The 115,343-nt window shown below is 30.3% G+C and carries 98 protein-coding genes and 1 tRNA gene (2 of these 99 cut by a window edge); 47 read left to right on the plus strand and 52 right to left on the minus strand.

Annotated elements, in window-relative coordinates; all coding sequences use genetic code 11:
- From murC to SHK09_RS06715, 5 genes are all read left to right on the plus strand, one after another.
- Positions 1-476, plus strand: the final stretch of a protein-coding gene (murC, locus tag SHK09_RS06695) for a UDP-N-acetylmuramate--L-alanine ligase (protein WP_319810010.1). 877 nt of this gene lie to the left of the window's left edge; the window shows 476 of its 1,353 coding nt (coding positions 878-1,353); its start codon lies beyond the left edge, outside the window; the stop codon is at positions 474-476.
- Positions 466-1,191, plus strand: a complete 726-nt coding sequence (locus tag SHK09_RS06700; protein WP_319810011.1) for a cell division protein FtsQ — start codon at positions 466-468, stop codon at positions 1,189-1,191. The genes murC and SHK09_RS06700 overlap by 11 nt, the downstream gene beginning before the upstream one ends.
- Before the next feature lie 6 nt (positions 1,192-1,197).
- Positions 1,198-2,538, plus strand: coding sequence for a cell division protein FtsA (gene ftsA / locus SHK09_RS06705; RefSeq protein WP_319810012.1), 1,341 nt, complete (start codon positions 1,198-1,200; stop codon positions 2,536-2,538).
- A gap of 78 nt (positions 2,539-2,616) precedes the next feature.
- Complete coding sequence (gene ftsZ / locus SHK09_RS06710; RefSeq protein WP_319810013.1) at positions 2,617-4,530, plus strand: cell division protein FtsZ; 1,914 nt, start codon at positions 2,617-2,619, stop codon at positions 4,528-4,530.
- A 172-nt stretch (positions 4,531-4,702) separates the two neighbouring features.
- Positions 4,703-7,309, plus strand: a complete 2,607-nt coding sequence (locus SHK09_RS06715) for a DUF6923 family protein (protein WP_319810014.1) — start codon at positions 4,703-4,705, stop codon at positions 7,307-7,309.
- 727 nt (positions 7,310-8,036) lie between these two features.
- Here SHK09_RS06715 and SHK09_RS06720 read toward each other — a convergent pair.
- Both SHK09_RS06720 and SHK09_RS06725 read right to left on the minus strand, forming a co-directional pair.
- Entirely contained in the window at positions 8,037-10,460 is a 2,424-nt protein-coding gene (locus SHK09_RS06720) for a M56 family metallopeptidase (RefSeq protein WP_319810015.1), read from the minus strand.
- The gene (locus SHK09_RS06725; protein ID WP_319810016.1) at positions 10,457-10,828 is read right to left on the minus strand and encodes a BlaI/MecI/CopY family transcriptional regulator; all 372 of its coding nucleotides are present in this window, start codon (positions 10,826-10,828) and stop codon (positions 10,457-10,459) included. The genes SHK09_RS06720 and SHK09_RS06725 overlap by 4 nt, the downstream gene beginning before the upstream one ends.
- 124 nt (positions 10,829-10,952) lie before the next feature.
- On the opposite strand from SHK09_RS06725, the gene SHK09_RS06730 reads away from it, so the two are divergent.
- Complete coding sequence (locus SHK09_RS06730; protein WP_319810017.1) at positions 10,953-11,582, plus strand: peptidylprolyl isomerase; 630 nt, start codon at positions 10,953-10,955, stop codon at positions 11,580-11,582.
- 30 nt (positions 11,583-11,612) lie between these two features.
- On the opposite strand, the gene SHK09_RS06735 is transcribed toward SHK09_RS06730, so the two are convergent.
- From SHK09_RS06735 to SHK09_RS06745, 3 genes are read right to left on the minus strand one after another with little or no spacing between them, the layout of a single operon-like run.
- Positions 11,613-13,256 carry a M1 family metallopeptidase gene (locus tag SHK09_RS06735; RefSeq protein WP_319810018.1) on the minus strand — a complete coding sequence of 548 codons (1,644 nt, stop codon included), beginning with the start codon at positions 13,254-13,256 and terminating at the stop codon, positions 11,613-11,615.
- An 8-nt stretch (positions 13,257-13,264) separates the two neighbouring features.
- Complete coding sequence (locus tag SHK09_RS06740) at positions 13,265-15,592, minus strand: S9 family peptidase (protein ID WP_319810019.1); 2,328 nt, start codon at positions 15,590-15,592, stop codon at positions 13,265-13,267.
- A gap of 11 nt (positions 15,593-15,603) precedes the next feature.
- Positions 15,604-16,998, minus strand: a complete 1,395-nt coding sequence (locus SHK09_RS06745) for a dipeptidase (protein WP_319810020.1) — start codon at positions 16,996-16,998, stop codon at positions 15,604-15,606.
- A 107-nt stretch (positions 16,999-17,105) separates the two neighbouring features.
- Between SHK09_RS06745 and SHK09_RS06750 the strand changes: the two genes are divergently transcribed.
- Both SHK09_RS06750 and SHK09_RS06755 read left to right on the plus strand, forming a co-directional pair.
- Positions 17,106-17,187: transfer RNA gene (locus tag SHK09_RS06750), tRNA-Leu, on the plus strand.
- Positions 17,188-17,374: 187 nt separating this feature from the next.
- Entirely contained in the window at positions 17,375-18,352 is a 978-nt protein-coding gene (locus tag SHK09_RS06755; RefSeq protein ID WP_319810021.1) for a type I phosphomannose isomerase catalytic subunit, read from the plus strand.
- Positions 18,353-18,356: 4 nt separating this feature from the next.
- On the opposite strand, the gene SHK09_RS06760 is transcribed toward SHK09_RS06755, so the two are convergent.
- Together SHK09_RS06760 and SHK09_RS06765 are read right to left on the minus strand one after the other, a co-directional pair.
- A complete protein-coding gene (locus SHK09_RS06760; protein WP_319810022.1) occupies positions 18,357-18,800 on the minus strand; it encodes a thioesterase family protein in 444 nt (147 codons plus the stop codon).
- A 61-nt stretch (positions 18,801-18,861) separates the two neighbouring features.
- Positions 18,862-20,988, minus strand: coding sequence for a carboxy terminal-processing peptidase (locus SHK09_RS06765; RefSeq protein ID WP_319810023.1), 2,127 nt, complete (start codon positions 20,986-20,988; stop codon positions 18,862-18,864).
- 304 nt (positions 20,989-21,292) lie between these two features.
- Between SHK09_RS06765 and surE the strand changes: the two genes are divergently transcribed.
- From surE to SHK09_RS06790, 5 genes are read left to right on the plus strand one after another with little or no spacing between them, the layout of a single operon-like run.
- Positions 21,293-22,063: a 5'/3'-nucleotidase SurE gene (gene surE, locus SHK09_RS06770; RefSeq protein WP_319810024.1), complete on the plus strand. Its 771-nt coding sequence runs from the start codon at positions 21,293-21,295 to the stop codon at positions 22,061-22,063.
- A complete protein-coding gene (locus SHK09_RS06775; protein ID WP_319810025.1) occupies positions 22,051-22,338 on the plus strand; it encodes a hypothetical protein in 288 nt (95 codons plus the stop codon). The genes surE and SHK09_RS06775 overlap by 13 nt, the downstream gene beginning before the upstream one ends.
- A gap of 1 nt (position 22,339) precedes the next feature.
- A complete protein-coding gene (gene lpxB / locus SHK09_RS06780; RefSeq protein ID WP_319810026.1) occupies positions 22,340-23,458 on the plus strand; it encodes a lipid-A-disaccharide synthase in 1,119 nt (372 codons plus the stop codon).
- Position 23,459: 1 nt separating this feature from the next.
- On the plus strand, positions 23,460-23,939 hold the full coding sequence (locus SHK09_RS06785) for a C40 family peptidase (RefSeq protein ID WP_319810027.1): 480 nt from the start codon (positions 23,460-23,462) through the stop codon (positions 23,937-23,939).
- A 26-nt stretch (positions 23,940-23,965) separates the two neighbouring features.
- Complete coding sequence (locus SHK09_RS06790) at positions 23,966-25,984, plus strand: ComEC/Rec2 family competence protein (protein ID WP_319810028.1); 2,019 nt, start codon at positions 23,966-23,968, stop codon at positions 25,982-25,984.
- Positions 25,985-25,986: 2 nt separating this feature from the next.
- Here SHK09_RS06790 and SHK09_RS06795 read toward each other — a convergent pair whose 3' ends face one another.
- The 3 genes from SHK09_RS06795 to SHK09_RS06805 form a co-directional block, all read right to left on the minus strand.
- Positions 25,987-26,505 (minus strand): thioredoxin family protein, encoded by a 519-nt coding sequence (locus SHK09_RS06795; protein WP_319810029.1) that lies wholly within the window; start codon positions 26,503-26,505, stop codon positions 25,987-25,989.
- Positions 26,506-26,640: 135 nt separating this feature from the next.
- Positions 26,641-28,185, minus strand: a complete 1,545-nt coding sequence (locus tag SHK09_RS06800; RefSeq protein WP_319810030.1) for an oligopeptide:H+ symporter — start codon at positions 28,183-28,185, stop codon at positions 26,641-26,643.
- A gap of 10 nt (positions 28,186-28,195) precedes the next feature.
- Positions 28,196-30,391, minus strand: coding sequence for a S9 family peptidase (locus SHK09_RS06805; protein WP_319810031.1), 2,196 nt, complete (start codon positions 30,389-30,391; stop codon positions 28,196-28,198).
- 142 nt (positions 30,392-30,533) lie between these two features.
- Between SHK09_RS06805 and SHK09_RS06810 the strand changes: the two genes are divergently transcribed.
- Genes SHK09_RS06810 through SHK09_RS06835 form a run of 6 tightly spaced genes read left to right on the plus strand, consistent with a single transcriptional unit; the run spans position 30,534 to position 35,571 of the window.
- On the plus strand, positions 30,534-32,261 hold the full coding sequence (locus tag SHK09_RS06810; RefSeq protein ID WP_319810032.1) for a hydroxymethylglutaryl-CoA reductase, degradative: 1,728 nt from the start codon (positions 30,534-30,536) through the stop codon (positions 32,259-32,261).
- On the plus strand, positions 32,261-33,187 hold the full coding sequence (locus SHK09_RS06815; protein ID WP_319810033.1) for a GYDIA family GHMP kinase: 927 nt from the start codon (positions 32,261-32,263) through the stop codon (positions 33,185-33,187). Before SHK09_RS06810 ends, SHK09_RS06815 begins: the two co-directional genes overlap by 1 nt.
- Before the next feature lie 9 nt (positions 33,188-33,196).
- Complete coding sequence (locus SHK09_RS06820; RefSeq protein WP_319810034.1) at positions 33,197-34,405, plus strand: NAD(P)/FAD-dependent oxidoreductase; 1,209 nt, start codon at positions 33,197-33,199, stop codon at positions 34,403-34,405.
- Positions 34,406-34,423: 18 nt separating this feature from the next.
- Positions 34,424-34,978, plus strand: a complete 555-nt coding sequence (locus SHK09_RS06825; RefSeq protein WP_319810035.1) for a thioredoxin family protein — start codon at positions 34,424-34,426, stop codon at positions 34,976-34,978.
- Between the two features lie 16 nt (positions 34,979-34,994).
- Complete coding sequence (locus tag SHK09_RS06830; RefSeq protein ID WP_319810036.1) at positions 34,995-35,321, plus strand: nucleotide pyrophosphohydrolase; 327 nt, start codon at positions 34,995-34,997, stop codon at positions 35,319-35,321.
- A gap of 1 nt (position 35,322) precedes the next feature.
- Positions 35,323-35,571: a hypothetical protein gene (locus SHK09_RS06835; RefSeq protein ID WP_319810037.1), complete on the plus strand. Its 249-nt coding sequence runs from the start codon at positions 35,323-35,325 to the stop codon at positions 35,569-35,571.
- A 1-nt stretch (position 35,572) separates the two neighbouring features.
- Here SHK09_RS06835 and SHK09_RS06840 read toward each other — a convergent pair whose 3' ends face one another.
- On the minus strand, positions 35,573-36,190 hold the full coding sequence (locus SHK09_RS06840; RefSeq protein ID WP_319810038.1) for a type IV pili methyl-accepting chemotaxis transducer N-terminal domain-containing protein: 618 nt from the start codon (positions 36,188-36,190) through the stop codon (positions 35,573-35,575).
- 234 nt (positions 36,191-36,424) lie between these two features.
- Here SHK09_RS06840 and SHK09_RS06845 point away from each other — a divergent pair, with 234 nt between their 5' ends.
- The 5 genes from SHK09_RS06845 (at position 36,425) to SHK09_RS06865 (ending at position 41,915) form a co-directional block, all read left to right on the plus strand.
- Positions 36,425-37,654, plus strand: coding sequence for a 3-phosphoshikimate 1-carboxyvinyltransferase (locus SHK09_RS06845; RefSeq protein WP_319810039.1), 1,230 nt, complete (start codon positions 36,425-36,427; stop codon positions 37,652-37,654).
- Between the two features lie 72 nt (positions 37,655-37,726).
- Positions 37,727-38,776 carry a tRNA preQ1(34) S-adenosylmethionine ribosyltransferase-isomerase QueA gene (gene queA, locus SHK09_RS06850; protein ID WP_319810040.1) on the plus strand — a complete coding sequence of 350 codons (1,050 nt, stop codon included), beginning with the start codon at positions 37,727-37,729 and terminating at the stop codon, positions 38,774-38,776.
- A gap of 67 nt (positions 38,777-38,843) precedes the next feature.
- Positions 38,844-39,884 (plus strand): 23S rRNA (adenine(2503)-C(2))-methyltransferase RlmN, encoded by a 1,041-nt coding sequence (gene rlmN, locus SHK09_RS06855; protein ID WP_319810041.1) that lies wholly within the window; start codon positions 38,844-38,846, stop codon positions 39,882-39,884.
- A gap of 70 nt (positions 39,885-39,954) precedes the next feature.
- Entirely contained in the window at positions 39,955-40,932 is a 978-nt protein-coding gene (locus tag SHK09_RS06860; protein WP_319810042.1) for a polyprenyl synthetase family protein, read from the plus strand.
- A 2-nt stretch (positions 40,933-40,934) separates the two neighbouring features.
- Positions 40,935-41,915, plus strand: coding sequence for a class I SAM-dependent methyltransferase (locus tag SHK09_RS06865; RefSeq protein ID WP_319810043.1), 981 nt, complete (start codon positions 40,935-40,937; stop codon positions 41,913-41,915).
- Here the strand turns inward: SHK09_RS06865 and SHK09_RS06870 are convergent.
- Positions 41,912-43,420, minus strand: coding sequence for a GH3 auxin-responsive promoter family protein (locus tag SHK09_RS06870; protein WP_319810044.1), 1,509 nt, complete (start codon positions 43,418-43,420; stop codon positions 41,912-41,914). The two genes, SHK09_RS06865 and SHK09_RS06870, sit on opposite strands and share 4 nt — an antisense overlap.
- An 82-nt stretch (positions 43,421-43,502) precedes the next feature.
- Here SHK09_RS06870 and SHK09_RS06875 point away from each other — a divergent pair, with 82 nt between their 5' ends.
- Together SHK09_RS06875 and SHK09_RS06880 are read left to right on the plus strand one after the other, a co-directional pair.
- Positions 43,503-44,294: a DUF2797 domain-containing protein gene (locus tag SHK09_RS06875; protein WP_319810045.1), complete on the plus strand. Its 792-nt coding sequence runs from the start codon at positions 43,503-43,505 to the stop codon at positions 44,292-44,294.
- Between the two features lie 50 nt (positions 44,295-44,344).
- Positions 44,345-45,298, plus strand: coding sequence for a carbon-nitrogen hydrolase family protein (locus tag SHK09_RS06880; RefSeq protein WP_319810046.1), 954 nt, complete (start codon positions 44,345-44,347; stop codon positions 45,296-45,298).
- On the opposite strand, the gene SHK09_RS06885 is transcribed toward SHK09_RS06880, so the two are convergent.
- The 8 genes from SHK09_RS06885 to SHK09_RS06920 all read right to left on the minus strand — a co-directional run bounded on the left by SHK09_RS06885 (position 45,295) and on the right by SHK09_RS06920 (position 54,274).
- Positions 45,295-46,104 carry an HAD family hydrolase gene (locus SHK09_RS06885; RefSeq protein WP_319810047.1) on the minus strand — a complete coding sequence of 270 codons (810 nt, stop codon included), beginning with the start codon at positions 46,102-46,104 and terminating at the stop codon, positions 45,295-45,297. The genes SHK09_RS06880 and SHK09_RS06885 overlap by 4 nt on opposite strands.
- Positions 46,105-46,107: 3 nt before the next feature.
- Positions 46,108-47,136, minus strand: a complete 1,029-nt coding sequence (locus tag SHK09_RS06890) for a LacI family DNA-binding transcriptional regulator (RefSeq protein WP_319810048.1) — start codon at positions 47,134-47,136, stop codon at positions 46,108-46,110.
- Positions 47,137-47,202: 66 nt separating this feature from the next.
- A complete protein-coding gene (locus tag SHK09_RS06895; protein WP_413774273.1) occupies positions 47,203-48,579 on the minus strand; it encodes a mannosyltransferase in 1,377 nt (458 codons plus the stop codon).
- Positions 48,579-50,069 (minus strand): glycosyltransferase family 2 protein, encoded by a 1,491-nt coding sequence (locus tag SHK09_RS06900; RefSeq protein ID WP_319810050.1) that lies wholly within the window; start codon positions 50,067-50,069, stop codon positions 48,579-48,581. Before SHK09_RS06900 ends, SHK09_RS06895 begins: the two co-directional genes overlap by 1 nt.
- Entirely contained in the window at positions 50,069-50,761 is a 693-nt protein-coding gene (locus SHK09_RS06905) for a glycosyltransferase family 2 protein (RefSeq protein WP_319810051.1), read from the minus strand. Before SHK09_RS06905 ends, SHK09_RS06900 begins: the two co-directional genes overlap by 1 nt.
- Complete coding sequence (locus SHK09_RS06910) at positions 50,758-51,243, minus strand: hypothetical protein (RefSeq protein ID WP_319810052.1); 486 nt, start codon at positions 51,241-51,243, stop codon at positions 50,758-50,760. Before SHK09_RS06910 ends, SHK09_RS06905 begins: the two co-directional genes overlap by 4 nt.
- Positions 51,243-52,865 (minus strand): 4Fe-4S binding protein, encoded by a 1,623-nt coding sequence (locus SHK09_RS06915; protein ID WP_319810053.1) that lies wholly within the window; start codon positions 52,863-52,865, stop codon positions 51,243-51,245. The genes SHK09_RS06910 and SHK09_RS06915 overlap by 1 nt, the downstream gene beginning before the upstream one ends.
- Before the next feature lie 56 nt (positions 52,866-52,921).
- Positions 52,922-54,274 (minus strand): FAD/NAD(P)-binding oxidoreductase, encoded by a 1,353-nt coding sequence (locus SHK09_RS06920; protein WP_319810054.1) that lies wholly within the window; start codon positions 54,272-54,274, stop codon positions 52,922-52,924.
- A gap of 165 nt (positions 54,275-54,439) precedes the next feature.
- Here SHK09_RS06920 and SHK09_RS06925 point away from each other — a divergent pair, with 165 nt between their 5' ends.
- From SHK09_RS06925 to SHK09_RS06945, 5 genes are read left to right on the plus strand one after another with little or no spacing between them, the layout of a single operon-like run.
- Positions 54,440-55,318 carry a hypothetical protein gene (locus SHK09_RS06925; protein ID WP_319810055.1) on the plus strand — a complete coding sequence of 293 codons (879 nt, stop codon included), beginning with the start codon at positions 54,440-54,442 and terminating at the stop codon, positions 55,316-55,318.
- A 27-nt stretch (positions 55,319-55,345) separates the two neighbouring features.
- Entirely contained in the window at positions 55,346-56,347 is a 1,002-nt protein-coding gene (locus tag SHK09_RS06930; RefSeq protein WP_319810056.1) for a glycoside hydrolase family 113, read from the plus strand.
- Complete coding sequence (locus tag SHK09_RS06935) at positions 56,337-57,743, plus strand: hypothetical protein (RefSeq protein ID WP_319810057.1); 1,407 nt, start codon at positions 56,337-56,339, stop codon at positions 57,741-57,743. The genes SHK09_RS06930 and SHK09_RS06935 overlap by 11 nt, the downstream gene beginning before the upstream one ends.
- 45 nt (positions 57,744-57,788) lie before the next feature.
- The gene (locus tag SHK09_RS06940; RefSeq protein WP_319810415.1) at positions 57,789-59,021 is read left to right on the plus strand and encodes an outer membrane protein assembly factor; all 1,233 of its coding nucleotides are present in this window, start codon (positions 57,789-57,791) and stop codon (positions 59,019-59,021) included.
- 12 nt (positions 59,022-59,033) lie between these two features.
- Positions 59,034-59,765 carry a metallophosphoesterase family protein gene (locus SHK09_RS06945; protein ID WP_319810416.1) on the plus strand — a complete coding sequence of 244 codons (732 nt, stop codon included), beginning with the start codon at positions 59,034-59,036 and terminating at the stop codon, positions 59,763-59,765.
- Position 59,766: 1 nt separating this feature from the next.
- Here the strand turns inward: SHK09_RS06945 and SHK09_RS06950 are convergent, their stop codons facing one another.
- The gene (locus SHK09_RS06950) at positions 59,767-60,651 is read right to left on the minus strand and encodes a sterol desaturase family protein (protein ID WP_319810058.1); all 885 of its coding nucleotides are present in this window, start codon (positions 60,649-60,651) and stop codon (positions 59,767-59,769) included.
- Positions 60,652-60,848: 197 nt separating this feature from the next.
- Here SHK09_RS06950 and SHK09_RS06955 point away from each other — a divergent pair, with 197 nt between their 5' ends.
- The 6 genes from SHK09_RS06955 (at position 60,849) to SHK09_RS06980 (ending at position 71,281) form a co-directional block, all read left to right on the plus strand.
- Entirely contained in the window at positions 60,849-61,262 is a 414-nt protein-coding gene (locus tag SHK09_RS06955; RefSeq protein WP_319810059.1) for an HYC_CC_PP family protein, read from the plus strand.
- 117 nt (positions 61,263-61,379) lie between these two features.
- A complete protein-coding gene (locus SHK09_RS06960) occupies positions 61,380-65,237 on the plus strand; it encodes an efflux RND transporter permease subunit (RefSeq protein ID WP_319810060.1) in 3,858 nt (1,285 codons plus the stop codon).
- A gap of 15 nt (positions 65,238-65,252) precedes the next feature.
- Positions 65,253-66,497, plus strand: a complete 1,245-nt coding sequence (locus tag SHK09_RS06965) for a TolC family protein (protein WP_319810061.1) — start codon at positions 65,253-65,255, stop codon at positions 66,495-66,497.
- Positions 66,497-68,995, plus strand: coding sequence for a heavy metal translocating P-type ATPase (locus tag SHK09_RS06970; protein ID WP_319810062.1), 2,499 nt, complete (start codon positions 66,497-66,499; stop codon positions 68,993-68,995). The genes SHK09_RS06965 and SHK09_RS06970 overlap by 1 nt, the downstream gene beginning before the upstream one ends.
- A 76-nt stretch (positions 68,996-69,071) precedes the next feature.
- Positions 69,072-70,847, plus strand: coding sequence for an efflux RND transporter periplasmic adaptor subunit (locus tag SHK09_RS06975; RefSeq protein ID WP_319810063.1), 1,776 nt, complete (start codon positions 69,072-69,074; stop codon positions 70,845-70,847).
- 35 nt (positions 70,848-70,882) lie between these two features.
- A complete protein-coding gene (locus SHK09_RS06980) occupies positions 70,883-71,281 on the plus strand; it encodes a heavy-metal-associated domain-containing protein (RefSeq protein ID WP_319810064.1) in 399 nt (132 codons plus the stop codon).
- A gap of 81 nt (positions 71,282-71,362) precedes the next feature.
- Here the strand turns inward: SHK09_RS06980 and SHK09_RS06985 are convergent, their stop codons facing one another.
- From SHK09_RS06985 to SHK09_RS07040, 12 genes are all read right to left on the minus strand, one after another.
- Positions 71,363-72,178 carry a purine-nucleoside phosphorylase gene (locus SHK09_RS06985; RefSeq protein WP_319810065.1) on the minus strand — a complete coding sequence of 272 codons (816 nt, stop codon included), beginning with the start codon at positions 72,176-72,178 and terminating at the stop codon, positions 71,363-71,365.
- On the minus strand, positions 72,175-72,780 hold the full coding sequence (locus SHK09_RS06990; protein ID WP_319810066.1) for a TIGR04282 family arsenosugar biosynthesis glycosyltransferase: 606 nt from the start codon (positions 72,778-72,780) through the stop codon (positions 72,175-72,177). Before SHK09_RS06990 ends, SHK09_RS06985 begins: the two co-directional genes overlap by 4 nt.
- Complete coding sequence (locus SHK09_RS06995; RefSeq protein WP_319810067.1) at positions 72,773-73,267, minus strand: rhodanese-like domain-containing protein; 495 nt, start codon at positions 73,265-73,267, stop codon at positions 72,773-72,775. Before SHK09_RS06995 ends, SHK09_RS06990 begins: the two co-directional genes overlap by 8 nt.
- A 45-nt stretch (positions 73,268-73,312) precedes the next feature.
- Entirely contained in the window at positions 73,313-74,281 is a 969-nt protein-coding gene (arsM, locus tag SHK09_RS07000; RefSeq protein WP_319810068.1) for an arsenosugar biosynthesis arsenite methyltransferase ArsM, read from the minus strand.
- Positions 74,282-74,303: 22 nt separating this feature from the next.
- On the minus strand, positions 74,304-75,131 hold the full coding sequence (locus SHK09_RS07005) for a metallophosphoesterase family protein (RefSeq protein WP_319810069.1): 828 nt from the start codon (positions 75,129-75,131) through the stop codon (positions 74,304-74,306).
- Positions 75,113-76,450, minus strand: coding sequence for a sodium:solute symporter (locus SHK09_RS07010; protein ID WP_319810070.1), 1,338 nt, complete (start codon positions 76,448-76,450; stop codon positions 75,113-75,115). The genes SHK09_RS07005 and SHK09_RS07010 overlap by 19 nt, the downstream gene beginning before the upstream one ends.
- A gap of 6 nt (positions 76,451-76,456) precedes the next feature.
- Positions 76,457-77,896, minus strand: coding sequence for a SusD/RagB family nutrient-binding outer membrane lipoprotein (locus tag SHK09_RS07015; protein WP_319810071.1), 1,440 nt, complete (start codon positions 77,894-77,896; stop codon positions 76,457-76,459).
- 10 nt (positions 77,897-77,906) lie between these two features.
- Positions 77,907-81,101 carry a SusC/RagA family TonB-linked outer membrane protein gene (locus SHK09_RS07020; protein ID WP_319810072.1) on the minus strand — a complete coding sequence of 1,065 codons (3,195 nt, stop codon included), beginning with the start codon at positions 81,099-81,101 and terminating at the stop codon, positions 77,907-77,909.
- A 65-nt stretch (positions 81,102-81,166) separates the two neighbouring features.
- Positions 81,167-81,844: a DUF2064 domain-containing protein gene (locus SHK09_RS07025; protein WP_319810073.1), complete on the minus strand. Its 678-nt coding sequence runs from the start codon at positions 81,842-81,844 to the stop codon at positions 81,167-81,169.
- A gap of 3 nt (positions 81,845-81,847) precedes the next feature.
- Complete coding sequence (gene arsS / locus SHK09_RS07030; RefSeq protein WP_319810074.1) at positions 81,848-82,903, minus strand: arsenosugar biosynthesis radical SAM (seleno)protein ArsS; 1,056 nt, start codon at positions 82,901-82,903, stop codon at positions 81,848-81,850.
- 115 nt (positions 82,904-83,018) lie between these two features.
- The gene (locus tag SHK09_RS07035; RefSeq protein ID WP_319810075.1) at positions 83,019-83,354 is read right to left on the minus strand and encodes an arsenosugar biosynthesis-associated peroxidase-like protein; all 336 of its coding nucleotides are present in this window, start codon (positions 83,352-83,354) and stop codon (positions 83,019-83,021) included.
- A 39-nt stretch (positions 83,355-83,393) separates the two neighbouring features.
- Positions 83,394-84,104 carry a DUF547 domain-containing protein gene (locus tag SHK09_RS07040; RefSeq protein WP_319810076.1) on the minus strand — a complete coding sequence of 237 codons (711 nt, stop codon included), beginning with the start codon at positions 84,102-84,104 and terminating at the stop codon, positions 83,394-83,396.
- 309 nt (positions 84,105-84,413) lie between these two features.
- Here SHK09_RS07040 and fabD point away from each other — a divergent pair, with 309 nt between their 5' ends.
- On the plus strand, positions 84,414-85,301 hold the full coding sequence (fabD, locus tag SHK09_RS07045) for an ACP S-malonyltransferase (protein ID WP_319810077.1): 888 nt from the start codon (positions 84,414-84,416) through the stop codon (positions 85,299-85,301).
- 238 nt (positions 85,302-85,539) lie between these two features.
- Here the strand turns inward: fabD and SHK09_RS07050 are convergent, their stop codons facing one another.
- The 10 genes from SHK09_RS07050 to SHK09_RS07090 form a co-directional block, all read right to left on the minus strand.
- On the minus strand, positions 85,540-85,827 hold the full coding sequence (locus SHK09_RS07050) for a YqhA family protein (RefSeq protein ID WP_319810078.1): 288 nt from the start codon (positions 85,825-85,827) through the stop codon (positions 85,540-85,542).
- A complete protein-coding gene (locus tag SHK09_RS15425; protein ID WP_413774275.1) occupies positions 85,778-86,047 on the minus strand; it encodes a YqhA family protein in 270 nt (89 codons plus the stop codon). Before SHK09_RS15425 ends, SHK09_RS07050 begins: the two co-directional genes overlap by 50 nt.
- Before the next feature lie 96 nt (positions 86,048-86,143).
- Positions 86,144-87,646: an aldehyde dehydrogenase family protein gene (locus SHK09_RS07055; RefSeq protein WP_319810079.1), complete on the minus strand. Its 1,503-nt coding sequence runs from the start codon at positions 87,644-87,646 to the stop codon at positions 86,144-86,146.
- A 209-nt stretch (positions 87,647-87,855) separates the two neighbouring features.
- The gene (locus SHK09_RS07060; protein ID WP_319810080.1) at positions 87,856-88,695 is read right to left on the minus strand and encodes an AraC family transcriptional regulator; all 840 of its coding nucleotides are present in this window, start codon (positions 88,693-88,695) and stop codon (positions 87,856-87,858) included.
- A gap of 519 nt (positions 88,696-89,214) precedes the next feature.
- The gene (locus SHK09_RS07065; protein WP_319810081.1) at positions 89,215-90,708 is read right to left on the minus strand and encodes a nitrilase-related carbon-nitrogen hydrolase; all 1,494 of its coding nucleotides are present in this window, start codon (positions 90,706-90,708) and stop codon (positions 89,215-89,217) included.
- A gap of 75 nt (positions 90,709-90,783) precedes the next feature.
- The gene (locus SHK09_RS07070) at positions 90,784-91,383 is read right to left on the minus strand and encodes a Crp/Fnr family transcriptional regulator (RefSeq protein ID WP_319810082.1); all 600 of its coding nucleotides are present in this window, start codon (positions 91,381-91,383) and stop codon (positions 90,784-90,786) included.
- Between the two features lie 279 nt (positions 91,384-91,662).
- Positions 91,663-94,500, minus strand: a complete 2,838-nt coding sequence (locus SHK09_RS07075; RefSeq protein ID WP_319810083.1) for a pitrilysin family protein — start codon at positions 94,498-94,500, stop codon at positions 91,663-91,665.
- Positions 94,501-94,619: 119 nt separating this feature from the next.
- Positions 94,620-94,814 carry a hypothetical protein gene (locus tag SHK09_RS07080; RefSeq protein WP_319810084.1) on the minus strand — a complete coding sequence of 65 codons (195 nt, stop codon included), beginning with the start codon at positions 94,812-94,814 and terminating at the stop codon, positions 94,620-94,622.
- Between the two features lie 295 nt (positions 94,815-95,109).
- Positions 95,110-96,129: a UDP-glucose 4-epimerase GalE gene (gene galE, locus SHK09_RS07085; RefSeq protein WP_319810085.1), complete on the minus strand. Its 1,020-nt coding sequence runs from the start codon at positions 96,127-96,129 to the stop codon at positions 95,110-95,112.
- Between the two features lie 5 nt (positions 96,130-96,134).
- A complete protein-coding gene (locus tag SHK09_RS07090; protein ID WP_319810086.1) occupies positions 96,135-97,298 on the minus strand; it encodes a DegT/DnrJ/EryC1/StrS family aminotransferase in 1,164 nt (387 codons plus the stop codon).
- A 74-nt stretch (positions 97,299-97,372) separates the two neighbouring features.
- Here SHK09_RS07090 and SHK09_RS07095 point away from each other — a divergent pair, with 74 nt between their 5' ends.
- Together SHK09_RS07095 and SHK09_RS07100 are read left to right on the plus strand one after the other, a co-directional pair.
- On the plus strand, positions 97,373-99,754 hold the full coding sequence (locus SHK09_RS07095; RefSeq protein ID WP_319810087.1) for a penicillin acylase family protein: 2,382 nt from the start codon (positions 97,373-97,375) through the stop codon (positions 99,752-99,754).
- A gap of 48 nt (positions 99,755-99,802) precedes the next feature.
- The gene (locus SHK09_RS07100) at positions 99,803-100,402 is read left to right on the plus strand and encodes a PhnA domain-containing protein (protein ID WP_319810088.1); all 600 of its coding nucleotides are present in this window, start codon (positions 99,803-99,805) and stop codon (positions 100,400-100,402) included.
- A gap of 195 nt (positions 100,403-100,597) precedes the next feature.
- Here the strand turns inward: SHK09_RS07100 and SHK09_RS07105 are convergent, their stop codons facing one another.
- Positions 100,598-101,698, minus strand: coding sequence for a DUF4407 domain-containing protein (locus tag SHK09_RS07105; RefSeq protein ID WP_319810089.1), 1,101 nt, complete (start codon positions 101,696-101,698; stop codon positions 100,598-100,600).
- Between the two features lie 170 nt (positions 101,699-101,868).
- Between SHK09_RS07105 and SHK09_RS07110 the strand changes: the two genes are divergently transcribed.
- A complete protein-coding gene (locus tag SHK09_RS07110) occupies positions 101,869-102,084 on the plus strand; it encodes a hypothetical protein (protein ID WP_319810090.1) in 216 nt (71 codons plus the stop codon).
- Between the two features lie 193 nt (positions 102,085-102,277).
- On the opposite strand, the gene SHK09_RS07115 is transcribed toward SHK09_RS07110, so the two are convergent.
- Both SHK09_RS07115 and SHK09_RS07120 read right to left on the minus strand, forming a co-directional pair.
- A complete protein-coding gene (locus SHK09_RS07115) occupies positions 102,278-103,465 on the minus strand; it encodes a pyridoxal phosphate-dependent aminotransferase (RefSeq protein WP_319810091.1) in 1,188 nt (395 codons plus the stop codon).
- A 24-nt stretch (positions 103,466-103,489) separates the two neighbouring features.
- A complete protein-coding gene (locus SHK09_RS07120) occupies positions 103,490-104,581 on the minus strand; it encodes an acyl-CoA desaturase (RefSeq protein WP_319810092.1) in 1,092 nt (363 codons plus the stop codon).
- A gap of 122 nt (positions 104,582-104,703) precedes the next feature.
- Between SHK09_RS07120 and rsmG the strand changes: the two genes are divergently transcribed.
- The gene (gene rsmG / locus SHK09_RS07125; RefSeq protein ID WP_319810093.1) at positions 104,704-105,333 is read left to right on the plus strand and encodes a 16S rRNA (guanine(527)-N(7))-methyltransferase RsmG; all 630 of its coding nucleotides are present in this window, start codon (positions 104,704-104,706) and stop codon (positions 105,331-105,333) included.
- Between the two features lie 41 nt (positions 105,334-105,374).
- Here rsmG and SHK09_RS07130 read toward each other — a convergent pair whose 3' ends face one another.
- The 4 genes from SHK09_RS07130 to SHK09_RS07145 form a co-directional block, all read right to left on the minus strand.
- A complete protein-coding gene (locus tag SHK09_RS07130) occupies positions 105,375-106,346 on the minus strand; it encodes a bile acid:sodium symporter family protein (RefSeq protein WP_319810094.1) in 972 nt (323 codons plus the stop codon).
- Positions 106,347-106,361: 15 nt separating this feature from the next.
- Positions 106,362-107,063, minus strand: coding sequence for a hypothetical protein (locus SHK09_RS07135; protein WP_319810095.1), 702 nt, complete (start codon positions 107,061-107,063; stop codon positions 106,362-106,364).
- 174 nt (positions 107,064-107,237) lie between these two features.
- Entirely contained in the window at positions 107,238-108,413 is a 1,176-nt protein-coding gene (locus SHK09_RS07140) for an SMP-30/gluconolactonase/LRE family protein (RefSeq protein WP_319810096.1), read from the minus strand.
- 110 nt (positions 108,414-108,523) lie between these two features.
- A complete protein-coding gene (locus SHK09_RS07145) occupies positions 108,524-109,441 on the minus strand; it encodes a glutaminase (RefSeq protein WP_319810097.1) in 918 nt (305 codons plus the stop codon).
- Between the two features lie 267 nt (positions 109,442-109,708).
- Here SHK09_RS07145 and SHK09_RS07150 point away from each other — a divergent pair, with 267 nt between their 5' ends.
- Both SHK09_RS07150 and SHK09_RS07155 read left to right on the plus strand, forming a co-directional pair.
- Complete coding sequence (locus SHK09_RS07150; RefSeq protein WP_319810098.1) at positions 109,709-109,879, plus strand: hypothetical protein; 171 nt, start codon at positions 109,709-109,711, stop codon at positions 109,877-109,879.
- Complete coding sequence (locus tag SHK09_RS07155) at positions 109,876-109,998, plus strand: hypothetical protein (RefSeq protein WP_319810099.1); 123 nt, start codon at positions 109,876-109,878, stop codon at positions 109,996-109,998. The genes SHK09_RS07150 and SHK09_RS07155 overlap by 4 nt, the downstream gene beginning before the upstream one ends.
- 186 nt (positions 109,999-110,184) lie before the next feature.
- On the opposite strand, the gene lysS is transcribed toward SHK09_RS07155, so the two are convergent.
- Positions 110,185-111,879, minus strand: a complete 1,695-nt coding sequence (gene lysS, locus SHK09_RS07160; RefSeq protein WP_319810100.1) for a lysine--tRNA ligase — start codon at positions 111,877-111,879, stop codon at positions 110,185-110,187.
- A 485-nt stretch (positions 111,880-112,364) separates the two neighbouring features.
- Positions 112,365-112,871 carry a DUF456 domain-containing protein gene (locus SHK09_RS07165; protein WP_319810101.1) on the minus strand — a complete coding sequence of 169 codons (507 nt, stop codon included), beginning with the start codon at positions 112,869-112,871 and terminating at the stop codon, positions 112,365-112,367.
- 122 nt (positions 112,872-112,993) lie between these two features.
- Here SHK09_RS07165 and SHK09_RS07170 point away from each other — a divergent pair, with 122 nt between their 5' ends.
- The 3 genes in view from SHK09_RS07170 to SHK09_RS07180 are tightly spaced (at most 14 nt apart) and all read left to right on the plus strand, a layout consistent with a single transcriptional unit that may run on beyond the window.
- Complete coding sequence (locus SHK09_RS07170) at positions 112,994-113,356, plus strand: BlaI/MecI/CopY family transcriptional regulator (protein ID WP_319810102.1); 363 nt, start codon at positions 112,994-112,996, stop codon at positions 113,354-113,356.
- 14 nt (positions 113,357-113,370) lie between these two features.
- Positions 113,371-115,056, plus strand: a complete 1,686-nt coding sequence (locus SHK09_RS07175) for a M56 family metallopeptidase (RefSeq protein WP_319810103.1) — start codon at positions 113,371-113,373, stop codon at positions 115,054-115,056.
- Between the two features lie 13 nt (positions 115,057-115,069).
- Positions 115,070-115,343, plus strand: partial view of a tetratricopeptide repeat protein gene (locus SHK09_RS07180; RefSeq protein ID WP_319810104.1) — the 5' end (the start) only. Its footprint extends 980 nt past the window's final position; only the first 274 of its 1,254 coding nucleotides appear in the window; it begins with the start codon at positions 115,070-115,072; the stop codon falls past the right edge of the window.

Below are 115,343 nucleotides of genomic sequence, written 5' to 3' on the forward strand. Positions count from 1 at the left end.
AAGAAAGTTTGGCAACTTTTAAAGGTGTAAAACGTAGATTTACGTATAAAATTAAAACAGAAAATTTTGTTTTAATTGATGATTATGCACATCATCCAACAGAAATAAATGCTGTAGAAAAGTCGGTTAGAGAAATGTACCCAAATCAAGAGATTTTGGTTGTTTTTCAACCTCATTTATTCTCGAGAACAAGAGATTTTGTAGGTGATTTTGCCGCTGCGTTAACTAAGTTTAATGAGGTTATCTTATTAGATATTTATCCGGCAAGAGAAGTGCCAATTTCTGGGGTAGATTCTAATTGGTTACTGAGTAAAATAGAAAATACGCAGAAAAAATTGTCTAAAAAAAATAATTTAGTAAAAGATATTAAAAATTCGTCTGCAAAAGTGGTGGTTATGTTAGGTGCAGGAGACATTGGAGTAACAATAAATGAGGTAACAAAAGAACTTTTAAAAGAACTGTTAGATGAAGTTTAAAAGAATTTTAAAATATCTGTTGTTTGTTGTTCTGGTTGGGTTTTTAGGCTTTTTATATAGCTTTACTTCAGTTAGAAATGAACAAAAAAAAGTATCTAAAATTGAAGTAAAATTCGAAGAAGGAAACAATAATTTCTTAACACATTCTATGGTTAATAAATTGTTAATACAAAATAACAAAACAGTTAGAAACCAAGCAAAATCTGTAATAGATTTATACAAATTAGAGAATAACGTATCTAAAAACCCTTATGTTGAAAAAGCAGCTGTTTTTTTAACCATTGGAGGTGTGTTAAAATCTACCATAAAACAGCGTACACCTGTTGCAAGAATTATTTCTAGTAAAGATTCTTATTATGTAGATAAGCAAGGTATAGTTATACCCTTATCAACTAATTATTCTGCAAGAGTATTGTTGGTTTCTGGGGTTGATACAGATAAAGATATTCAGGTAATTTTACCTTTAATATCTTATATTTTAAATGATGATTTTTTACAGAAAGAAATTGTTGGAATAATGAAATCTGATGTTAATGCGTATGAGTTTTCCGTAAGAAGTGGAGATTATAAAATAGACTTCGGAAAATTAAGTGCGATGGAAATGAAATTTAATAAGTTAAAAGCGTTTTATAATACCACGTATAAAGATAAGACAATACAAGAGTATAAAACGATTACATTAAAATATCACAACCAAGTTGTGTGCACAAAATAAATCAAAATGGAAAACAATAAAATAGCTGTTGGTTTAGATATTGGTACAACCAAAATTGTTGCCATGATTGGTCGTAAAAACGAATATGACAAAATAGAAGTTGTTGGTATTGGTAAAGCGAAAAGTTTAGGCGTAAAACGTGGTGTTGTAAGTAATATTACACAAACAATACAGTCGATTCAACAAGCGGTAGATGAGGCAGAAAGTGTTTCTGGTCTTAAGATAGAAGAAGTTGTTGTTGGTATTGCTGGTCAGCATATTAGAAGTTTACATCATTCAGATTATATTACAAGAAATAATGCAGACGAAGTTATAGACGATACGGATATAGAGAATTTAGTAAACCAAGTTCATAAATTGGTAATGTTACCAGGAGAAGAGATTATTCATGTTTTACCACAAGAATATAAAGTAGATTCTCAGTCTGATATTAAAGAACCAATAGGAATGTATGGTGGTCGTTTAGAAGCGAATTTTCATGTTGTTGTTGGGCAAGTTTCATCTATTAGAAATATAGGACGTTGTGTTAAAAGTGCAGGTTTAGATTTAAGTGATATTACTTTAGAGCCTTTAGCTTCTGCATCTGCAGTTTTAAGTTTAGAAGAAAAAGAAGCAGGTGTTGCTTTAATTGATATTGGAGGTGGAACAACCGATTTAGCTATTTTTAAAGACGGAATTATTAGACACACAGCTGTAATTCCTTTTGGAGGAAATGTTATTACAGATGATATAAAAGAAGGCTGTTCTATTATAGAAAAGCAAGCAGAATTATTAAAGATTAAATTCGGTTCTGCGTGGCCTGGTGAGAATAAAGAAACAGAAATTGTTTCGATTCCTGGTTTAAGAGGAAGAGAACCAAAGGAAATTACATTAAAGAATTTATCTAAAATTATACATGCAAGAGTTCAGGAAATTATAGAACATGTGTATTTAGAGATAAAAAATTATGGACACGAAACTGCAAAGGGTAAATTAATTGCAGGAATTGTATTAACAGGTGGTGGTGCACAATTAAAGCATTTAAGACAGTTGGTAGAATATATAACTGGTATGGATGCTAGAATTGGTTTTCCTAATGAACATTTAGCCGGCGATTCAGATGATGCTTTATCTAGCCCGTCTTATGCAACAGCAGTTGGTTTGTTAATGGAAGGTTTAAATAAAGATTTTAAGGAGGAAGAAGTTATTGAAGAAATTATCGAAGAAACTATAAATCCTATAGAACAGGAAATAGAAGAAGTTGCTCCAATTGAAGAAGAGAAACCAAAACCAAAGCCTAAAAAGAAAAGATCTTTTTTCGAAAAGTTTACAGAAAGTCTAAAAGATTTTTTAGACAACGCAGAATAAAATAAATTGATAGTTTTTAGTTAAGGAGCTAAAGAGTAAAGAAAAAAATAAAATATTAAAATATAATAGCACGTTATTATGAGCACAGAATTTGATAACATTTCATTTGACATGCCAAAAACACAATCTAATACCATAAAAGTAATTGGTGTTGGTGGTGGAGGAAGCAATGCAGTAAATCACATGTACACGCAACAAATTAGAGGTGTAGACTTCGTAATTTGTAATACAGATGCGCAAGCATTAGAAAATAGCCCAGTTCCTAATAAAATACAATTAGGAGTTAGCTTAACATCTGGTTTGGGTGCAGGTGCAAACCCAGAAGTAGGAGCGCAAGCAGCTAAAGAAAGCATGCAAGAAATTCAGCAAATGTTAAATACCCAGACAAAAATGGTATTTATAACTGCAGGAATGGGTGGAGGAACAGGAACAGGAGCAGCGCCAATTATAGCAAAAATTGCTAAAGATATGGACGTTCTTACTGTTGGTATTGTAACAATGCCATTTGCTTTTGAAGGGAGAAGACGTGCATCACAAGCACAATTAGGAATTGATCAATTACGTCAGAATGTAGATTCTTTAATTGTAATTAATAACAATAAACTTCGTGAAGTTTATGGAAACCTTGGTTTTAAAGCTGGTTTCTCTAAAGCAGATGAGGTTTTATCTACAGCTTCTCGTGGTATTGCAGAGGTAATTACGCATCATTATAAACAAAATATTGATTTACATGATGCTAAAACAGTACTTTCTAATAGTGGAACAGCAATTATGGGTTCTGCAAAAGAAGAAGGTAAAGACAGAGCTAAAACAGCAATTGTAAAAGCATTAGATTCTCCATTATTAAACGATAATAAGATTACTGGAGCAAAGAACGTATTATTGTTAATTGTTTCTGGTACTAATGAAGTTACTTTAGATGAAATAGGTGAGATTAACGATTATATACAAGATGAAGCTGGTTATGACGCCAATATTATAATGGGTGTTGGTGAAGATGAAGAATTAGGAGATTCTATAGCTGTAACTATTGTAGCTACAGGTTTTGCAAAAGATCAACAAAGTACAATTACAAATACAGAAGTTAAGAAAATTGTTCATACATTAGAAGATGAACAAAAAGCAACATATAATTTTGGTGAGAAAACAATATCTAAATCACCAACTTTAGATCAGCCAATTTCTAATACATCAAATCAAAAGATAGTACATACTTTAGAAGAAGACGTAATTGTAGAAGTTATTAAACCTTCTACGCCTAAAATGGCTATGGATTTAATACCTACTTCAGAAATTATAGCTAATATGCCTGTTGCATATGATGAAATTTCTTTAGATATTCTTTCTGATGAAGATTTTATTATTACAGATGCTACACCAGTTGTAGAGGAAGTTAAGAAAGAAGAGCCACAACAAATACAAGCAGACTTATTATTTGATTTACCTTTAAATACTGCTACAGAAGCTAAAGAAGAAGAAATTAAATTTAGCTTAAACGAAGAAGTTGCTGTAAATGAAATTGAAGTTTTTGAAGCAGAAGAAATTGTTTTCGAAACAAAAGTTAAAGAAACGCGTTACGTTTTAGAAGATTTTGATGCAAAACCAACAATTGGCAAAAGTTCTCATATTATAGCTAAGGAAACTGCTGTAGAAGAAGAAGAAATTAAATTCGAATTAAAAACGGCAACACCAGAAACACAAAATAGAACGGTAACTTCTAACGAAGAAGTTTCTCCTTTAGATTTAACAATTTCTGAGTTACAAAAAAGAGCAGAAGAAAGACGTCAGAAAATGAAAGGTTTCAACTATAAATTCAATGATCAATTGAATAAGAATATAGATGAAATAGAACGTCAACCAGCATATAAAAGACAAGGTTTAGATTTAAATGTAAATGCACCAATTAGTAGATCTAAAACAGCAATAAATACAGATGATAATTCTGTGGATTTTAAATCTAATAACTCGTTTTTACACGATAATGTAGATTAAGCAACGTTATATATTAAAATAAAATCCGCATCTAAATAATTTTAGATGCGGATTTTTCTATTTACAATTCATCTTTTTTTTTTGTACCTTTAGTCTACACTTTTTGGTAATTAGTCTATTTTATATTTTATAAAGTTCTATTTACCTGATATTTGTATTAAATAAAAAAACCATGAATCAAAAATTACTCCCTCAGAATTTTATTCTAGCATTACTTTTAATGTGCTTGTCAACTTACCAAGTTATGGCTCAAAACGAACCATTTAATTGCGATTTTAATGCATACTTGTTTCAAAGAAATGATATTTATGCTTTAGACTTAGCTTCTGGTAGTTCTTACCTAGTTAAAGAAGATGTTACACCAGGAAATGTAAATGCAGTAGGTTATAATCCTGCAGATGGATATATCTGGGGTTCTTTAAGTACACCAGAAAAAACAATTGTTAGAATTGGTAAAAACTTTAATATAGAAACTTTTGTAATAGATGAATTACCAACATCTGGAAGATATGTAGGAGATGTAAGTTCAGACGGAATTTATTATTTAAAAGGTGGAGGAACTAGTTATTATAAAATAGATTTAAATCCAGATTCAGAAAATTACACAAAGTATATAAGTACAGAGGTACTTACTAAAAATATAAGTGTACATGATTGGGCATTTAATTCAGTAGATGGTCATTTATATACTGTAGAAAAAACCACAAATCATTTATACAGAATTAATGCAGCTACAAGTGAAGTTACAGATTTAGGAGAAGTACCAATTTTAGCAGGTTTAAAATATACTTATGGCGCAGTTTATTTCGATTTATCTGGTCGTTTCTATGTTTCAGCAAATCAAACAGGTACTGTTTATGTAATTAAAAATGTACAAGACTTAGAGGTAGGCAGCACTTTAGAATCTAATCTGTTTGCTTACGGGCCTTCTAGTAGTTCTAATGATGGGGCAAGGTGCCCAACAGCTCCTGTACCACAAGAAGATTGTGCAAATGGTTTAGATGATGATGGAGATGGTTTAGTAGATTGTGATGACCCTGCGTGTTCTGGTGTTGCAGCTTGTCCTGTTCTTGTACCTAAACTTTCTAGTGGAAATGAAGGAGGATTGGAAAGTAACGATCGCTTATCACAAAAAGTAAATCAGAGAAATTACTTAAGAAGTAAATCAAACTATAAATTTGATAAATTTAAAGCGAAGAAAGTTAAGAAGTCTACAAACTATAAAAAAACAGCTGCTAAAAATGCTGGCTTTGGTTTAGGAGATTTAATTCCTATGGATGTAATAGCAGGAGCAGAAGCAATAGAATCTTCACCATCAGATTTAATTGCTATAACAAATGCAACAGAACTAATTTCTGTAGATTATGTGAAGAATAATGAAACTGTTGCTGTTGTTTTGGCAACTAAAACAGAAAATGGTGTTTATGAACACACTAAATTTATTTGCGATAGATTATTAGGCGCAGAACTTTTATCTGTTTCTACTATAGAAATTAAAGAACATGCTTTTATAAAATCTATCATAAAAAACAGAGATGGAACGAAAGAGTTTGTTTTAAGTTTTTCTGGGAAGTTAAAAAATAACGACGAGAATTTTGGAATAGAAAGTCATTGGAATATAGATAAATATGAAGCAGGAGCTACTTTTTATAATTTTCAAATATGGACAAACAAAATTGATGATTTATTTACGCTAGGTGAAGAAACATTAGATTTATTCAATGTTCAAAAACCAATCTCAGACTATAATAACTCTACACCTCCACCAGTTTTTGTTAAAAAAGGAATTTACAAAAACGGAGCATTAGAATTAGAGTTAATTAACGTTAGTAGAAGTAAAAGTATTGTAATAGATGCTGGTTTTAAAAGAACAGAAACTTCAGATACAGAATACTTTACTGAAACAATTCAGTTAGAAGAAGGATATATTACAAATTTAAGAATTGAGACAGGTAATATTTTTGATATTGGTTTTAGAATAGAAAACGATGGTAATAGAACACCAGATGATATTTTTATGTCTGATGGAGTTTGGGGTAAAGATGATTCATCTGATGGAACAATTATAAACACTTTTGAGATTACACAAAATGAAAATTTATATGTAGGTTCTGGTTATAAAGTTGAAAGAGATATTGTTTTAAACGCAACTACAAATAAATATGTTTCTGCATACAGAAGCTTTACACCAACATTTAAAGCTATAAATTTATCTGAGTTTAACGCATTAGAGTTTGCTGCAAAAGGAAATAGTGACGTAGAAATTACAATCGTAAAAGAAAGTATAGATAAGTGGGAAAATCAATTTAAAAAGACAATTAAATTAACAGAAACAGAGGGTAATTTTGTTATCGCGCTAGAGCATTTTAAATCTTTAACAGAAACTAGTTTCGATTTGTCTGATGTGGTAAGTATAACCTTTACAATGTCTTCAGACGGTGTTACAACAGTAGAGAAAGAATTATCTATTAAAGATTTAGTTTTTACACAGAAAACATTAAGTGTAGATAATAATGTTATTGAAGAAGGAGAAACTAAGTTATATCCAAACCCAATGAAATTAAGTACAGAATTAAGTTTTTATTCTGAAGTAGAAGCAAAAACAAAATTAGAAGTTTACAATATAACAGGTGCTTTGTTAAAGAGAATTGATTTTGATGCAAAATTTGGAAACAATAAAATCTCTATAGATAAAGATAAATTAAGTGCTGGTTTCTATTTTGTGAAGCTTTCTAATGACAATAGAACATATAAAACCAAGAAACTTATTATATATTAAAGTATAAGACGATTTTTTTAAATTTAAAAACCGCATTTAAGATTTCTTAAATGCGGTTTTATTTTTAAATTTAGTTCTTTTTTATTGGAGGTGGTGGAGGTGGAACATCGTTACCTGTTCTCTTTTTCCAATCTTTATATGCTTTCTTATCTTTTAAAATTTCTTCTTTAGAAGCATTAGGTTTTGGTGGCGCAGGTGGCAGTAGTAATTTATCTTCTTCTGTTAATTTACTTCTTTTCTTAACTTTACATAGGGTTTTATTGGATTTACTGGAAATGGAACTTTGTTTTTATCTGCTCTAGGCATTCTAAAATACATTCCTCCTAAATCAGACCATTCTCTTTTAATTACTTTCTGCTCAGTTTCAGTTTTAAAAACATAATGTTTTCCTTCTTTTTTAAGCTTTTCAAATATTTTATGTTTTTTGTTGTATTCTTTTACAATATCTAACTACTCTTTCTTTTTTATCAAAAGTGTAGTAGTAGTTTTGTCCATCAATAGTTATAAACCAACCTTTATTTAAACCTGGATCAATTTGAATTTGGTTTTTTGTATTTTAAATAAAAGTAGGAATATTTTCTTCTTCAATTACTTCAACGGTCTTTCCGTTTGGTAACTTCATTTTCAATATTTGTTCTTGATCTTCTGATGATTCTTCTATGATATTGTTTTCTGAGATATTAGTGTTTTTAAAATTTATCTTTTTTTATAAGAATTTTGAATATTGTCATCTTTTTTTATTGAATAATTTTGAATATACTTTTTCTAATTCGTCATAGGTCATTTTTTTATTAGAAGTATAGAAATTTAAAGTTAAGACGTTTTTAGAAGTTTCAGATACTTTAACAGATGATTCAGGGTTTAGTTTTATAAAAGAATCTACCTCATAAACAGAAACCTCTTTACCTTCTATCATATAATTAAATTTTTTATTTTTAACTGTTTTTGATGCATATACTATTGTGTTTCTAATAGCTAACTGCTTTTTTTCATTTTCATTTAACTTTAATAAATGACTTTTATTTTTTTTTACGTCATTTAAATTTGTAAGTATAATATTCGTTTCCTCGTTTATTTTAAAAGTAAATCCTGATGGAATTGCGACTAAGTTTGGGTTAGTTCTAAAATCATTTCCGGTTCTTTTTTTCCAAGCCTCTAATGCCTTTTCTGATTTTTCTACTTGCTTTTTTGTAGCATTTTTAGGAGCCAAAGGCGGTGGAAACAATAATTGATCTTCTTTGGTTAATTCACTTTTTAATTTATAAAATACATTGTTGTTCTTCTTTAGTTTTATGTAGGGTTTGTAGGGGTGAATTGGTCTTTTTACTTTGCTCTTCTCTTCTTTTGAAAGTTTAAAATATAAACTTCCTAATTCTGCAAATGTTTTTTGTAATTGTTCTTGTTGGGTATTTGTTCTTTTTACAAAGTGAGGTTTTGTATTTCTAATTTCTTCGTATAAACTATTTTTTCTACTGTAAACTTTTAAAGGTGAATTTATTTTTTTACGTAGTTGATCTACATCTTCTAACTTTAGTTGAATTGTACTAACACTTTGCTTAGATGATGTATTCTTTTTATTTATTGTTGGCAGAGATGGAGTTAAATTTTTAATTTGTAATGATTTTTTTTGTTGATTTGAATTCATTCTTCCATACAAATATTTCATTCTTTCAACGTCTTTTTCTAAAAATATTGTTGGTTTGTTTGCTGTCTTTTTACTTTTATATTTTGTTGTTAATTTTTGATATTCTTTCATTTCACTGATTGAGATCCCTTTATCCTCTACTATTTCAATAATCTCTTCTCTGTAATTTTTTTTATAATCTTCAAATTCTTTAACTCTTTTTGCATTTTGAGCTTTAAAATATTTTGTAGTTTCTAAACTTGCTTGGTTTTTTTGAGGAAAACGCTTACTTCGTGCATTTTTATGCACAAAACTGTTTGTATATCCAGCAAAGTCTGAGTATTGATACTTGTTAAGTATTTCATTTTTAACCACTTTTCCATTCAACCAAACAGCAAATTTGCTATTATCTTTTAAAGCTTCAAATTGTGCTTTAGTAGGTGTAACTTTTTTTAGTTTTAACGGTGGTGGTGGAGGAAGTACAAGCCTTTTCTTTTCTTCATTTGTCAATTCAGTATATAACTTAGAAACTTTTTTTCCTTCCTTATTTTTATACGTTACGTATGCGTTTCTATTTATATAATTTTTATAAACTTCATTTTCCGTTATAATTCCTTTTCTAGGTAGCTCTTCAACTACTTCTATAATTTCTTGTTTTTCTTGCGCTTCAATTCTTTCTGCAAACAGAAAAATAAAACTTGCTAAAAGTGGCATTACAGCCAGCTTTTTTAACCAAATTATGGTTTTAGAACTTTGTGTTGTCATCATTTTTAATCGTTTTTTAGTAAGTGAATAATTCAAATTACTGGCCAAGTAATATTCGTTGTTCCAAGCAGCTTTATTCAGTAATAAATACTGGTATTGGAAAGTGTTTTTATGTTGATTTATAACTGTATCATCAGCTAAAAATTCATGATTTAATTGTATTGCTTTTTTTAGAAATATAAAAAGCGGATTGATCCAAAAAATAATCTGTAAAAGTTCAATTAACAACACATCAATCGTGTGTTTTTGCGTTACGTGTGTTAATTCGTGTGTAAAAAGTTCTTCTTCGATATTGCCATTTTCATATTCGTTTTTATTAATGAAAATCGCTTTCCAAAAAGTATGTGGTAGAATTTTATCATCTACTAAAACTAAGGTTGCATTTACATGATTTATCTTTTCATTCAATCTTATTTTCTGAATTATTTTAAATAAATTTCTTCCAAAACGAATTAGTAGTAACGATGATATCAATAAGTAAAAGCCTACAAAGTATTTGGTATAATCTATTACTTCTTCAACTTCTATAGTTGCCATAGTTTCAGGGCTAAATTGCGGTTTATTTAATATCGTAACTGCCGCAATTGTTTCTGGAATCGTATTAATTGTTATAGTAGTAAAAGGTATTAATATCGAAATTATAACACCTATTAACAGGTAAAATCTATTAAAACTGTGCATTTTTTCTTTCTCTAAAATAAAGTGATAGAAAAATAGTAATAACGCCAAACAACTTGCAGATTTTACGAAGTAGCTTATCATCTTTGTTGCTTTTTAATTTGACTGTCTATTACCTTTTTTAAATCTTCTAATTCTTCGGTTGAAAGGTTGGTTTCCTTTGTAAAGAAAGATGCAAACTGACTTGCAGAATCGTTAAAAAAATTTTTAATCAATCCGTTTACGTGATTAGAAAAATAATCTGTTTTCTTAATAATCGGAAAATATTCTCTCGATTTTCCAAACAATTTATAATCAATAAAACCTTTATCGTGTATCCTTTTCAACAAAGTAGCAACAGTTGTAGTTGCAGGTTTTGGTTCTGGGAAATCGTCTAATAAATCTTTTAAAAATGCTTTTTTACGTTTCCATAAATATTGCATTAATTGTTCTTCGGTTTTAGATAATTGCATAATTAAGTTCTTTTTACTCTACAAACATAGAATAAAAAAATGTATTCTACAAATGTAGAGGTAAAACTGCATTGTTGTTTTTGCTATATTTGTTGAATTATATAGGGAAATTAAAAGAAATTAAATGAAAAATAAATTTGTGTTACTGCTTAGTATTGTGCTTTTTACATCTTGTGCAACCAAAAAGTTTAAAGAAAAGTGGTTAGAAAAAGAAGCTCCGCTAACTTTTAAAGCAAGGTTTGAAACTACCCAAGGTAATTTTGATATTGAAGCAAAAAGAGAATGGTCTCCTGAAGGTGTAGATAGACTATATCAATTAATTAAATATGAGTATTATAATGATGTTGCTATTTTTAGAGTAGTACCTAATTTTGTTGCTCAGTTTGGTATTCATAACGATTCTTTAATAAACAAAAGTTGGTCTAATAAAGGTCTCGAAGATGAACCTGTTGTGATAGAAAATGATTCGATGACAATTTCATTTGCAAGAGGAGGTAAGAGAACAAGAACAAATCAAATTTTTATCAATTTAAAAAAGAATGATCGTTTAAATACTTTAGAATATTCTGGCGTTAAAGGTTTTCCTGTGGTTGCAAAAGTTATTTCTGGTAAAGAAAATGTACTAAAATTCTACGATGGTTATGGAGATAAATTAGGAAGGCAACAAGGCAAAATTAATAGACTTGGAAATGCTTTTTTAAGGGAAAATTACCCAAAGGTAGATTACATTATTAAAGCATATTTTATAAAATAAAGAAAGCCGCTTTTAGCGGCTTTTTTTATTTTAGTTTTTTGTGAAAATATAAAAATTAGGATCTATTTTAAAAATAGAATTTTCTTCTTTAAAATTTATTTTTTGGCTTTCTGAAGTAGGATAAATCCACTCTTCTTTATCATTAATAAAAATCTTTAAAGGCATTTTAAAATCCTTAACAATATTTGTCCATTTATAAGTTAATACATTTTTTTTAATAGTGTATTCTAACGTTGGGATTTTAATTGTTCTTAAGTATTGATTAAAAAACGGATTCAAATCAATCTTAGTTTCTCTACTTAAAAAATCTTCAATTTGTTTAGTATTTACTGTTTGATGATAAAATTCTTTATTCATTTTTCTAAGAATTAAACGCCATTTCTCATCATTATTAACCAATTGCCTTAAAGTGTGCAACATGTTACCACCTTTGTTATACATGTCTCCAGAACCTTCTTTATTTACATTGTATGTACCAATAATTGTTTCTTTATTAGTAATAGATTCTCTTAAGCCAATAACATATTCAGAAGCAGCTTTTTTACCATAATAATAGTCTAAAAATAAACTTTCAGAATAGTTTGTAAAACTTTCGTGAATCCACATATCTGCGATGTCTTTATTGGTAATGTTGTTAGCAAACCATTCGTGGCCAGCTTCATGAACAATAATAAAATCGAATTTTAAACCCCAACCAGTTCCAGATAAATCTCTACCCAAGTAACCTTGTTTGTACTCATTTCCGTAGGTAACAGAACTTTGGTGCTCCATACCTAAATAGGGTACTTCTACTAATTTAAAACCATCTTCATAAAAAGGATAAGGACCAAACCAATGTTCAAAAGCTTTCATCATTTTTGGTGCATCTGTAAAATGTTTTTTCGCCTTTTCTAGATTGTCCTTTAAAACGTAGTAATCCATATCTAAAGCTCCTTTTTCTCCATTAAAAACTTCAGAAAAATGAGCATAATCGCCAATATTTACGTTAATACCGTAATTATTAATAGGGTTTTCTACAAACCAATTGTAAGTAGTATACGCTCCTTTTTTTTCTACACTTTCTAATCTTCCATTAGAAACATCCATTAGATTACTAGGAACGGTTATACTAATTCGCATAGATTCTACTTCATCATACATATGATCTTTACAAGGCCACCAAACACTTGCACCCAAACCTTGGCAAGATGTAGCTACAAAGTGATTGTCGTTTTTATCTTTTTTCCAAGAAAAACCTCCATCCCAAGGAGCTCTAACTGCTTCTTTAGGATTCCCTTCATAATAAACAACAATACTTTCTGTATTACCAACTACTTGCTCTTTCATCAGTTTTACAAAATGAGCATTTCCTTTATGAATAACTTCTAAATCTTTACCGTCTTGAGTAACTTTAGTGATATTTAATGGGGCTTGTAAATCTATTTGCATTGTATTATAAACACTTAAAACTTTATATTTTATAGTGTTTTTACCAGAAATAAATTTTTTATCAGGATTTACCTTCACTTCTAAATGATAATACGTTAAATCCCACCAAATTCTTTCTGGTGTAATAGAACCTCTAAGTGTATCTTGTTTTGTGAATTCACTTTTTTCTTGCAGTAAACCTTGTGGTTTATCTTTACAAGAAAAACTTATAATTAAAAGTATAAATAGGTAAAATGGATATTTCATTCGTTTTGTTATTTCAATTTAAAACCTTCAGCTGGTTTTGCGTTTAATAGGTGAGTTACAAAATAATCCCAACGTTTTCTTGTCATGTAGTTTGTCATGTTTCCATAACCATGTCTTTTATTCGGATATAAAATCATGTCGAAATCTTTATTGGCATTAATTAAAGCTTCAACAACTAACATTGTATTTGAAGGAGGTACATTATTATCCATAGAACCATGTGTAATTAATAGTTTCCCTTTTAAATCTTTTGCTATTAATTGGTTTGCTTGATTGTCATAATTAGTTGTTCCGTCAGATTTTCCTTCGATATTTCGATCAACTAAAAGACCTTGCCATTTTTCTCCCCAATCTGCTTCGTAATTTCTGTTATCGTGATTTCCAGCACCAGAAACCGCAACATCATAAAATTCTGGATATGCAAAAACAGCTCTTGTAGAAGCAAAACCACCACCAGAATGTCCCCAAATACCAACTCTTTCAATGTCCATACCTTTATATTTCTTAGCTAATTGTTTTATAGCAGTAATGTTATCTGGCAAACCATTATCTCCCATATTACCATAATACGCGTCATGAAAAGATTTAGAGCGCATTGGTGTTCCCATTGCATCTACAGCAACAACTACAAAACCTAATTCTGCAACTGCTTGAAAATCTCTCCAAACCGGTCTAAAATTATAAGTACCAACAGAACCAGATTGTGGACCGGGATAAATATAATTTAAAACAGGATACTTTTTAGACTCGTCATAATTACTAGGCAAGCACATAATACCATAAATATCTGTTTTTTCATCTCTTGCTTTTACAGTAAATTCAACAGGTTCTTGCCAGTTGTTTGCTTTTAATTCTGAAATATCTGCAGTTTCTAAATCTATTATTTTTTCACCAGTACCGTTTCTTAAAACAGAAATTGGTGGGTTTGTAGTTGTAGAATAAGTATCTACTAACATAGAGTAATCTGCAGAGAAAGTTACAGAATGTGTGCCTTTAGAAGGAGTTAGGTTGATGAAGTTAGAACCATCGAAATTTACTTTATAAAAGTAATTGTGATACGGATTTCCTTCTTCTTTTCCACCAGCAGAAAAATAAATTTGTCTGTTTTTCTCATCAATATTTTTAACTTGTTTCACTAAGAAATTACCAGAAGTAATCTGGTTTTTTAATTTTTTAGTTTCTAAATCATACAAATAGATGTGCCCCCAATCTGATTTTTCTGTATACCAGATAAATTCATTAGAATCGAATAAAACTTTCCAGTTTTCTACATTTACACCAGATTCGTAATAGGTAGCAACTTCTTCTTTATGAATAGATGCTACTTTACCCGTTTCTGCATCTGCAATTTGTAAATGCGCAATTTTATGATCTCTAGAACCAGAAACAAAAGCAAATTTTGTACCTTCTTTGTTCCATTGTGCATCTAACAACTCGTTATTCCAATCTGCAATATGATCTGTTGTTGTTCCTCTTTGAAAATCTGGTTTCATTTTTAAACGTACCGTTTTTGGTTTGTTTTCTAAATGAATAATTACACGTTCTATTGTAAATATTTTCTCATCTCCTGGTAAAGGATGTTTCCAAGCTTCTAATTTTGGATGACCAACATTTGTAGACGTTAAATACATCATACCAACACCTTTTGCGTTTTGTTGAAATGTTGCAATTTTATCAGAATTTGGAGACCATTTTAGAACCGCTCCGTCACTTTTTGTCCAACCAGCATTGTTTGTAGCATAACCGTAATCTTCAGCACCGTCAAAAGTTATTTGCGTTTTCTTATTCGTATCTAAATGACGAATCCAAAGGTTAAAATTATCTATATATGCAGCAAGTTTACCGTTGGGTGAAACGTGTTCATTTCTACTTGTATTTTTTCTTTTTGATACGTTTTTAGACAATAAAAAACTTTCTAAGTTATAAGAATACTTTTGCCTAGAAGCAGTGAAATTTAATGTTTTTAAATCATCAGATAAAGAAACTCCATAAATTGGTAAAGCATTTGCCTTTATCTCTTTGTTTATTTCTTTAGATAAAACTTCTGCCAACTTTTCATGATTAAAAGCAGCTTCTTTAACTTTAGAATTAGTGTTAACTAAAATAAATTTTTCTCCATCTTTAGTGGTTGTAGAATAGAGAAAATTATTTCCGTTTATAAAAGAACTTTCAGAAACTTGGTTGTAAACCATGCTATATAAACTTCTGTCCATATGTTTTGCTGCAGCTTCATATTCTGCAACTGTAAATTGTTTTTGTTCTTTTGGGTTAGAACAACTTAAAAGTACTATTGATAAAATACCACAACTTAAGATTTTAGTTAAAATTGATTTCATAGTGCGTATAATTATTTTTCTTTTGATAATTCTGTGAAATATTTATAAAAATAAGGAATAGTTTCGATTCCTTTTAAATAATTCCAAACTCCAAAATGTTCATCTGGTGAGTGAATTGCATCAGAATTTAAACCAAAGCCCATTAAAATAGTTTTGCTCTTTAAGTATTGTTCAAACAAAGCTACAATAGGTATGCTACCACCACTTCTTTGCGGAATAGGAGTTTTGTTAAATGTTGTTTCGTATGCTTTGCTAGCAGCTTTATATGCAATGTTATCGATAGGAGTAACATAACCTTGCCCACCATGATGAGGTTTTACAACGACTGTTACAGAAGCAGGTGCAATACTCTCGAAATGCTTTTTAAACAATGCTGTAATCTCTTTCCAATCTTGATTAGGAACTAAACGCATAGATATTTTAGCAAAAGCTTTACTTGCAATTACAGTTTTTGCTCCTTCACCAATATAACCTCCCCAAATACCATTTACGTCTAAAGTTGGTCTAATGGCATTTCTTTCATTCGTAGAATAGCCTTCTTCACCATAAACAGCATCAATATCTAATGCTTTTTTATAATTTTCTAAAGAAAAAGGTGCTTTTGCCATTTCAGCTCTTTCTTCTTTAGATAATTCCTCTACATTATCATAAAAACCAGGAATAGTAATATGATTATTTTCATCGTGTAAAGAAGCAATCATTTTTGTTAAAATATTGATGGGATTTGCAACTGCACCACCATATAAACCAGAATGTAAGTCTCTATTAGGTCCTGTAACTTCAACTTCAACATAACTTAAACCTCGTAAACCTGTAGTAATAGAAGGAATGTCATTGGCAATCATTCCTGTATCAGATATTAAAATAACATCATTAGCTAATTTTTCTATATTTTTTGGAACAAACCAAGCCAAACTTTCAGAGCCAACCTCTTCCTCACCTTCAATCATAAATTTTACGTTGCAAGGTAGGTTTCCTGTAGAAGTCATGTATTCTAATGCTTTTACATGCATGTACATTTGTCCTTTATCATCACAGGCACCTCTTGCAAAAATTGCACCTTCTGGGTGAATTGCTGTTTTTTTAATTACAGGTTCAAACGGCGGAGAGGTCCATAATTCGATAGGATCTGCTGGTTGAACGTCATAATGGCCATAAACTAAAACTGTTGGTAATTTTTTATCAATAATTTTTTCTCCGTAAATAATAGGATAACCTGGGGTTTCACAGATTTCTACATGGTCACAACCTGCTTTTTTAAGGCTTTCTAAAACAAAATCGGCAGTATTTAAAACGTCTGCTTTGTAGGCTTTATCAGCACTTACAGAGGGTATTTTTAATAAACTAATAAGTTCATCTAAAAAGCGTTTTTTATTCTTTTCTATATACGTTTGAATTGTACTCATTTTATTTGTTTTTTTATTTCTTTACCAAAAGTAGAAAAATTATAATGAACAAGTTTGTAGTTTCGAAGTATTGTTTATATTTGCATCCCGAAACTTCGGGATAAGTTGCAGGCGTGGTGGAATTGGTAGACACGCTAGACTTAGGATCTAGTGCCGCGAGGTGTGAGAGTTCGAGTCTCTCCGCCTGTACAAATTAAGAACCCTTTCAACGTTAATAATGTTGAAAGGGTTTATTTTTAATTACATTTTTTTTTATATCTTACATACCTATTAATGTTATTACTGTTCAAATCTTTTATTTATTTAGGTTTTATATAGTTGATTAGTAGATTTATAGTTAGATAATCTCTTCGTTAAACCAATTTTAAAAATCATTATGAAACTACATCCCTTAAAATTTACACCTCTTTTTAAATACAGACTTTGGGGAGGAGATAAATTAAAATCCGTTTTAAATAAAGAGTATTCTGAATCTAACGTAGGGGAATCTTGGGAGATTTCTGATGTAAAAAATGACGAAACTGTAGTTGCAAGTGGTTATTTTAAAGGAAAAAGTTTAAGTGATTTAACGAACGAATATAGAGGAGATTTCTTAGGAAAAGCTGTTTATGAACAATTTGGAAGTGAATTTCCGTTGTTAATTAAATTTATAGATGCCAAAACACCTTTATCTATTCAAGTGCATCCTGGTAATGAAATAGCAAAAGAACGTCATAATTCTTTTGGAAAGAATGAGATGTGGTATGTAATGGAAGCTGATAATAATGCAGAATTAATTGTAGGTTTCGATAAAGAGCTAGATAAAAAAGATTATAATAAATATGTTGTAGATGGTTCTATTTTAGAAGTAATGCATCATGAAAATGTTGCAGAAGGAGATACTTTTTATATACCAACAGGTAGAGTACATGCTATTGGTTCTGGTGTTTTATTAGCTGAAATACAACAAACATCAGATATTACATATCGAATTTATGATTATAAGAGAGTAGATGCTAAAACAGGCAAATTAAGAGATTTACACAATGATTTAGCAATAGATGTTATCGATTTTAAGTGTCATGAAGAATATAAAACTTCATATGAAACTAAAACGAATACTTCTAATAGCTTAGTACATTCGCCATATTTTACCTCAAACTTTTTAATTGTTGAAGGAACTCTTAAAAAAGACTACGCTAGTTTAGATTCTTTTGTAATCTATATTTGTGTTGATGGTGTTTTAGAATTAACTCATAACAAAAAAAGCTTCTCACTTAAAAAAGGAGAAACTATTTTGTTACCAGCAGCAATAGATGTTGTTGAGTTAAAATCTGTATCAGAAAAAAGCAAACTATTAGAAGTTTACATTTAAAACTTTATTTACTTAAAGATATTTCTTCAAAATCTTGAGCTCTTTCAGCAAAATCAAACATTTCTTTTGTTTCTTCTGGCGGAGTTCTTAGTTTTCTCTTAGTAAGATCTATCCAAGCACCGTAAACTTTTATAATTGCAGATAGCTTGCCTGCTTCATTAAAAACTTCATGAACTATTTTCCAACGTTCATTGTTTTCAGACAATCCTTGTAATTTTAAATTTACAGTAATATTCTCTCCTAAATGTATTTCTTTTCGAAAAGAAGTTTCTTCTGTAAATAAAATAGGGCCAAGGTTATGCTTGGTAAATTCATCTATAGAAAAGTTGTATTTAGCAAAATAACGAACTCTTACTTCTGCTGCATAATCGTTATAAGCAGTATGACGCATGTGTCTGTTAGGATCAAAATCAGACCATTTTGTGGCAAAGGTTACTTCGAAACTCATATTTTAGTATATAAAAATACCTGATAAAATTTTAACTTCATCAGGCATTAAAGATTATTTATTAGTGTTTTACTATTTCTGCTGTATTCTTTAGTTTTAACTCTTTTAGAACATTTAAAGCTTCTGCGACATATATATCTCTTGCTAAGTTTTTATGCCATGCATCTCTTTTACCTCCTAAAACGCTATCCTTTTTAATTAAAGAAAATTCATATTTAGGTGATTTAAAACTAAGGTTAGATCTATATTTAAAAGCATCAGTATATTTTTTAGAAGCATTTTCTAATAATTTACTTTCTTTAGAAAAATCTTTAAAATTAAGCGAATACGAGGTGTCTTCTTGGTTTTCTTTTAGCCATTTAGCATATTCATTTATCAATTTAAACTTTGTGTCAGATGCTATTCTTTCCTTGCTATTATTTACAACGTCAGAGAAGTTCTCATAAGAATTTGTTTTTGTATAATTTGCTTGCGGAACTTTGTCCCAAATTAAAGCACCGTCTAAGTCTCTTTCTCCAAATTTCATATAACTATATCTGTCTGGCATAGCAATATCAGAATATACACCTTCAATTTGAGTAGACCCACCATTTACTCTATAGAATTTCTGAATAGTCATTTTTATAGCACCTAAATCTTTTTCGTACTTCGGATAAAAATTATTGATAGGAATTACACTTTGTACAGTTCCTTTACCATAGGTTTGGTTTCCACCAATAATTACAGCACGTCCATAATCTTGCATAGCAGCAGCAAAAATTTCTGATGCTGATGCAGATAATTCATTTACTAAAACAACAACAGAACCATCCCATTGCATTTTAGGATCTACATCGTTTTTTACAACAGGTTCTTGTCCTCTATATTTTACTTGTACTATTGGTCCTTTTGTAATAAATAAACCAGCAATTTCAATAGCAGTTTTTAAAGAACCACCACCATTATTTCTTAAATCGATTAATAAACCAGAAACATTTTCGCTTTTTAGACGAGCAATTTCTTTCTCCATATCTTTTGCAGAATCTCTAGAATTACTATCAGAAAAATCAATATAAAACCTTGGTAAATCTATTAAACCATACTTTTTACCATCTTTTTCTACAATAGTAGATTTTACAAATGTTTCTTCTAATTCGACAACATCTCTAGTTATAGAAATTACTTTAGTAGACCCGTCTAATTTTTTCTTTACTGTAAGTCTTACTTCGGTTCCTTTTTTACCTTTTATAAATTTAATAGCATCGTCTAAACGCATACCTACAATATCTAAAGGTTCTTTGTCTCCTTGCGCAACTTCTAAAATAATATCACCAGCTTCTAAATCTCCTTGTTTCCATGCAGGACCTCCAGACACTAACTCAAAAATTTCTGTATAAATACCTTTCTTTAATAAACGTGCTCCAATTCCTTCTAATTTACCAGACATATCTTGGTCGAAACGTTCTTTTATTCTTGGTGCCATGTATGTTGTATGAGGATCGAAAGCACCAACAACACTATTTAAAAAAGTAGAAAACCAGTCTTCATGTTCTAGCTCTTCAATTCTTAAATATAGTTCATCCATATTTTTTAGAATTTCTGCTCTTGCTTCTATTTCTAAATCTTTAAAAGATTTTTTCTTGAATTTTTTATCCTTTTTTAGATTGGCTTCTTGCTTGTCTAGTTTGTCTTGAATTCTACTTAACGCATTTAATTTTAATTGTTTACGCCAGTAATCTATTAATTCATTCTCATTTTTAGCAAACGATACTTTATCATAATCGATATCTATCGTTTCATTTTTCTTAAAATTGAAAGGTTGCGCAAGTAATTCGCCATAATAAGATCTTGCATTTTTAATCTTTTTAGTAAAGTTTCCATAAACAAGCGTGTAAAATGAAACATCATCTTGTAATAATTGATTGTCTATTTCGTATTTAAACTTAGAAAATTCTTTAAGGTCTTTCTGGGTGAAGTAACGTTTATTAGGATCTAAACCATCTATAAAACTTTTATAAACTTGTTCAGAGAAATCATCATTCATATCCTTAACAAGAAAATGACCTCTAGTTAAAATGTTTTTTAAAACATAAACTAAAATTTTATCTTTTTCTGGGTCTGAGTTTTCTATATCATTATTCGCTTGAATAGAAGTAAATAGCATTAAAAATGCTACTAGGGTGATACTTATTTTATTTGTGATTTTCATAAATCTTATGTCGTGATTTGTATTGTAAAATTACTTTCTTGTACTTACAGAACTACTAAAATAATGCCAAATTTTTTTAAATACTACTTACTTAGCTGTTTTTTCTTAAATTAGTTAGACTTGTTGTACAATATTACAGAAAATTGAACTATTATATTCTTTACAAATTGTTAAAAAGAAAATAGTTTAAATGAATTATATTTGTAGGTATTATTGAAAGATTAAATATAGAAACCATTACAAGATCGTGTTTCAATTCTATTGTTTTTCAACCTTTAAATCTTTAATCTCTTAAATAAAAAACATGCAAGAAAAACCGTTAATCTTAGTTACAAATGATGATGGAATTACAGCTCCAGGAATTAGAGCTTTAATAAAGATAATGAATAAAATAGGAGACGTTGTGGTTGTTGCGCCAGATAGCCCGCAAAGCGGAATGGGGCATGCGATTACGGTAGATAATGTTTTAACTTGTAATCCTATAACAATAGATGATGGTCCGCAATTAGAATACACTTGTTCTGGTACACCTGCAGATTGTGTAAAGATGGCTGTAAATGAAATTTTAAATAGAAAACCAGATTTGTGTGTTTCTGGAATAAACCACGGTGCAAATTCTTCGATAAGTGTAATTTATTCTGGTACAATGAGTGCTGCAGTAGAAGCAGGAATAGAAGGTGTGCCTGCAATTGGCTTTTCTTTATTAGATTTTAAATGGCATGCAGATTTTTTACCTTGTGAAGAATATGTAAAAAATATTACTTTAAACGCATTACTAAACGGAATACCAGAAGGTATTGTATTAAATGTAAATATACCTAAGTTAAAAAAGGAAGAGATAAAAGGAGTGAAAATTTGTAGACAAGCAAATGGTTATTGGAAAGAAGATTTCGACAAACGTAAAAACCCGTTAGGAAAAGAATATTATTGGCTTTCTGGTAAATTTGTAAATAAAGATAAAGGACAAGATACAGATGTATATGCTTTAGAAAATGGGTATGTTTCTGTAGTTCCTGTTCAATTTGATATGACTGCACATCATATGATTCAAAAACTAAATTCTTGGGAACTGTAAAAAAAGATATATTAGTAGGTGTTTTGGTTGCTCTGTTTGCAACATTTGGTGGTATCTTTTTGTATTTAGAATATTTTTCTAAGTTCAGTTTCGATGATACCCTAGAAATGATTAAAGAAGGCAGTTTGTATGGTAAAGTGCTTGCTTTAGCAGCAATACCCAATTTATTTGTTTTCTTTATTTTTATTAAAAAGAAACAAGATAGTAGAGCAAAAGGAGTTTTGTTAGCTACTATTGTAATTGCCTTAACAACATTAATCTTAAAGTTTTTCTAAGATGAAATATTACATAATTGCTGGTGAAGCTTCTGGAGATTTACATGCTTCTAACTTAATGAAAGAATTATATGCGCAAGATAAAACAGCAGATATTCGTTTTTGGGGAGGAGATTTAATGCAAGCTGTTGGAGGCAAATTAGTAAGCCATTACAAAGAAAGAGCTTTTATGGGCTTTTTTGAAGTTTTAAAAAATCTAACAAAAGTTTTAGGTTTTATAAAGTTTTGTAAAAAAGACATTGCAGATTTTAACCCAGATGTAATTATTTTTATAGATAATTCTGGTTTTAATTTACGTGTTGCCAAATGGGCAAAAGAAAACGGATTTAAAACGAATTATTATATTTCGCCTCAAGTTTGGGCAAGTAGAGCAAGTAGGGTAAAGGATATTAAAAGAGACGTAGATAAATTATTTGTAATTCTTCCTTTTGAGAAAGATTTCTATAAAAAATATAATTACGAGGTAACTTTTGTTGGGCATCCTTTAATTGATGCAATTGCAGATAGAACGCAGGTTTCTGAAGCGGGTTTTAGAAAGGAATATAAACTTAGTAATAAGAAAATAATTGCACTTTTACCGGGTAGTAGAAAACAAGAAATTACAAAAATGTTGTCTGTAATGTTGTCTTTAGTAGATGATTTTTCTGAATACCAATTTGTAATAGCAGGTGCACCAAGTCAAGATTTTTCTTTTTACCAACAAATTACAGGAAAAAGAGAAGTGGCTTTTATAAATAATAAAACATACGATTTATTAAGTATTTCTTATGCAGCTTTAGTGGCTTCTGGTACAGCAACTTTAGAAACAGCATTATTTAAAGTGCCACAAGTTGTTTGTTATAAAGGCGGTTATATTTCATATCAAATAGCAAAAAGAATAATTACGTTAAAGTTTATTTCTTTAGTGAATTTAATAATGGACAAAGAAGTTGTAAAAGAGCTAATTCAGGATGATTTTAACAAGAAAAATCTAAAAACTGAATTAACACATATTCTAGATGCTTCTTATCGAGAGAAAATGTTTTTACATTATTTCGATTTAGAGAAAAAACTAGGAGGTAAAGGTGCTTCCAAAAATGTAGCAACAGAAATTGTAGCTGCTTTAAAACCGAATAAGTAAGATGAAAAAGTGGTTCTTTTTAATAGTTTTAATTTCTTTAGTATTGTCTTCTTGCTCATCAACAAAAAGTGTTAGAAAAACCACTAATAAACCTTTAACCAAAGTAGATAGAATAGTTTCTAACGCATTAAAATACAAAGGCGTTAAATATAAATTTGGTGGCACTACAACAAGAGGAATGGATTGTTCTGGTATTATTTACGTTTCTTATTTACAAGAAAACGTACAATTACCCAGAGTTTCTAGAGATATGGCAAAAAGAGGGAAGAAAATTTCGATAAGAAATGCCGAAAAAGGAGACTTACTTTTCTTTAAAACTTCAAAGAAAGGACGAGGAATTAATCATGTTGGATTAATTGTTTCGGTAACAAAAAGTCAAATTCGTTTTATACATTCTACAACTTCTAGAGGTGTAATTACTTCTTCCTTGTCAGAAAAATATTGGAAAAATGCCTTCGTTAAAGTAAATAGAATACTGTAATTTATTTTTAGTAACTTCACGTTGCTATGAAAAGGTTATTAAAATACGTGCCTTTACACTTTTTGGTGTTTCTAATTTTAGGAATCGGAATTCAATTTTATTTGCAAATTTGGACTTTCAATTTCTTGAAATTATGCTCTCTTATATTTATTTTATTAATATCTGTTTTTATCTTTCGAAAGAAAAAAGGCATCACTTTAATAGCATTTATTTTATACTTTTTTATTGGTGTTTCTTCAGTTTTTATTCAAGATGCTAGAAACTTTAAAAATTATTATAATAACTTCTCTAAGCAAGATTCTAAAGTAGTTTTAAGAATAACTAAGGTTTTAAAACCAGGCTTTTATTATGAGAAATACATAGCAGAGGTTGTGCAGTTAAACGAAGAAAAAACAAGAGGAGAAGTTTTAATAAACATTCAAAAAGACAGTCTAAAAACTAGGTTTAAAATTGATGACAAATTATTAGTAAAACCTGTTTTTAAAATTTTAATTCCACCTTTAAACCCTAATCAATTTAACTATAAATCTTATTTAGCAAAGCAAGGTATTCATCATCAATTCTTTTTAGATAACTCTCAAGTTTTAAAACTACCTAGTACTTCAACAACCTTAGTTGGCCTTTCTGAAAATTTTAGAGATAAAATTCAAGAATCATTATTAAAATATAACTTTAAGAATGATGAATTTGCGGTAATTAGTGCTTTATTATTAGGGCAACGACAAGATATTTCTAAAGAACTGCTTACAGATTACGCAAATGCAGGTGCAATTCATATTTTAGCTGTTTCTGGGTTGCATGTAGGTATTATTTTATTAATACTATCCTTTCTTTTTAAACCTTTAGAACAATTACAAAATGGTACTTATTTAAAAGCTTTCTGTATTGTTTTATTACTTTGGATGTTCGCTTTTATAGCAGGTTTGTCTGCATCTGTTGTAAGAGCTGTAACCATGTTTACTTTTTTAGCAATTGGTCAATCTTTTAAGCGTAAAAAAGTCGTTGAGTTTTCTCTAATTTCTTCGATGTTATTTTTGTTAATATTAAAACCAATGTTTCTGTTCGATGTTGGCTTTCAGTTGAGTTATTTAGCTGTTTTTGGAATTATTTGGATACAACCCAAATTAGAGCCAATTTACAAACCAAAATTTATTGTAGATAAAAAAATATGGCAACTTTTTACAGTTTCTATTGCTGCTCAAGTAGGTATTTTACCTTTAAGTATTTATTATTTTCAACAATTTCCTGGTTTATTTGTTTTGTCGAATCTTGTTATTATTCCTTTTTTAGGGGCTATTTTAATTGGAGGAATTATAATAATTTGCATGTCTTTATTAAATATAATACCACAGTTTTTAGCAGATACTTATGGTTTTATAATTTCTTTGATGAACGATTTTGTTAGTTTTATTTCTCATCAAGAACAATTTTTATTTAAAGAAATTGCTATTTCTTTTTTAATGATGCTGGCTTGTTACTTCTTTATGTTTTCTGGAATTCTATTTTTAATAAAGAAAAAATCAATTAGATTTATTTATTTTTTAGTTTCTATTCTAGTAGTTCAAAGTCTTTATTATATTGAAGATAAAAAAGCAATTGAGAAAGGTGATTTTATAGTTTTTCATAAAAGTAGATTTTCTGTAATTGCTGTTAGAGAAGGAGAAAACATGAATGTTCAGTATGATTTAGATACTGTAAAAGCGAAAGATATTAAAGTAGTAAAATCTTATAGAGTTGCAGAGTATATTAAAAGAACACAAAAAGTTGATTTTAATAATTTCATCAATTTTAATAAACAAGATATTTTATTTGTTGACAGTTTAGGCATTTATCAACTAAATAATTTAAAGAAACCAATTGTAATTTTACAATTTTCGCCAAAAATAAACTTAGAAAGGTTAATAAAAACAATTGAACCAAGTTTAATAATTGCAGATGGTTCTAATTATAAAAGTTATGTTACCAAATGGGAAATTACTTCAGAAAAACAAAAAATATCTTTTCATTACACAGGGCAAAAAGGAGCTTTTATTCTAAACGAATAAGCTTATAAATTACTTTTAAAGTTGTTTTCGAAATCTTTCCACTTATTAGTTTTATAGTTGTCTAAAGAGTAATACCCTAATATTTTTTCAAACATTTTTTTATCTAAATACCCAGGAATATTCTGAATCAATTCTTCTGTTTCTGTAAGAAAAGTTGTTGTAGGATAAGATAATTTTCCAGATAATAAAGTTGCTGGTAGTTGATGAAAACCTCTTCTTCCGTTTTTTTGAAATTTAAAGGTTTGTCCTTTATAAATAATATCTTTTTTTTCTTCACCATCTAACTTAACGGCGTAAAAATTATCGTTTATTGCTTTTATAATTGTTTTGTTGCTGTAAGTTTCAATATCCATTTTTTTACAATATCCACACCAATCAGTATACACATCTATTAAAATAGGTTTTGGGTTCTTTTTATTTAATGCAATTGCTTCTTCAAACGATAACCACTTAATGGTGTCTTGTGCTTTTGTATTTATAGTAAATAATGTTACTGTTAAGATAAATAGTAATTTCCTCATAATATGTATTGTCGCAAATGTTGTTTCAAATTTACAAATAAAGTTCTTTAATTGTATCTAAGTTATTAGTTTTAAGGCATAAAAAAACCTCATAAATTTTAGTGTATGAGGTTTTTAAATTTTTATAGAATTTAGTTAATGTACGTTACCCATTAATTTTTTCATTAAAGGAGATAGAACAATAACAATAGCTCCAGCTCCTAAAGCATACATTGCAATTAACTCGAATCCGTCTGTATATATAGCTAAGGTATCTAAGCCACCAACATTAGCATCTGTACTTTCTACTGCTAATTGTTTAGAAATAAAACCTACAATTTGAAAAGCATATGCAGAAGATAAGAACCAAATTCCCATCATAAACGCAATAATTTTTTTAGGCGATAAATCTGTTATTTTAGATAAACCCACAGGAGACATAAAAAGTTCTCCTATAGAAAGTATTAAGTACATAACTAATAAATAAGCGAAAGGTACCATTCCGTTTTCATCTGCATTTCCTTTACTCATTGCTAAGATGTAGAAACTAATACCAGCTAATATTAAACCAAAACCAAATTTATATGGTGTTCTTGGGTTTATGTTTTTCTTAGATAAATAAGCCCATAATAAAGAAATTGGTATTGCTAGAATAATTATAAACATAGAGTTTAATGAATTCGTCTGACTAGCAGTCATAATACCATCTAAAGCAACATTTCTAGAGGCAAATAAAGTAATTACACTTCCAGATAATTCATGAAAACCCCAAAATAAAGTCATGAAAAAAGTAATTAAAATTGCCATAAACAATTTCTTTCTTTGTTCTAAATCTACACCTGCTAAGATTTTAATTAAATAAATTGCAATTGCAATTCCAATAGCAAGAAAGATTAAACCTACTAAGTTTTTTTCACCTATTAAGAAAGTATCTTCTGATGTAATAGATTTGTATGAAGCTAAAATAAAAGCGATTAAAGGAACACAAAGTGTAGCAACTATTGGAATAAAAGTTTTTTGAGGTATTCCTACCATTTTCTTTTCATAAAGTTCTTTACTTGGTGGCATACCTTTGTCTCCAAAAACATTCTTTTTAATTCCGCTCCAAAAGAAAATTAAACCAGCCATCATTCCAATTCCAGCCAAACCAAAACCATAATGGTAACCATATTTTACAGCTAACCAGCCACAAAGTAAAGGCGCAATCCAACCACCAATATTAATACCCATATAAAAAATAGTAAAACCAGAATCTTTTCTTACGTCACCGTCTTTATATAAAGCGCCAACAAAAGTAGAAATGTTTGGTTTAAAGAATCCGTTTCCTACAATAATAAATGCCAGAGCTAAGAAAAAAGCAATGTCATTTTCAACGGCTAAAACAAAATGACCAATAGCCATTAGAATTCCACCTAAAAATATTGAACTTCGCATTCCTAATATTTTATCAGAGATTTGACCTCCAATAACTGTAGATGCGTATACTAAAGAACCATAAGAAGCATATACTGCTGCGGTAGCGTAATCTCTATTTGATAAAGATTTAAATATTTCTTCAACCATATAAAGCGTTAATAACGCTCTCATTCCATAGAAACTAAAACGTTCCCACATTTCTGCAAAAAATAAGTAAAATAATCCCTTAGGATGACCGAACAATTGCGGGTCTTCTGTAGTTGTACTAACTCCCTTGTCTAACATATATAATTGTTTATTTTGTTGATTTATTAATTAAATGCGTTTCTACAAAATTAGTCATTTTTGTATATAAATTTAAACGCATATTTTTTCCTTTGTAAATTCCGTGAGTTCTGTCTGGTACAATAAACATATCGAATTGTTTATTCGCTTCTACCAAGGCATTTATCATTCTGTAACTATTCTGTACATGAACATTATCATCACCAGTTCCATGAACCAATAAGTAATTTCCTTCTAATTTATCTGCATAGTTTATAGGAGAATTATCGTCATAACCGCTCGCGTTCTCTTGCGGAGTTTGCATGTAGCGTTCTGTATAAACAGAATCATAAAAGCGCCATGAAGTTACAGGTGCAACTGCAATAGCTGTAGAAAAGATATCACTTCCTTTTAATAAACAGTTAGAGCTCATAAAACCACCAAAAGACCAACCCCAAATACCAATATTGTCTTTATCTATATAAGAAAGTTCTGCTAATTTTTTTGCTGATGAAATTTGATCTTCAACTTCATATTTACCTAATTCTTTTTGAGTCACTTTTTTAAAGTCTCTACCTTTTAAACCAGTTCCACGTCCATCAATACAGACAATAATCATTCCTTTTTGTGCCAACATATTATGCCAGTAATCATTACCAGCATTCCATTTATTTCCTACTTGTTGAGATCCCGGACCTGAATATTGAAACATCAATAATGGGTATTTCTTATTCTCATCAAAATCTAAAGGTTTAATCATCCACATATTTAACTCATTTCCATTTATAGAAATCGTAGAAAATTCTTTTTTACTCATCTTGTAGTCTGATAAGTTTTTCTTTAAACCTTCATTATCTTTTATAACCTTTAGCATTTCTCCTTCCGCAGTAAATAAAGAATAGATTGGTGGTATTTCTGAAGAAGAAAAAGTATTGATAAAGTAGTTTAAGTTTTTACTAAATGACGCTGTATTTGTACCTTCTTTATTGCTTAATGCTTTTTTATCATTACCATCTAAACCAATAGAATAAACGCCTCTATTTGTAGAACCATTTTCTACAGATTGGTAATAAATAGTTTTTTTGTCTTTATTATAACCGTAGTAGTTGGTTACTTCCCAACTTCCTTTTGTTATTTGATTGATTAACTTTCCAGAAAAATCATAATGATAAATGTGATTAAATCCGTCTTTTTCACTTGTCCAAATAAAGCTATTATCGTTTAAAAAAGTAAGGTTATCTGTAACGTCTACGTATGCTTTATCTGTTTCTTCTAATAATATACTAGCATTATTTCTTAATGCATTTACTTTATGTAATTTTAAATTATCTTGATGACGGTTTAAGGTTGTTGCAATTAAAATGTCTGCATCGTTAGACCATTTAATTCTTGGAATGTACTCATAATCTCCTAACGCAACTTTCTTGGTGTTTTTAGAAGAAAGTGTATACATGTGTAAAGTTACTTCTGCATTTTTTTCTCCTGCTTTAGGATATTTAAAAACTTGTTGATTAGGGTAATTTCCATTACCAACAATATCCATAGAAAATGTAGGTACATTAGATTCGTCGAAACGTAAAAAAGCTAAATACTTACTGTTTTTACTCCATTCGAAAGCTCTTACAAAAGCAAATTCTTCTTCATAAACCCAATCTGTAATACCATTTATAATACTATTTTTTTTACCGTCTTTTGTAATTTGAGTTACTTTGTTAGCTACTAAATTTTTAATAAAAAGATTGTTGTCTTTGGCATAAGCAACTTTTTTATTATCAGGAGAAAAAACAGGTTCTTGTATATCTTTACCTAATAAGGTTAGTTTTTTAGAAGCAATATCATACCCATAAAAATTACCGGTAAAAGAACGTCTAAATATCTTTTTAAAATTAGTTCCTAAGATAATTTTGGTTTCATCATCATTAAAACTATAAGAAGAAAAACCCTCTAAATCTTTTAAATCGTTACTGCTTACTATAGTTTCAATTTTCTCTAATGTTTTGTAACTGTATTTATCTACAGTTGTATTTCCTGCATCATCAGTATTTAATAAAGAATAGAAATCTCCATTCATAGAATTTAATGCGTTCATTCCTTTTGCAGAAAATGTGCCGTCCCAAATCTCTGTTAAGGTAATTTCTTTAAGTCCGCTTGTATAATTTGTCACTGTAGTGGTTTTTTTGCAACTAGCAAATAAAATAATAGTTGCTAAAATGAAGGTTTGTTTCATTATAGACATCGTTTTAATAAAAGTTTGTCAAGTTTACGTAAAAATCCGCAAAAAATGTTTTAAAAAAAGAGAAATCTTGAATATCCTGTAATGTTTTAACAGATTGAATTATATTTGTTCTTGATAGATTATAGAATAAGAAATGAGTAAGAAAATATCTGGTTTTTCTAAGTTTACGAAAGAGGAAAAAATAAGTTGGTTAGCAGAGAATTATTTTAATGATAATTCAGCTGTAATTAAGACTATAAAGCAATATTGGAATGACGACGAGAAATTGCAACAATTACATGACGATTTTATAGAAAACACCATTTCTAATTTCTATTTACCAATGGGTGTTGCGCCAAATTTTTTAATAAATGGCGAAGAATATGTAATACCAATGGTTACAGAAGAAAGTTCTGTAGTTGCTGCAGCTTCTCTTGTTGCTAAGTTTTGGAGTACTAAAGGTGGTTTTAAAACAACTGTTTTAGGAACAACTAAAATTGGGCAAGTGCATTTTATGTTTGCAGGCAATAAAGAACATTTAGAAAACTATTTTAATAAAAATAAAACAGAATTATATGCTGCAACAGCTTCCATTACAAGAAATATGGAAAAACGTGGTGGCGGAATTTTAGATATAAAATTAGTTGACAAAACAGATAAGTTAGAAAATTACTATCAATTGCATATCACCTTTGAAACGAAAGATTCTATGGGTGCAAATTTTATAAACTCTTGTTTAGAAGCTATTGCGTCTAAATTTAGAAATGATGAAATTGAAATTGTAATGAGTATTTTATCTAATTACGTGCCAGAATGTTTGGTAAGAGCAGAGGTAAGTTGTAAGATTGAGGATTTAGGTGGAGCAAATCCGCAGAAATTTGCAGAGAAATTTTACCAAGCAGTAAAAATTGCAGAAATAGAACCTTACAGAGCAGTTACCCATAACAAAGGAATTATGAATGGTGTTGATGCTGTAGTAATAGCAACTGGTAACGATTTTAGAGCCGTAGAAGCAGGCGTACATGCATATGCAGCACGTTCTGGCAATTATACAAGTTTATCTCATTGTACAATTAACAATGGCGTTTTTAAGTTTTGGGTAGATATGCCTTTAGCTTTAGGAACTGTTGGTGGCATTACAGCTTTACATCCTTTAGCTAAGTTGTCTTTAGAAATGTTACAAAAACCGTCTGCTAAAGAGTTAATGCAAATTATTGCAACGGCAGGTTTAGCACAAAATTTTGCTGCATTAAGAGCTTTAACAACAAAAGGAATTCAGCATGGGCATATGAAAATGCATTTGCAAAATATCTTAAATCAGTTAGAAGCAAACAAAGTAGAGAAAGAAAAAATAACTACTTATTTCGATGGAAAAACAGTTTCTCATGCAGCAGTTGTTTCTAAGTTTGAAGAGTTAAGAAAAGAACAAGTAAGTTGGGTAGATTTTACAAATAAACAACATGTAATAAATTTACTTTCGAATTTAAAAACAGATTCGAAACCACTTTTTGGTAAAATGAATGGACAACAAATGGTAGAACATTTAAGTCTTTTAGTAAAAATTTCTAATGGTAAAGTAGCAGCAGATTCTTTTGTAGACGAAGATAAATCTCAAAGAAGAAAATTATTTTTAAATACAGAAGCAGAGTTACAAGTTGGTTTTAAATCGTCTATGTTATCTGAAGAGCCTTACCCAGTAAAATTTACAACAATTAAAGAATCTGTAGACGATTTAGTTTTACAAATAGATAATTTCGAAGCGCATTTTAAAATAGTTACATCTGAAAATCATCCGTTTTTTGGTGAGTTAGATTCTAATTATTGGAAAAAATTCCATGTAAAACATTTTACACATCACTTTAAACAATTTGGTTTAATCTAATGAATTATTATTCAAACGGAAAGCTTTTATTAACAGGAGAATACTTGGTGTTAGACGGCGCAAAATCGTTAGCCTTACCAACAAAATTTGGACAAGATTTAGTTGTAGAAAAAATAAAAGAGAAGCAATTAATTTGGGGTAGTTTTACACATACAGGCAAATGTTGGTTTGAAGCAGTATTCGACTTGCCAAAATTACGCTTGGTAAGTTGTACATTTAGTTCAAATAAAGAAGGAAATGCAGAGTTTATTGCAGAAACGTTGCTAGATATTTTACAGGAAGCAAAAAAAGTTAATCCAGCTTTTTTAAGCTCAGAAAATGGTTTTGTAGTAAAAACAAACCTTACGTTTCCAAGAAATTGGGGTTTAGGTACGTCTTCTACTTTAGTAAACTCTATTGCAAGTTGGGCAAATGTAGACGCTTTTCAATTATTATGGAACTCTTTTAAAGGAAGTGGTTATGATATTGCTTGCGCACAAAATAATGAGCCAATATTTTATCAAATAGAAAATAAAAAACCTGTGGTAACACAAGTAGAATTCAATCCTGTTTTTAAAGAAAATTTATTTTTTGTGCATTTGAATGAGAAACAAGATTCTAAAGAAGGTATTGCTAAGTTTAGAGAAAGCGGACTTAATTTTAACAATGAAATAGCAACAATTTCTAGTATTTCTGATGCATTTTTAGAAGCTAGTTCAATTATAGATTTTAATAAGTTAATTGTAGAACACGAACAAATTATTAGTTCTATTATTAAATTAAAACCAGTAAAAGAAAAGTTATTCTCTAATTATTTTGGAGAAATAAAAAGTTTAGGTGCTTGGGGTGGCGATTTTGTTATGGTAACAGGAAATGAAGAAACACCAAAGTATTTTAAAAATAAAGGGTACGAAACAATTCTTTCGTATTCAGAAATGATTTTATAAAAGTAACAAATGAAGAAAATAGTAATTATTGGAGGTGGAGCAGCAGGATATTTTACAGCAATTAATGCGAAAGAAAATAATTCTGATTTAGATATTACTATTCTTGAAAAAGGAAAAGATGTCTTACAAAAAGTAAAGATTTCTGGTGGAGGAAGATGTAATGTTACACACGCATGTTTCGAGCCAAAAGAGTTGGTTAAGTTTTATCCAAGAGGAGAAAAAGAATTACTAGGCCCTTTTCATCAATTTATGACAGGCGATACTTTCGAATGGTTTGATGATAGAGGTGTTCCTTTGAAAATTGAAAACGATAATCGCGTTTTTCCGGAAGCAAATACTAGTCAGGCAATAATAGATTGTTTTCAAAAAGCAGTAGATAATTTAGGCATAAAAGTCTTAACTAACTGTGGTGTAAACTCGGTAACTCAAAAAGATAATATATGGCTCGTTAATACTAAAGAACAAGTTTTCGAGGCAGACCAATTAGTAATTGCTGCAGGAAGTTCTAAAAAAGTATGGGAATTGTGTGAAACATTAGATCACTCTGTGATAGAACCTGTGCCTTCTTTATTCACTTTTAATATTAATGATAAAAGATTAGTAGATTTATTAGGAACCTCTGTGCCTAATGCAACTGTAAATATATCTGGAACAAAATTAGAAGCATCTGGACCTTTATTAATTACGCATTGGGGAATGAGTGGACCTGCAATTTTAAAACTATCTGCTTTTGGTGCTAGAATCTTAGCAGACAAAAATTACCAATACAATGTAGAGGTAAATTGGTTGTCTAGACCAACAGATAAAGTTTTAAATGTTTTATTAAATTTAAAAAAGAAAGAACCTAGAAAAACTGTTATTTTAAAATCTCCATTTACCGAAGTTTCTAGAAGATTATGGGAACGTTTTGTGTTGTTTTCAGATATTGATAAAACCCAGAATTGGGCAGATTTAAACAGTGCACAATTAGAAAAGTTAGCAAATCAGTTAACAAAAGGTATTTACAATGCAAATGGTAGAACTACTTTTAAAGATGAGTTTGTAACTGCAGGAGGAATCGATTTAAAAGAAATTAATTTCAAACGTTTTGAGAGCAAGAAGCATAATAACTTGTTTTTTGTAGGAGAAGTTTTAAATATTGATGCTGTAACTGGTGGTTTTAACTTTCAGAATGCTTGGACAGGTGGTTTTATTTGTGCAAAAGCATTAGCAGAATAATTTTAAAAGAATAATAATATGGCTAGAGCAGAATCTAACGAATTTTTAACAGGAAAAAAAGCACCAGATTTTAGGTTGATAAATGCTATAGATAATAAAATGGTTTCTTTAACCGAAGCAAAAGGTGATAAAGGAACTGTAATTATGTTTATCTGTAACCATTGTCCGTTTGTAATTCATGTAAATAGTGAATTGGTAAAAATGGCAAATGATTATAAAGAAAAAGGAATTAAATTTATAGCAATTAGTTCTAATGAAATAGAAAATTATCCTCAAGATGCACCAGAGTTTATGAAACAAGTTGCAGAAGAAGAAAAATATACTTTTCCTTATTTGTTTGACGAAACACAAGAAGTAGCAAAAGCTTATGATGCAGCTTGTACACCAGATTTTTATGTTTTTAATGCAGATTTAAAAGCAGTTTATCATGGGCAATTAGATAATTCTAGACCAGGAAATGGTAAGCCATTAACAGGGCAAGACATAAGGACTTCTTTAGATAATTTAGTACACAATAAAGCAGTTGTAGAAAATCAAAAACCTAGTGTAGGTTGTGGTATAAAATGGAAATAATTTTTTGACAAGAAAAATGAATATAGAAAACGCACAAAAACAAGTAGACGATTGGATTAAAAACCATGGTGTTCGTTATTTTAACGAATTAACAAATATGGCGCAATTAACAGAAGAAGTTGGTGAAGTTGCAAGAATTATTGCAAGGCGTTATGGTGAACAGAGTGAAAAAGAATCTGATAAGAATAAAGATTTAGGCGAAGAATTGGCAGATGTAATGTTTGTTGTATTATGTTTGGCAAATCAAACAGGTATCGATTTACAAGATGCTTTTGAGAAGAAATTAGATATTAAAACAGAACGCGATCACGATCGTCATCACAATAATAAAAAATTAAAATAGAATGACTTTTATAGAAAAAACGAAACAACCACTTTTTTGGAGTAATGTTGCCAAAGTAGCAATTCCATTCTTTATTATGGTAACTTTAATTTCATTATTAATGAATAGTTGGAGAGATATTTTTGCAGGTGATTTTGCAAAAGTAAATCAAGTTAATTTTGCGGATGGAAAATGGATGAGTTTTTGGGGATTAAAAGTTTTTTTAAGTGCCTTTTACGGTTTGTATGTAACTAACAAGAAAATGAAATAATTTACGCTATATCTGCTATTTTCTTTGCCTTCGTTTTAAAAAGAGGAACAATAATAAAAAATAGTGCGTAAATTAATAAAAGAAGTGTTGTTGCATTAAAGATCAATTGCATCTTTTCAAAGTTATCAATCTTGTGTTCAGAAATTCTTTGGTATTCTTGCACAATTTTATCCATAGAAACTAAAAAAGTACCTTCATTACTTTTAACAGTAGTAAGAAAATTATTAAATAACTGTTCGTTATTAGCATCGTTTATAATCTCTAACGATGCTTTTTCTATTTTGCTAAAATATAGCTGGTTCGTTTTATATAGTTCTTCTAAATACGGGTTTTCGTAAAAATCTAAATCGATATGATTAATGTAGTAATTCCCGCTATTAAAATCATTAAAAGTAGTTATATAATCTTCTAATTTACTTTCGAAATTAGATGTATTTCTCGCTTCGTCTGCATATAGAGCTAGTTTTATTAATTTCTGACTAAACATTCTTTGTTTTCCTGCTTTGTTAATAATTTCGGCATCATAATATTGCCTTTTTATATCAAAGTGAAAAATAACTTGGTTAGATACAACTAGAATTATAAAACATATAAATGTTAGAATAACTTTTCTTTTCATTATTGGGGGTTTTGTGCGCAAAATAGAAATTAATTATCATTTGTGGGTGCTATTTTTTAAGTTAAAAGTACTTTTTTTAGAAATTTGACATTTTTTAAGCTGTTTTATTACATATAAAATACTGGCAAGAAACTTTGTTAGCATTTTTTTGTGCATTAACTTTGACATTTACAGATTTAGCTATTTACTAGTTATAATTTGAGGTTTAAAATAAAATTAAAAGCAGTTTTTAGAATGGATATATTGTTAAATGTTTTAGCGGATAAGAAAATAAAGGAAGAAATTACAATATCTGGTTCTAAAAGTGAATCGAATAGATTATTGATTTTACAGAACTTGTTTCCAGAGATTTCTATCGAAAACTTGTCAGATTCAGATGATTCTATTCACATGCAGCATGCACTTTCTACAAGCGAAGAAACTGTAGATATTGGTCATGCAGGTACTGCAATGCGTTTTTTAACATCTTATTTTGCTGTAAAAAGTGAGAGAGAAGTTGTTTTAACGGGTTCTCATAGAATGCAAAATAGACCTATAGAAATTTTAGTAAATGCTTTAAGAGATTTAGGGGCAGAAATTATTTACGAAGATAAAGTTGGGTATCCTCCAATTAGAATTAAAGGAAAAAATATTACTAAAAGTAAAGTTGCAATTAACGGTAATGTTAGTAGCCAATATATTTCTTCTTTATTATTAATAGCGTCTAAACTAAAAAATGGTTTAGAAATAGAGTTGTTAGGTAAAATTACTTCGATACCGTATATTAATATGACGTTAAGTTTATTAAATCAATTAGAAATTGAAACGAGTTTCGAAGAGAATATCATAAAAGTACATCCAAAGAAAACAATAGAAAAACAAACGGTTGTTGTAGAGTCAGATTGGTCTTCGGCTAGCTATTTTTACTCAATTGTAGCTTCATCAGAAATTGGTTCTTCGATTAAGTTGTCAGCTTATAAAAAAGAAAGTTTACAAGGAGATTCTAGTTTGGCAGAAATTTACCAACATTTTGGTGTAGAAACTGTTTTCGGAGAGAATTTTATCACTCTAAAAAAAGAAAGAAAAACTAAATTAGAAACGTTAGAAATTAATCTTAAAAATGCGCCAGATATTGCACAAACAATTGTTGTAACGTGTTTTTCTGAAGGAATTTCTTGCAATCTAACAGGTTTACACACTTTAAAAATTAAAGAAACAGATAGATTAGAGGCTTTAAAAGAAGAATTAACAAACTTAGGAGCTTCAATTTCTGTAACAAATGAAAGTTTACACTTAGAGAAATCATCTGTAATAAACAAGAATATTTCTATTAAAACTTACAACGATCATAGAATGGCAATGGCCTTTGCACCTTTGGCATTAAGAGTTCCTATAAAAATTTTAAATGCTGAAGTAGTAACAAAATCATTCCAGAAATTTTGGAAAGATATGCAACAAATTGGTATTAAGGTAGTAGAACTTTAAATTAAAAGGCAAAACACTTGACAACGCCTATTCCGATATCGTATATTTGCAGCTTTTAGAAGATATACATATATGAAATTATCGCATTTTGAATTTGAGTTACCAGAAGAATTGTTAGCAACGTACCCTGCTGAACATAGAGATGAATCTCGTTTAATGGTTTTGAATAAAGCTGATGGAACTATCGAGCACAAACAATTTAAAGATGTTATAAATTACTTCGATGAAGGTGATGTTATGATGTTGAATAACACCAAGGTTTTTCCTGCAAGAATGTTTGGAAACAAAGAAAAAACGGGTGCTAGAATTGAAGTTTTCTTATTAAGAGAATTAAATGCTGAAAATAGATTATGGGATGTATTGGTAGATCCAGCAAGAAAAATTAGAATTGGAAACAAATTATTTTTTGGTGAAGATGACAGTTTAGTTGCAGAGGTAATAGACAATACAACTTCTAGAGGTAGAACATTACGTTTCTTATTTGACGGTTCTTACGAAGAGTTTAGAGCTAAATTATTAGAACTTGGTCAAACACCATTACCTAAAGCTATTAATAGAGAAGTAGAAGCTTCTGATAAAGAAAGATACCAAACTATTTTTGCAAAGCATGAAGGTGCTGTAGCTGCACCAACTGCAGGTTTACACTTTTCTAAACATTTATTAAAACGTTTAGAAATTAAAGGAGTAGATTTCGCAGAAATGACGTTACATGTTGGTTTAGGAACTTTTAGTGCTGTTGAGGTAGAAGATTTATCGAAGCATAAAATGGATTCTGAACAAATTGTTATTCCTGAAGCAACTGCTACAATGATTAACAAGGCTAAGAAAGAAAAAAGAAGAATTTGTGCCGTTGGTACAACTGTTATGAGAACAGTAGAATCGTCTGTTTCTTCTAAGCAAGAATTAAAAGCATTTGAAGGTTGGACAAATAAATTTATTTTTCCTCCTCATGAGTTTAGTATTGCAACTGCTATGATTACTAATTTTCATGAACCAAAATCTACGTTGCTAATGCAAGCAGCAGCTTTTGGTGGGTATGATTTTGTAATGGAGGCATACAAAGTAGCTATTAAAGAAGGTTATAAATTCTCTACTTACGGAGATGCTATGCTAATTATATAATTCAATTTTTTATTGAAACACTAAAACCTCGCATTTTTAATGCGAGGTTTTGTATTTTTGCAATCTAATGGAAGTAAAAAAAAGAGACATAAGAGCATTAACAAAAGAAGAATTAAGATTCTTTTTTGTTGAAAATAACGATAAAGCTTTTCGTGGTAATCAGGTTTATGAATGGCTTTGGAGCAAGTCTTTACATACATTTGAAGATATGACAAACATTTCTAAGGAAACTAGAGAAATGTTAGAAGCAAATTTTGTAATCAACCATATTAAGGTAGATTCCATGCAGAAAAGTAATGATGGCACTATAAAAAACGGAATTAAACTACACGATGGTTTAGTTGTCGAATCTGTATTAATTCCAACTGAAAAAAGAACTACAGCATGTGTTTCTAGTCAAGTTGGTTGTAGTTTAGATTGTAAATTCTGTGCAACTTCGCGTTTAAAAAGAATGCGTAACCTAAATCCAGATGAGATTTATGATCAAGTTGTAGTTATCGATAAGCAAAGTAGGTTATATCACAATCGTAAATTAACAAACATTGTTTTTATGGGAATGGGAGAACCATTAATGAACTATAAAAATGTAATGAAATCTATAGAGATGATTACTTCACCTGAAGGTTTAGGAATGTCGTCTAAAAGAATTACAGTTTCTACTTCTGGTGTGCCAAAAATGATAAAAATGATGGCAGATGAAGAAGTGAAGTTTAATTTAGCGGTTTCTTTACACTCTGCAATAGATGAAGTTAGAACCTCTATTATGCCGTTTAATGCTACTTTTCCTTTAGTAGATTTAAGAGAATCTTTAGAGTATTGGTATGAGAAAACGGGTAGAGCAATTACTTACGAGTATATTGTTTGGGACGGTATTAACGATAAAAAAGAAGATATAAAGGCATTAGTTGCTTTTTGTAAAGCAGTGCCTTGTAAGGTTAATTTAATAGAATACAATCCTATTGATGATGGTGAGTTTCAACAAGCACATTCTTCTGCAATAAATAATTATATTTCTAATTTAGAAATGCATGATATTACTGTAAACGTAAGAAGAAGTAGAGGTAAAGATATAGACGCAGCTTGTGGGCAATTAGCAAACAAAGCTTAAAAAAATAGCCTCATATGTATTTAAAACATGTGAGGCTTTACTTTAAGTTAAAGATGATAAGTTATAATTTATGAAACCAGTAGAACTTATAAAACTTCCTATTAAAAATGAAATGGAACTCTTTGAAGAGAAGTTCAAAGAATCGATGCTTTCTAAAGTTCCTCTTTTAAATAGAATAACCTATTATATTATTCGTAGAAAAGGAAAACAAATGCGACCAATGTTTGTTTTCTTAGTAGCAAAAATGGTTTCTAATGGCGGTTTCGACGAAAGAACTTATAGAGGAGCTTCTGTGGTCGAATTAATTCATACGGCAACTCTTGTACATGATGATGTAGTAGACGACAGTAATAGGCGCAGAGGTTTTTTCTCTGTAAATGCACTTTGGAAAAATAAAATTGCGGTTCTAGTTGGTGATTTTTTATTATCTAAAGGTTTATTGTTATCTATAGATAATGAAGATTTTGACTTATTAAAATTAATTTCTATTGCTGTTCGCGAAATGAGTGAAGGTGAATTACTTCAAATAGAAAAAGCTAGAAAATTAGATATTACAGAAGATGTTTATTTCGATATTATTAGAAAAAAAACAGCAACTTTAATTGCAGCTTGTTGCGGTATTGGGGCAGCTTCTGTTGGTGCAAACCAAGATTGTGTTAGAAAAATGCGAAAATTTGGCGAGTACATAGGTATTGCTTTTCAGATTAAAGATGATTTATTTGATTATACAGAAACTAATATTGGAAAACCTACAGGAATAGATATTAAAGAGCAAAAAATGACATTGCCTTTAATTTACACTCTAAATAACTGTTCTAAAAAGGAAAAATCTTGGTTAATTAATTCTGTTAAAAAACACAATAAAAATAAAAAAAGAGTAAAAGAAGTAATTGCTTTTGTAAAAGATAATGGAGGTATAGAATATACAACTAATCAAATGAATGATTACAAAAATAAAGCTTTGGCTATTCTAGGAGATTTTCCAGAGTCTGAATATAAAAATTCTTTAATTACAATGATAGATTACGTTGTAGAACGTAAGATTTAAAAATGGCAAAACTTATAACATTAGACGACTTTATAGATACTTACTGCAAATTAATTCAACGAGGTAAGGGTTTTATATTTTCTAAGTTTACGTTTAATAATCTAAGTAGAACAAAAAGTGCGTTTGATAATACTGCTGTAAGTGCCTCTAATTGGTGGATTATTCCTAAAGTAAGACAGCGTTGGAACTTTCTTATTTCTGGCGATAAAAATATTAACTACAAACAGTATCTAGTTTCTAAATATTTAAAAAATCAGAAAAATTTAAAACTTTTATCTTTAGGTTCTGGTGTATGCAGTCATGAGTTAGAATTAGCAGAATACAAAGAGGTTTTTAAAGAAATTACATGTGTAGATATTGCAAGTAACTTATTAGATATTGCAATTGAAAAAGCAAAATCTAATCATTTAAATAATATTAAGTTTATTTGTAAAAGCATTTATGAGTTTGATTTAAAAGAAAATGAATACGATGTTGTTCTGTTTAATTCTTCTTTACATCATTTTGATAATATAGATGTATTGTTATCAGAGAAAATTAAACATACTTTAAAACCAAAAGGGAACTTAATAATTAATGAATTTGTTGGAGCTACAAGGCATCAGTTTTCCAAAGAGCAATTATTAGAGATTAACAGTACTTTAAACATTATTCCTAAAAAATACAGAAGAAGATTTAAAACCAATCTTTATAAAAATCAATTTAGAGGTGTTGGTTTACTTCGTATGATAGTTTCAGACCCGTCTGAGTGTATAGACTCTAGCAGTATAATTCCGTCAGTTCACAAACACTTTACTGTAATAGAAGAAAAAGCGATTGGTGGTAATCTTTTAGCAAATGTTTTAAGAGATATCTCTCATCACTTTTTAGACTTAGATGCAGAAAAAGAACAAGTTTTAGAAAACCTTTTTAAAATAGAAGATAAATTTCTAGAATCAAATTCATCAGATTTTGTTTTAGGTTTCTATGAGAACAAAGCTTAAAGTTTTAATAATTCTTCTATAAATTCTCTAGAATTAGACAATCTTGGTACTTTGTGTTGCCCGCCTAATTTATCTTTTTTCTTTAACCAGCTATAAAATAATCCGTCTTTTGCTTGGTGTACTTTTGGCGCCATTAAAGTAATATTTAAATAGCGTTTTGCTTCATAATCAGAATTTATAGATTTTAAAGCATTGTCTAAAACTTCAGAAAAATAGCCAATACAATCTGGTTTTGTACTAAACTCTATTATCCATTCATGTCCGCCTTTTTCTTTTCCTTGCATAAAAATAGGACCAACAGTATAATCAGAAATTGCAGCATTTGTTTTGTCACAAGCAAGTTTTAAAGCATCTTCAACATTTTCTATATTTAATTCTTCACCAAAAACATTTATGTAATGTTTTGTTCTACCAGTAATTTTAATTCGGTAAGGTTCTATAGAAGTAAAACGGATAGTGTCTCCAATTAAATAGCGCCATAAACCCGCATTTGTAGTTATAATTAAAGCATAATCTACATCCTTTTTTACATCGGCAAGTGTTATTGTTTTAGAGTTTTCTCCGTTATATTCACTCATAGGAATAAACTCATAAAAAATTCCGTAATCTAACATTAACAACAATTCTTTAGAATTATTTATGTCTTGTATTGCAAAAAAACCTTCAGAAGCATTGTATATTTCGTAATATTTAAAATCTACTTTTGGTATTATTTTCTTGTATTGCTCTCTATATGGATTAAAATTTACACCTCCGTGAAAATATACCTCTAAATTTGGCCAGACCTCTAAGATATTTTCTTTTCCAGAACGTTCTAAAACTCTATTAAGTAAAACCAGCATCCAGCTAGGTACGCCTGCTAAACTTGTAATGTTTTCGTTGATAGTTTCATCTATTATTGCATCCATTTTAGTTTCCCAATCGCTCATTAAAGCAACTTCTTGACTGGGAGCAGAGCTAAAATCTGCCCAAAAAGGCATGTTTTCAATAATAATAGCAGACAAATCGCCAAAGTGAGAGCCATTGTCTTGGTAGACTTCAGAACTACCACCTAATCGCAAGCCTTTACCAGTAAATAATTGTGTTTTTGGGTTATTGTTTATGTAATTACACAACATATCTTTACCAGCCTTCATGTGGCAATATTCTAAAGCATCATCAGAAACAGGAATAAATTTACTTTTTGCGTTTGTTGTTCCGCTAGATTTTGCAAACCATTTTATTTCTGAAGGCCAAAATAAATTCTGTTCGCCTCTTCTGCAACGTTCTATTAATGGTTCGAAAGTTTCATATTTTTGAATGGGAACATTTATACAAAAATCTTCATGATTTTTTATACTTGTAAATTTTTTTTCTTTTCCGAATTCTGTGTTTTTTGCAGTATTAACTAGTTTTAATAATAGCTCGTTTTGAACATCAATTGGGTATTTTAAAAATAACTCAATTTGATGTTTTCGTTTCTTCAAAAACCAAGAAATTATAGAATTGATAATCTGAAAAGCCATAGAAATTCGTAAGTTTGTTTTAGGCGATTATAGAACAATTCTTGTTTTATAACCGAAGTTTAAAAATACTAAAATTTGTGCGATGATTTACCAAGGAGTTTTAAAAAAAATGATGACAGAGAATGCAGATGAAATTCAGTATTATTTAGATATGAAAACTGATTTTTTAAACATGAATCAGCTAATAAATAAAGAAATTTCTTTAAGTTTTGTTTCTTATGAATGCTTAAACTGCCATTTAGAAAAACAAATTTACAGACAAGGTTTTTGTAAATCTTGTTTTTTTGATACACCTAATGCGGGTGATTGGATTATGAGACCAGAATTAAGTAAGGCGCACTTAGATGAAGAAGATAGAGATTTAACTTATGAAAAAGCAGTGCAATTACAACCTCACATTGTTTATTTAGCTAATTCGGGAAATGTAAAAGTAGGCGTAACAAGAAAAACACAAGTACCAACACGTTGGATAGATCAAGGAGCACATGAAGCAATAGAAATTGTAGAAGTACCAAATAGATATTTAGCAGGAATTACAGAGGTTGCTTTAAAAGACCATGTTGGCGATAAAACGAATTGGCGTAAAATGCTAAAAAATGATATTGAAGATGTAAACTTGGTAGAGTGGAGAGAAAAACTAAAAGAATTTATACCCGAAGAAGCAAAACAGTATTTTATTGAAAATAATTCTGAAACAAACTTAAAGTTTCCAGTTTTAAAATATCCAGTAAAACCAAAAAGTTTAAATTTAATAAAAACACCAACTTACAAAGGAAAGTTAGTAGGGGTTAAGGGCCAGTATTTAATTTTCGAAGACGAAACAGTATTTAACGTAAGATCTAATGAAGGTTTGGTTGTTTCTGTAGAGGTTTAATTTATAAAGAGATTAAAAAGCAAAGTTCACGTATATAAGCACAAAAAAATATGAAAAACAATTTACTAAAAGTAGCTTTAGCACAAATTTCACCTGTTTGGTTAAACAAAGAAAAGACAATTAAAAAGATAGAGAAATCTATTGTAGATGCTGCTAAAGAAAATTGTGAATTGATTGTTTTCGGTGAGGCATTGTTACCTGGTTATCCGTTTTGGGTTTCTTTAACAAATGGTGCAGAATGGGATTCTAAAACTCAAAAAGAAATTCATGCGCATTATGTTCGTAATTCTATTACGATAGAAAAAGGCGAATTAGATACTGTTTGTAAATTAGCAAAAGATAATAAGATTGCTGTCTATTTAGGTATTATGGAGCGTGCTCAAAATAGAGGCGGACATAGTATTTACGCAACCTTAGTTTATATAAACGAATCAGGAGAAATAAAATCTGTTCATAGAAAACTGCAACCTACTTATGATGAACGTTTAACTTGGGCTCCTGGAGACGGAAATGGTTTACAAGTTCATTCTTTAAAAGAATTTACAGTTGGTGGTTTAAATTGTTGGGAAAATTGGATGCCTTTACCAAGAACTGCGTTGTATGGTCTTGGAGAAAATTTACATATTGCAGTTTGGCCTGGGAGCGATTATAATACAAAAGATATTACTCGTTTTATAGCAAGAGAATCTCGTTCTTTTGTAATTTCTGTTTCTAGTTTAATGGCAAAAACAGATTTTCCAGAAGACACACCGCATTTAGATAAAATATTAGAAAAAGCTCCAGATGTTTTGGCAAACGGAGGTTCTTGTATTGCCTCTCCAGACGGAGAATGGTTGGTTGCACCTGTCTTACACAAAGAAGGTTTAATTATCGAAACCTTAGACTTTAATAGAGTTTTAGAGGAAAGACAAAACTTTGATGTTGTTGGGCATTATTCTAGACCAGATGTAACTAAACTTCATGTAAATAGAGAAAGACAAAGTACGGTTTCTTATGAAGATTAAGAAGTAGTTGCTATTAGTTTTTCTAAGATAGATTCAACACCAAAATCATCATTACTTTTTGTTGCGTAATTTGCAATTTCTGTAATGTCTTTGTGAGCATTTTTCATAGAAAAACTAAAGTTAGCTTCTTTTAACATTTCAATGTCGTTATGGTAATCTCCAAAAGCCATCGTTTCTTCTTTAGATATGTTTAAAAGTTGCTGTACTTCTCTTAAAGCATTCCCTTTATTTGCTTTTTCTGTAGAAATATCTAACCAATTTTTACCAGATACTTTTAATAAATAGTCTTCTTTTAAATGTTTTAATTTAGGATAAATAAATTCTTCTGAAGATGAAAAATGATATACCGCTATCTTAAGAATTGGTATTGTCTTGGCAACTTCCATTAAATCGTTTACTATTTTATAGCTATGATAGTATTCTTGAAATAAACCAATAAAACGATCATCATTACTATCAATATAAGCAGTGTCTTTGGTGCATAAGACAATATTAGTGCTTTCTATATTTCTTAATATTGGTATTATTGCGGTTACTTTTTTTGTGTCTAAAGATTCTAAAAGTAAAATTTCTTTTCCTTTTTTAGCTATTGCTCCGTTTTCTGCAATTATAAAAATCTCATCTTTTATTAATGATAATTTGTCTACAATGCTATTATATTGTCTACCACTTGCAGCACAAAAAAGAATGTTTTTTTTCTGTAGTTTTTTAAAAAGTTCGAAAAAAAGCGGGCTTACTTCGTTTTTAGAGTTTAATAGCGTTCCATCCATATCAGAAACAACTAGTTTTACTTTATTTAAATCCATAAATTAAGATCTCTTGGTAGAATTACGTTCTACTAAATCTGTTTTTATAATTACAGTTTTTGGTGCTTCTTTTACTTCTGCTTTATTCTCTAATCTATCAATTAATAATTTAGCAGCAGTTGCTCCCATTTTTTCTCCATGTTGACTAACAGTTGTCATTTTTGGTTGAGAGTGTCTTGCTAAAATTCCGTTAGAAAAACTAACAACAGCAAAATTTTCTGGTACTTTTAAACCTTTTTTCTGAGCTACTTTCATTGCCGCTATTGCAGAAGACTCATCTGTTGCAATTACAGCATCAATTTCATTTGCAGCAAAAATAGGAGTTAAGATACTTTCGTATTTTTTATAATCATCTTCTTTAATATTTATAATAAGATTGTTATTTACAGGGAAACCTGCTTTTTCTAATCCTTTTAAATACCCTTGATGTCTTTTTTTACCAATTTCTAAATTACTAATAGTAGAAACAAATGCAATGTTCTTACTACCAGATTTTGCTAAGTATTTTACAGTTTTAGAAGCTCCTTTAAAATCATCTGTAATTACTTTATCGCAATTTATAGGTTCTGCAACTCTATCGAACATTACTATTGGCGTTCCATTTTCTAGTATTTCATCACAATGTTTAAAATCATTTTTTAAAATTGTTTCTTCTGCCAAAGAAAGTATAAAACCATCAATACTTCCGTTCGAAAGCATCTCCATAGTTTCTACTTCTTTTGTATAAGATTCATTAGAAATGCAAGAAATTATTTTGTATCCTTTCTCATTTGCTACTTTTTCGATGCCATTAAAAACCTGAGCGAAAAAATAGTTTAACATGTTAGGAATAATAATTCCTATAGTTTTTGTAGACCTATTCTTTAAGCTTAATGCATTAAAATTAGGTTTATAATTGTTCTCTTTCGCGTATTTCTGAATTTTTTCTTTGGTACTTACGCTAATTTCATAACTGTCGTTCAGCGCTTTAGAAACCGTTGAAATGGAAACACTAAATTCTTTAGCTATGTCTTTTATGGTAAGTCTTTTCATATATGGTAAAAAATAAGTCACTAAAATACAAAAAACTCATCAGTAATAAGAGATAACATTGTTATTTTACAACTTCTTCATTTTAGAGTGCTTATTAAGCTCATAGATTAGAAATGAAAACAACACTAAATACTCAATAAAAACGAACCACAAATTTTCTTTCCATGGATTGTTTGCATAAGCTTGGTAGGTTAAAATAATAACTAAAGACCAAATAATTGGGAATCTATATTTTGTGAAAACGGACAAAATTAAAGGTGTTGCTAAATACCAAGGATGTACAGTTGTTGCTGTAAAATAATAAAAACACAGGCCAAATAGTAAGGCTGTAATTAATTGAATTTCAGTTTTATTTTTTCTGAAGAAAGTAAGAATAAATAAAAATAGAATAGTTAATAAAGGTGTTATTTTACCAATAATAGCAATTTCATTATAACCTCTAAATAAATAGCCTATTTCTCTAAATATGTAATAAAAACTTGCATTAAATTCAAAATTACGAAACCATAAACCAACAGAATTTGAATAATTTTCAATTAATTCTGATGAGTAAAAAGGAAGGAATAATAAAATTGTAACACCTAAAATTATTGTGTAAAAAGTAATTAATTTTACGAAGCCTTTTAAAAATTTAGAGGTTTCTTTTAAGCTAGATTTTAAAGGGATTTTCACAAACCATTGAAAAAACAAAGGCAAAAAAAGTAATGGAATTAATTTTACAGAAACTGAGCAAGCTATTAGAGTTGCTGCCCAAATCCATTTTTGTTGTTGCAACTTGTAAAGTGCCCAAACTAAGAAAAATAGCATAACAGGTTCAAAATGTAAGTTACCTGTCATTTCTATAATAATAAACGGATTTAAAATATAGAAAAAGATATTATTTATAGGTAAATTCAGTTTTTCTAACAGTTTTTTTCCGAAGTACAAAATACCTAAATCTGCTAAAATAATAAGCACTCTAAGTATAATTACAGAACCAAAAATACTTTTACTAGAAAAAATAGCTGCAATAAAAAAACATAATTGATTTAAAGGCGGATAATTAGTATAATGACTACCGTTTAATTCTCCCATGCCTTCATACAAACTAGAAGCTTCTGCTACTGGCTGTAAGTTTTGTTGAATAAAAGTTTCTGGTAATGATAAATAAGGATTAAAACCATTTAATAGCATGCGTCCATCCCAAATAAATCGATAAAAATCTTGTGATAAATTAGGGATAGAGAATAGGAAAATGAGTCTAAATAATAGGGCAATTCCTACTAATGTAGAAAATGAAATATTTTTGTTTTTTATCAATATATAAAAACCGATAAATAAAGAAAACCATAATAAAGAAACGGTATAAAATGCTGTTCTTTCTAAGAAATAGGCAAAGAAAAAATAGCAGATTATACTAAATGTAACTGTGAAAATACTGCTATATTTATTTAAGAAAGACATTATGCTTTAGAAAATACAGATTTAAAAAACACATAACTAAAACCAATAAATAGCATAAAGTGAAAAGGGAAAAGACCAAAATCTCCACCTTGATTTCCAACTATAAATGCGCTGTACATTCCAAAAACAAAATAAATAGCTAAAATGCCTTCTAAAATAACATGCACAGAAGGTTTCTTTTTAATGTATTTATTGTTTTTCCAACCGTCTTTTATGGTTTTAATATTAAATTTTGGTGTTCTTACAAATTCACTTTTTTTACCTAAATGACCTTCTAAAACTGCAATTGTATTGTGTAGCGAAAAGCCCATTGCAATGGAGAAAAATGTAAAAAATGCACCAATATATTTAAAGAAATTTTTTAAACCACCACCATATGTGTTTTTGTACATATACCAATAGCAAATAAAGAATATAAGAGAACTTATAACAAAGAAACTCATTACATAAAAATAGATCTTTAAATGGTCATATTCGTTTTTTATGTATAGCATTGGTACGCTTAATACAGCTACTAAAAAGATACATGTAAACATAGAGCTGTTTAATAAATGCAGTAAACTATGTATTTTAGTTTTAGTAGAAACGTTTTTACTTTTAATAACGCGTTTCATCATTTTTTGAAAATTCTCTGCACCACCTTTATTCCATCTAAATTGTTGCGACCTAGCAGCACTAATAATTACTGGCAATTCTGCAGGCGTTTCTACGTGCTCTAAATATTTGAATTTCCAATTTTTTAATTGTGCCCTGTAGCTTAAATCTAAATCTTCTGTAAGTGTATCTCCTTCCCAGTTACCAGCGTCATAAATACATTCTTTACGCCAAACACCAGCGGTTCCATTAAAATTTATAAAATGACCTTGGCTATTTCTACCAACTTGTTCTAATGTAAAATGAGCATCTAAAGCAAAAGCTTGTATTTTAGTTAGTGTAGAGTAATTTCTGTTTATGTGTCCCCAACGAGTTTGAACTACACCAATTTCTGGATCTTTAAAATAAGGAACTGTTTCTAACAACCATTCTTTTTGAGGTAAAAAATCGGCATCAAAAATAACTATAAACTCACCTTTTGCAGTTTTTAAACCTTCTTTTAAAGCACCTGCTTTAAAACCTTTTCTATTATCTCTTCTAATGTGTTGTATGTCGATACCAATTTCTTGAATCTCTTTGATATGTTTTGCCGTAGTTTCGATAGATTCATCTGTAGAATCATCTAAAACCTGAATTTCTAACTTGTCTATTGGGTACGCTAGCTTTGCAATATTTTTAAGCAAACGCTCCATTACATACAGCTCATTATAAACTGGTAATTGTATAGTTACAAAAGGAATTTCTTCTGGATTTGAGAAATCGAACTTTGCAGATGTGTCTACTTTCTTTTTTGCTTTTAAATAATTAAAAAGCAAGTTTAACTGCGCTAATGCATACATGAAAATAAGCAAAAGAGATATAGAATAAATTATAATAACGATGTACTCTAAAACCATTACTTAAAACTGTATTTGAAGATCCAACCTAAAATTTTTATGCCTGCAAAGATACTACCTTTTACGGTTCCTGAAACTTTTGAAACACCTATTCTATTTCTATATTTCATTGGTATTTCTTTGTATGATAATTTTTGTTTTAATGCTTTTAATTGCATTTCAACGGTCCAACCATATGTTTTATCTTCCATTTTAAGGTCGATTAATTTATTGTATTTTATTGCTCTAAAAGGACCTAAGTCTGTAAATTTAGCATTAAAAAATAGCTTCATTAAAAAAGTAGCTAGCCAATTACCAAAAATTTGTTGTGGCGTCATAGAACCTTGTTCTCTAAGTTCTTTTACACGTGCACCTACTACAAAATCTAAATTATCTTTTAATATTGGGGCAACTAGTTCTGTTAATTGTTCTGGGTAATCGGAATAGTCTCCATCTAAAAAAACAACTATTTCTGGCTTGTTTTCTTTATTGGCAATATATTCCATCCCTTTTAAGCAAGCATAACCATATCCTTTTCTGTTTTCAGAAAGTACAGTTGCACCAGCATTTTTAGCATTTTCTTCAGTTTTATCTGTAGAGTTGTTGCTTATTACAATAACTTCATTAACTATATTAGGTATGTCTTTTATAACATTTGCAATAGAGTCTTGTTCATTATAAGCGGGAATAATAACGTTTATTATTGGTATCATTGTCTTAAATCATTTAGACTATTTTCACTTTTAAAGGATGAAAAGTCTGTCCATTCTTTTATTTTTTTACCGTTTTTATATTTTGAAGCTTTTACAAGTTTCTTCATTTCGTACAATAGGCAATAACCATTTTTTCGATTGTTTTTTAATTGACATTTATGGTTTATGTTTCCCATTTTATCATAGAACAACCACCAGTTACTTTTCTTACCTTCACTATAATGACCTTCTTTTTCTATGATTGAATTTGGGGCGTAAAAATACCAATATTTTACTTCTAAATTGTCTTTGAAGCGCCCTTCTTTTTTAAGAGTACCATTTGCATAGTAATATTTCCAATAAGAACTTTTTTTATGATTTTTAAGCCAACCTTCCTCTTTTATTTGTCCGTTATTGTAATACTCTTTATGGTATTCTTTCTGACTAAATGAGGCGAAACTAACAAATAGTAAAAGAGAAAATAGCAATGTTTTTTTAAACATTATTTTTTGTTTACTAAATCCATTAAATCAACATCGTTTCCTAGTAAAACATCCGTTGGGTTTATTCTACCTTTTTCTGGTCCGTTTTCTAATTTTAAAACACCTCTTGGGCACACTGCAGAACAAACACCACAACCAACACAACTAGAACGTACAATGTTTTCTCCTTTTTGAGCATAAGATCTTACATCAATTCCTTGTTCACAATAGGTAGAGCAGTTTCCGCAAGAAATACATTGCCCACCATTAGTAGTAATTCTAAATCTTGATTTAAAACGTTGAATAAAACCTAAGTAAGCAGCTAAAGGACAACCAAAACGACACCAAACTCTGTTACCAAATATTGGGTAAAATCCTGTACCAATTACACCTGCAAAAATAGAACCAATTAAAAACCCATATATATCTTGTATTGTTTGTGTCTTAATACCAATAACTTGGTCTGCACCAGAAAAGAAGGTGTACAAAGCAAAACCTGTCATTACTAATACAAAAACTAATACAGTATGAATTATAATACGTTCTGCTCTCCAAGAGAGTAACGTTTTACTAGAGTTTTGTCTGTAAGGATCTCCTAATGTTTCTGCCAAACCACCACAACCACAAACCCAAGAACAATACCATCTTTTTCCGAAGAAATAAACCATTACTGGTACAACAACAATTGTTAAAACAACTCCCCAAACTAATATAAATAACCCAAAACCACCACTTGCAAGTAGCTCGTCTAAATTCCATCTAAAGAAAAAATCATAATCTAAAGGAAACGCATTTTTAAAATCGTACCAAGGCTTCTCGAAACGAACTAAAATTTCTGGAATTAAAAAAGCAAATACTATTTGAAAGAACAAAACAGATGTAGTTCTTAAAATTTGATACTTATTATGACGGTATTTTATATACATTCTAACGGCCATTACAGACATAACTGTACAGTAAAGAAAACCGTATAAAAACCACTGACTTGCAGGATTACCACTTATAGATTTACTAATAGGATCTACTAAATACACCCAGTTTACTATTAAATCTGGATAAAAATATAATAGAATATAAAAAGTAACTAAAAAGATAAAAGTGAACCAACCAATCCAACCACGATTTGTTGCTGCACTTAGAAAAATTCCATCATTTTTTATTCCAGGTTTCCCTAATAAAACAACATCTGGTACTATAAATAATAATGCACCAATAATACCTAAACCAAAAGTTAAAAACCAAGCCAAACCAGTATTGTCTGCAGCAAGTCCTTTTCCTGCTTTTTTAGCAATTGTAAAACTTAAACTATGAGGTTTACCGCCAATTTTATATTGAAACTGTTCTCCTTTTTTGTCCCAATTTTTTTCTTCGTCGTATTTTTTAATAAGATTATCGTAATAATTATTAGAATTTGCATAAGCTTTTGTAACTCTACTTGAAAATTCGAAAATATTTAAATCCTCTGAAGTTACTACTGCTTTTTGTAATTCGTCTTTTATAATAGTATTCTTATATTGTTTTTCTTTAAGAAAAGTATCTAGTTCTGTTTGGTTTAAGCTGAAAGAACCTGTAAATATAGTTCCTATAAAGAAGGCTAATCCTAATAGAAAAATAACTAAACCTGATTGTTTTATGAGTTTCAAAATATATCTTTTTTTATTGTAGTTGATTGGATTCGTTTTTAATATCTAATTTTTTTTTAGATTGATTTACTAAAAATTCGTTTCCAACTTTTCTTTTTTGGTTGAATGTTAGTATTGTTTTCTTGGTTAAATTTTGCTACAATTTCATGTTCATGTAGTTTGTAAAACTCAGGATCGAAATTAGCATCTGCAAGATATTCTAGTATGTGTTCTATAGATTTTTTTTCTGTTAGCCATTTATCAAAAATTTCATGGCGCATTCTAATTCCGAAGGTATTTATTCCTAAAAATTGATTGTTTTTTTTATCAAAAGAAATCGTAATACATTTATGCTCTTTTGGGTGTTTCCATTGAAAATAAGCTTCATTTTCTTGTTTACCTCTTTCGCTAAAAACCCAACCATAAGTTTGGTATTCTATGTCTAAAAATTTTGCAGAGTTAAACCAGTGTCCTGGTTTATATGCAGTTTTATTACCACAAATAGTTTGTGCTAAAGTTTCTCCCATCATTCTACCAGTATACCAAACTGCTTCAATATTTCTACGTTGGCCAATTGCTTCGTGTTGTTCTGCACAATCACCAATCGAGTAAATATTAGGAATATTTGTTTCTAAAAAACGATTTACTTTTACACCACGACCTAATTCTATACCAGAATCTTTTATAAAATCTATATTAGGTGTAACACCGGCTGTTAAACCAACAATGTTACAAGCAATTTCTTCTCCGGTTTCTTCAATGATAATAGATTTTACGCGTCCGTTTTCATCCGATTTAATTTCTTTTAAATTTGTACTTAAGCGCAAATCTATATGATGTTCTTTAATATGGTTATTAATCATTGCAGATTCTTGTGCTGGTAAAACACCGTTCCAGAAACTATCTTCACGTACTAAAAAAGTAACAGGTATTTTTCTGCTTCTTAACATTTCTGCAAGCTCAATTCCTATTAAACCACCACCAACAATTACTGCTCTATTACACGCTTTATTATCTGGTGCAAATTTTTCTAGTTTTTCTAAATCTTGTTTATGGTACATTCCCATAACACCGTCTAAATCTTGCCCTGGCCAACCAAACTTATTAGGTTTAGAACCTGTTGCAATTATTAGTTTATCGTAAGAAAGTGTTTCTCCGTTTGTAAAGTTTAATTCTTTCTTAGTGGTATTAATATTGTTTACTAAACCTTGTTTTAGATCGATGCTGTTCTTTTTCCAAAACCAATTTTCATAAGGTTGTGTGTGTTCAAACTTCATATGTCCCATGTATACATACATAAGTGCTGTTCTCGAAAAAAAGTATTTTGTTTCTGTAGATACAATAGTTATTTTTTTGTCAGAGTTTTTTCTAATGTGTCTTGCAGCAGTAACTCCAGAGATTCCATTACCTATAATTACAATATGTTCCATAGTTGATTGATTGTTGCCTTTATGTCGAAGCTAAAGTTAAGAACTTAATTATTAATCTTTAATTTAATTGAATTTAGAATCATTATAAATAATAAAAGTAAAGTAAGTATCTATCTATTGATTAGACTTATCTAAAAATTTTATAATTAACATAATCAACCAAGAATGAAAAAAAATATCTCAAAAACTATTTTAGCAGCAGTACTAGTTGTTAGTTTAAATGCATTTGCGCAAGAAGAAGATACATCTAAAAGTAATGTTCAAACCTATACACCTTCTAAATTATTAGATAAAGGGCAATGGGATGTTAAGTTTTTTAATGGTTTGTATACACAAACACGTTCTGCAAATTCTAGCGGAACAAGTTCTTTAGATGGAAGCGGAAGGTCTAATTTCTTTACAACTACGTTAGATGTTTTTACTGGAGTTTCAGATAATAATCGTTTAAATGTTGGTCTATTGTTAGAGTACAGATCAAATACAATTAATGGAAAAAATGCTACTTCTGTTTTTAGTTTAGGTAACGACGCTAATTCTAGAAAAGGATTGTCTTCTTTTGCACCAGCTATTAAATGGCAACCAATAGAAAGTGTAGGTAATTTCTCTTTACAAAGTGCATTTCATATTCCAATTAACAAAAGTGAATTTGATGGAAATGGCGTTTTTTTAGATCAAACAGCTTATATGTTTCAAAATAGATTCTTTTTCGATTACACTTTACCAAGTGGAGATTGGCAATTATTTACAGAATTAGCAACCGAATATAATTTTGGTTCAGATGAAAGTTTTGCAAATAACACATTTGTACTTGCACCAGGTATTTTTATGAGTTATTTCCCATCACAAAAATCTACTGTTTTAGGTTTTGTACAACATTCTCAACGTTTTGGAGATTTTACACAAGATTTCACTGCTTTAGGTTTTGGAGGTAAATATCAATTAACAGATGTATTAAACTTAGAAGTTTTATATAATAAATTTGTAAGAGGTAATAATTCTGGATTAGGACAAAGTTTTAATATTGGTTTAAGAGCATTATTTTAGTAAAAAGAAGTATTTTTATGGTAATATATGAAAACAAAAAAAATACTATTTCTACTTTTAATTGTTTTAAATTTTTCTTGTAAAAGTCAAAATAAAAAAATTAATGGAGTAAGTTTTGTAGCATCTAGAGATTCTATAAGCGACCAACATATAAACCCAGTATTAAAGGCACAAAGCAACTACGTTGCTTTGATGCCTTTTGGTTTTATAAGACAATTGTCTTCGCCAGAAGTAAACCATAATACTAGCAGACAATGGTTTGGTGAAACTAAAAATGGTTTGTTACAATATGCAAAACGCTTTCAGAAAGAGAAGGTTCACCTTATGGTAAAACCACATATTTGGATTGGTCGTGGTCAATTTACTGGAAGTGTAAAAATGGATTCTGAAGAAAATTGGAAGATTTTAGAAGATTCTTACAGAGATTTTATTTTAATATATGCAAAAGCTGCGGAAGATTTAAATGCAGAAATTTTTTGTATTGGTACAGAATTAGAGCAGTTTGTAATTAATAGACCAGCATATTGGCAAAAACTAATTAAAGAAATTAGAGAAGTCTATAAAGGTAAATTAACGTATGCTGCAAATTGGGACGAATTTAAACGTGTTCCTTTTTGGAAAGACCTAGATTTTATTGGTATTGATGCTTATTTTCCTTTAAGTGATAAAAAATCGCCAACAATTGCAGAGTATGAATTAGGTTGGAAAACACATAAAGAAGAGATTATAAAAGTACAAAAAGAAGCGAATAGACCTATTCTTTTTACAGAATTTGGTTATCGAAGTGTAGATTTTAATGGTAAAGAGCCTTGGGATTCTAATAGAATAGAGGGTGCAATAAACTTACAGGCACAAACAGATGCTTTACAAGCAATATATAATCAGTTTTGGAAAGAAGAATGGTTTGCAGGTGGTTTTATTTGGAAATGGTTTCATAGACATGACAAGGTTGGTGGCGAAAAAAACAATAGATTTACACCACAAAATAAACCTGCAGAAAAATTATTAAGAAAATTATATGGTCTTTAAAAAAATAATATTCCTTTTTCTATGTATTTCTATTTTTTCTTGTTCCGAAGATACAGATATTTCTGTTCCTAGAAACCTTCAAGAATACATAGACGAGACATTAAATGTAACAGAAAGTTCTGTTGTTGCTTGTGCTGCAAATGCAGAAGCAAATACAAGTTTAACTTACATTTTTTATTACCCAGAAGAAGGTGCTTCAGATATTAGGTATTACGAATTGTCAGACAATACTTTAGATGAAACTATTTTTGTAAATTATAGAAGGCAAAGCCTAGAAAGTGAAGCTGTTTTTGGTGGTAAATTAGCACGTTTTTCAAGATCTGGAGATACAGAGTCTTGGTGTTTAGTAACCTATAAAAAAGACGGAATTCTTCGTGTTTCAGAACCAATTAAATTGAATAATATATCTAAACCTACAACTTATTCAGATGAGGTAACAATAAATTATAAAACAACATTAGAACCTAATTTTACTTGGCAAGATAGTGCTACAAAAGAAAGTGTTATTTATTTCGAAGTAATTACAGATGAAGAGGAAGACTTTATTTCTGGTACTTATACAGAAGAAACTTTTTTTCAATATTATGATGAATCTAATGTTTTAGAAACCCCAAAAATTAATACAACTGCACCAGTAAATCTAGTAGAAGATGAGATTTACAATTTTACAATGATGGGAGTAAGTGAAGATAATTGGGTAAACATTATTATAGAAGAGCAATTTATACCAAGAAATTTAGAAGAATATATAGCAGGCAATACAGATAAAACATTAGATACTTTAGTTGCTTTTGGTGGTTCTGCAAACGGTAACATAGAAGATACTTACATTTATTTTTATCCTATTGTAGGTGCTTATGAATTTAGATATTATGAAACGGAAGACACAACAGTAGAGCAAACAGATTTTTCTAAGTACAAAAGAAGAAATTTAACAGAAACAACTCAATTTGGTGGTAAATTTAGAAGGTTTACTAATAGTTCTTCCGATGAAGTTTGGTGTTTAGTAACTTATATTGTAGATAATAAATTGCATATTTCAGAGCCAATAAGAACAAAAAATAAAACCAAAGCTACAGAATGGACAACTGAAGTAACAATTACGTATCCAGAAACTTTAAAGCCAATATTTACTTGGTCTGATGGTACTTATTTAGAAAATGAAGTTTATTTTCAAGTCTTTACACAAAATGATAATACTTTTCTATCTGGAACTTATACAACAGAAAAAATGTTTCAGTACTACAATGAATCGAATGTAATTGTAGCAAAGAATATACATACAACTACACCAGCAGATTTAATTTTAGATGATAGCAATAAGTTTTATTTATTCGGATTAAGTAATGATAATTGGATTAATTTAATCATTCAAAATACATTTATAGTTCAATAAATGCATCAGAAGAAAACCTTTTTTTTACTTTTTTTTTCATTTTTGATGTTGCAATTGTATGCACAACAAAATAGAATTACATCTTTAGAAATTATTGGTAATAAGAAAACAAAAACTACATATTTAAAAAAAATAATAGCAACAGAAATAGGTCTTGTTTTAGATTCTGTAGCCATAGAAAAAGATGTTGTTTTTCTAAAAAGACTACCAGCTGTAAGTCATGCTTATTATCAAGTTAAAAAAGTAGGTAAAAATAAATACCAAGTAAAAATTGGTATTGAAGAAAACTTTACAATTATACCAGAACTTAATTTTTGGACAACTACAAACAAGCGATTTGCATATAAATTAGGTTTGTATGATTATAATTTTTTAGGAGAGAATATTACATTTGGTGGCTTTTATCAAAACAATGGTTTTAATTCTTATGGAATTAATTTTAGAGCACCTAATTTGTTTTCTAAGAAATTAGGTTTAGCAGTAACGCATCAAAATTGGAAAAGTGAAGAACCCTTATATTTTGATGATAAATCTGCAAATTATTTATACAATAATATTTCTTTTGAAGTTTTAGGCTTGTATCAATTTAACCTTAAAAACAGTATCGATTTTGGTTTGAATATTTTTTCTGAAAAATACACGTACCTATCTGGTGCAACAGATGTATCTATTCCACTAAATTTAGATTTAGATAAAAAGCTAATAAAGTTTGTTTACAAATACAATAATTTAGATTATTATTACCAATATGTAAGCGGTTTTAAAAGTGTTTTATATGCACAATATGTTACTTCAAAGAATGCTTTTCAGAATGATTTTTTAATTGCCTGGAACGATTTTTTCTACTTTAAGAGAGTAGGAGCAAAGGGTAATTGGGCTAATAAATTACGCATTGGTTTTTCTTCTAACGAAAAATCGCCTTTTGCACCTTTTGCGTTAGATAATAATGTGAACATTAGAGGTGTTGGTATTTTAGTTGATAGAGGTACAGGTGTTGCTGTTTTAAATTCTGAATACAGACATACTATTTACGACAAAAAATGGTTAGCAATACAAACTAATGTTTTTACAGATATTGGTTCTTGGAGAGATCCAGGAGGTAAATTAAATGATTTTTTTGAAAGTGAAAAAATTAGAGTTTTCTCTGGTATTGGTTTGCGTTTTATAAGTAAGAAAATTTACAATGCAACTTTTAGAATCGATTATGGTTTTAAAGTTTACGATGGAAAAAATAACTCTAATGGAGGTTTAGTTTTTGGTCTAGGACAATATTTTTAGTAATAAATTATGATGAAAAGAACTTTTGCAATTGGAGATATTCATGGAGGTTTAAGAGCCTTGCTTCAAGTATTAAATAATTTAGAAGTTACAGAAGAAGATACTGTAATTTTTATGGGAGATTATGTAGATGGGTGGAGCGAGTCTGCACAAGTAATAGAGCTGTTAATTAATTTAGCAGAAAAAGTAAATTGTATTTTTATCAAAGGAAACCATGATGTTTGGTGTGAAGATTGGCTAAAAACAGAAAATGTAAACCCAATTTGGTATATGCATGGTGGTAAAGAGACAATCGATAGTTATAACGGTTTTTCTTCCGAAGAAAAAAAACAACATGCAGTTTTTTTCGAAAATATGCCTTTGTACTATTTAGATGACGAAAATAGATTGTTTTTACATGCAGGTTTTACATCTTTAAACGGTGTAGAAAAAGAAACTTTTAAAGAGAAGTTTTACTTAGATAGAACTTTATGGGAATTAGCTTTGGCCATGGATAAAGATATAGATAAAGAACATGCTACGTATCCTAAAAGATTACAACATTATAACGAAATATACATAGGCCACACGCCAACAACAAATTTTAATGAAACTGCACCAATGAATGCTATGAATATATGGAATGTTGATACAGGAGCTGCCTTTAAAGGAAAAGTTACTGGTATGAATATCGATACAAAAGCATATTTTCAAAGTGATAATCTACCAGATTTATATCCTGATGAAAAAGGAAGAAATAAATAAATTATTTTTTAACTAAAGGATACAATTCTTGCTGAACAAAACTTTTAGGAAATTTTTCATCACCCTCAAAACCAATTTCTATATCTCTACCAGAATACGGAATATAATTTGTTTTAAAAACATAATCCCAAATGCTTAAAGTAATTCCAAAATTAACCCCATTTTTTCTGTCCTCTGGCAATACTTTAACATGGTGCCAAATATGCATTTTCGGGTTGTTTAAAACATACTTTAACCAACCATAATCCCAATTAATATTAGCATGATTTAAGTGCCCAATAGTAATATTAAAAAAATGGACAAACGCTACATCTTGTGCAGAAAAGCCACCAATAATGGCTAATGGAATGTATCTTAAAGAGTTATATACTACGGGTTCCATCCAATGATAACGCAGGTGTGCAGCAAAGCCCATTTCTTTTGCAGAATGGTGTACTTTATGAAAATTCCATAGAAACTCAAATTGGTGCAATAATCTGTGCGTCCACCATTGCACAAAATCTACCACTATAAAAAAGATAAAAATTCTTGCAGCAAAAGGCAATGCATTAATTTCTACCAACTGAAAATTAGCAACAGACAAACCAACCAAACCTAATACATCATTAAAAACTTCGGCAGCTGCATTAGAAAGGGCAATGAGTACAAGTAAGTTTAATAAAAAGAAATTAAAAAACATGTAAAAAGTATCTAACCAAAAATCTTTTCTAAACAAAGACTGATTTTTACGCCAAGGAAAAATAGCTTCTAAAGCCCAAACAACTAATGAAATTAAAATAAGCCCATAGAAATAATTTTCCCAATTCAACTCCATTAAAACAGATTGTTTTACGTAGTTCAAGTAATCTGAATATGAGTTTTTTATTATTTCAAAGTATTTATTCATTCAATTATTTTCTATAAAGTAATACTACTTAAGTCTGATTTTGCTTTTTAAACTTACAATTATTTGCTAAATTAATCTTTTAAAAAAAGAATAAAATATTATTTAAGTATGTTTTTCTTAATTTATTAGAAATAATAGTTTTTTTCATTTCGAATGAATTAACCTTTACTTATATTTTTTATACCTTTGTATTAAGTATGAAACAAATATCTCATAAAATAATGTCTTTTGTAATGGCTATTGTAGTGTTATTCTCTACAATGTCGTTTACTGTAAGTATGCATTATTGTGGCGATAATTTAGTTGAAACAGCCATGTTTCAGAAAGCAAAAGGATGCGGAATGGAAATGGACAAACCTTCTACTGAGGATTGTAAAGTAATCAAAAAGAATTGCTGTAATGATGAACAGTTAGTGGTTGATGGTCAAGATGAATTACAGCTTCAGGTAGATACCATTTCTTTTGAACAACAATTATTTATAGCTTCATTTGTATACACGTTTTCAACTCTTTTTGATACTTTAAATACAAATAAACCTTCTTACCAAGCATACCGATCACCACTCATAGACAAGCAAATATTTAAGCTTGATGAGACCTATTTAATTTAATTTTTAAACAATAGACTGTATTATTCTATGATTTATTTCATTAGAATGATTTCTTGTATTCAGTGTTTTCCTATTATAGGTTACCACTACTTTCTAACTGTTTAATAATTAAACTTCATGCTAAATAGAAGCATCAAATTCTTAATAGAGAATAAAATCGTAGCCGTTTTATTACTTGTCCTTTTTGTAGGATGGGGAACTGTAAACGCACCTTTTAATTGGAATACTGGTTTTTTACCAAGTGATCCTGTGGCTGTAGATGCCATACCAGATATTGGTGAAAATCAACAAATTGTATTCACAAAGTGGGATGGTCGTTCGCCACAAGATATAGAAGACCAAATTACCTATCCATTAACCACTTCCCTACTCGGTATTCCTGGAGTAAAAACCATCCGTAGTTCTTCTGTGTTTGGCTTCTCTAGTATTTATATCATTTTTGAAGAAGACATTGAGTTTTACTGGAGCCGAAGTCGAATTTTAGAAAAATTAAATTCACTACCAAGCGGCTTGTTACCAGAAAGCGTTAATCCTGCTTTAGGACCAGATGCAACAGGATTAGGTCAGATTTATTGGTACACCTTAGAAGGTAGAGATAAAGACGGAAACGTTACTGGTGGATGGGATTTACAAGAATTACGAAGCATACAAGATTACTATGTAAAGTATGCATTATCGTCTGCAAGTGGCGTTTCAGAAGTAGCTTCTATTGGTGGTTATGTTCAGGAATATCAAGTAGATGTGAATCCAGAATTAATGCGTCAGTATAATATTGGTTTAAATCAAGTTGTAAAAGCGGTTAAAAGTAGCAATCAAGATATTGGTGCACAAACCTTAGAAATAAATCAAGCAGAGTATCTAGTACGTGGTTTAGGGTATATAAAATCGGTAGAAGATATTGAAAACGCAGTGGTAACTTCTAAAGATTTTACAGCCATTAAAATTAAAGATATTGGTAAAGTTTCTTTAGGTCCTGCAGCACGACGTGGATTATTAGATAAAGAAGGCGCAGAAGTTGTTGGTGGTGTTGTAGTTGCTAGGTATGGAGCAAATCCTATGGAAGTAATTAACAACGTAAAAGAAAAAATAGCCGAATTAAAAGGTGGTTTACCAACGAAGGTATTAGCAGACGGACGAACATCTCAACTAACAGTGGTTCCTTTTTACGATCGTTCTGAACTTATTGTAGAAACTTTAGACACACTTACGGAGGCATTAACTTTAGAGATTTTAATTACCATTTTAGTAATTATTATAATGGTTTTTAATTTAAGAGCTTCTATTTTAATTTCAGGATTGTTACCGGTTGCTATTTTAATGGTTTTTGTGGTGATGAAACTATTTAATGTGGATGCAAATATTGTGGCACTTTCGGGTATTGCAATTGCTATTGGAACCATGGTAGATGTTGGTGTTATACTTGCCGAAAATATGATTCGCCATCTTGATGAGGAGAAAGTGAAGAGTGAAAAGTTAAAAGTGAATAATGAAAATGTCATTCCGACAGAGCAAGGCACGAGCGATGAGGGATCTCATCAAAATAACAAACTTTCCATAAACGAAATTATTTATAACGCTACCGCGGAAGTTTCCGGAGCCATATTAACAGCCGTTTTAACAACCATTATTAGTTTTGTTCCTGTATTTACGATGGTTGGTGCTGAAGGGAAGTTGTTTAGACCTTTGGCTTTTACAAAAACAATGGCATTATCTGCCTCTTTAGTGATTGCTTTGTTTATAATTCCGCCTTTAGCAGCTTTCTTATTTCGTAAAACAACGCTAAAAAATTCATTTAAATACATTGTAAGTGGTGCTTTAATTCTTGCCGGAATTGCAGTTGTAATAAGTGGATTTTGGTTAGGTCTTATAATAGTTGCATTCGGAATTTCAGGGTTATTAGGCATTTTAGGAAAACTAGATAGTAAAAAAGTAAACCTTGTAAATATTATTATTTCTTCCGTAGCTATTGTATTTCTATTGGCGGAATATTGGAGACCTTTAGGTTTTAATCGCAGTATTTTTATCAACTTAATTTTTGTGGCTATTATTTGCTTCGGAATTTTAGGACTGTTCTCTATTTTTAGAAAATATTACGGACAAATTTTACAATGGGCTTTAGCGAATAAGATATTGTTTTTAATGGTTCCAATTACAGTTCTTGTTTCGGGATTTTGGATTATGAACAATACTGGTAAAGAATTTATGCCTTCTTTAAATGAAGGATCTTTTCTACTCATGCCAACATCGTTACCACATTCTGGAGTTGAAGAAAACAAACGTGTGTTACAGCAATTAGATATGGCAGTTGCTACAATTCCAGAAATTGAAACTGTGGTTGGAAAAGCTGGTAGAACAGAATCTGCTTTAGATCCTGCACCTTTATCGATGTACGAAAACATGATTCAGTATAAATCGGAGTACATGCGTAATTCCGAAGGGAAAAGACAACGATACAAAGTAAATGCTGATGGTTTGTTTGAATTGAAAACGAATGTCATTCTGACAGAGCGAGTTACGAGCGACGAGGAATCTCATATAGACCATAATAACAACGCAAAACGTTTTGTTACTTCAGGCACATCAATTAAAGCAAACCAACTTATCGAAGACAGCGATGGAGAATTTTACCGCAACTGGCGACCAGAAATTAAGAATCCAGATGATATTTGGAAAGAAATTATAAAAGTCACCAAATTACCAGGCGTTACATCTGCACCTAAATTACAGCCTATAGAAACCCGCTTAGTCATGCTACAAACAGGTATGCGTGCACCTATGGGAATTAAAGTAAAAGGACAAGATTTAAAACAAATTGAAGCTTTTGGACTAGAACTCGAAAGTCTTTTAAAACAAGCGGAAGGCGTTAAAGTAGAAGCTGTTTTTGCCGATAGAATTGTTGGTAAACCGTATTTATTGATTGATATTGATAGAGAAAAAATAGCACGATATGGAATTTCAATCGAAGATGTACAGAGTGTGCTAAAAGTTGCAATTGGTGGTATGTCCTTAACACAAACTGTGGAAGGGCGAGAACGATATGGAGTTCGTGTACGTTACCCAAGAGAATTACGTGGCAATCCAGAAGACATTAAAGATATTTATATTCCTGTAGAAAAAGGGAGTCCTGTGCCTTTAAGTGAATTGGCAACGATTCGTTATGAACAAGGTCCGCAGGTAATTAAAAGTGAAGACACCTTTTTAGTTGGATATGTTTTGTTTGATAAAATTGACGGTTTTGCAGAAGTAGCGGTGGTAGAAAATGCACAAGCGTTATTTCAGCAGAAAATAGATTCAGGAGCATTAATTGTTCCTAAAGGAATCAGTTATAAGTTTACAGGAACGTATGAAAATCAATTACGAGCAGAAAAAACATTGGCTGTTGTGGTGCCTTTGGCGCTGGCTATCATCTTTTTAATCTTGTACTTTCAATTTAAATCAGTGACTACATCATTAATGGTATTTACCGGAATTGCAGTGGCATTTGCTGGTGGTTTTATTATGATTTGGTTATACGGACAAGATTGGTTCTTCAATTTTAGTTTCTTTGGCGAGAATATGCGAGATCTTTTCAATATGAAAACCATCAATTTAAGTGTGGCTGTTTGGGTTGGTTTTATTGCCTTATTTGGTATTGCAACAGATGACGGAGTTGTAATGGCAACCTATCTTACACAAACTTTTGATCGTGAAAAACCTGCTGATAAAATGAGCATTAGAGCTTCAGCATTAGAAGCTGCTAAAAAACGTATTCGTCCGTGTTTAATGACGACAGTTACTACCATTCTAGCTTTATTACCTGTTTTAACATCCACAGGAAAAGGAAGCGATATTATGATTCCGATGGCAATTCCAATTTTTGGAGGAATGGTGATTGACATCACTTCTTACTTTATTGTTCCCGTTTTATATAGCTGGAGAGAAGAGATGAAACTGAAGAGAATGGAGAGAAAAGAGAGAAAAGAGCTTAGAAAATAGACTAAAAAAGATACCATGAAAAAAAATAATAAACATATCGTGCAGAAAGTAGCCTTGCTTCTAGGTTCTTTTTTCTTTGTTCTAAATGTTCAAGGTCAAGAATTAGAGACTTATATTAAGGAAGCTGTAAAAAATAGTCCTGAAATTCAGAAATTCGAATTGCAATATAGCATTGCTTCAGAAAAAGTGAATGAAGTAAACACGTTGCCTAACATAGAATTTGCTGTTGGTTATTTTGTAAGTGAACCAGAAACCCGAACAGGAGCGCAACGTTTTAAGGTGTCTGCAAAACAAATGTTACCTTGGTTTAATACTATTTCGGCAAGAGAAAATTATGTAAATGCCTTGGCAGATGCAAAATATGAAGACATTGTTATTGCTAAACGAAAATTAATGGCTTCGGTTTCTCAATCGTATTACAATTTGTATGCTAATACTGCAAAACAAACTGTTTTAGTTGAAAACATAAAACTACTGGACACCTATGAAACATTAGCATTAACCTCTGTAGAAGTTGGCAAAGCATCAGCGGTAGATGTATTGCGTTTACAAATGAGACAGAATGAAATGCAGCAATTATTGGAAGTATTAAGGCAGCAATTTCTTGCTGAGCAAACAAAATTTAATAAGCTCTTAAATCGTGAGAAAGCTATTGCTGTAAAGGTTGTAAATGAACTAAAAATACCTTCGGAAGATTTTGAAATCACTACTAAAAATTTAACATTACATCCAGAATTATTGAAATATGATAAACTGTATCAATCGGTTGAAAAATCGGAGTTATTGAATCAGAAAGAAAGCAGTCCGCTGATTGGTTTTGGTCTAGATTATGTTAATATTGAAAAAAGACCAAACATGAGTTTTAGCGATAATGGAAAAGATATAGTTATGCCAATGGTGTCGGTTTCTATTCCAATATTCAATAAAAAACACAAATCACAAACCAAGCAAAACGAGTTGAAACAACAAGAGATTGAGTCTCAAAAACAAGAACGCTTCAATAGCTTAGAAACGCTTTTAGACAAGGCTGTAAACGACCGGATTTCTGCAAGAATTAGTTATAATACACAGGTTAAAAATTTACAACAAGCTAAAGACGCAGAAACTATTTTAGTAAAAAGCTATGAAACAGGAACAATTGATTTTAATGATGTTTTGGATATTCAGGAACTACAATTAAAGTTTCAAATGAATCAGATTGAATCGATTAAAACATATTATTTACAAACAACAAATATTAATTATTTAACACAGCAATAATGAAACATACATATCACATACACGGAATGACTTGTAACGGTTGTCGTGGACATGTTGAAGAAACACTTTCTAAAGTTAAAGGTGTTTCTAAAGCTACAGTTAATTTAGAAAAAGCAGAAGCTACTATAGAAATGGAATCTCATATTTCATTAGAAACCTTCCAAGAAGCCTTAAAAAATGATGGTGGCCGATATAGCATTCACAAACCGGGAGAAAAGCATCATATTAAAGAAGTAAAAAAAGAACTTCCGAAAGGAAAAGGCACAGGTACATTTTATTGTCCGATGCATTGTGAAGACGATAAAACGTATGACAAAGCCGGAGATTGCCCTGTCTGCGGAATGGATTTAGTAGAAGAACAAAACATCTCTATTAACACCGTAGAACAGTGGACTTGCCCAATGCATCCTGAGGTTGTAAAAGATGAAGCTGGCGACTGCCCTATTTGTGGAATGGATTTAGTGCCTATGAAACCAGATCTTTCATCAGAAGAAAAAACCTATAAAAAGATCGTAAAAAAGTTTTGGATTGCAGTCGCTTTTACCTTGCCAATATTTTTAATTGCCATGAGTGAAATGATTCCAAACAATCCATTATATACAATTTTGGAACAAAAACATTGGAATTGGGTTCAGTTAGCACTGTCTATTCCGGTTGTTTTTTATGCCACTTGGATGTTCTTTGAGCGTGCGTATAGAAGTATAAAAACATGGAATTTAAATATGTTTACACTTATCGGGATTGGTGCAGGTGTCTCTTGGTTATTTTCGGTGTTCGGACTATTTTTTCCAGATGTTTTTCCTGCTCAATTTAAAACGGAATCAGGTGCTGTACATGTTTATTTTGAAGCAGCAACCGTTATTTTAACATTGGTACTTTTAGGTCAATTATTAGAAGCGCGTGCACATGGAAAAACGAATTCAGCCGTAAAAGAACTCTTAAAATTAGCACCTAATAAAGCGATAAAAATAGTAGACGGAGAAGATGTAGAAGTTACTATTGATAAAATTGAATTGCATGATATTTTAAAAGTAAAACCGGGTGATAAAATTCCTGTTGATGGTGTTATAACTGAAGGAAATACAACAATTGATGAATCTATGATTTCTGGAGAACCACTTCCGGTAGACAGATCTAAAGGCGATAAAGTAAGTGGCGGTACTATTAATGGGAATCAAGTTTTTTTAATGAAAGCAGAGAAAATTGGTAGCGATACCCTACTCTCTCAAATTATTAAAATGGTGAATGATGCAAGTAGAAGTCGGGCTCCAATTCAGAATTTAGCAGACAAAGTTTCTGGTTATTTTGTGCCTGTGGTGGTGCTTATTTCTTTAATAACATTTGCTGTTTGGGCTATTTATGGACCAGAACCTGTTTATGTATATGCTTTTGTAAATGCCATTGCCGTATTAATTATTGCGTGTCCTTGTGCATTAGGTTTAGCAACGCCAATGTCTATAATGGTTGGTGTTGGTAAAGGAGCTCAAAATGGTGTCTTGGTTAAAAATGCAGAAGCTTTAGAAAGAATGGCTAAAGTAGATACTTTAATTATTGATAAAACTGGAACCATTACCGAAGGAAAACCAACCGTAGAAAAAGCGGCTGCGTTTAATGCTATTTTAAGTGATGCAGAAGTGTTGCAATACATTGTGTCTTTAAATAAAAATAGTGAACATCCTTTAGCTGAAGCTACTGTAAAATATGGGAAAGAGCAAAACACTGAAGTTTTAAAATCGGAAGAATTTAGTGCTGTTACAGGAAAAGGTGTGGAAACGACTATCAACAGTAAAAAAGTAGCTTTAGGAAATCCTAAAATGATGAATTATGTAAATGCTGAAATCACTCCTAAAATGGAGGAAGAAGCTAAAACGTATCAGAAACAAGGGAAAACGGTTTCCTTTTTATCCGTAGATAAAAAAGTTGTTGGTTATGTGGTTATTGGTGATAAAATTAAAACAACAAGTGCAAAAGCAATAAAAGCACTTCAAGATAGAGGCGTTTCGGTAATAATGTTGACAGGAGATAATTATGATACCGCACAAGCTGTGGCTACCGAATTGAATCTTGCCGATTTTAAAGCAAGTATGTTACCAGAAAACAAATTGCAAGAAGTAACCAAATTACAAGAGCAAGGAAAAGTAGTTGCAATGGCTGGAGACGGAATTAATGACGCACCTGCACTCGCAAAAAGTGATGTTGGTATTGCCATGGGAACGGGTACAGATGTAGCAATTGAAAGTGCGATGATTACTTTGGTAAAAGGAGATTTACATGGTATTGTAAAAGCACAACATTTAAGTGAAGCTGTTATGAAAAATATTAAACAAAACTTATTTTTCGCGCTGTTTTATAACACATTAGGCATACCAGTTGCAGCAGGAGTTTTGTTTCCTTTTTTCGGGATTTTGTTATCTCCTATGATTGCTGCTTTGGCAATGAGTTTTAGTTCGGTTACAGTAATTTCTAATGCGTTGCGATTAAGAAGAGTTAAAATATAAATAATAAGATAAATTAACCTGCAAGGTATTGCTGACAAAGGAAGCTTCCTTGTAGGTTTTAAAAACAAAGAAACTTATGAAAAAATATAGTGTTTATATAGGTTTAATAGCTGTTGGACTACTTTTAGGCTGGGTGCTTTTTGGAGGGAATTCGAATACAGAAGAAATGCACAAGCACGATGCTGTAGCAGAAACAAATCAAATGTGGACGTGTTCCATGCATCCACAAATTATGCAACCAGAAGCAGGTGATTGTCCTATTTGTGGAATGGATTTAATTCCTGCTGCAAGCAGCGCAGAAGGATTGTCTGCTGATCAATTTAAGCTTTCTGAAAATGCGATGGCATTAGCCAACATACAAACCACAATCGTAGGAGAAAATAGTTCTGATGCTGATACAGGTTTTGTTTTATCAGGAAAAATTACAGAGAATGAAGATGAAACAGCAACCATGCCTGCACATTTTGACGGTAGGGTTGAAAAACTGTATGTTAACTCGTTGGGAGAACGTGTTAGAAAAGGACAAGCCGTTGCTCAAATATATTCGCCAACATTGATTGCTGCACAGCAAGAATTAATTACAGCCTATAAATTAAAAGCATCTCAACCACAATTGTATACTGCGGTTAAAAATAAGTTTAAAAATTGGATGATTCATGGGCCACAATTAAATGAAGTAGAACAAACGGGTAAAGTAAAAAATAGTTTTACCATTTACTCGCATGTCTCTGGTGTTGTTACAGAAATTTCGATAAATGTAGGTTCGCATATTATGGACGGAAAACCAATTTTTAAGGTTTCTAATCTAAATACAGTTTGGGCTAATTTTGATGTGTATGAAAATCAAATTAGTCAATTTAAAAAAGGTCAGGATGTTGTGGTAACCACAAATGCATATCCAAATAAAATCTTTAAAGGAAAGGTCAATTTTATAGATCCTATTTTAAATACACAAACAAGAACAGTAAAATTAAGGGTGGTTTTAAATAATAAAAAAGAGATTTTTAAACCTGGGATGTTTGTGGAAGGTAAAATAAAAGGCATTATTTCTGCAAGTAAAAAACAAGTAATTACAATACCTGCTTCTGCAGTTTTATGGACAGGAAAACGCTCTGTTGTGTATGTAAAAACGAATCAGAAAGAACCTATTTTCGAAATGCGCGAAATTACTTTAGGTAATAAAATAAATAGTAATTATCAAGTTTTAGAGGGTTTAAGTAATAATGATGAAATTGTAACTAACGGAACTTTTACAGTTGATGCAGCTGCCCAATTACAAGGCAAGAAATCGATGATGAATAAAAAAGGCGGTAAAACAATGACAGGTCACGAAGGACATCTTGGTATGGAAATGAGTGCTTCTGTTGAAGGAAAAACTATAAATAAAAATGAAAGAATAACAGTTTCTAAGGAATTTCAAAATCAATTAAGAGTGGTTTTTAATGATTATATTAAACTAAAAGATGCATTAGCAAAAGATGATACGAATACACTTAAAGTGCAGTCTCAACTGTTATTAAATAATTTAACGAAAGTTGATATGAAGCTATTAAAAAGTAAAAATGAGCATGAACATTGGATGCCTTTACACAAAGAAATAAAAGCAACTACAAATTTGATTTTAAATACAGATGCTATTAAAATGCAAAGAATCTATTTTAAGCATTTATCAGCTAACATGGCAAATGCAATAGAAGTATTTGGAATCAATGAAAAAGTGTATCATCAATTTTGCCCAATGGCAGATAATAACAAAGGCGCTTATTGGTTAAGTAAGAATGAAAAAGTAGTAAACCCTTACTTTGGAGGTGCTATGGAAACTTGCGGAGAAGTAAAACAAATAATAGAATAAATAGAAATTAAATATTAATAATTAAATCAAAATAAATGAAAAAAATAATTCTAAGTCTAGCTATTATAGCAGCGATAGGTTTTACAGCTTGTAAAAATGATGGGAAACAAATAACAGATACTACCGAAATACCTGGTAAAATAGCGAAAGCAGATACTACTTTTGGAGTAAGAGGAAACTGTGGTATGTGTAAAAGTACTATTGAAAAAGCAGCTAATGCTGTAGATGGTGTTTCAAGTGCAATTTGGAATGTAGATGAAAAGAAAATAAAGGTTTCTTTTGATGAGGCAAAAACGGATGCAATGGCAATTCATAATGCAATTGCAGCTTCTGGTTATGATACAGAAAAAGTAACAGGAAGCGAAGAGGCTTACAAAGGTTTACCAGCTTGTTGTAAATACGATCATGAAATGGATATGAATCTAAATAATTAGTTTCATTATAACTAAAATAAAAAGAGCCTCTAAAAAAGGCTCTTTTTATTTTATAAATGATATGTTAAGAATAGTTGAATTTTACAAAACCTTAATAACTTCTTTAAACAAAGTAATCATTTTAGGTTCTGCTTTACCAGCAATAGCAATAATTTCTGCAATATCTACAGGTTGTAAGTTCTTAGGATCGCATTCATCTGTTAATACAGAAATAGCAGCACAAGGTAGATTAAGTTGTTTCGCTACAATAACTTCTGGTACAGTACTCATACCAACAGCATCTGTTTCTAGTATTTGTAACATTCTATATTCTGCTCTTGTTTCTAATTGCGGTCCTAAAACACTTGTATAAATACCTTTGTGTAGTAAGATGTTTTGTTCTTTTGCAATAGCACTAATTTTAGAATTCATTTCTAAAGAGTAAGGTGCTAACATATCTGCAAAAATATTACCAAAATTATTTGCTCCTTGAAAAGCCAAAGGAGAACTTCCTTGTAAATTAATATGATCGTCAATTAACATTAAATCACCTTTTTTATAAGTTAGATTTATTGCTCCTGCAGCATTAGAAACTAATAAGTTCTTAATACCTAAACCATGCATTGTTCTAATTCCGTAAGTAACTTCCCAAGCATTGTAACCTTCATATAAATGAAAACGGCCTGCCATTACAATTACTTTTTTTCCAGATAATTCTCCATAAATTAATTTACCAGAATGAAATTCTACTGTTGCAACAGGGAAATTTGGAATTTTTGAATACGGAATTTCTTTTTCAATTGAAATTTCATCGACTAATTTTCCTAGTCCTGTTCCTAAAACAATTCCTATTGTTGGGTTTGTAATTCCTGCTGATTTTAAAAAATCGATGGTTTCTTGTAATTGTTGTTTTTTCATCTGTATATAAATTGTTGAAATGCGGGATGATGTTCGATGTCTTCAAAAACGTCTACATCGTTTAACTCAGATAACAAAAGTACTTTTTTATCTTTTAAATCTGTTAAAGTTGATGCTCTAACCGTTTCTGTGCCCCAATCTTTATTTTTAAAAACATTTTCATGTAGAGAGTTCATGCCTAAAAGATAGTAACCACCATCTTCTGCAGGTCCTAAAACAACATCATTTGTATCTAAAGAGGCAAAAGCATGGTCTACCGTTTCTGGGGTTAAATCATACAAATCACTACCAATAATTAGTACCTTTTCATAACCAGCACTAAATCCGTTTTTAAAAGCATTTAACATTCTAATACCTAAGTCTTCGCCAACTTGTTGGTGTTTTTGAAAAATAGCAGCATCCCAAATGTCATTCTCTCTTATTTTTACGGAATAATAAACTGCTTTATCAGAAGAAACTTTGCTTGCTATAGCTCTTGTTCTTTTTAGTAAAAACTTGTAAATATCAAGTGCTGTTTCATCGCCCACAGTCTTAGCTAAACGTGTTTTTGCTTTTCCTAATTCTGGGTTTCTTGTAAATATTAATAGTAAATTTTTACTCATAAATCTTTGTTCCTTTTTTTAACCATTTACTCCAGTTTTTACTAAAGGTGTGTACTTTTTCTGTTTCATTACCTAGTGTATCTAAAACTTGAAAGTTATTATTTTTCCATTCAAAAATTCCTCCATATAAATTGTAAACATTGGTGTAACCTTCTTGTATTAATTTGTGTGCAACAGTTTCAGAACGAATACCTAAAGAACAGTAAACTACAATTTTTACGTCTTTATCTTTTGGTAATTTTGCAACAGTTTCTTTTAGTTTAAAATGGTCATAACCAACATAAACGGCATCTTTTAAATGGCTTACATTAAATTCTTTTTCTTCCCTAGCATCTAATAAAATAGCTTTCGTTTTTGGTAAAGCCAATGTTTCTACAGACATGTAAGGCACATTTCTTTTGTTCCATTTATTTAATAACTTATCTAGCTTTTTTTGTGCAGATAATGTTGATGTTATCAGTAAAAAAAGGATGAAAATTTTTTTCATAACTTAATGTTTTTATTAGTTGTTTACCATAATCAATTGCAAAGACTAACAACATCCACCACCATCATAATGAAACGTAGATTCTGAAAAGAAAATATCATCTCTTCCTAAAGCTTGTAAAGTAGCGGTTGTTTTATCGCAAATTGCTAAAGGTTGGTTTTTTAACAACGTATGTCCTAAGCCATCATCAAAAAAGTCTTCATCACCATAATAAATAGCAGCTCTTCCTGTAAAAATACAAGGTCCGTCTGCAGGCATTGGGTCTTTAATTGCCGCAACTTCAATCGATTCAATATAAATTAGTTCGTCTGTTGGGTAATTTTTTGGATCTAAAATTCTGTATGGTTTTCTTGCTCTAATTTCAATCGTACCAAAACCAGCATCTGTTAACGCTTTTACATAATCTGCAATAGATAAACTTCCACTTAAACATAGCGCTCGTAAACGTTCGTCATTTCGTAATTCGTCGTTCATAGGTTGTTCGCAAGTAGGATCGCTCATAACCAATTTTCCATGAGGTTTTAATACGCGGTACATTTCTGCTATTGCTTTTTTTAAATCGTCTGACTTAAAAATATTGAATAAACAGTTTTGTGCAGCAACATCAATCGAGTTATCTTCTACAGGCAAATCCATCGCGTCCCCTTTTCTTAAATCAACAAAATCAGATTTGAACCAGTCGTTTTGTTCTTCAGCAATTTTAAAGTTTTTACGAGACGCTTCTAACATTTCATCAACAACATCCAAACCAATTACACCACCTTTATTTCTGTTAAAATAGGAAAATTGTAATAATTCCATTCCGCCACCAACACCAACATACAACATTTTAGGGTTGTTTGTTAAATCTCTCGCATGCACTGTAGAACCACAACCGTAGTTCATCTCTTGCATAATTCTTGGAATTTTTAACCCTGGTAATTCCCAAATAGGGTTTGTTGTGCAGCACAAACCAACATCTGGTGTTAAAGCCGCTTCTTTGTAAACGTTGTGTGTAGTTTCTAAATAACTCATAGATTTATTATTTATTTTGATGTTATAATTGAATTCCGAATCCTTGTAAACCACTTTCTATGGGTGGTAAAATTTCTGTATTGTCCCAAATTCCGGTAACAATAGTTCGAGAGTATTCTTCGGGAAGTAAACCATTTTGCATTAATTTACTTGTTAATTTATAATTATAATTTAATGTGTGATGTGTAAAGTTAAAGTTTTCTTTTGAATCGTCTAAGATTGCGTACCAAACAGACGGAATTCCGTTGTTAGCAGGCATTCCTATAACACCAGGATTTAACCAAAGTTGTTCTTTTTCTTGATGATGAAATGGCAAACCACAATGACCAGCAATAATAACATCAGAATTTGTAGCTTCAAAATTTGGTTTTTTTACGTTCCAATTTGTAGATTTAAAAATAAATTCTGAAACATTAAAATAAGAACCATGAACAACAGTTACGCTTTTTTTAGCATATTTAAAATGGATATTATTAGGTAATGTTTTTAGAAAATCTAAAGAGTTTTCAGACAATTTACTTTGTGCATACGGATACCAAAGTTGAGAAAACCCATCGCAACGAGAACCTTCTCTAAAATCGCAACCGCAATCGTCTGCATTTTCTCTTAATTGAATTTCTACATTACCAACAATACTTTTTGCACCCCACAATTTAAACAACTGCACGGTTTCTTCTGGTTGCGCACAATAGCCAACAATATCTCCAGTACAAAAACAATTTTCTGGAGCAATGTTTTCTTTTTCGGCAATTTGTTTTAAAGCTTCTAAAGCTTGTAAATTGCTATAAACTCCACCAAAAAGTAAAGTTTTTCCTGATATTTTGCCTAAATCTACTGTTTTTTGATCCATGTTGGAATAAAATATAAAATGATGCAACTTAAAATTCCCCAAATATTTACCCACAATAAAGAGGCGTATTTTCCTGTTGTAAAAATTAATGCTTCCGGAAAAATATCAAAAATGAGGAAAAACCCGAAAACTAATCCGCAGAAAACACTTAAATAAAAACTAATTTTTGGCACTTTTACTTTCCAAAATATAAAAATAGGAGTGAGGCCAATAACCATAGTTCCAGAAATGGTGGTTGCAGATAAAATTTCAGCATTTAAAAATACCGGAATCGTACCTAAAACAGCCACGATTATCATGGTAATTCTTCCGAAGGAAACTGTTTTTTTAATGTTTAAATCGATGGCAATTAACTTTGAGAAAGAAGAAAAAGTAGAATCTAAAGTAGAAGCTGCAGAGGTAATCATAATAAAGTTAATTACTAATAAAATAACCACTCCAAAGGCTTTACCAACTTCTACGGCTGCTTGCCCAGACATTCCTTTTGTTTGCGCATACACACCAATTAAGCTGAATAATACAATACAAATTGCACCTAAAACACTTGCCCACAAAAAGCTTTTTCTAGTTACTTTTGGTGAGGATATAAACCCTCTGTCGGTTAAAACAGGATCGTGAAAAGGGTAGCTAAAAGATTGTATAATTGCTGCGAAAAAAAGGTTTAAACCTAGTTCGAAACTCCAAGTTCCTGACGTTACTATTTGTTTCGTAGAAAAATCATCTGTAGTAAAAATAGTACCTAAAATAATGAGTAACAAAACAGAAAACAAGACCATTTGTATAACATCTGTAAAAATAGAACTACTTAATCCGCCTTTTAGGGCGTAAGACAACGTAAGCAAAGTAAAAATAATTATTGCCCAATAATAACCGCTACTTCCTTGCGCGCCAAAGTAACTTCCAATAACCATGGTATTACTCCAAACCTCATTAAAAAGACGAAAAGCAATGAGTACAGAAAAAACTGCCATCGCATTTTTACCGAATTTAGATATTAGAAATTCGTGAATACTTTTAAAATTTCCTTTGGTTCTTAATTGATAAATAATAATTCCTGCAACCGCAAAAGACAAGTAATAACCTGCATAAGCTACACCACCAACCAACCCAAAAGACAACCCTAAATTTGCTGCATTGGTAATGCTTTTTGCAAAAATCCAAGAGATAATTAAGCTACCCGTTAATACCAACGTATTGGGTGCTTTCTTCTTATGTACAGCTTTAAAAAACTGATCTGTGGTTTTTGCAAGCGGAGATAAAAAGTACAAGGTTAAACTCGAACAAATTATTAAAATCCATTGCCAATTAATTACATCCATATTTTTCTATTCGTTCCACCAAACTTTTACGTCTAGACTATTTCCATTTGTAGCCGTTTCTGCTGCCTTATAATTTTCTGAATTTAAGGATGCTGCTTCCGCAGGATATGGCATTCTTACAGGAATTAAATCGTTATTTAAACTTGCAGAAATTGTTTTTAAAGCAGGAAAACCTGTTCTTCTGTATTCAATCCATCCTTCATAACCATTAATTATAGAAGCAATCCATTTTTGAGTAATAATTTGCTCTAAAGGAGATTTTCCTACGGTATTATAATTTGCATTTGTAGTTAAATATGTTGCTGGTAAATTGGTGTTCCAGTATTCAAAAGCTTGTGCAACCGCAGTATTATATAAGGTTTCTGCATTGGTCGTAATAAATCCTTTTTCTGCAGCCTCAGCTAACAAGAAATTAGTTTCCCAAGCAGTTATAAAATTAGCATCTAAGGTAGATGTGTCTTCTCTAAAAATAGTTCCGGCTAAAGAATAATCAGACAATGCAACAGAAGTAGAAGAAGCATCAATTCCGTTTAATAAACCATTAAATTCATCTAAAGTTGAATTAGAATAAGGTCTGAAAAAAGTTTCAATTCTATTGTCATTTAAATCAGTTAAAATTTCTTCCATAGTTTCAGACAGTACAAAGTTATTAAAATCACCAACTCTTAACTGCGCCAATCTAAAACTGTTTGGTTCTGAGTTTGTAAAATCGAAAACGGCATTTTCGCTATTATTTTTAATATAGTTTCCTTCTGTAAATACTGTCTGTAATTGAGTAGAAACATCGACTTTACCAGAAATACGAACTAAGTATTTAATTTTTAAAGAGTTTGCAAATTGTACCCAAGCCGTTAAATCTCCATTGTATAAAATATCTCCTTCCAAAGGAATTGAACCTGCATATGCATTTATTGCAGCAATTCCTTTGTCTAAATTATCTAGAATACCGTTTTCATTTTGATAAATAGCAGACTGTAAATCGTATGTAGGTTTAACGGTTCCTTCAATTCCATTAAAGGCTTCAAAATAAGGTACATCGCCAAATAAATCGGTTAATCCTGCAGCCATATGTGCTTTTAAAATTAACGCTGGTCCTTCATAAACTGCAAAAGCAGGCGTTTCTTTGGCTTGTTTTAAAATGATTTCATTATCACGTAAATTTGTGTAAAATACTGGCCAAGGGTTTCCACCTAATTGCGGACTTTTTAAATCGTGTCTGTCAAATAAATTAAAATCTAAAGCAGTTCTATGTTGTGCTAATAAATCTCCAGCAACAAAACCTTCATAACTCATGTTTTCGCCAAAGTTATAAATAACTTGTCTTAACAATAAACTTGGTTGCACAGAAACAGGTGCGTTTGGGTTGGTGTTTAATTCTTCAAAATCTTTTGTGCAGCTTGTTAATGTAAAAACAAAAATTGCAATTGTATATATAATTTTTTTCATTGTCTTTTTTTTAAAAATCGAAACCTACTTTAAAACCTAAACTTCTGCTAGAAGCATAACTTAAATCTTCAACTCCACTAACAAAACCATTTCCTTGAACGGCTAATTGCTCTGGATCGAAATGCGGATTTTCTGTAATTACAAATAAGTTGTTTCCTATAAAAGAAAAGTTCATTGTAGAAGTGTTTTTTAATCCTAAAAAACCTTCGTTAAGGTTTAAAGTGTAGCCAATAGAAAACTGGCGTAATTTTAAATAAGAAGCATCATACACATTGTTTTCTTCATGGTTTCTGTCGTAAAATTGTCTGTAATAACTTTCTGCAGAAACAGCAATTGTGTTTGGTTGGCCAGTATTTACATTTACACCTTGCGCAACAATACCTGCTGTTGGTCTGTTTGCAGTTTCTGCTAATTGCCCACCAACATTACCTAAAGCACGTGTTCTAGAAACAATTTCTCCTCCTTGTCTCCAATCGAATAAGAAACTAGCATTCCAATCTTTATATCTAAAAGAGTTGTTCCAACCTAAAGTGAAATCAGGATTGTAATTTCCAATTTTAATCAAGTTATTATCAGCAATAAAACGGCCATTATCATCTAATAAAAATTGTCCTTCTTCATTTTTTTGATATCCTGTTCCGTATAAGTCTCCAATTTGTCCTCCTTCTTCAACCTGAAACCAAACGGTTTGGTTTGCGCTATCATAAATTCTACTGTACGCTAAAGTTAAACGACCATCTTCTTGTGGTAAGTTTTTAATAACAGATTTATTTGTTGCAAAATTAAATGTTGTATTCCATTTAAAATTTGCTGTTTTAATTGGTGTTCCGCTTAAAATAATTTCTACACCAGAAGTATTTACTTCTCCGCCGTTTACAACTTGTTGGTTGTAACCAGATGAAATAGGTATTGGTAACGAAATAATTTGATCTTTAGTAGTGGCATTATAATAGGTGAAATCGATATTTAAACGGTCTTTAAAGAAACGAATATCTGTACCAAACTCATACGAAGTAGTTAATTCTGGTTTTAAATTTGCATTCGGAATAAAATCTTGATTGCTAAAAGTTGGTTGCCCATTAAAAGTTGTTTGCGATACAAAAGCACCTGATGTTTGATACGGATTTGTGTCATTACCAACCTGAGCAACACTCGCTCTTAATTTTGCAAAAGAAATAATTGCTGGTAATTTTGTATAATTTGATAAAATAAAACTAGAAGATATAGACGGATAAAAGAAAGAAGTTCCGTCTACAGAAAAAGGAGTTGCTAGTGCGCTAGACCAATCATTTCTTCCTGTAATGTCTACATATAAATAATTTTTATAACCAAACTTTGCAATTCCGTATAAAGAATTAATTCTCTTTTTAGAATCGAACTGAAAAGCTTCTATAGGAGAAGCTGCATTGTTTAAACTAAAAATTCCTGGTTGTGCTAAATTGGTAGTTTGTAATTGTTTTGTTGAGGCCGTTTGGTCTAATCTATTTCCTCCAAAAGAAGCATCAAAAGAAAAATCACCAAAATTGTTTGTATAGTTAATTAAGAAATCTGTGTTAATTTCTCTGTAAAAAACATCATGTTCTGCATACGCTCCGTTTTTAAAACGATTAGAGCTAAAATTACGTTTAAATATTCTTTTTTCTGATGAATAATCCATTCCAGAGCGCAAAGAAACACTTAGGTTATCTGTAAATTTATGATTGATAGCAATGTTACCAAATACACGATCTCTATTAAATGAATTGGTATTTTCATTCAAGATAAAATACGGATTGTCGAAAAAAGTATAGTTAAAAGAATACTGTTGTACACCTTCTAAACCTGGTTGCCAATAATTTTTTAAGTTGTTAATATCTAAAGATCTTGGTCCCCAAGCAACCAAAGAATAATTAGCGTTTTCACTTCCGTAGCCATTTGCAGGTCTATTATCGCTACTAGAATTTACGTAGTTTAAAGAAGTTGTAATTCTTGTTTTCTCTGTCGGATTAAAATTCATTTTTAAAGCCGCTGTTTTTCTATCTAGATTTACACCCGGAATTATAGATTCGCTATCTAAATCTGTTAATGATAAACGATAAGAACCTCCTTCAAAATTATCTGTAATAGAAATATTATTTATTGTAGTAACTCCTGTTTGATAAAAATCTTTTAAATTATCTGGGTTCGATTTAAATAAAGTTGGTGTAATCGATAGCCCATTATATAAAGAAGTATCTCCACCACGAACAACCGTTCCGTCTGGTAAAGTTACAGGAGAATCAAATTGAGCAATTAGGTTTCCAGAGTCTAATTTTGGTCCCCAAGAATAGGTAATATTATCACTTGTTCCACCACCTAAACCATCAACATATTCAAAAGCACCACCTTGTCCTTGTCCGTATTCATTTTGGAATTCTGGCAAACGAAAAGCACTGTCAAAAGTAACGGAAGAATTAATACTAATTCCCAATCCTTTTTTCTTGCTACCGTCTTTTGTTTTAATTACAATTACTCCGTTAGAAGCTCTTGTACCATACAAAGCAGCGGCACTTGGTCCTTTTAAAACCGTTACAGATTCAATATCGTCAGGATTCACTTCCATTGCACCATTTCCAAAATCTATTTCTTGAAAACCAGCAGCAGCTTCGTTTGTGAAATTAAAAACGGTGTTGTTGTTAATTGGCGTTCCATCTACCACAAAAAGCGGATTGTTGTTAGAGAAAGAAGCTTCACCACGAATGGTTATTTTAGATGATGAACCAACACCTGTTGCACCTTGAGAAATAGTTACACCTGCTAGTTTACCAGATAAGTTATCTAAAAAGTTAGGTGTTTTTACTTCTGTAAGTTCTTTTGCTTTTATTTCTTGAACCACATAACCTAATTCTTTGGTTTGTCTATTTACACCCAAAGCAGTAACAACAATTTCATTTAAACTTGTTTGTTGTTCTATAAGTTGTACGTTAATTTCTGTTAGATTGTCAACTTTTATTTTTTGAGTTTGATAGCCTAAATAACTAAAAGTTATAAACTGATTTTTATCTAAAATAGCAATCGAATAAAACCCGTCTAAATTAGAGGTTGTTCCGTTATTTGTAGCTGCGGTAATACTTACGTAAGGTATTTTTTCTCCGGTATTTTTATCTGTAATAGTACCTGTAATTGTTGTTTGTGAAAAACTGATGCTCGTTAAAAGCAACAAAATCCACATATAAATGTGTTTCATTTAGTAATTATTTTTGTGTAAAATAGAAGTTGATCTATATTGAAAGAATCAATATGAATAAAGAGTTACGCAAAAATAAGAGGAGAACCTTTATTATAGTTCTTTGAAAATGAGGTTTTTAATGTAGAGAAATTTTCTAAAAAAAAAGTACTTTTAAAAGTGAAGAATAATTTTTGTAAAAGTTTTAATATAAACTCAGGAATTGCTTTAAAGCTATTTAAGATAAATCGAATATCTTCCTTTGAATCGATATCATTTAACAATTCTAGAAACTGAACCTCTAAATTTTTAGTAGCTGCTATTGTTGCAATACTTTTGTGCAAACGATTCGTTTGCCAAGGTAATTCTATAAAGGTTTCTTTATTAAACTGGGCTTTTTTAATTCCCATTAAATAAAAACCACCATCTTTAGAAGGTCCTAAAACTACATCTTTTGTTTCTAGTTGATGTAAAGTATCCACCAAATGATGTGTTTTTAAATGCGGTGTATCATTACCAATGGTAATTACGTTATTAAAACCTTTATTAAAAATAGCGTTAATAGCATTCGAAAAACGTTCTCCAAAAGAAGTTCCTATTTGTTGTTTTTCTGAAATATGAAAATAATCAATTCCAGATTTTTCTACCGTTTTTAAGGTGTGTGAATTTAATGCCGCAAAAACTTCCGTAGAAAGAAACGATTTTCTTTCTACTTCTTTTTCAGCAGAATTCGCAAAAATTAATATGGCAGTTTTCTGGTTCATAAATTAAGCAACAACTCCTTGACAGCTACTTCCTGCACCAGCAGTACAACCGTAACAATGCTGATTTATAATAATGTTTCTGTCTTGTAACAACTCTTCGTTATAGTCTGCGATGTGTTTTACTTTACTAGCAACTTTTAGATTTAACATTTGATTAAAGTCGCAATCATACAACCAACCATCCCAACTAATAGAAATTGTATTTGTACACATTACATTTTCTACTGCCGTAGGATTGTAGGCATCTAATAAAGAATGCATATAATCTTCATAATTATCTGATGCGATTAAATAATCTAAAAAACGACTAATTGGTAAGTTTGTAATTGCAAAAAGTTCATGAAAATCGATACCAAATTCAGTTTTTAATGCCTTTTTAAAATCATTTTGCAAAGCCATTTGATCTCCAGGTAAAAATGCTCCGGAAGGATTATATACCAAATCTAATTTTAAGCCAGAACCTTCTAAACCATAACCAATAGCATTTAATTCTTGCAATGCTTTTATAGATTTATCGAAAACACCATCTCCACGTTGTTTGTCGGTTTTTCCACGCGTCCAATGCGGCATAGAAGAAACCACATGCACCCCGTGTTTTTTAAAGAATTCTGGTAAATCGTAATATTTTTTATTCGCTCTAATAATTGTTAAATTAGAACGTACAATAAAATCTTTAATACCTGCTTTAGATGCTTCTTCTACAAACCATCTAAAATTAGGATTCATCTCTGGCGCTCCACCAGTTAAATCTAACGTATGTGCTTCTGTTTTTTTAATAACATCTAAACATTGTTGCATGGTTTCTTTAGTCATAATTTCTTTACGATCTGGACCAGCATCTACATGGCAATGAGAACAAACCTGGTTACACATGTAGCCTAAGTTTATTTGTAGAATTTCTAATTTTTTAGGACGTAAAGGAAAATGACCTGTTTCTTTTATTTTTGCTGCAAATGTTGGTAATTCTCCGTTTGCGAAAATTCCGCTAGAAAGTATTTCCATTTGACGAGCCGTATTTGCAATGTCGTTATTTCTTGCTTTTAGTGATTTTGTAGCCATTAAATTGTTGTATTCTTTGTGATTTTATATACGAAAAAATTGATGGTTTGGTTTTAGCTTTGCATTCTTAGAAATAAGCAATTTCTTTTTTCTTATTGAAATAAATAAACTTCGCTTACATTTCTAATTTATTCACTTTATTCATCATTTGAACTCCGTGAACTAATGTTGCACCACTTTTAATTGCAGCACCAACATGAATTGCTTCCATCATTTGTTCTTTTGTAATACCGCGTTGTAAGCTGTCTTTTGTGTAAGCATCTATACAATATGGGCATTGTTCTGTGTGTGCAACTGCCAAAGCGATTAAAGATTTTTCGCGAGCAGTTAATGCGCCTTCTTCAAAAACTTTACCATAATAGTCGAAAAATTTGTTACCAAGTTCTTCGCTCCATTCAGTTATTTTTCCAAATTTTCTTAAATCTGCAGCGTCGTAATATGTTTTAGACATTTTTTATCTTTTGAATAATTAAGAGGGAAAGATAATAATTTATTTTCCGTTTAAACTCCAGTCATATTTTAAATAACCAATTTTAGCATTTTTATTGATTTCTGTTTTAGAGTATTTATTTAAATAATCTATTACAGTACCATTTTTTGTAAAATCATCTTTAAACCAGTCGAAAATTGAAGAGATTTGAACCTTTTTGGTTGAAATTTTATTTCTAGAAGTATCGTTTACAAAAGCAATCATTAGTTTTTCTAAATTAACATCTACATTTTTTTCTGTAAAAGCTTCGTTTCCTAATTTAGGACAAGAACCTGAAGCACAATTTACGCCTACATGAATTCTAGCATCAAATAAGTTTTTACGTAAAATATTGTGTTCTATATGATCTAAAGTATATGTTTGTCCGCCAACTTTAGCAAAAGGAATTTTCCAAGCAGTTTTACCACCTTCTTTAATGTCCATAATACTTTTTAGAGGGTAGTTTTCTAAGATTTTTTTAATGGTATATGCATTGTAGGCGTTAATCCAAAATGCTTTTTGTTTGTTGGTAGACCAAGAACTAGCAGGTGTTGTTTTTTCTAAATAAGAAATGTAGCTATCTAACTTCGCTTCGTCATTTTTTAAAGATTTGTAATCTACAATTCCGCTTTTTGTAACGTGTTTTTGTAATAAGCTGTTAAAAATTGATGTCTGTGCATTTACTTGTGATAAAGTAAAAATAGCAACTAATATTAAAAGTATTTTTTTCATTTTTATATAATTTCTATTAATGTAGACGAAACGTTTTTAAGTTGATTACAAAAATGATTCCGATTCTTGTTAAATTAAGGTTAATGCTTTTTATTCTTATAATTTAAAGAGGTGAAGTTATTAAAAAAATAATAGATTTTTTAGTTTTAGAATAGGTCCTTTAATTGGTTTAGCCCCGATTGAAGCAATTGTTTGAGCTCTTTTTGTTTTTACAAAAAAGCGAGTGCGTAAAGCGGGATTAGCTTCAAATAAAAATGATTATTTTTGCGTTTAATAAGAAGCATAAACAACTACAGAAATACATATTTTATGAAAGCATATATTTTTCCTGGTCAAGGAGCACAATTTACAGGAATGGGATTGGATTTATACGAAAAATCTGCATTGGCGCAAGAATACTTTGAAAAAGCAAACAAAATTTTAGGATTCTCTATTACAGATATTATGTTTGAAGGAACTGCAGAGCAATTAAAAGAAACGAAAGTTACGCAGCCTGCAATCTTTTTACATTCGGTAATTTTAGCGAAAGTTTTAGGAGATTCTTTTCAGCCAGAAATGGTTGCAGGACATTCTTTAGGAGAATTATCTGCTTTGGTTGCAAACGGAGTTTTAACTTTTGATGATGGTTTAAAATTGGTTTCTAAACGTGCTTTGGCAATGCAAAAAGCGTGTGAAGCTGCGCCTTCTACAATGGCAGCCGTTTTAGGTTTGGCTGATGATATTGTTGAGAATACATGTAAAGAAATTGATGGAGTAGTGGTTGCTGCAAATTATAATTGTCCTGGGCAATTGGTTATTTCTGGGGAAATTGCTGCGGTTGAAAAAGCGTGTGAAGTTTTAACCGAAAAAGGAGCAAGAAGAGCGTTGTTATTGCCTGTTGGTGGTGCGTTTCATTCGCCAATGATGGAGCCTGCAAGAGCTGAATTAGCAGCTGCAATTGAGGCAACGGAATTTAGTGAGCCTACGTGTGCAATTTATCAGAATGTGGTTGCAAAGGCTGTTACGAGTCCAGATGAGATTAAACAAAATTTAATTGCACAATTAACTGCGCCTGTAAAATGGACGCAATGTATACAAGCAATGATTGCTGATGGTGGAACTGAATTTGTTGAGGTTGGACCTGGTAAAGTGTTACAGGGTTTAATGCGTAAGATTGATAGATCTGTTGCTGCTAGTGGAGCTGCTTTAGCGGAATAGATTTTTACTAAATATTTTATATAAAAAAAAACGGACTTGTGAGAGTTCGTTTTTTTTTGTGATTGATTTTTTTTGTTTCGTAAACGTTGTTGTGTATGATTAGTTGCGTGATTTCAGCAATGAATTTAGTAAAAAAAATTGAAGTAAAAACCTACGAGTATTTTCCTATTTATGCCATAAATAGCAATTAATTTTACACGGTGTTACCTCCAGGCTTTATTCCACTTTTAAGTAATAGTTATTTTTCTATTTCTTCTTTATTCAGTTTCAGAAACTTTAAACCAAGAGCTAAAAGAACAATTGAAATAGGAAGTATTATAATTTCCCATTTAAGGTTGTCAATATTCACAAAAACTACTTCAAGAAATTTCACGAAAAGGATTATAACAATAACTTCAGCAAGCACATTTTTTAAATGACCAATGTTGGGAGTTCTAATCCATTTTAAGACGTTTTTTCCATCATCATATTTTTTATTAGAAATAAATAAAGTATAAACACCGTGTGCAAATATAAAAAGGACCAAAAGCTATTAAAAATGTATCTAAAGATTTTATAAGATATGTTGTCGCTATATCTGCTGTATGCAAATGTGCTTTGTCTTCTGGAATATAATTAAAGATGACAACTCTAAAGGCGTTAATGGTTTTTAAAGCACCAACAATAAACAGTAGAAACGAGCCAAGAAGGGAACAAATAATGGCAACCCAACTTATGTATCGGAATAGATAGAAGGTTTTTTTCATAATTTTAAGCGTTAAAAGTTATAATTATAAGGCTTAAAAAATAAAACCCCAGAATAGTCTGGGATTTTACTTGAAAATTTAAAGGTTATTACTCGATTAAAAGAATCCCATTGGTTTTTTGTCGTAAGAGATCAACATGTTTTTTACAACACGGTAATGATCTAATGCCATTTTGTGGTTTTCACGACCAAATCCTGATTCTTTAACTCCACCAAAAGGTGCGTGAGCAGGATATGTATGGTATTGGTTTACCCAAACCCTACCAGCTTGGATAGCACGAGGAACTTGGAATAATTCGTGAGCATCACGAGACCAAACACCAGCACCTAAACCATAAGGTGTATCATTTGCGATTGCAATAGCTTCTTCAGTAGAACTGAAAGTTGTTAAAGCTACAACTGGGCCAAAAATTTCTTCTTGGAAGACACGCATGTTGTTCTTACCTTTTAATACGGTTGGTTGGATGTAGTATCCTTCAGAAAGCTCCCCTTCATAGTTACCAGCATCTCCACCAGCTACAACTTCTGCACCTTCTTCTTTACCAATTTTAATATAGCTAAGAATTTTATCGTATTGTGGTTTAGAAACTTGAGAACCAATCATTGTTTCAGGATCTAATGGATTCCCTGTTTTGATTGCTTTTAAACGCACTTTCATTTTTTCGATAAATTGATCAGCAATATCTTCGTGAACTAAAATACGAGAAGGAGCAGTACAAATTTCTCCTTGATTTAGAGCAAACATTAATGCGCCTTCAATAGCTTTACTAAAGAATTCATCATCGTGATCTGCTACAGAAGGAAAAAATACGTTTGGAGATTTACCACCTAATTCCATTGTTACTGGAATAATGTTTTCTGCTGCATTGTGTAAAACTTTACGACCTGTTTCTGTAGAACCAGTGAAAGAAAGTTTAGCGATACGCTTAGATGTTGCTAAAGCTGCACCAGCTTCTGCACCAAAACCTGTTACTATGTTTAATACACCTGCAGGTAAAATATCACCTATAAGTTCCATTAATGCAATAACACTAGTAGGAGTTTGTTCTGCTGGTTTTACAACCGCTGTACAACCTGCTGCTAAAGCTGGAGCTATTTTCCAAGCTAACATTAACATTGGGAAGTTCCAAGGGATAATTTCACCAACAACACCAATAGGTTCGTTTAATACGATACTAACTGTGTTTTTGTCGTGTTCTGAAATAGAACCTTCATCTGCACGGATAATACCGGCGAAATAACGGAAGTGATCAATACAGTAAGGGATATCTGCTGCACGAGATTCACGAATTGGTTTCCCATTATCGATAGTCTCTAAAGTTGCTAAGTATTCGAAGTTATCTTCCATTACTTGCGCAATTTTTAATAACGCATTACTACGTTCTGTTACTGAAGATGTACTCCAAGATGGAAACGCTTCGTGTGCTGCATCTAAAGCAAGATCAATATCTTCTTGAGTTGAACGTGCTGCTTGAGTAAATACTTTCCCATCTACAGGAGAGACATTGTCGAAATACTGACCTTTAACAGGTGCTACGAATTTCCCTCCAATAAAGTTCCCGTACCTTTCTTTGAATACAGGTTTAGTTACATTTGCCATAATTATTTATTTTAAATTTGATTATTAATTTATGCTTGCTAAAACAAGCGTTTGTAATTATGGTACAAATGTATGGTGGATTGTTACTTTCTTATTTATTGATATGGTTCAATAACTTATGAAAAAAGGTCAATGTGATGGTTTGTGAAAATATAAACTTTACTGTGCTTACTAAATTCCTAATAAACAGTGATTTACGTGATTGTATTTTAATTATAAATATCTGCTGGACTAACTCCAAACTTGTTTTTAAAGGCTGTACTAAAGTTAGATAGGTTGTTATAACCGATGTCCAAATAAATATCCGAAGCTTTTAATTCGCCTCCTTGCAGTAATTCTTTTGCTTTTTGTAAGCGTTTATCTTGAAGCCATTTTCCAGGTGGTACTTTATATTCGTTTGTAAAATGACGTTTAAAAGTCGATAAGCTCATGTTACAGAGAAAGGCAATTTCTTCCAATTTTAAATTAGAATGCACATTGCTTTCTACTGTGTTTTTGAATGGCGAAACTTCTTTAGAAATTAAAGAATGTAAATAAATCTCGAATTTATCACCATATTTATTTAGCATATATAGCATTATCTCTTCAAATTTTAAAGATAATAAGGCACTACTATAACTTTGATCTATAAAGGTGTTAGATGATAAAGAATTAATAAAAGCAGCAATATAATCATCATTTTCAATTACAAAATAGGGTGCATCTTCTTTATAAGGTTTAACATCGTTAGTGTACTTACTTAAGAAGTCGGTTAGTTTTTTTTCAGAAAAGAAGAAAAGCTTGCAATAATAAATAGCTTCAGTATCTAATAGTTCAGTCCAAAGCCAATTTCCTTTTTTAAGCAACAACGATTGCGCTTTATTTACTGCAACCGAGGTGCCAGCAAAGTGTACTTGCTTTTTTCCAACTTGTAAAAAGCTAAACATATTCATGCTTAAATTGACTTTGCTTTTTACGACATCGCTAGTCATCTTAAAATCATATACAAATATGTCTAGAGCAGTATTCTTATTCTGAAAATAAATTTCAGGTATATTTTCTATTGGCATTTAGATTTTTTTTTCAGCTTGTAGGTAACTCTAATGATATGAAATCGTTTCAATGTTTTATATCAGAAGTTAACGAAGTTAGCTTTTTAAAAACTTAGAAACAAACTAAATTAGATCTTTTGTAGTTGTTTTTAAGTTGCTGTTAGCGTGTTTTCTCAATTCGCTTTACAGTTCTATAATTCTTTCTTGTGATGTATTCATAATCTTCATTTTCTTATCCGTTTTAACGACTGTTTAACCTTGTTGCAATTAATAATTCTATAGTAGTTAGATTGATAAAACAAATTATAATGTTATAATAGTTCTATTATAAATTGGATAGGCTAATTGTTGCTTCTGGAGCTGCTTTGACTGAATAGATTTTTACTAAATATTTTATATAAAAAAAAACGGACTTGTGAGAGTTCATTTTTTTTTGTGGAAAGTTGCGTCTTTCAAGCAACTAATTTCGTAAATAGGCGAGAAGCCAGCAATAAATTATATACGGTGTTGGCAACTGGCTTTTCCGCTTGGTTTATTTCAATTAGTTGCTTCCTTTTTCTGATTCTTATTTTTAAGAATTATGATTGTCAAAATTAATAATAACAAGCATAAAGCAATAAATGTATCTCCAATCATAGAATATATTGTTTTCGTTCCTTTAGTTGGTAATCGGGTTATCATAACTTTATTATTATCTGTAAAATCATCCATTTCACTAATTACTTCTCCTGTATAATCTGTACCAATTGATATTCCAAGACTGGTTTGACGAATAAAATTAAAGCCTTGCTCTATCGCTCTAAATTTTGACATATCGGTGTGAAGTTTTGCAACTTCTTTCCAATCATTACTAGGTGCTAACAAAATGTCAGAACCACTGGCATCTTTCAAATAATTTGGAAAATCTAAATCAAAGCAAATTACACCTGCGATAGTTCCATAATCAGTTTCTATTTTTTGGATTCCAGTTGTTTTATTATTGCTAATTTCAACTTCGCCACCAGGTACTGAAATACCTTTCCAATAATCAATAACTTTTTTTCCTTCGTTGTTGAATAAAATAAACTTATTTTCAAGAAATTTACTATTTGAAGGGTCAATTACTGCAACGCCTATGCCTAAATAGATGTTTTTTTCTAACGCTACTTGACTTGCTTTTTTGTAAAGCTCCTTTTCATCTTCTTTTAATATTACAGCATTGCCTTCTGCCCAAAAAACTATTTTTGCTCCAGCTTCTGCTTCTTTAATACTTCTATCGAATAAATTTTGATTTAATATCGATGTATTTCGTCTAGTTTCAATTTTAACCTCATTTTCAGTTTCTTTTTTATTTATTCCTTGAATATCAACCATAACTTTAAGACTATCTATAGCAGAAATAGAAGCTATACGAACAGTTTCAGAATTATGTTTTTGAATTTGCACACGATAACTTCCAAATATTAATGTAAGACCAAAAACAAGGCTATAAATAAGTATTCCTTTTTTTAAATTTTTCCATTCATTTTTGTATTCGTAAATCCAATTACTGACAGAAGCAAACCAAGCAATTAAAAATGTGATGTAGCCTAATCCAAAAATGGAAATGGATTGTAAAAAAATAAGTTGAGATTGTTGGGTGTAAGCAAAATGCCCAAAAGTACCGAACTGATTAAATTGATGATAAACATATTCAATTAATACAACAGAACAAGGAAATATTAAGGTACTTAAAAAGGATTTACGCTTTTTTGAAAAAAATGAGTCGACCAAATAGGGTAATGAAGCAAGCAGACTAAAAATTAGGGTAATAATAATAGGAGCTATTGTAGGTAAAAAAGGAACGAAATCAAAACCAATATAGTAGCTTATACTTATAAACAAAAACGCTATTAAAAAACCTTTCCATCTCGGTAATTTTCTAACTGCAAAAAGTAGCATCGTTGTAAAAATCCAAATGGCAAAAAAGACAACATATTGTCCATTGGAAAAAATAGACAATATAACTAGAACTAGAGAGAATAGGATTTTTTTTATAATATTAGTTTTCATTTTTAGAATGTTTAAGTTTGATACTGCAAAAGTGCAACATAAACTTATTTTTTATCTGACACCTATGTGACAAAATTATTGTTTAGTTAGATTACTTCTAATTCTACTTAAAGATTGTCGTTCCATTCCTAAATAGGATGCTAAATGAGTTAAACTGATTCTATTACTAATTTCTTTGTTTTCGTCTAAAAAATTCAGGTACCTTTCTTCTGCACTTTCAAATAAGAGGCTTTCAACTCTGTCTGTTTCTCTTGTTAGAACATTTTCAGCTACTAATCTGCCAAACATTTCATTGTCTCTATACTTCTGGTAAGCTTCCTGTAATTTCTCATAGGGTATTTTTACAATAATTGTTGGTTCGAGACATTGTATATGGTATTTGGAAGGTTTTTGTCTTAAAAAAGAAGGATAGTCGGTAGCGAAACCATTTTCATTGATGAAGCCTGTAATTATTTCACTTCCCTTTTCATTGATGTAATACTTTCTCAAAAGTCCTTGACAGACAAAACCAACTTCCTTTTGTATTTCACCACTTTTATATAAAAATTCTTTTTTGTTATATTCTTCTACTGTCAAAAAAGAGCTACTAAATTTTTTTAATTCCATATTTGAGGTAGGAATTTTATTTAGAAAGAAATTAATATAATATTCTTTTTTTTTATCTTTTTCTGTCATTTTGAAATTTAGTTCGGATGTTTTTTTAGCTTGTTGCCAACTCTAATGATATGAAATCGTTTCAATGTTTTATATCAGAAGTTAACGAAGTTAGTTTTTTAAAAACTTACAAACAAACTAAATTAAATCTTTTGTAGTTGTTTTTAACTACTATTGGTGGCAACTATTTAGTACTATACTGCTAGTTTAATGTTTTGGCGGAGTAGTTGTATAAAACAAAAAAAAGTCTCAATTTCTAATTAGAAATTGAGACTTTTTAATAGTAGCTAGTTAGAGGTTTTAATTCTTAATTTGCTTTTGTCTTTCGTTTAATAAAATAGGTTCTCCGTAACCTAATTCTTTCATTCTTTCTAACTGCGTTTCTGCATCACCAACAACCAACCAAATCATTTTATTAGGATTAACATATGTGTTTGCTAATTCTTTAATACGTTCTTTGGTCATGTTATTTACAGTTTTTTCTCTGTCGTTTACATAATCTGCTTTTAAACCGTAGTTACTAATATTAGATAACATTCTAAGTTTTGCGCCTGCAGTTTCAAATGCTCTAGCATTACTTTTAATTAAGAAACCTTTTGTAGTTTCTAAATCTTTATCTGAAAAAGTAGTTGGGTATTCTTCTAATATTTTTTTAACTGCTTGTGCAGATTCTAAAGTAACATTAGAACGAACACCACTAGAAATTGTAAATGTTCCTTTTGCTTTTGTACCAGAAAACCCCGATCGAATACCGTAAGTATAACCTTTTCCTTCTCTTAATTCTTGTGTTAAACGAGAAGCAAAACCACCACCACCAAGAATGTAATTCATTACAGATGCTGCATAATAATCTTTATCTGTTGCAGCCAATGCAGGCGCACCAAATTGTAAAACAGATTGTTTTGCATTTGGAATATCATAAAAATATACAGTTGGTTTGGTTGGCCTTTCAGGAGTTTTATATTCTGGTATTGTTACTTCTTTTGCTTTCCAATTTGTATTTAAGTTAGATAATGAAGATATTAATTTATCTTCAGAGATATCTCCTACAACTAAAATTTTAGCAACAGAAGGAGAAATGTAATTATTGTAATACGCTTTAATATCTTCTACATTTATTGCTTCTACAGAAGCTATTGTACCTAAAGTGTTTTTAGAACGAATATTATCTTTACCATAAATTAAACCATTATAAGCATTATTTGCTACTGCGTTAGGGTTTGCCTCTTGCTGACGTAAACTAGCAATTGTTGCTTGTTTTAGTAGATCGAATTCTTTTTGGTCGAACCTTGGTTCTAATAACATTTCTTGTGCTAAAGCTAATGTTTTAGTATAGTTTTTAGCCAAAGTTGTTCCGCTTAATGTTATACTTTCTTTACTTGAAGAAATGTAAATGTAAGCACCTAATTCTTGAATAGCTTCTTCTAGTTCTTTTACTGTTTTGTTCTTTGTTCCTTTGTTTAATAAATCTGCAGTTAAATTAGCAACGCCTAATTTATCCATAGATTCTAATAATTGACCACCATCAATAGTAATATTAAAACGAACTAAAGGTACTTCATCATTTTCTATTCCGAATATCTTTAAACCATTGTTTAAATTACTTTCATAAACATTAGGTACTGCTAAAGAGGGAGTTTTGCCATAAGGAGGTTCTATATTTCTGTCAAAAGAAGAAGGAGTTTTATTATAAGTTGCTGCAATTTTAGAATCGAATTTTTCTTCTGCACCGTTCACAATTTTCTCTTCTACAACATTTGCCAATTCAGCACCTTCTAAAGCTAATTCTGCACTATTTCTAGGCACAAAACTTGTAGCAATGTAGTTTTTGTTTTTAATGTATGTATTGTAAACACGCATTACATCTTCTGCTGTAACTGTTAAAGTATTTTTAATATCTTCTGTAGCAAAACCAGGATTTCCTAAATATGTATTGTAAGAAGCTAAGTTGGTTCCTTTACCTAAAACACTAGACAAGCTTCCATAAAACTGAGTTTCTTGTCCTGCTTTTATTCTATTTAAATCTTTATCAGAAATTCCTTCTGCTTCAAATTTTGCAAATCCTTTTTCGATTCCTGTTTTAACGTCATCTAATTTTTTACCATTAAAAGCTCTTACAATAATTTGTGCTTCTCCAGCTAATTCAGAATTTCTACTAAACATTGTTGTGTTAGAAGTCAATTTTAAATCATCAACTAAAACTTGGTTTAAAGGAGCAGATTTACCGTCTGTTAAATATTGAGATAAAACATCTAATGCATAAGAATCTGGGTGATAAGATTCTACTGTTGGCCAAACCATAGTTAATTGAGGTACTCTTGCAAAGTTATCTTCGTAATATAAAGATTTTGTTTCTTTAACAACACCAGGTCTTTTTTCTAATGTAGGAATCTCTTCTGTTCCTTTAGGAATTTCATCGAAATATTTATGAACCCATTTTGTAGCTTGTTCGATATCGATATCTCCAGATAATACTAGAGTAGCATTGTTAGGAACATACCATTTTTTATAAAAAGTTTTTACATCTTGTAAAGTAGCATTTTGTAAATCTTCTAAAGAACCAATTACTTGCCAGTTATAAGGATGGTCTTTTGGGTAGAGGTTTTTACCAATTACATATTGATTATGCCCATAAGGTCTATTATCTACACTTTGTCTTTTTTCGTTTTTAACAACTTGTTTTTCTTTTGCTAAAACAGGATCTGTTACTGTATTTATAAAATAACCTAATTTATCTGCTTCTGCCCAAATCATCTTTTCTGTAGCATCATTAGGTACTGTTTGTAGGTAATTTGTTCTATCTCTAGAAGTAGAACCATTTGCACCAGAACCACCAATTCTTGCACTCATTTTATCTAAACCACCTTTTCCTAAGTTTTCAGATTCTAAGAATAATAAATGTTCAAATAAATGTGCAAAACCAGTTCTACCTTCAATTTCTCTAGCAGAACCTACATGTACCATTAATTCTACAGCAACAACTGGGTCAGATTTATCAACATGAAAAACAACATCTAGTCCGTTTTTTAGTTCTATTTTTTTGTAGTTTATACTTAATTCCGGTGTTTTCTCTTCGGAAGGTTTATTACAAGCAATAAAACTTGTAATTGCTAAAAAAGCGATACATATTTTTTTCATTTGAGTTGGTTTTTGAACTTCGAAAATTACTAAAACTAAATTTAACAAATGTTTAAGTATTGTTAAATTATAAGCAAAAAAAAACCTCAAACTTTAATTTGTTTGAGATTTTATAAATATTATTTAGCTAAAACGCAGTCTTCGCAATCTTTTATTTCACCATAATACGTTTCTCTGTATTTGTGAATTGTTTTAAGAGGAATTACATTTAGTAATGTTTTCTTTATGTACGTAACATTGGTGTGTAATTTTCCCATTTTTGATGTATAACGTTTTTCTAAACGGGTTTTTCTTCTAATTTTTATCAGTTTCATTGGTTTCATTTATCATTAATAATTATGCAACAAAGTTAAGGGTGCTATAATTTGATAACAACTTCTAAAAGTTAAAACGACTTTAATGACACTAGAAATACAAATCTGCAAATGATGTGCTACTAAGATTAACAATATACTAATTATAGTAGGTTTTTCTTGTCATATAAAAACCTAAAAATGATTAAAATTGATGTAAAAACAGAGAAATCACTCAAAATTAACATAAAATATGTCTTTTTTGAGTGATTTCTGCTTAAAAATAGATTTTCTGTAAATTAGAGAATCATATTAATTATTGTTGTTGCTGCTGTTGCTGTTGCCATTTCCAAGCAGAAGCCAACGCTTCGTCTAAAGTTTTTTCTGTTTTCCAGTTTAATTCTTTATTTGCTATTGTAGTGTCTGCATAAGCTGCGGTAATATCGCCTTCTCTTCTACCAACTATTTTATAATTTAGTGGTTTTCCAGAGGCTTTTTCAAATGCTTTTATAACTTCTAAAACAGAACTACCTGTACCAGAACCTACATTAAAGAATTCAAATTTTTCTTTATTTTTCTTATTTATTAAACGCTTTAAAGCTGCAATATGTGCTTTTGCTAAATCTACAACATGAATATAATCTCGAACAGCTGTTCCATCTACAGTATCATAATCATCGCCAAAAACAGATAGTTCTTTGCGCATTCCTGCAGCAGTTTGTGTAACAAAAGGAATTAAGTTTTGAGGAACGCCTAAAGGTAATTCGCCAATTTTAATACTTTCATGCGCGCCAATAGGATTAAAATAACGCAAAGCGATGGCATTAATTCCATGCGCTTTACTAGCATCTTTTATAATTTCTTCGCCAATTTGTTTTGTATTACCATAAACAGATTCTGCGGTTTTAACAGGTGCTTTTTCTGTAATTGGTAATTCATCTGCTTGCCCATAAACCGTACAAGAAGAAGAGAAAATAAAATTGTCTAATTTTCTATCTCTCATTTCTTGAAGTAAATAGACCAAAGTGCCTAAATTATTTTCGTAATAATCTAAAGGCTTGTGCATACTTTCTCCTACAGCTTTAAAGGCTGCAAAATGAATTATTCCGTCGATTTTATTGGTCTCAAAAAAGGTTTTTACATCGCTTTTAACACGCAAATCTATTTGATGAAAAGATGGTTTTATACCTGTAATTTCTGTAATGCTATCTAGAACGTTAATTGTTGTATTCGATAAATCATCAATAATAACAACTTCAAAACCTTCGTTTTGTAATTCGACAACGGTGTGAGAACCAATAAAGCCTAATCCTCCTGTTACAAGTATTCTTTTCATTTTTTCTAGTTGATGAAATTGTTAATTGTAGTTGTAATAAATTCTAACTGTTCTGTATCTAGTTCAGTATGCATTGGTAAAGAAATTACTGTCTTAATCAATTCATTAGTTACAGGGAAATCGCTTTCTTTATAACGAGTATCTTTATATGCTTTTTGTGCGTGTAAAGAAACTGGGTAATAAATAGCATTTGGTATTCCTAAATCTAACAAATGTTTGTGTAAATCATCTCTTTTTCCATTTGTTATCTGTAATGTATATTGGTGAAAAACATGACAATCGCAAACATCACAAATTTGGCCACAACTATTTGTTGCGTTCGATTTTGTAGTTGGTGTTATAATGTTTGTGTTGCTAGAAAATGCATTATTATAAAAACGAGCTGCATTTCTACGAGCATTACAATAACTATCTAATAAAGGTAATTTTGCTAATAAAACACCTGCTTGTATAGAATCTAATCTAGAATTTACACCAACAACATCGTGGTAATAACGAGTGTACATTCCATGATTTACAATTCCTCTAATTGTATGTGCTAATTCATCATCATTTGTAAAAATTGCACCACCATCACCATAACAACCTAAGTTTTTAGACGGAAAAAATGAAGTTGTACCAACGTTTCCAATGGTTCCTGCTTTCTTTTTTGTACCATCTTTAAAAGTATAAGTAGCGCCAATTGCTTGTGCATTGTCTTCTATAACAAATAAATTATGCTCCTTTGCAATTTCCATAACAGCATCCATATTTGCTACTTGTCCGAATAAATGAACAGGCACAATTGCTTTTGTTTTTGGTGTAATTGCTCTTTTTAAAGCTTCAATATCTATGTTGTACGTTTTAGCATCAACATCAACTAAAACTGGTGTTAATTTTAATAATGCAATAACTTCTACCGTTGCTGCAAATGTAAAATCTGCTGTAATAACTTCATCGCCTTGTTCTAAGCCTAATCCCATCATTGCAATTTGCAAAGCATCTGTACCATTAGCACAAGGAATTACGTGTTTTACATCTAAATATTTTTGTAAATCTGCTTGGAACTCATGAACCAAAGGTCCATTTATATATGCAGATGTGTTTAGAACTTGCTCTATAGAAGAGTTAACAGATTCTTTAATTTTTGCATATTGACCTTGAAGGTCTACCATTTGAATTTTTTTCATAAAAGTGTGCTTTAATAACTGTACCAAAAATACGATATAAATCTATTACCTTTGAATTTATCAAATAGATTTACATGAAAATTATTAAAAAAATCATCATATTTTTAATTGTTATTATAATATTAACAATTGCTGCTGGTTGGTTGTACTCTAAAACACTTAAACCTAATTATAAAGGTGAAATTGTCATTAAAAATACTACAGAAGACGTAACCATTTATTTTGATGAAATTGGTGTTCCTCATATAAATGCAAAAAATCAAAAAGATGCCTATGTTGCTTTAGGTTATGTGCATGCACAAGATAGATTGTGGCAAATGGAATTAATTAGAAGAATTGCTGCAGGAAGATTGTCTGAGATTTTTGGAGAAAAATTAATAAGAGCAGATAAGTTATTTTCTGGTTTAGGTATTGAAGAAGCATCTGCAGAAACAATTAAAAATTTAGATAAGAATTCTGCTGCATATAAAATGGCAATTGCTTATTTAGAAGGTATTAATCAATATATAGAAAACGGAAAAACACCTATAGAATTTAACTTAGTAGGTGTAGAAAAAGAACAATATACATTAAAAGATATGTATAATGTTTTTGGTTATATGGCTTTTAGTTTTGCAGTTGCTCATAAGACAGACCCAATGTTAAATGAAGTAAAAGAGAAACTAGGAACCGCTTATTTTAATGAATTAATTGGTGCAGAAAACCAAAACTTAACATTAATTAAAAATGAGAAAAACCCAGAAATAACAGGTGCATTTTCTCTAGCAATGAATAGTCTAATAGATGTTTTACCAATTTCGCCATTTATAGGAAGTAATTCTTGGGTAATTGGAGCAGATAAAACTAAAAACGGAAAAGTAATTTTCGCAAACGATCCTCATATAGGGTATTCACAGCCATCAGTTTGGTACCAAGCACATATAAAAACACCAGATTATGAAATGTATGGTTTCCATTTGGCACTTGTTCCATTTCCTTTATTAGGTCATAATAAAGACTTCGCTTATGGTTTAACAATGTTCGAAAACGATGATATCGATTTTTATGTTGAAGAAAATAACCCAAAAAACACCAATCAATATAAATTTAAAGAAGATTATTTCGATTATAAATTAATTCAAAAACGTTTAAAAATTAAAGATGCTAAAGATTCTCTTTATACAATTAAAGTAAGTAAACACGGACCTTTAATGAACGGTATTGTAGAGCACTTAGAAACAGAAAAGCCAATTGCAATGCAATGGATTTATACGAAGTTAAACAATCGAATTTTAGATGTTGCTTACGAAATGTCTCACGCAACAAACTTAACAGAATTTAAAAAAGGAGCAAGTAAGTTACATGCACCAGGTTTAAATATGATGTATGGAGACGCAAAAAATAATATTGCTTGGTTTGCTACAGGTAAATTATATAAATACAGAGATTCTTTATACACAAAAACATTTTTAAATGGTAGCTCTGGAAAAGATGAGATTGTAGAGTATTTAGATTTTGAAGAAAATCCGCAAGCAATTAACCCAACAAATAACTACGTTTATTCAGCGAACAATCAGCCAGATTCTATTAAAAATAGTTTGTATCCTGGTTATTATTTGTCTGAAGATAGAGCGAAGAGAATTGTAGATTTGGTTGCTCCAAAAAACGATTGGACTAAAGAAGATGTTGCAAAAATGATAATGGATGTTACATCTCCTTCAGCACCAAAAGTTGCTAAAGACCTAATAAAATATTTAGATAAAAGGGAGTTTTCGCCAAGTGCAAAAACAGCAATTCATATTTTAGAAAACTGGACAGGAAATTATGATAAAGAGGAAGTTGCACCAGTTATTTATAACAGATTTATTTATGAGTTTCAAAAGAACACCTTTGCAGATGAAATGGGAAAAAGTTTTCATCAGTTTGCAAGTACACCTTTTATAGAAAAGGTTTTACCAATGCAAGCAGCTAAAGAAAAATCTGTTTGGTGGGACAATGTTTCTACAAAAGACAAAGTAGAAACCAAACAAGATATTATAACCACTTCTTTTAAAAATGCATTTTCTTTTTTAGAAAATCAATTAGGTGCAAATGTAGCTGGTTGGAAATGGGAACGCGTTATTTCTGTAGAACACAAACATGCAATTGGTGAGATTGCTGTCTTAAGAAAATATTTTAATGTTGGGCCTTTTGTGCCTTCTGGTGGCGACCAAGTAATAAATAACCAAATTTACGACATTGATTCTACAGGTTATTATAAAGTAAAAGCAGGTCCTTCAACAAGAAGAATTGTAGATTTTTCTGATGTAGAAAATAGCATAGCAGTTATACCTACAGGACAATCTGGGCGTGTTTTTAGTAAACACTATAAAGATCAAAGAAAAAAATATTTAAATGGAAATTTCTTTAAAATGAAATTGAATGCAGTAGAGATTAAGCAAAGTAAAAATGTCTTAGTTTTGAAAGCTGAAAAATAAGAAGCAAACTGATTAAAAAATGTACTTTTGTACAACTAAAAATAGAACATGAGTTTACAACAAGATTTAGAAAGTAGAAGTGGAAATAAATGCGAATTATGTACAGCAACAGATAATTTGTCTATTTACGAAGTAAAACCAACTGTAACTGTTGGAGGTAGTGGAGTTGATGGAAGTTTACTAGCTTGTGCAACATGTATTACGCAAATAGACAATGCAGAAGAAACAGAAGCAAATCATTGGCGTTGTTTAAACGATTCTATGTGGAGTGAGCACAGAGCTGTAAAAGTTGTTGCTTGGAGAATGTTATCTCGTTTAAGAAATGAAGGTTGGCCAAAAGACTTACTAGATATGATGTATTTAGAAGACGACGATTTACGTTTTGCTAAAGAATCTGGAGATCACTTAGACGAAAGCGAAAAAATTATTCACAGAGATGCAAACGGTGTAATTTTACAAGCAGGAGATTCTGTAGTTTTAATAAAAGATTTAAAAGTAAAAGGATCTAGCATGGTTGCTAAACAAGGAACAGCTGTAAGAAGAATTTCTTTAGATCATGAGAATGCTAACTTTATTGAAGGAAAAGTAGGACCAACACAAATTGTAATTATTACAGATTACGTAAAGAAAATGGCAGAAAAAGAATAAGTTAAGTTTCTTTTTTTAAAAATAAATTACAAAAGCAATCTCTATTTTATATAAAGATTGCTTTTCTGTTTTTATACCATTTCTATGGGCGTTTCCTTGCAGGTCGCGCTTTACGCACTCGCTTTTTTTCGTGCCTTAAAAAGAGCTCAAACAAATGCTTCAATCGCTAACGCGTGCGTTTGCTAGCATATAGCATTACAACATATTTTGTTGTTTCTTATAAAAAGAATCTGCTTGTAGTTTCATTAAATTACGAGCCATTTTTTCTTTATATTCATAGATTTCGTCTTCTTCAGAAATATTTTCATATACTTTTTTACTAATTATAATATCTGCTTGCAACATCTTTTCTCTTTGTTGTACTTGCTGCTGTACCCAAGTTTTTACAGCTGTTTCTTCATCTTCTAATTTAAAATCATATTCACCTTTTGGTGAAATTAATTTTGCAAATATTGGTGAGGTTTCTATGGCTAAGAACAACAAGAAAATAAAGAAAGAAGGCAACCAAGGTAATTTACCTAAAGCATTTATTCTAGCCATTAATCCGTCGAAATTTGTAATAATATGTTGCGTTTTGGTTTCTAACAATTTCTGCTTTTCTATTAAAGAAGCAATTGCCAATTCTTTTGTTTTAATTTTTTCTAAGTTGTTTTTTTTAAGCGTGTTTAATGAGGTTAAAGAAGTATCGTGTTTTTGTCTTTTTTCTTTGTAAACGGGGCCTTTACCTAATAGCTTGGTCCCTTTTCTACCTTCAGCTTCAGAAATATAAGTTTCATATAAAGTATTTGTCTTTGTTTCTTCTGTTGTTATTTCTGTTTTTAGAACTGCTATTTCAGAATTTATGCGCGTTATTTCTGGTGTAAATTGCTGTGCAATTTGTGTTTTATTATTTAGCGTCATTTGGTTTTTCTCTGTTAGTAAAACCTGATTAATTTCTTTTTCAAATAGCTTTAATTCTAAAGGTTTAGAAATTACAATAGCAATAATTACAGCCAATAAAATTCTGGGTGAAGCTTGTAAAAACTCTTTCCATTTAGCATCTCTTTTTTTTATGGTAGAAACAATAAAACGATCTAGATTAAAGATTAATAAACCCCAAATGCTACCAAATAAAACAGCTATATAAATACTATCGAAAACTGTAAATAAAGCATAACTACCGGCAATTGTTGCCATAACTGCTGTAAAAAAAACGGTTGCTCCAATACCAACATATTTGTTTTGTTCTCCATTAGAACAATTATTAATAATGTTTTTATCGATTCCGGAACAAGTAATAAAGAATTTTTTAAGCATGGTTTCTTTTTTTTTTGGAGAGAAAAGATAATTTTTTAATATTTTTTTCTGATTGTCGTAAACCATAAACGCTAGAAAAACGAATTTATTTTAATTTTTAGAAACTTTTAGTCTGTAACAAAGGTTGTTAGGTGTCGTCTTCTTTGTATAAATCAATAAAACCAGATACCATGAAATATTTACAAACTACTACCGTATTAGAAAGAGGAATTTTAACATCTACTTATAAACAAGAAATTAAAAGAGCTATTTTAACAGAGAAATGCAAGTCTATTTCTAAAATAAAAGGGTTGATTTTAAATCATCAAAATAATGTTGAAAGTAAAGCTGCAGTTATTTTACAGGTTTCTCTTTTTATAATTACAATTGTTATGATTTCTTTTTAAGAATAGCGCTCTAATTCTAGTTTTGTAATTAGTATATAAACAAGCGCGTGAAGGATTGTAGCGTTTGTTTGAGCTCTTTTGTGAAGAATGAACAAAAAGCGAGTGCGAAAAGCCTGACCTGAAAGGACACGCCAAAGCAAAAAAAAATCCACCTTAGAAAAGATGGATTTTTATAATAAGTATGTTTTAAAGTTTAGCTTAATGCTTCTTTAATTCTTTTAATTGCTTCTCTAATTTGTAATTCTGAAGCCGCATAAGACATTCTTATACAGTTTGGTGTACCAAAAGCATCACCAGTTACTGTTGCTACATTTGCTCTTTCTAAAATGAATAAAGAAAAGTCGCTTGCGTTTTCTATTTTATAGCCGTTTATAGTTTTACCAAAAAATGCTGAAACATCTGGAAAAACGTAAAAAGCACCTTCGGGTACATTTACTTTAAAGCCCTCTATTTCTCTTAATAAACCAATAATAATGTCTCGACGAGTTTTAAACTCGTCTACCATATATTGAATTTTAGAAACAGGTGCTAAAACTGCTGTAATTGCTGCTCTTTGTGCAATACAGTTTGTACCAGAAGTAATTTGACCTTGCATTTTAGTACATGCTTTAGCAATCCATTCTGGTGCACCAATGTAACCAATTCTCCAACCAGTCATAGCAAATGCTTTTGCTAAACCGTTTACAGTAATTGTTCTGTCGTACATGCTTTCTATTGCAGCAAAACTAAATGGTTTTGTTTCGTAATTAATATGTTCGTAGATTTCATCTGATAAGATAAAAATACGTGGGTGTTTTTCTAATACTGCTGCTAACGCTCTGTATTCTGCTTCGCTATAAATAGTTCCGCTTGGGTTATTAGGCGAGTTAAAGAAAATCATTTTTGTTTTAGGCGTAATAGAAGCTTCTAACTGCTCTGGAGTGATTTTAAAATCATTCTCTATAGAAGAAGGAATTTCTACATACGTTGCTTCACATAAAATTGCAATTGCAGAGTAACTTACCCAATAAGGTGCAGGTAATAAAACTTCGTCTCCTGGGTTTAATAATACTTGTGCAATATTTGCAATAGATTGTTTTGCACCTGTAGAAACTACAACTTGACTTGGTTTATAAACTAAATTGTTATCACGCTTAAATTTTACGCAAATAGCTTCTTTTAATTCTGCATAACCATCTACTGGAGAGTACGAATTGTAATTTTGGTTGATAGCTTCTATGGCAGCGTCTTTAATAAAATCTGGTGTATTAAAGTCTGGTTCTCCCAAACTTAAACCAATAATATCTTTTCCTTCTGCTCTTAGTTCTCTTGCTTTAGCAGCCATTGCTAGAGTTTGAGAGACAGGTAAACTGTTAATTCTGTCTGATAATGGATGTTTCATTCTATTGTTAGTTGTGTGTTGTTTTTATGCTAATTCTGGGTTTTGCCCTAAAACTCCTAAATGTCTAAAATGCTCTATAACTGCTTTACGCATGGTATCGTATTCGTTATATGGCAAATTAAATTCGATGGCAGTTTCTTTTACAATTTTAGCTAATTTATCATAATGTACATGAGAAATGTGCGGAAAAATATGATGTTCAACCTGATGATTTAAACCACCTGTATAGAAGTTTACCAACCAATTGCTAGGAGCAAAGTTAGAAGTTGTATATAATTGGTGGACTGCCCAAGTGTGTTCTAAATTCCCTTCTTTATCTGGAAGTGGCATTTCTGTATTTGGTACAATGTGCGCCAATTGAAAAACCAAACTTAAAATCATACCTGCTGTATAATGCATTACAAAAAAGCCAATAATTACTTTCCACCAAGCAACGTCTAAAACCAAAAGAGGTAAAGCAATCCAAAGTGCATAATAGGCAACTTTAGAAATAACTAGCTTTGTCCATTCTGTTGTAGGGTTAGGAAATTTACCATAAGATAATTTACGTTTTAAATAACGGTGCATTTGCTTAATATCTGTTGTAATTGCCCAGTTTATTGTTAATAAACCATACAAAAAGATGGAATAAAATTTTTGAATTTTATGAATTGGCAACCATTTAGAATGTTGAGAAAAACGAATAATTCTACCAGCATCTATATCTTCATCATGGCCTTCTACGTTTGTAAAAGTGTGGTGTAAAACATTGTGTTGTACCTTCCAATTATACACGTTTCCGGCAAGAATATAAATACTACTTCCCATTAATTTGTTTACCCATTTTCTTTTAGAAAAAGAATCGTGGTTGGCATCGTGCATTACATTCATACCAACACCTGCCATACCAATTCCGGTAACTACCATTAAAAGTGCCATTACCCATTGTGGCATAGAAACGGTTAAGATTAAAATAAAAGGAACTAAGAAAAGAGAAAACATTATAAATGCTTTTGTGTACAATTTCCAGTTTCCTGTTTTTCTTAATTCGTTTTCTTTAAAATATGTATTTACTCTTTTATTTAGAGTTCTAAAGAATTTCGCTTTATCTACTCTTGAGAAATTTATTGTTTTCATTCAGTATTTTAATATTGATTTGCAAAAATAATCTTTTTGTATCTGCTTTTTATGATAAACGTCAGGTTTTGTTGCTAATTGTTTGTTAAGTATAACTATTTTTGCAGCCTAAACCTTTTATAATGGATATTATTCACAAATATTTTAAAAATTTATCAGAAACACAAATTGAACAATTTAGTAAACTACAAGAGTTATACCAAGATTGGAATTTAAAAATTAATGTTGTTTCTAGAAAAGATATAGACGAATTATATCTACGCCACGTTTTACACTCTTTAGCAATCGCTAAAGTTGTGCAGTTTAAACCAGGTTCTAAAGTAATGGATGTTGGTACAGGTGGAGGTTTTCCTGGTATTCCTTTAGCTATTTTATTTCCAGAAACACAGTTTCATTTAGTTGATTCTATAGGGAAAAAGATAAAAGTTGTTAATGAAGTTGTAGAAGGTTTGGGCTTAGAAAACGTAAAAACTACAAATGGTAGAGTAGAAGAGGTAAAAGATACCTATGATTTTATTGTAAGTAGGGCAGTAGCACAAATGGAAACTTTTGTTGGTTGGACAAAAGGTAGAATTTCTAAAAAACAGAATCACGATTTAAAAAACGGAATTTTATATTTAAAAGGTGGCGATTTATCTGAAGAATTAAAATTATATACGTCTGCTACAATTTATGATTTAACTGATTATTTCGAAGAAGATTTCTATGAAACTAAGAAAGTAGTTCACTTAGGAATGAAGTTTAAAGGGTAAATCTCTTTAAAAAATAAAAAAAAATATTAATTATTTAGATTTTATAGGTTGCTATTTTTAGCAACCTTTTTTGTTGCTACAATACTAATTATTAATATTTGTGTGGCATGAAATAACATAAGCGGTAATAACAAAATACCAATACTCGCCATATTACCAAATATTATTTTTGAAAAGACAGTACCGTGAACTAAAGATTTTTTGGTACCACAAAATTGTGCTGTAATTTGATCTTCTGTATTTAGTTGCAATTTTTTTGATAAAAACCCAGTGAGATAAAAAGCGATAGAAAACAAGATAACAACTCCAACTAAAATGAGACTTAAATCTAAAAAAGAAACAGTGCTAAATATGTTTCCTTCGAAAGATTCTGCAAAACTTTTGTAAATAATTAATAGGATAATAGATTTATCGAAAAAAGTAAGCTTACTGTTATGCTTCTGTATAAAATTACCTAAAAAACGCTGTAAAAGAAGTCCTATTATAACCGGAACTATAATTTGAAGAATTAATTTGAGGTATATTTCTGTAAAATTAAAATCTGTTTGCATCTCATTTACAAATAATCCCATCCATAATGGTGTGATAACAATACCTATAATTCCAGAAATGCTAGCGTTAAAAATGGCTGCTGGTATATTTCCTTTTGCCAAAGAAACCATTACAACAGAAGAAGAGACTGTAGAAGGTAAAGCCGCTAAGAAAAAGAAAGCCAACCAAATAGTTTCTTGTGCAGAATTTTGAATAAAAGGGCGCAGTAATAAAACGAGTAGAGGAAAAATTAGAAAGGTAGATAATTGTACCAAAATATGTAATTTCCAGTTTTTGAGTCCTGCTTTTAACTTACTCGGACTTAATTTTAAACCATAAAAAAAGAAGATAAGTGAGATACCTATTGTACTAATGGTATTAATAGGAACCTTGCTTTCTTGTGTTCCCCATTGTGGAAAAATATAAGCTATTAGTATTGTAATTATTATAGATACTACAAACTTATCAATCTTTATTTTCATACAACTGTTTTAAAATTAACAAATCATCATCAACCGATGTTCTCCTGTTTTTTCTTTTGGGGCTCTATGCAGACAAGGAAGTACTTTGCTTTCTGGGTGGTCAATAGCTAATTTCCATAAATGACCAATGCCTAAACTTATGGGTTTTGCTGTGGGTTTTGCTTGGTAATGTAAATCAAAGAAAAATTCACTTAAGAAAGATTCAAAACCATCGTTAGAACCTTCTCCATATAATTTTTTAAGTTCTACACGTATTTCTGGAATTAGAATTTTTTGTATCCCTTCAGAATTTGGTAATATATCACTGGCTTCACCATGATATGTGCATAAAAAGGTATCGGTAGGTATTGGTGAGCGATCTACATGAAAAGAGTATACATCTGTAGGGAAAAAAGGAAAAGCGTCATCTCTTTCATAGTTTTTTATGATGTTTAATGTTGGCGATGCTCCTTGATTTTTTAATAACTTAAAGTCGTTTATAAGAATATTGCGTGCAAGTTTACCTTGCTCACTTAATTGAAGTTCGTAAAGTTCTTCTAGATGAAGTGCTACTATATTTTCGTTTGATGCAACTTTTTTAATAATTTCAGAAAAATCACCAATTAGATTACGTTTCCAACACATTGCATTAATTTCTCCTTGAAAAGGTGACGCAATAAGTTCTTGGAAATTAATTACACTTTTAATTTGATTCTCAATATGAGATAAATTTGCCATAATGATACTATCAATTGATCGTATCAAAGGTACAATCAATAATAATATTATGCATTTTTTTAGATTTAAAACTTATTAATTTAGGCTTAATGAAAGGCTGAAAAATAATTTTATAGCTTTAACAAACTAATATAACAGCACCTTTTAAGTATTTAAACTTGGTTAAAATTATACTTATTGTAATATAATTTTATTGTTGTACGTTTTTCCTTTATCTGTTTTAATAGCTAAAAAGTAAGTACTGTTTTTTAGTTTTTTATTTAAAGTAACCTCAATGGTATTACTTGTTTTTATAAAGTTACAAATACCTAATTTTTTACCCAATTCATTGTATATTAATACTTCAGTAATACTTTTATTGCCAACAGAAACGGTTACTTTATGGTTGTTAATTGGGTTTGGAAAAACATTGAAAATAGGTTTGTTTTTTAAATTTTCAGGAATCGATAAACTTACTTCAGGTAAATTAAAAGGATGTTGAAAACCAGTTACTCCAGGGAATTCTATGCGATATAAATCTTTAGGAGTTGTTACATAAAGTGTACTTAAAGTTGTGCCTCCAAAAGTGCAGTTGGTTGGGTTTTCTGCAAAAGCGATGGTATTTGTGCGCACTCCAACTGAATTAAATATCTGAATAGATTTTTTATTAGCTACATATAAATTATCATTTGTATCTAATGCCATACCATCTGCAAGCGATCTTTTGGCATTACTATCACTTGGGTTTGTTTCTGTGTCTTCTAAAGTTGCAAAAACAATTTTATTAGTTATAAAACCGGTTGTAGGGTCAATATCAAATTTATAAATACTATAGGTATCTGTATCACTTACCAATAAAGATTTACCATCAGAAGAAATAATTACACCATTAGGAGAGCTTAATGTATCATCAATAACAGTAAGTGTTCTTGTTGGAGAAGAACTAATATAATATACTTTACTAGAGTTAGGAGATGTTACATAAACACCTTCTTTCTTATCGATACATAAATCATTTGCATTTAAAATACCAGTAGCATAGGTTTCTAAAATAGTACCAGATACATTTCTTTTAGTAACATTACCATCTCTAAAATCACAAACAATTAAATTTAAATCTTTGTCTAACATTAAGCCATTTGTTCTCGCTGGCTTAGGTATGTTAAAGGCTGTTGTAAAAGTGTTATTACTTACAGAGTATTTTTCTACGATTCTACCAGTAATATCTGAAAAGTAGATATTATCTGTTCGATCCCAAACAGGACCTTCTATAAAACCAAACTGACCAGTACTTAATTTTACAGGTGTTTGTGCTTTACTGTGGTAAGAGAAAGTTATAATAATTATAAGTGATAAAATGTTGAATTTCATAAGACGTCTTTAGAATTACGAAATTAGAAATTAAGTATAGTTATAAAATGAGTTTTATTACCCATTAAGCAACTGTTTTTATCTCAAAAAAGAATAGATTATTTATTTTTTTAAAAAATTGAAGAAGCTGTTTTTGAAGTAAATTTCTCTAAAAATAACATTCCTTTATAAGAATTACCTTTTACATTTAATTTAGGACTCCAGACTGCAATACAATATTTGTCTGGGTGAATAGCAACGATACCGCCACCAACACCACTTTTTCCTGGTAAACCAACACGAAAAGCAAATTCGCCAGATTCATCATAAAAACCACAAGTAAGTAAAATTGCATTTACCCTTTTAGCTTGACTCATTGTAAGAATTCTTTTTCCTTTGTGCGTTGTAAAATTATCGTCAGCTAAATAAAGAACTATTTCAGAAAGCTCTTTACAAGTCATTTCTAAAGAACACATATGAAAGTAAAAATCTAAAACGGCATCTACATCATTTTTAATATTGCCAAAAGATTTTATAAAATTACAAAGTGCTGTATTTCTAAAACCAGAGCTTTTTTCTGATTGAGCTACTTTTTCATTATATTCTAAAGTAGGAATATTCGAAACTTCTCTACAAAACTCTAAAAAATCTTCCTTTGGGTTTTCTAAATGAGACAATAAAACATCACAAATTACAATGGCGCCAGAGTTTATAAACGGATTTCTAGGTTTTCCTAAATCTGCTTCTAGCTGCAGTAAAGAATTAAAAGGGTTTCCAGATGGTTCTACATCTACTCTTTCCCATAATTTAGCACCTTCAAACTTATAAGCTAAGGTTAATGATAGTACTTTAGAAACACTCTGTATAGAAAATTTCGTATTAAAATCTCCTATACCAAAAGACTCTTTGTTTATGGTTGTAATATTAATACCAAAACTATTAGAATCTACAAATGCTAATTCAGGAATATAGTTGGCCACTTTACCAATATCATTTACATTTTTTACATCTAAATAAATGTCTTCAATAATTTTTTTATAGTTTTCCATTACAAGTCATACAATTAATAGATACAAACTTATTCGAAAATTTTGTAAGAACAACATAAAAAAAACAGAAATACTTCAGTAGATTTCAAAAGAAGAATAGCAATATTGCGTAGTTATATTTATTAACAATTATAGCAATTAAAAACAAATTGCTTTTAATTGGACTCGGTTTAAATTGTATTTTAAAGGAGCTTTATTCTTGTTGTGCTTTAAATATCGTAAACATAATCAGTATATTAGGTATGTAATTATATAATATATTAAGATATGAAAAGTTTTATTTTAAAATGGTACCCAATTATTTTAGCATTTCTATGTTTGCTATACTCTGTAACATATGGTATTTTAGGAATGACAGAAGAAGCGCAATATTCTGCACACTGGCCTGGTACAATATTATTGTTTGCAATAGCAATAAGACAAAGAAGAACAACATGAGTATAAGTTTCTTTATAGTAGGTGGAGTTATATTTACAACCTACATGGGCTTTACTTTATGGAATATTTACGACTCTAGCCAGAAAAGTAAAAAAGAAAATTACCCAGATAAGAAGTAGTTTTTTTATTTAAAAGATTTGTTACAAGCTTATTTAATTTTATGCTTGTTGTAAAGAAATGCAGTAAAATTAGTTGTTTTTCAGCTTTCAATTTATTTAAATAATTCAATAAAAAAAGGAACTACAAAAATGTAGTTCCTTTTTTATATCCTGTAATTGCAGGATATTATTAAAATAAGAAAGTTGTTATATAACTTCTACAAACAAACCTTCGTCTGTTTTAGAAACTTTAGCAACATCTTTTTTAGTTAAACCTTTAATTGTCTTGTCCCATTTCTTATTAGACAAACCAGATTGTGTTTTTAAGTCGTTTAAATCAATTTTTTCAGCTTTTTCAATAATAGCTAAAACAGCTTTTTCTTCGTCGTTTAATTCTATAGAAGGCGCTTTCTTTTCTGGTCTCATTTGAGGGAAAAATAAAACTTCTTGTATCGATTGGTTGTTGGTTAAGAACATAATTAAACGGTCCATTCCAATTCCCATACCAGAAGTAGGAGGCATACCGTATTCTAAGGCTCTTAAGAAGTCTTCATCAATAAATTCTGTAGCTTCATCATCACCTTTCTGCGCTAATTTTAATTGGTGTTCAAAACGTTCGCGTTGGTCAATTGGGTCATTCAATTCAGAATATGCATTTGCAACTTCTTTACCACAAACCATTAATTCGAAACGCTCTGTTAATTCTGGGTTGTCTCTGTGTTCTTTACAAAGAGGAGACATTTCTTTAGGATAATCTGTAATAAAAGTAGGTTGAATGTAATTTGCTTCACATTTTTCACCAAAAATTTCATCAATTAATTTTCCTTTCCCCATTGTTTCATCAACCGGAATATTCATGCCTTTTGCAGCCTCTCTAATTTCATCTTCTGTTTTTCCAGTTATGTCAAAACCTGTAAAATGTTTAATAGAATCTGCCATTGTAACTCTTGCATAAGGTGCTTTAAAGTTAATTTGGTGTTCTCCAAAAGTAGCTTCAGAAGTACCATTAACAGCAATTGCACAATGCTCTAAAAGTTGCTCACAAAAATCCATCATCCAATTGTAATCTTTGTAAGAAACATAGATTTCCATGGCCGTAAATTCCGGATTATGAGTTCTGTCCATTCCTTCATTTCTAAAGTTTTTAGAGAATTCATAAACACCATCAAAACCACCAACAATTAATCTTTTAAGATACAATTCATTCGCAATTCTCATGTATAATGGAATGTCTAATGAATTATGATGTGTAATAAAAGGTCTTGCTGCTGCACCACCAGGAATTGGTTGTAGCACAGGTGTTTCAACTTCGAAATAACCAGATTCGTTAAAGAAAGAACGCATTGCATTAAACAATTTTGTTCTTTTAATAAATACTTCTTTTACATGAGGGTTTACTACTAAATCTGCATAACGTTGTCTGTAACGCATCTCAGGATCTGTAAAAGCATCAAAAGTAACACCATCTTTAACCTTTGGCATTGGTAAAGGTTTTAACGCTTTACTTAACAATTTAAAAGACTTTACTTTAACAGTTTTCTCACCTACTTTAGTTGTAAATAATTCACCTTCAACCCCAATAAAATCACCTAAATCTAGTAATTTTTTAAAGACATCGTTGTACAAAGTTTTATCTTCTCCGGCACAAATTTCATCTCTATTAAAATAAAGTTGAATTCTACCTTCACCATCTTGCAACTGTGCAAAAGAAGCTTTTCCTTGTATATTTATAACCATTAAACGGCCTGCAATAACCACCGGTTTATTTTCTGCATAGCTTTCTTTTATTTCTTTCGAGTTAGAATCTACTGGAAATAAATCTGCAGGATAAGGGTTTATACCCAAATCTCTTAATTTTGCTAGCTTTTCTCTACGTACAACTTCTTGTTCTGATAATTGCATTTCTTAATATATTAGTGATAAATTTTTAAAGACTGCAAAGATACAATCTTTCAATTATGTAGCAATTGCAGATTTCGATAAAATATCAATAAATTGTTGTAGAAATCATAAAACGTTGTATATTTGCCCGCTACTTTTTGTTGAAGTAGCATTTAGTTGTGTTGTTTGGCACTTTATAAAAAGTGTCGTGGTTTTGTTAACCAATGGAAAGCTTCCCTTAAATGGGACGCTTTTTTTTTGCTCTTTATTTACCTAAAATCTCTTTATTAGAAGCTGTTTCCTGCTTTTTGCACTCGCTTTTTTTATTCAGAAAAAGAATAAAAAAGAGCTCAAACAGTTGCTTCAATCAGGGCTAAACTTGTTTGCAAACCTATTTTTTTTGTAAAAACAGTATTCTACTAAAAAAGTACAAACGCTTTACTATTAGTTATAAAGAAGAAAAATAAAATATTTTTTAGAGTATTATTTTATTAAAAAGACACAAATTAAGAAAAGAAAGCTTCTTTATAGTCCCAAAATTTTATCAAAAATAAAATAACAAATACAAAAGAAACAGAAAATTTAATAGTTGCAGAAGCTAATAAACCCACAAAAGAACCAAAGGAAGCTTTAATTGCTCTGTTAGTATCTTTACTATCAAACAATAACTCGCCAATTAATGCACCAAAAAAGGCGCCAATTAAAATACCAAACGGCACAGGAATAAAGAATAAGCCTACAAATAAACCTATGGTTGTGCCATACACACCGTATTTACTTCCGCCAAAACGTTTTGTACCAATTGCAGGTATTATATAATCTAGCACCCATATTACTATCGCTATTGCTAAAGTTATCCCTAAGAAAGTTAAATTCATAGGGATAATAGTAGTAAAATGTAAAACCAATAAACCAAACCAACCTGTTAAAGGTCCTGGTAAAACAGGTAAGAAAGAACCTACAATTCCTAGAATTACCAATAGAAAGCCAATAATAAGCAAGAAAATATCCATAGTTGTTTTATTATAAGACGAAAGTATAAAACCTTTGTTACATAAATTTATAACTAAAAAATTAGTTCAAACTAAATATTTAGTTATATTTGTATTGTTCAACTAAAAGATTAGTTAAAGATATGAGTAAACAATTAACAAAGGCAGAAGAGCAAATAATGCAAGTCTTATGGGATTTGCAGGAAGCATCTGTAAAAGAAGTTATAGAAAAATTACCAGAACCCAAACCAGCATATAATACTGTTTCTACAATTATAAGAATTTTAGAAAACAAAGAATTTGTTGGGCATAAACCTCTAGGTAGAGGTTTTCTGTATTACCCAATCATAGAAAAAGAAACGTACAGCAACCAAAGTTTACATAAATTAATGAATGGTTATTTCGATGGTTCATTTAAAAGTATGGTTTCCTTTTTTGTAAAAGAGAATAAGATGGATGTTTCTGAATTAGAATCTATTTTAAAGGAAGTAAATAAGAAAGCATAAAAAATCTAAAAGCTATGATTAATTATATAATTCAAGTAATCTTATTTCAAGTGCTATTCTTGGCTATTTATGATTTCTTTTTAAGTAAAGAAACTTTTTTTACTAAGAATAGATGGTATTTATTAAGTACGCCAATTTTATCTTTTTTATTGCCGTTGGTTAAAATACCGAGTTTTCAAAAAGCAGTTCCGGAAGAATATATTGTGTTTTTACCAGAAATTATTTTATCGCCAGAAAAAGTAATTCAAGAAGCTTCTTGGTATCAATCTATAAATTATATAGATGTTTTATTTGGTATTGGAGTTGTAGTTTTTAGTGTGTTGTTTTTTGTAAAACTGTTGCAAATTATCAGTTTAATTAGATCTTATAAACTTACTAAGAAAGACGGTTATACATTAGTTTTAATTCCGAAGCAAACTAAAGCATTTTCATTTTTTAATTATATTTTTTTAGGCGGTGAAATACCAGAATCACAAAAAGAACAAGTTATTGCACATGAGTTAGTACATAGTAAACAAAAGCACTCTTTAGACTTATTATTGTTCGAGTTCTTAAAAATTATAATGTGGTTTAATCCTATGATTTTTATTTATCAGAAAAGAATAACATTAGTGCACGAATATATTTCTGATGAAGTTGCTACTAAAAATAATACAAAAGAAAATTACATAAATCAATTGCTATCCAGTTTTTTTCAGGTTGAAAACATTGCGTTTATCAATCAGTTTTACAAACAAACATTAATTAAAAAAAGAATTATTATGATGAAGAAAAACAAATCTAAAAAAATGAATCAGTTAAAATATTTAGTACTGATTCCCTTATTAACAAGTATGCTTTTTTATACTTCGTGTTCTTCAAAGAGAAATGTAGTTCAAAAAGAAGAAAGAATTAGCGAAATGGAATTAATGACAAAAAAACTTAATAATAAAGACAAAGTAGTTTCTTTTCTTGTAGTTGAAGATTCACCTACTTTTCCTGGTTGTGATTCTGGAGATAAGGATTGTTTTTCAAAGAAAGTTCAAATGCACTTTGCAAGAAATTTTGACTCTAATATGCTTAATAATTTAGGTTTATCTGAAGGGAAGAAAAGAGTTTTTATTGCATTTACAGTAAATGATAAAGGTTTTATTAACGATTTAAAAGTTAGAGCGCCACATCCTATGATTAAGGAAGAAGTTATTAGAGTAATGAAATCTTTACCAAAAATGAAACCAGGAAAACATAATGGTAATAACGTTGCAGTAAACTATACTATTCCGTTTACATTACTTGTAGGTAATTTAGAGAAAGGTGTTAATAATAATGAATCTGAGAATAATAATTTAACTAAAAAAGATGCAGTTTCTTTTAAAGAAATAGATAAAGCTCCAACATTTCCTGGTTGTAGTTCTGGGAATAAAGATTGTTTTTCAAAAATGATTCAAAAGCATTTTTCTAAAAACTTTAATACAGAAGTATCAAAAAACTTAGGTTTATCAACTGGTAAGAAAAGAATTTTTATTTCTTTAAAAGTAAATAAGATTGGAGATGTAGAAAGTGTTATTGTAAGAGCACCACATGTAAAAATAAAGGAAGAAGTAGAAAGAGTTATGAGTACTTTACCTAAAATGATACCTGGAGAAAAAAATGAAGAGAAAGTAAGTGTTCAGTTTTTTATTCCTGTAAATATTATGGTAGAAAAAGCTATAAATAAGTAAATTAAAAATAGAAATGAAAAAGAGGATTTTAATTGTATTATTATTTGTAGTTGTAAAAGCTGGGGCGCAATCCTCAGCTTTTTCTGCGATAGATAGTTTGTTTGAAAACGGAAGATACCAAATAGCTTTAATAAAGTTAAAAGAGATAAAGACACCTTCTTTTTTATCGAATTATAAAACGGCTGTTATTTACGAATCTATAGATAATTATAAACGAACAGCATATTTTCTAGAACAAGCATTAAGTTTTAAAGAAGATAAAAAAGCGAGTTTAAAATTAGCCAAAG

The organism is Polaribacter sp. PL03 (genome assembly GCF_033875165.1).
Taxonomy (GTDB): domain Bacteria; phylum Bacteroidota; class Bacteroidia; order Flavobacteriales; family Flavobacteriaceae; genus Polaribacter.

What these genes read in the sequence shown, in the direction of transcription:
- SHK09_RS06700 (WP_319810011.1), top strand. Translation starts at nt 466, where the DNA reads ATGAAGTTTAAAAGAATTTTAAAATATCTGTTGTTTGTTGTTCTGGTT.
- ftsA (WP_319810012.1), top strand. Translation starts at nt 1,198, where the DNA reads ATGGAAAACAATAAAATAGCTGTTGGTTTAGATATTGGTACAACCAAA.
- ftsZ (WP_319810013.1), top strand. Translation starts at nt 2,617, where the DNA reads ATGAGCACAGAATTTGATAACATTTCATTTGACATGCCAAAAACACAA.
- SHK09_RS06715 (WP_319810014.1), top strand. Translation starts at nt 4,703, where the DNA reads ATGAATCAAAAATTACTCCCTCAGAATTTTATTCTAGCATTACTTTTA.
- SHK09_RS06720 (WP_319810015.1), bottom strand. Translation starts at nt 10,460, where the DNA reads ATGATAAGCTACTTCGTAAAATCTGCAAGTTGTTTGGCGTTATTACTA.
- SHK09_RS06725 (WP_319810016.1), bottom strand. Translation starts at nt 10,828, where the DNA reads ATGCAATTATCTAAAACCGAAGAACAATTAATGCAATATTTATGGAAA.
- SHK09_RS06730 (WP_319810017.1), top strand. Translation starts at nt 10,953, where the DNA reads ATGAAAAATAAATTTGTGTTACTGCTTAGTATTGTGCTTTTTACATCT.
- SHK09_RS06735 (WP_319810018.1), bottom strand. Translation starts at nt 13,256, where the DNA reads ATGAAATATCCATTTTACCTATTTATACTTTTAATTATAAGTTTTTCT.
- SHK09_RS06740 (WP_319810019.1), bottom strand. Translation starts at nt 15,592, where the DNA reads ATGAAATCAATTTTAACTAAAATCTTAAGTTGTGGTATTTTATCAATA.
- SHK09_RS06745 (WP_319810020.1), bottom strand. Translation starts at nt 16,998, where the DNA reads ATGAGTACAATTCAAACGTATATAGAAAAGAATAAAAAACGCTTTTTA.
- SHK09_RS06755 (WP_319810021.1), top strand. Translation starts at nt 17,375, where the DNA reads ATGAAACTACATCCCTTAAAATTTACACCTCTTTTTAAATACAGACTT.
- SHK09_RS06760 (WP_319810022.1), bottom strand. Translation starts at nt 18,800, where the DNA reads ATGAGTTTCGAAGTAACCTTTGCCACAAAATGGTCTGATTTTGATCCT.
- SHK09_RS06765 (WP_319810023.1), bottom strand. Translation starts at nt 20,988, where the DNA reads ATGAAAATCACAAATAAAATAAGTATCACCCTAGTAGCATTTTTAATG.
- surE (WP_319810024.1), top strand. Translation starts at nt 21,293, where the DNA reads ATGCAAGAAAAACCGTTAATCTTAGTTACAAATGATGATGGAATTACA.
- lpxB (WP_319810026.1), top strand. Translation starts at nt 22,340, where the DNA reads ATGAAATATTACATAATTGCTGGTGAAGCTTCTGGAGATTTACATGCT.
- SHK09_RS06785 (WP_319810027.1), top strand. Translation starts at nt 23,460, where the DNA reads ATGAAAAAGTGGTTCTTTTTAATAGTTTTAATTTCTTTAGTATTGTCT.
- SHK09_RS06790 (WP_319810028.1), top strand. Translation starts at nt 23,966, where the DNA reads ATGAAAAGGTTATTAAAATACGTGCCTTTACACTTTTTGGTGTTTCTA.
- SHK09_RS06795 (WP_319810029.1), bottom strand. Translation starts at nt 26,505, where the DNA reads ATGAGGAAATTACTATTTATCTTAACAGTAACATTATTTACTATAAAT.
- SHK09_RS06800 (WP_319810030.1), bottom strand. Translation starts at nt 28,185, where the DNA reads ATGTTAGACAAGGGAGTTAGTACAACTACAGAAGACCCGCAATTGTTC.
- SHK09_RS06805 (WP_319810031.1), bottom strand. Translation starts at nt 30,391, where the DNA reads ATGAAACAAACCTTCATTTTAGCAACTATTATTTTATTTGCTAGTTGC.
- SHK09_RS06810 (WP_319810032.1), top strand. Translation starts at nt 30,534, where the DNA reads ATGAGTAAGAAAATATCTGGTTTTTCTAAGTTTACGAAAGAGGAAAAA.
- SHK09_RS06815 (WP_319810033.1), top strand. Translation starts at nt 32,261, where the DNA reads ATGAATTATTATTCAAACGGAAAGCTTTTATTAACAGGAGAATACTTG.
- SHK09_RS06820 (WP_319810034.1), top strand. Translation starts at nt 33,197, where the DNA reads ATGAAGAAAATAGTAATTATTGGAGGTGGAGCAGCAGGATATTTTACA.
- SHK09_RS06825 (WP_319810035.1), top strand. Translation starts at nt 34,424, where the DNA reads ATGGCTAGAGCAGAATCTAACGAATTTTTAACAGGAAAAAAAGCACCA.
- SHK09_RS06830 (WP_319810036.1), top strand. Translation starts at nt 34,995, where the DNA reads ATGAATATAGAAAACGCACAAAAACAAGTAGACGATTGGATTAAAAAC.
- SHK09_RS06835 (WP_319810037.1), top strand. Translation starts at nt 35,323, where the DNA reads ATGACTTTTATAGAAAAAACGAAACAACCACTTTTTTGGAGTAATGTT.
- SHK09_RS06840 (WP_319810038.1), bottom strand. Translation starts at nt 36,190, where the DNA reads ATGAAAAGAAAAGTTATTCTAACATTTATATGTTTTATAATTCTAGTT.
- SHK09_RS06845 (WP_319810039.1), top strand. Translation starts at nt 36,425, where the DNA reads ATGGATATATTGTTAAATGTTTTAGCGGATAAGAAAATAAAGGAAGAA.
- queA (WP_319810040.1), top strand. Translation starts at nt 37,727, where the DNA reads ATGAAATTATCGCATTTTGAATTTGAGTTACCAGAAGAATTGTTAGCA.
- rlmN (WP_319810041.1), top strand. Translation starts at nt 38,844, where the DNA reads ATGGAAGTAAAAAAAAGAGACATAAGAGCATTAACAAAAGAAGAATTA.
- SHK09_RS06860 (WP_319810042.1), top strand. Translation starts at nt 39,955, where the DNA reads ATGAAACCAGTAGAACTTATAAAACTTCCTATTAAAAATGAAATGGAA.
- SHK09_RS06865 (WP_319810043.1), top strand. Translation starts at nt 40,935, where the DNA reads ATGGCAAAACTTATAACATTAGACGACTTTATAGATACTTACTGCAAA.
- SHK09_RS06870 (WP_319810044.1), bottom strand. Translation starts at nt 43,420, where the DNA reads ATGGCTTTTCAGATTATCAATTCTATAATTTCTTGGTTTTTGAAGAAA.
- SHK09_RS06875 (WP_319810045.1), top strand. Translation starts at nt 43,503, where the DNA reads ATGATTTACCAAGGAGTTTTAAAAAAAATGATGACAGAGAATGCAGAT.
- SHK09_RS06880 (WP_319810046.1), top strand. Translation starts at nt 44,345, where the DNA reads ATGAAAAACAATTTACTAAAAGTAGCTTTAGCACAAATTTCACCTGTT.
- SHK09_RS06885 (WP_319810047.1), bottom strand. Translation starts at nt 46,104, where the DNA reads ATGGATTTAAATAAAGTAAAACTAGTTGTTTCTGATATGGATGGAACG.
- SHK09_RS06890 (WP_319810048.1), bottom strand. Translation starts at nt 47,136, where the DNA reads ATGAAAAGACTTACCATAAAAGACATAGCTAAAGAATTTAGTGTTTCC.
- SHK09_RS06895 (WP_413774273.1), bottom strand. Translation starts at nt 48,579, where the DNA reads ATGTCTTTCTTAAATAAATATAGCAGTATTTTCACAGTTACATTTAGT.
- SHK09_RS06900 (WP_319810050.1), bottom strand. Translation starts at nt 50,069, where the DNA reads ATGGTTTTAGAGTACATCGTTATTATAATTTATTCTATATCTCTTTTG.
- SHK09_RS06905 (WP_319810051.1), bottom strand. Translation starts at nt 50,761, where the DNA reads ATGATACCAATAATAAACGTTATTATTCCCGCTTATAATGAACAAGAC.
- SHK09_RS06910 (WP_319810052.1), bottom strand. Translation starts at nt 51,243, where the DNA reads ATGTTTAAAAAAACATTGCTATTTTCTCTTTTACTATTTGTTAGTTTC.
- SHK09_RS06920 (WP_319810054.1), bottom strand. Translation starts at nt 54,274, where the DNA reads ATGGAACATATTGTAATTATAGGTAATGGAATCTCTGGAGTTACTGCT.
- SHK09_RS06925 (WP_319810055.1), top strand. Translation starts at nt 54,440, where the DNA reads ATGAAAAAAAATATCTCAAAAACTATTTTAGCAGCAGTACTAGTTGTT.
- SHK09_RS06930 (WP_319810056.1), top strand. Translation starts at nt 55,346, where the DNA reads ATGAAAACAAAAAAAATACTATTTCTACTTTTAATTGTTTTAAATTTT.
- SHK09_RS06935 (WP_319810057.1), top strand. Translation starts at nt 56,337, where the DNA reads ATGGTCTTTAAAAAAATAATATTCCTTTTTCTATGTATTTCTATTTTT.
- SHK09_RS06940 (WP_319810415.1), top strand. Translation starts at nt 57,789, where the DNA reads ATGTTGCAATTGTATGCACAACAAAATAGAATTACATCTTTAGAAATT.
- SHK09_RS06945 (WP_319810416.1), top strand. Translation starts at nt 59,034, where the DNA reads ATGAAAAGAACTTTTGCAATTGGAGATATTCATGGAGGTTTAAGAGCC.
- SHK09_RS06950 (WP_319810058.1), bottom strand. Translation starts at nt 60,651, where the DNA reads ATGAATAAATACTTTGAAATAATAAAAAACTCATATTCAGATTACTTG.
- SHK09_RS06955 (WP_319810059.1), top strand. Translation starts at nt 60,849, where the DNA reads ATGAAACAAATATCTCATAAAATAATGTCTTTTGTAATGGCTATTGTA.
- SHK09_RS06960 (WP_319810060.1), top strand. Translation starts at nt 61,380, where the DNA reads ATGCTAAATAGAAGCATCAAATTCTTAATAGAGAATAAAATCGTAGCC.
- SHK09_RS06965 (WP_319810061.1), top strand. Translation starts at nt 65,253, where the DNA reads ATGAAAAAAAATAATAAACATATCGTGCAGAAAGTAGCCTTGCTTCTA.
- SHK09_RS06970 (WP_319810062.1), top strand. Translation starts at nt 66,497, where the DNA reads ATGAAACATACATATCACATACACGGAATGACTTGTAACGGTTGTCGT.
- SHK09_RS06975 (WP_319810063.1), top strand. Translation starts at nt 69,072, where the DNA reads ATGAAAAAATATAGTGTTTATATAGGTTTAATAGCTGTTGGACTACTT.
- SHK09_RS06980 (WP_319810064.1), top strand. Translation starts at nt 70,883, where the DNA reads ATGAAAAAAATAATTCTAAGTCTAGCTATTATAGCAGCGATAGGTTTT.
- SHK09_RS06985 (WP_319810065.1), bottom strand. Translation starts at nt 72,178, where the DNA reads ATGAAAAAACAACAATTACAAGAAACCATCGATTTTTTAAAATCAGCA.
- SHK09_RS06990 (WP_319810066.1), bottom strand. Translation starts at nt 72,780, where the DNA reads ATGAGTAAAAATTTACTATTAATATTTACAAGAAACCCAGAATTAGGA.
- SHK09_RS06995 (WP_319810067.1), bottom strand. Translation starts at nt 73,267, where the DNA reads ATGAAAAAAATTTTCATCCTTTTTTTACTGATAACATCAACATTATCT.
- arsM (WP_319810068.1), bottom strand. Translation starts at nt 74,281, where the DNA reads ATGAGTTATTTAGAAACTACACACAACGTTTACAAAGAAGCGGCTTTA.
- SHK09_RS07005 (WP_319810069.1), bottom strand. Translation starts at nt 75,131, where the DNA reads ATGGATCAAAAAACAGTAGATTTAGGCAAAATATCAGGAAAAACTTTA.
- SHK09_RS07010 (WP_319810070.1), bottom strand. Translation starts at nt 76,450, where the DNA reads ATGGATGTAATTAATTGGCAATGGATTTTAATAATTTGTTCGAGTTTA.
- SHK09_RS07015 (WP_319810071.1), bottom strand. Translation starts at nt 77,896, where the DNA reads ATGAAAAAAATTATATATACAATTGCAATTTTTGTTTTTACATTAACA.
- SHK09_RS07020 (WP_319810072.1), bottom strand. Translation starts at nt 81,101, where the DNA reads ATGAAACACATTTATATGTGGATTTTGTTGCTTTTAACGAGCATCAGT.
- SHK09_RS07025 (WP_319810073.1), bottom strand. Translation starts at nt 81,844, where the DNA reads ATGAACCAGAAAACTGCCATATTAATTTTTGCGAATTCTGCTGAAAAA.
- arsS (WP_319810074.1), bottom strand. Translation starts at nt 82,903, where the DNA reads ATGGCTACAAAATCACTAAAAGCAAGAAATAACGACATTGCAAATACG.
- SHK09_RS07035 (WP_319810075.1), bottom strand. Translation starts at nt 83,354, where the DNA reads ATGTCTAAAACATATTACGACGCTGCAGATTTAAGAAAATTTGGAAAA.
- SHK09_RS07040 (WP_319810076.1), bottom strand. Translation starts at nt 84,104, where the DNA reads ATGAAAAAAATACTTTTAATATTAGTTGCTATTTTTACTTTATCACAA.
- fabD (WP_319810077.1), top strand. Translation starts at nt 84,414, where the DNA reads ATGAAAGCATATATTTTTCCTGGTCAAGGAGCACAATTTACAGGAATG.
- SHK09_RS15425 (WP_413774275.1), bottom strand. Translation starts at nt 86,047, where the DNA reads ATGAAAAAAACCTTCTATCTATTCCGATACATAAGTTGGGTTGCCATT.
- SHK09_RS07055 (WP_319810079.1), bottom strand. Translation starts at nt 87,646, where the DNA reads ATGGCAAATGTAACTAAACCTGTATTCAAAGAAAGGTACGGGAACTTT.
- SHK09_RS07060 (WP_319810080.1), bottom strand. Translation starts at nt 88,695, where the DNA reads ATGCCAATAGAAAATATACCTGAAATTTATTTTCAGAATAAGAATACT.
- SHK09_RS07065 (WP_319810081.1), bottom strand. Translation starts at nt 90,708, where the DNA reads ATGAAAACTAATATTATAAAAAAAATCCTATTCTCTCTAGTTCTAGTT.
- SHK09_RS07070 (WP_319810082.1), bottom strand. Translation starts at nt 91,383, where the DNA reads ATGACAGAAAAAGATAAAAAAAAAGAATATTATATTAATTTCTTTCTA.
- SHK09_RS07075 (WP_319810083.1), bottom strand. Translation starts at nt 94,500, where the DNA reads ATGAAAAAAATATGTATCGCTTTTTTAGCAATTACAAGTTTTATTGCT.
- SHK09_RS07080 (WP_319810084.1), bottom strand. Translation starts at nt 94,814, where the DNA reads ATGAAACTGATAAAAATTAGAAGAAAAACCCGTTTAGAAAAACGTTAT.
- galE (WP_319810085.1), bottom strand. Translation starts at nt 96,129, where the DNA reads ATGAAAAGAATACTTGTAACAGGAGGATTAGGCTTTATTGGTTCTCAC.
- SHK09_RS07090 (WP_319810086.1), bottom strand. Translation starts at nt 97,298, where the DNA reads ATGAAAAAAATTCAAATGGTAGACCTTCAAGGTCAATATGCAAAAATT.
- SHK09_RS07095 (WP_319810087.1), top strand. Translation starts at nt 97,373, where the DNA reads ATGAAAATTATTAAAAAAATCATCATATTTTTAATTGTTATTATAATA.
- SHK09_RS07100 (WP_319810088.1), top strand. Translation starts at nt 99,803, where the DNA reads ATGAGTTTACAACAAGATTTAGAAAGTAGAAGTGGAAATAAATGCGAA.
- SHK09_RS07105 (WP_319810089.1), bottom strand. Translation starts at nt 101,698, where the DNA reads ATGCTTAAAAAATTCTTTATTACTTGTTCCGGAATCGATAAAAACATT.
- SHK09_RS07110 (WP_319810090.1), top strand. Translation starts at nt 101,869, where the DNA reads ATGAAATATTTACAAACTACTACCGTATTAGAAAGAGGAATTTTAACA.
- SHK09_RS07115 (WP_319810091.1), bottom strand. Translation starts at nt 103,465, where the DNA reads ATGAAACATCCATTATCAGACAGAATTAACAGTTTACCTGTCTCTCAA.
- SHK09_RS07120 (WP_319810092.1), bottom strand. Translation starts at nt 104,581, where the DNA reads ATGAAAACAATAAATTTCTCAAGAGTAGATAAAGCGAAATTCTTTAGA.
- rsmG (WP_319810093.1), top strand. Translation starts at nt 104,704, where the DNA reads ATGGATATTATTCACAAATATTTTAAAAATTTATCAGAAACACAAATT.
- SHK09_RS07130 (WP_319810094.1), bottom strand. Translation starts at nt 106,346, where the DNA reads ATGAAAATAAAGATTGATAAGTTTGTAGTATCTATAATAATTACAATA.
- SHK09_RS07135 (WP_319810095.1), bottom strand. Translation starts at nt 107,063, where the DNA reads ATGGCAAATTTATCTCATATTGAGAATCAAATTAAAAGTGTAATTAAT.
- SHK09_RS07140 (WP_319810096.1), bottom strand. Translation starts at nt 108,413, where the DNA reads ATGAAATTCAACATTTTATCACTTATAATTATTATAACTTTCTCTTAC.
- SHK09_RS07145 (WP_319810097.1), bottom strand. Translation starts at nt 109,441, where the DNA reads ATGGAAAACTATAAAAAAATTATTGAAGACATTTATTTAGATGTAAAA.
- SHK09_RS07150 (WP_319810098.1), top strand. Translation starts at nt 109,709, where the DNA reads ATGAAAAGTTTTATTTTAAAATGGTACCCAATTATTTTAGCATTTCTA.
- SHK09_RS07155 (WP_319810099.1), top strand. Translation starts at nt 109,876, where the DNA reads ATGAGTATAAGTTTCTTTATAGTAGGTGGAGTTATATTTACAACCTAC.
- lysS (WP_319810100.1), bottom strand. Translation starts at nt 111,879, where the DNA reads ATGCAATTATCAGAACAAGAAGTTGTACGTAGAGAAAAGCTAGCAAAA.
- SHK09_RS07165 (WP_319810101.1), bottom strand. Translation starts at nt 112,871, where the DNA reads ATGGATATTTTCTTGCTTATTATTGGCTTTCTATTGGTAATTCTAGGA.
- SHK09_RS07170 (WP_319810102.1), top strand. Translation starts at nt 112,994, where the DNA reads ATGAGTAAACAATTAACAAAGGCAGAAGAGCAAATAATGCAAGTCTTA.
- SHK09_RS07175 (WP_319810103.1), top strand. Translation starts at nt 113,371, where the DNA reads ATGATTAATTATATAATTCAAGTAATCTTATTTCAAGTGCTATTCTTG.